This is a genomic window from Methyloversatilis sp. RAC08 (genome assembly GCF_001713355.1).
Classification (GTDB): Bacteria; Pseudomonadota; Gammaproteobacteria; order Burkholderiales; family Rhodocyclaceae; genus Methyloversatilis.
The window spans coordinates 283,806-395,965 of record NZ_CP016448.1 but is presented as its reverse complement, the minus strand read 5'-3'; the positions used below and the strand labels follow the sequence as shown (position 1 = coordinate 395,965).

Sequence of the window (112,160 nt, the reverse complement as noted above, 5' to 3'; positions counted from 1 at the left end):
CACCGCACAGACGCGACGGGCGGCAGGGAGCCCAATAGGCCTCGCGGCGGGAGTCCTCGGGAAGGTGAGCTTCGCAGCCGCTTCTTCCCCGGCTTCGCGCCGCATCCCGGCAGAGGCCGGGCGCATCGTCATCGAGGAGGGTCCGTCATGCTGCATTACGCCATCGTGTTCTTCGTCATCGCCCTGATCGCCGCGCTGTTCGGCTTCGGCGGCATCGCCGCCAGTGCGGCCGGCATCGCGAAAATCCTGTTCTTCGTCTTCATCGTGCTTGCCGTTGCAAGTTTCGTGTTCGGCCTTGTCCGCCGTGGATGAGGCGTTCGCGGGCCGCTGGCCTCCCCTGATCAGAGAAAGCAGGTATCCCATGAACGATCGCACCAGGAATGACCGTCAAGAAGGCTTCGGCGCTGCGGCGGACAGCTTTGCCGATGCGCTCGCGCATACCGCCGGCGAAGCGGTCCGCTCGTCGAACCAGATCGCCCACCAGACGCTGGACCAGCTGGCCGACCGCGTGGACAGCGCTCGCCTGCAGGCAGCGCCGGTATTCGATCGCCTGGCGCATCGCGCCGACGAAATGAAGTATCGCGGTGTCGCGGCGGTGCGCGATGGCTCGCAGCGATTGCGCTACCAGGCGGTACGGGCCACCGATTCGACGCTGGGCTACGTGCGCCAGAAGCCGGTCAGATCCTTGCTGTTCGCCGCTGCGCTGGGCGCCGTGGCAACGCTCTTGCTGTCGGTCGCCGGACGGGCCGGAAAGCCGCGCGACTGAGTCGCCGGCCGCCGCGTGCGGCAACGACGACCGCGCAGCCCTCAGTGCTGCGCCCGGTCGAACCTTCATATCGCTTCATGTCCAGGGAGATCACATGCCTGCTCACACCCTCCATTCCGTCAGCCCTGACCCGACCCGTCTGAATGATCACCTCAGCCAGTGCGCAGTGGCACTCGGACCGATGCACCGCGTGCGCTGCGCAGCCGAGGCGGTCGACGCCTTCCTGGCACCGCGCTTTGTCAGTCTGCTTCTGGTGATGTCGGCGCTGCTGCTCGCCGGCCTGTCGCTGTAAGACCGGCCCAGGGTTTCAATGCCGATGTCTACATGAGCCGGGCGCGACTGCGCCGGCAGATTCCCGATGCCGGCGCCGAGGCGCTCGCCCTGATCGATCCGTCGCGTGGCGTGATCGAGTCACCGATCCGCGGCGAGCTGTTCAGCGCCGAACGTTTCCGGCAGCACGGCCGCAGCCTGGGCGAGGCGCAGACTGCGCGGCTCAAGGCGCCGCGCTCGACCGCGTTCTTTCCGCGCCTGCACGACAACATGAAGGTGCTGCGCGAGGCGCAGCACTACATCGGCCTGCAGGAGCGCATCGGCCATCACGTCAGCCCGGCCGGGGAATGGCTGCTGGACAACTTCCATCTGGTGGCCGCCCAGATCAAGGCGGTACATGACGGTCTGCCGCGGCGCTACTTCCGCGACCTGCCGGTGCTGGTCGGCGATCATCTGGCCGGTCTGCCGCGCGTCTATGGCGTCGCCTGGGCCTTTGTCGCGCACACCGACAGTGCCTTCAACGATGACCTGCTGATCGAATTCCTGAATGCCTACCAGCAGACGAGCGAACTGAACCTCGGCGAGCTGTGGGCCCTGCCGACCACGCTGCGCGTCGTGCTGATCGAGAATCTGCGCCGTCTGTCCGAGCGCATGGCGGCCGACAAGGCGGCGCGCGAACTGGCCAATCTGTGGTGCGACGGACTGGAACGCGAAGCGACCGGCCGTGCGGGCGGCCATGCCCGCATGATCGATGCCGACGCGATGTTCGGCCTGATGCAGGCGCGCCGCGTCGGTACCGTGTTTGCGCTGCAGGTGATGCAGCGGCTGCATTCCGATTCCGGGTCGCGCTCGGCAGCCGGGCTGCGCGGTCGGGAGTCGGTACGCGAAGCGCTGGCGCGCGCGCTGCCCGATCCGGCCAGCGCGCAGGCCAGGCAGCAAGCCGAGGAGGCGGCCGACAATCTGAGCGTCAGCAACGCCATCGGCTCCCTGCGCATGCTGGGCGACGCCGACTGGCGTGCGCTGATTGCGCAGACCAGCATGCTGATGCAGCTGATGCTGGCTTCATCGACCTTCCGCGCCGAGCGCGACGACACGCAGGACGCCACGCTGCATGCCATAGAGCGGCTGGCGCGCGCGAGCGGGCACAGCGAACTGGCGGTGGCGGAGCGGCTGCTGGAGCACATGCGTGTCCCGGTCAGCGACCCGCAGCTCGACCCGTCGGCACCGATCGAGTCGCCGAGCTTCTGGTTGCGCGGCGGGGGGACGGGTGCGATGCGCCGGTCGCTCGGCCTGCGTCCGGCCGTGCTGTCCGGCTTCGGTGACCTGCGCAACCAGTATGCAGTGCCGGTCTATCTCGCATTGCTGGGCGTCGGCAGTGTGCTGCTTGCGCTGGCGTTCACGCAGCACGCCGTGGCAGCGTCCGTCACGACGCCGGTGTGGGCGCTGCTGGCCTTGCTGGCGCTGCTGCCGGCGAGCGAGGCGGTGATCGCCGTGCTCAACCGGCTCATCAGCGAATGGGTGCCGCCGCGCCGCCTGCCCCGGCTGGCGCTGCTCGCCGGCATTCCGCCTACGCTGCGCGTGCTGGTCGTGATTCCGGCCATGCTGTCGTCCGCCACCGCGATACGTGCGCTGGCGCGCCAGCTCGAACGCCATCATCTGGCGAACCGCGAGCCGCATGCGCAGTTCGCGCTGCTCACCGATTTCAGCGATGCGGCGGGCGCGCACATCGGGTCGGACGCCGCACTGCTGGCGACCGCCGTCACGGAGATCGACCGGCTCGAAGCGCTCTATCCGCCCGACGCCGTCGATGAGGGCGCGCGCCAGCGCCGCTTCCTGCTGCTGCATCGCGACCGGCGCTTGTCGGATACCGAACAGTGCTGGATGGGCTGGGAACGCAAGCGCGGCAAGCTCGAACAACTGATCGACCTGCTGGCGGGCGGGCTGTCGGGCTTCGTCGATCTTGGGCCGCGCTCGAAACCGGCGCCCGACACCCCCTTTGTCGTCACGCTCGACAGCGACACCCTGCTGCCGCCGGGGGCCTTGCGCGAACTGGTCGGTGTCGCGGCGCATCCGCTGAACCGGCCGCGGGTCGATGCCGCGCGCGGCTGCGTCATCGCCGGCTATGCGGTGCTGCAGCCGCGCATCGTCACGCCGCTGCCATCACCGCTGCATGCCACGCCCTTCCACACGCTGTTCGCCGGGCGCTGCGGTGTCGATCCGTACAGCGCCGAAACCTCCGAGCTGTATCAGGACCTGTTCGACGAAGGCACGTTCACCGGCAAGGGGCTGTTTCACGTCAAGGCGATGCAGGCCGTGCTGTCGGGGCGACTGCCCGAAGGCCAGGTGCTCAGTCACGACCTGATCGAAGGTTCGATTGCGCGCTGCGGCGGTGTCAGCGACATCACGCTGATCGAGGACGCACCGATGCACGCCGACGTTGCGGCATCGCGCGTGCACCGCTGGACGCGCGGCGACTGGCAGCTGTGGCCGCTGCTGTGGCGTGCGCGACGCTTCGACCTGAATGCCATCAACCGCTGGAAGATGATCGACAACCTGCGCCGTTCGCTGGTGGCGCCGTTCTCGGTCGTGCTGCTGCTGGTCGCGCTGGGCAGCGATCTGCTGTCGCCATGGGGCGTGCTCGCGTTGATGGCTGCCGCGTTCGGCGGTGGCCCGCTGCTCGGTGCACTGGCCGGCATGGCGCCGGCGCGTGACGACCTCGCGCTGCGCCACTTCTATCATCAGGGGCTGGTCGACATCGGTCGCGCGCTCGGCGGCATGCTGTGGAATCTGGCGCTGCTGCTGCGCAATGCGCTGCACCTGTGCGACGCCATCGTGCGCGCGCTGTGGCGCACGGCGATCAGCCGCAGGCGCCTGCTGCAATGGACCACCGCCGCCGACGCGCAGTCCGCTGCACGGCACAGCCTGACCGGCCTGTGGCGCGTGCATTGGCCGGTCAGTGCGCTGGCGGTGGGCGTGTGCGCGCTGCTCTGGTGGCGCGGTACGTCGTCGCCATGGCTGGCCCTTTCGATGTGCGCGCTGTGGGCGGGCACGCCGCTGTGGATCGGGCTGGCCAGCCGCGCATCGGCGCACCGCCATCGTTACCGGATGGCCGGCGGCGATCGCGCCTACCTGCTGGATGTGGCGCGCCATACCTGGCGCCTGTTCGAGCGCCATGTCGGTCCGGCCAGCAACTATCTGCCGCCGGACAATGTGCAGACCGTGCCCTACACGATGGTTGCGCAGCGCACCTCGCCGACCAATATCGGCCTCTACCTGCTGTCGACCGCCTGCGCACGGCGTTTCGGCTGGATCAGCACGCTCGAGCTGCTGACCCGCTGCGAACGCACGCTGGCCACGCTGGCCGTGCTGCCGCGACACCGCGGCCACTTCCTGAACTGGTACGACACGCAAAGCTTGGTGCCGCTGGCGCCGGCCTATGTGTCGGTGGTGGACAGCGGCAATCTGTGCGGTCATCTGATCGCGCTGGCCGGCGCCTGCGATGCGCTGGCGGTGCGACCGGCAGACGACGCCGACCGCGCCTGCAACGCACCGCTGCGCCTGGTCGCGCTGGCGGCGCAGTGCCGCCGGCTGGCGCTCGAAGCGGAATTCGCCTTCATGTACGACGAACGCCGACGCCTGTTCCACATCGGTTATCTGGTCGAGGAACAGACGCTGGACAAGAGCTATTACGACCTGCTCGCGTCCGAGGCGCGGCTGGCCAGCCTGTGGGCGATCGCCAAGGGCGACGTGCCGGTGAAGCACTGGGCGGCGCTCGGGCGACCGTTCTTCGCGACCGGCAGTGAAGCGGGTCTGCGCTCGTGGTCGGGGTCGATGTTCGAATACCTGATGCCGTCGCTGGTGCTCGACGAATTGCCGGGCAGTGCGCTGGCCAGTGCCGCGCAGGCGGCGGTGCGCGAGCACCGGGCGTTCGGGCGCGCCCACGGCGTGCCGTGGGGACTGTCCGAATCGGCCTATGCCGCGAGCGACCACACGCTGGCCTACCAGTATTCTCCGCAGGGCGTTCCGCGCCTTGCGCTGCGCCGCACGCCGGCCGACGAAATCGTCGTCGCGCCCTATGCGACGGCGCTGGCGGCCATGTTCGAACCGGCAGCCGCCATCGACAACCTGCGCCGGATGGAAGGCCTGAATGCCCGCAGCGACATGGGCTTCGCCGAGGCGCTGGACTATGTGGCCGACCGCCAGACCGGCGGCAGCGCCTACACGGTGGTCAGTACCTTCATGGCTCACCATCAGGGCATGACCATCGTTGCACTCGCCAATCTGCTGCTCGACGGCGCACCCCGGCGCTGGTGCATGGCCGAGCCGCGCATCGACGCCGTCGCCTCGCTCTTGCAGGAGCGCGTGCCGCGCGAAGTGTCGCGACTGCTCGCGCCGCCGCCGGCGCCGACGCGCAACGACCGGCGCGATACCTTGCCCGGCGTGACCCGCCTGCTCACACCGGGGGCCTCGGCGCTACAGCCGACGCATCTGCTGTCGAACGGTCGCTATTCGGTCGCGCTGCGTGCCAACGGCGCCGGCTGGAGCCGCTTCGGCACGGCCGACGTGTCGCGCTGGCGCGACGACGCGCTGCGCGATGCCTACGGCACCTTCTTCTATCTCCGGCGAGCACCGCAGGCCGCGCCGGTGTCGATCACGCAGCATCCGGCGGCCGATCCGCTGGCCGACTACAGCGCCACCTTCCACAGCGACCGCGTCTGTCTCGACGCGCAGTGGGCCGACCTGCGCACCCGCTGCACCGTGTGGGTCAGTCCGGAAGACGACGTCGAGCTGCGCCGCATCGAGCTGTGGAACACCTCGTCGGAGCCGATGGAGGTCGAACTGATGTCGATGTTCGAGGTGTCGCTGTCCGAAGCGCGCGCCGATGAAATGCATCCGGCCTTTGCCAAGCTGTTCGTTCAGGCGAGCTGGGATGGCGCCAGCCGTGCCGCCTACTTTTCGCGCAAGCCGCGGCTGTCGACCGAAGCCGGGCTGCACGCGGTGCATTTCATCGCGCATGCCGACCCGCACCTGAAGTCGGTTTGCGTGCAGACCGATCGCGCGCGCTGGCTCGGTCGTCATCGCGACGCCGCACAGCCGCGCGCGGATTACGGCGCGGCGGCGGATCCGTCTGCCACACAGCCCGGACCGCAACAGGACTGCGTGACCGGCCTCGATCCGCTGGCGTCGCTGTCGATGCGCCTGAGCCTGCCGGCGCACGGCATGGCGTCACTCACCGTCGGCACGGCGGCAGCGGATGCGCATGACACGCTGCAGGCACTGGTCGAGCGGTACCGGCAGGACGCCATGGTCGAACGCTCGTCGCTGATGTCCGGCACGTTTGCGAGCATCCGGCTGCGCGAGATGCGGGTCAATGCCGACGATCGCGCCGCCATCCAGTTGCTGACGACGACACTGGTACTGCTGATGTCGCGTCCGGCACCGCTCGAAGCGCCGGCGGGCGGCGCACTGCATGACCGACGCACGTTGTGGCGGCTCGGCATGTCGGGTGACCGGCCGATCATCGTGGTGCACGCCAGCGCGGTGCAGGGTGTGCGCATGCTGCGCTCGCTGTTTCAGGCGCTGCGCTGGTGGTCATGGGGCGGCCTGACCTGCGATCTGGTGGTGCTCAACGGCGAGGCCCACTCTTACCTGATGCCCTTGCAGGCCGAGCTGGCCGCGCTGCGCGAGCGTTACGCGGCCGAGGTCGTCGCGACTGCGCCGGCACGCGCCTGCGGCCTGTATCTGATGTACGCCGACGAGCTGTCGCCCGCCGAGCGGGCTGCGCTGGCCGCGCTGGCCAGGGCCAGTCTGCATGCCGATGGCCGGCCGCTGTCGCATCACGTGCAGGATCTGGTGGACTGGCATGACAGCGCGCTCGACGCGCGCGCCGAACAGCCGGCGACCGCGCTGCCGGCGGCGCGTCAGGGTGCCGTCGGTCTGCCGCCGAAGGGTGTGTTCGATGCTGGAAGCGGCGATTTCCGCTTCACCGTGACCGATGCGCACCGCACGCTGCGGCCGTGGATCAATGTGCTCGCCAATCCGGATTTCGGCAGCCAGGTGTCGGAAGTCGGCACCGGTTACACCTGGGCCGGCAACAGCCGGCTGAACCAGCTCACCGGCTGGTCGAACGACCCGGTCGGCGATGCGGGCGGCGAAACCTTTCATCTGCAGGACCTGCGCAGCGGCGACCTCTGGAGCGTCGGCGCCGGTGCCGCTGCCGCCGACGTGCCCTATCGCATCGAACACGGGCAGGGCCTGACGACGCTGCGTCACCGGCGCGGCGACATCGACGTGCAGGCGACCTGGTGCGTCGACCCGGACGCATCGGTCAAGCAGGTGCGCATCGTGCTCGCCAACCGCGGCGCGCGTGCGCAGTCATTGCGGTTGATCGGCGTGTTCGAGTGGGTGATCGGTGCGCTGCGCAGCGACCGCCAGTCGGTGCGCACGGCGTTCGCGCGGCTGGCGTTACCGGACGCCTCGGCGCGCCAGATCGATGCACTTCTGGCGACCCAGTGCGATGGCCATGCCGGCTTCGGCAACAGCACCGCCTTTGTCGTGCTCCAGCGCGAGGGCGCCGATGGCAGGCCGGGCGTCGCCACGCTGGCGGACTGGACCTGCGACCGGCGCGAACTGTTCGGCCCGGACGGCCGGCCGGTCATGCCGGATCGGCTGGGTGCGCAGGACGCCATCGGCGTCGATCCGTGCGCCGCGCTGTCGGTGACGGTCAATCTGGCGCCGGGCGAGTCGTCCACGCATGTCTTCCTGCTCGGACACGGCGAATCGCCGCGTGCCGCGGGCATGCTGGCGCGCACTGCGGCGGAGCAGGGTGCCGTGCAGCGCGAACAGGCGGTGCGTGCCCGGTGGAACAGCCTGCTCGACGCGGTGACGGTGAGCAGTCCCGACCCGCTGTTCGATGTGATGGTGAATCGCTGGCTGCCCTACCAGACGGTGGCCTGCCGTCTGTGGGCGCGCGCCGGCTTCTACCAGGCCGGTGGCGCGTTCGGCTTTCGCGACCAGCTGCAGGATGCGATGGCACTGTGCGTCGCCGCGCCGGCGCTGCTGCGCGCCCAGCTGCTGCTGTCGGCATCGCGCCAGTTCGCCGAAGGCGACGTGCAGCACTGGTGGCATGCGCCGACCGGCGCCGGCGTGCGTACCCGCTGTTCCGACGACCGCCTGTGGCTGCCGTTCGCCGCGGCCCGCTACATCGAGGTCACGGGCGACGTCGAGGTGTTCGACGAGCTGGTGCCCTTCCTCGAAGGCGACCCGATACCCGAAGGCGCGGAGGACGCCTACTACGTGCCGCGCATCGGCACGCAGCCGGTGTCGCTGTACGAACACTGCGCACGGGCCATCGACTGCAGTCTTGCGGTCGGCACGCACGGGTTGCCGCTGATCGGCACCTGCGACTGGAATGACGGCATGAACCGGGTCGGCCATGAAGGGCGTGGCGAGTCGGTCTGGCTGGGCTGGTTCCTGTGTCAGGTGGTGGCCCGCTTCAGCGTGCTCGCGCACGCCGAGGGCGAAACCGGCCGTGCCGAACGCTGGCAGCTGGCTGCCGCCGGCTGGCGCGATGCGCTGCGCGGCGCGGCGTGGGACGGCGAATGGTTCGTGCGCGCCTTCTTCGACGACGGCACGCCATTGGGCTCGCGCCGCAACGAAGAATGCCGAATAGATCTCATCGCGCAGGCCTGGGGCGTGCTGTCCGGCGTCGCCACACCGGCGCAGCAGCAGGCGTCGATGGCATCGGTCGGCCGCCTGCTGACGGATGAGACGAACGGTCTGGTGCGCCTGCTCGATCCGCCGTTGCAGCATGCCCGGCCGGATGCCGGCTACATCCAGGCCTATCCGCCCGGCGTGCGCGAGAATGGCGGGCAGTATGCGCATGCCGCGGTATGGGCACTGATGGCGCAGGCCGAACTGGGAGATGTCGATGCCGCATGGCGAACCTTCACCGGGCTCAGCCCGGCGCACCGGGCGGACAACGAGGCGCGGAGCGCCGCCTACGGACTCGAGCCCTACGTGATGGCGGGCGACATCTACACCCAGCCGCCGTATGCCGGACGCGGCGGCTGGAGCTGGTACACCGGCTCGGCCGCCTGGATGCACCACGCCGCGATCGAATCGATGTGCGGCCTGCGGGTGCGTCAGGGAAGCCTGTGCGTCGTACCCCGTCTGCCCGGCCACTGGCCGAAGGTGACGCTCACCGTGCGGCGCGCGGGTCGCCGGCATGACATCACCGTGTGTGCGGCCGGTGCACTGGCGGATATCGCCGGCGCGCGCGCGGCCGGCCTGCTGCCGCTGGCGGTCGGCGAATGGCTGGATCTGGCGACTGCCGGCGAGCACAGCCGCCATCTGGTGATCGCTGCGGCAAGTTTGGCTTCGGCGGCCCGGTCGCCGGTGCAGGCGGTCACGGCATGAAGTGCCCGCGCGGCCTGGCCGAGGTATGGCGGATCGCGCTGGCCACCCTGCGCCGCTATGACGACGCGCGCGGCATGACCTACGGTGCGGCGGTGGCTTTCTACGCAGCGTTCGCGATAGCGCCGCTGATCGTCGTGGTGACGCGCGTCATGTTCTGGGTGCTCGGCGATGAAAGTGCGCAGGTGGCGCTGATCGATGCGCTGTCCGGGCTGATCGGTCCGCGCGAAGCGGGTACCGTGTCCGACCTGCTGCAGCGTGCCAGTGAACGGTCGAGCGGTGACGGCAACGGCTCGCTGGGGCCCTGGCTGGCGCTGGGCGGCACGCTGATCGGTGCGACCGGTGTATTCATCGAACTGCGCGCCGCGCTGCAGGCCATGCTGGGCGAACCTGTGGTGCCTTTTTCCTGGCTCCGGCTGCTGCAGGTGAGGCTGCTCGCGCTGGGCATCGTGCTCGGCGGCGGCTTTCTGCTCGCCGTGGCACTGGTCGCGCAGACGGCGGTGCTGGTCGCGATGCATCACGTGACCAACATCTGGCCGGTATTGCTGCCGGTGGTGCTGGTGGTCGAAGCGGTGTTTTCGTTCGGCGTGATCGCGCTGCTGTTCGCCACCCTGCTGCGCTGGCTGCCGGACCATCGCATGCCCTGGCTGCATGCGGCCGTGGGCGCCTGCTTCGCTGCCATGCTGTTCATGCTGGGTCGCTACGCCATCGGGCTGTACATCGCGACCACGGCGACCGAATCGGCGCTCGGTGCGGCAGGCTCTTTCGCTGCGCTGCTGATCTGGTTCTACGGCTCGAGCCAGATATTCCTGCTGGGCGCTGCGCTGGCCGTGGAAGTCATACCGGCGGCACCGCCGCGCGCGACCGGGTCGGCCGCAACGCCCGCGCACTGACCGCATTCATCCGTTCGCCTCGTCGACCACCTGCGCGTCCTGCGGCAGGCTGATCGAGAACCGGCTGCCAAGACCGGGTCCTGCGCTGCTGGCGCACAGGCTGCCACCCTGCGCCTCGACCAGATCGCGCAGCCTGTGCAAGGCCATGCCGCTGCGTCGCGCCGATGGCACGCTCGATGCAGCGGCCGCAAAGATCGCGGGCAGCGCGTCGGCTGCGATGCCTGCGCCGTCGTCCGACACCGTGATGTGCGCCCATCCATCGACGATATCGACTGAAAGGCGGATTTCGCTGCCGTCGGCCGAATGACTGGACGCATTCTCGAGCAGCCGGGCGATGATGCCGATCAGACGTACCGCTTGACCGCGCACCGGCGGCAGATCGGCCGGCCACGACGTTACCAGGCGCTGGCGCCGGCCATCGAGCGCGCGGCGTGCCTGGTCGGACGCTTCACCCAGTACCGCCATCAGATCGATCCGGCGCAGTTCGCACATGACATCGGCGGCGCCGGGCGGGCCGGCCGCGACCAGGTCATCGACCAGTCGCGACATGCGGCGGACCTGCCGCTTGATGATGGCCGGCAGCCGGGCGCGCAGTGCTTCGTCGTTCGGTGCGCGGCTGAGCATCTCTGCCGCCGTACGGATCGGCTGCAGCGGCTTGCGCAGATTTTCGGCCACCATGGCCAGAAAGCGGATCTGCTGCGAGCGCATCTGGTCGGCCTGTTCGTCGAGCGCCTGTGCGGCCAGCAGCGCAAGCGTCAGATTCTCGTTCGCTTCGCGCAGGTTGCGCACATGCATTTCACGCTCGGCCAGCACGAATTCGCGATGCGATATCGGCAGCGGCTGAACGGGACCGACGCGCGCCTCCAGCCCGACTGCGCGCGCGATGTCTTCGCGGTGAAAGTCGAAGCAGCCACCGCCTTCACGCTTGGCGCGATACATGGCGACGTCGGCGCGGTCGATCAAGGTGGCGACGTCTTCACCATCTTGCGGAAACAGTGAAATGCCGATGCTGGCCGACAGGCGCAGCAAGAGGTCTCCGACATGGCAGGGCTCGCCCAGCGACGCCAGCATCTTGGCGGCGATCTGGGCGGCATCGGACGCCTGGTTCACTTCTGCCAGCAGTACCAGGAATTCGTCGCCACCGTAGCGGCTGACGGTGTCGGAGTCGCGCACCACGCTCTCCAGACGGCGCGCGACCTGACACAGCACGGCATCGCCGACCGGATGCCCCAGCGTGTCGTTGATCGGCTTGAAGTAGTCGAGGTCGACGAACAGCACCGCGATATGCGTGCCGCGCCGCCGGGCCAGCGTGATCGCGCTGTCCAGACGGTCGTTCATCAGACCGCGGTTGGGCGTGCCGGTGAGCGGATCGCGTTGGCTGTTGCGTGCCAGTTCGTCCAGCGTCAGCGTGGCACTTTCGGCAATCGCCTCCGCCTGCAGTGCGGCAAGCACGAGGTTTTCGTTCGCTTCGAGCAGGTCGGCGGCCTGCGTCGCATTGAAGCCATGCTTCAGGTCGTCGAGTTCGCGCTGCAGGCGCGTCAGTTCCGCTTTCAGCGCGCGGGTATGGGCCTCGAACTGCGCGGCGGTCGCACCGGCTGAAGCGCCGGGCAACTCGTCGTCCGGTGGCAGGTTGTTCATGATGACCCGAGCGCGCCGTGGCGAGTCAGGTTGGCGCTGCCTGTGCTGCCGATCCGGCGGAATTGCCCGAGTTCTGCCGCGCCGGCTGACCACCCAGCAGGCCTTCGTGACCGTTGATCCGCTCGCCGATGCAGATGCCTTCATCGACGATGGTGAACTGACGCAGCTCGTTCGAGTGCGCGCTGCCGCGCACCTTCACCACCGCCATCACACGCTTGAGCTGACTGTCCATTTCGACATAGCGCTGCACGATGATGGCATCGGTCAGGAAGGCCGAGCCATACGGGCTGAAGCGCAGGTCGCTGTAGCGGTCTTCCAGTTCCGACGTCATCAGCACGGTGACACCGGTGGCGGCCAGCGCCGACACCAGGCGCGACAGCGATTCGCGGAAATCGGCGCGGAAGGTCGGTGCCAGCGCCAGTTCGAACCCGGACAGCGAATCGATGACCACACGGGTCGCCTGCAGCCGCTCGATTTCGGTGATCAGCAGGCGGGCGATTTCATCCACCGACACACCGGGCGCGCTGCTGTCGACCACGCCGATGCGGCCCGACTTGATCAGCGGGGCGAGCACGGAGCCGTGCGTCAGCCGCGCCCGTTGTTCGAAGGCGGCAATGACCGATGTTTCGCCATGGCGCGCGCCTTCGGCCAGAAAGGCCGCAGCCAGAATGCTCTTGCCGGAACCGGAGGGTCCGGCGACCAGCAGCGAAAAGCCGCGCGGCAGGCCGCCGCCCATCATTTCATCGAGACCCGGCACGCCCAGGCCCACCCGCGCGGCACCGGCCGCCGTGCGGTCGACGCGCAGCGCGCTCGTCAGCTGGGGCGGCGCGAACACATGGATGCCGCTGCTGTTGATGCGGAATGTGTGCAGGCCGGGCAGCGAGGGCTGACCGCGCATCTTCATGACCTCCATCTTGCGCACCATCGAGTTGCGCTCGACGCTCTGGCGCAGCCAGATCAGTCCGTCCGCGACGGTGAAGATCGGATTCGGATCGCAGTCGGAGAAGTACTCGCCGATCAGGAAGGTGGTGGCCTGCCAGCTCGTCATCAATACGCCGAGGTTCTGGATGAAGTGCTGCAGCGTGATGAACGATGTGCCGTCATTCTGGCTTGCCAGGATGACCGAGCGGAAGGAATCGACGAACACCAGCCCCGGTCCGCGCGCTTCGACCTCGGCCACGATGTGGTCGAGTACCTTGTCGAGATTGCCGCAGGCGACGTCGTCGGCCAGGTTCACGAAGCGGATCGAGCGGTTCAGCTTGTCCAGTTCGAAAAAATCGAATTGCTGCTGATAGCGCAGCATCTTCAGCGGCGGCTCGCCCAGCACGGTGAAATAGATCGCCGGCCGCTCGGGCGTGGCCAGTGCGAACATGATCTGGTGCGCCAGCGTGGTCTTGCCGCAGCCCGGTGGGCCGGCGATCAGATTGCAGGAGAACTCCGGCAGCCCGCCGCCGAGCACTTCGTCCAGCCCTGGAACACCTGTCTTCAGGCGATTGATGCTTGCTTTGCCGGTGGTCATGGCGTGATGTCCTGTGCGGTGGGGCCGCTGGAAGTGTGGTCGAGTGCGGGTCGCAGCAACCTCTCGGTCAGTGATTCGCCGATGAGTGTGGCAAGCAGATCACGGAAGTTGCCAAGCAGTGCGCCGTGGGCTGCGATGGCTTCCGGCTCGGTCTGCAGCAGCAATGCACTGCTCAGCGGAGCCAGCAGATCCTGTCCGGCTGCGGTGTCGCAGACCGGAGACAGCCAGGGATGGGCATCACGCGTCAGGTAAAGGCTGCGCCTGATGAGCGCGGCAACACCGCGCTGGCCGATGATGGGGGAAAGACTTGCGTGCAGCGTCTGCCATGTAGCCACCGTCGCATCGAGCTGCGAAGAGGACGGACGCGTCGGGTCGGCGGCATCCGCCTGATGAGATCCCGCAGTCCGGACGTCTCCTGAATCGCTTTGCATCGATGGTCCGGTGGTGGTTGGCTCGCGGCTGTGCGCTGATTTTACGCCTCGCGACGGGGCATCAGTCCGGCTTTCGGCATGGGCGCTCGCAAGTTGGCTGCCTTGCGGCAGCCGACCGGCGCCCGTGCGTACCATCGCCAGCTTATTGACTGCTCGACACGCCACTCGGCGGCGGGCCGAAAACGATGTCCACGCGCCGGTTCATCTGGCGGCCGGCAGCCGTGTCGTTGCCGGCCACCGGCTGCTCTTCGCCGAACGCGCGCGTGCTCAGCCGATCGGACGCCACACCGAGCTTGACCAGTTCGGCCATGACCGCATTCGCGCGGCGCCCGGACAGCGAAAGGTTGCTTGCGGCCGAGCCTACGCTGTCGGTATAGCCCTCGATCGTGGCGCTGCGCTGAGGATTGCGCTTGAAGAAGTCAGCCAGCCGGATCATGTCGGCCGATCCGCTGGACAGCAGATCCGACTTGCCGCTGTAGAACAGCACCCCACCCAGCGTGACGACCATGCCGCGATCGGTCTGCTTCGCGTTCAACGCCGTCAGTTCGGCTTCCAGCGTTTCGACGCGTGACCGGCTTTGTTCCATGCTGGCCTGATCGCGCAGGGCGGACGATTCGGCTTCGGCAAGCTGGGTACTCTTGACCTGGTTGCGTTGCTCGGAGGCGATCAGCTGGCGGCGCGTGTTGTCCGCCTCGGCCGTCCGTTCGGCCAGCCGCATGCGGTCGCGCTCGGCGGCGGCCCCTGCGGTCACGGCCTGCGCCGCGCGTCCCGTGGCGGTTTCGCGGGCAATCAGGGTGCGCTGATCGGCCAGGTAGGCGAGGTGATCGACGGTGTCCTTGCGCGTGCCCGCCGTCCAGGCCTGCTCGGCCCGGCTGACGGACGCTTCGGCGTCGCGCAGTTCATCTGCCGCCAGCGCGCTGACCTGCGGATCGCTGCGTGCGGCGACGACGCGCTCGCGTGACTGGTCGAGTGCGCTGTTGCGCTCCGGCACGCTGCTGCAGGCTGCCAGCGAGGCGCCGAACAGGGCGATGCACAGCGTGCGGATCTTGGTGTTCGATGTCATATGGGGCTCCTGATGCGCTGACCGCTCGGGTCAGCGAACGATCTTGCGGTTGATTTCTTCCTGCAGCACGCGGGCGGCGTTCTGCGACTCGGTGGCGCTGCGCTGCGAGCGCACCGACTGGGCATGCGCTTCGGCAACATGGGCATCGAGTTCGGCCTGTTCGGCGAGCTGGCCGGCGCGTTCGTAATCCTTGTTGGCGACCGCCTGACGGGCACGGGTGAGCTTGCCGATGGCGATCTGCAGTTCAGCCGGCGCGTTTTCCCGGGTGCCGGCGCTGCTGGCGCGTTCGACAGCCGCTTCGGCAACGGCCATCTTTTCCACCGGGGGCGGCGTGGAGGCGCAGGCGCCGAGCAGCAGGGCGGACAGGGCCAGTGCCAGCAGGGGCAAGGTCGTGCGGGCGGGCGCTGGCAGTGAAGGTGCGAGGCGGCTGTGCGGGGTGTGCATGGTCATGGTGTTTCCCTGGGCAATGTGTCCATCGACTGCGGCCGGGTGGCGGACAGTGGTGGTGAAGCTTTGCGTGCAGCCTGAGCGCTGGCGGATCTGCCGTCTGTCTGTTTGCGCACATCCGTGCCGGTGCGCACCGGTGCGCCGGGCCGACGCAGTACGGCAGCGCACAGACGGCATCCCGCCTGCCGCGCAGATTCCGGCTGCACTGGCGCCGCACGCCTGCGTTCCGGCCATCCGTCGGAGCGGGGTCACGCTTGCGCTGCCCCGGGGACCGTCATGCAAACAAGCCCACAGATCGAACACACCCGGCGACGACGGGTCATCCGGCGCCTGCTGGACGAACTCGCATCATGCGATCCGGATGATGATGCCTACGAGCGCAAGCTCGACCTGCTCGGCCGGCGCATCGCGCGTCGCGTCCCGCCGATGGCGGGCAACGCGGCGCCGGCTCATGCGGGCGGGGCAGGGCGAAGGTCGCACCAGCCAGCAACGGGCTGGCAAGCCTTCTGGCAACGCCAGCACGCGCGGCTGGCAAGGCTGGGCAGCGCGATGATGAGAATGGTCAGGATCGCCGCCGTGCGCACGGCAGACGATCTCCACCGTCTGGCGCCTGCGCGACCGGATTCAGCGGTGGCTGAAGGCTTCGGCGACCTCACAGCGCCGGACGGCCGGCGGGTCGGGCGGCTGATCGGCCCATTCAGGGCCGGACGCCCGGTCGAAGGCGTCGACTGTCATTACATGGTGTACGAACCTGCGTTCCGTACCGCCGGCCCCGCACCGCTGCTGGTCATGCTGCATGGCTGCAATCAGGGCGCCGCCGAATTCGCCGCCGGCACGCGCATGAACGAGGTGGCCGAGGATTCGGGCGTTGTCGTGCTGTACCCGGAACAGTCGATGGGTGCGAATGCGCTGCGCTGCTGGAACTGGTACGTCCTGCAGGACGTGTCGAACAGCGCGGGTGACGCGGCCCTGATCGCCCGCCTCATACGCCGGGTGATGCAGGATCAGGATATCGATCCGGCGCGCGTGTACATCGCCGGCATGTCGGCCGGCGGTGCCATGGCGGCGGTGCTTGCGCGCGACTATCCGGGCCTTTTTGCCGCACTCGGCGTGCATTCAGGCATTGCAGCCGGACGTGCGCACGACGCCGTGTCGGCGATGCGCGTGATGGCGTCGGGGCCCGATGCGCTGCCGCCGGACGTGCTGTCGCCGACCGAGCACGGTGCCGTCCGTCTGCCGTGCATCGTGTTCCACGGCGACGCGGACACCACCGTGCATCCGTCGAACGCCGATGCGCTGTATGCCGCATCGGATCCGTCGGGCGCTGATGCGCCGAGCGGGCATGCATCGTCCGAGGCCACGCCTGCGGGCGAAGGGCAGCGCGGCTACACCCGTTCCGCCGCGTTCGGCGCGTCAGGCGCGAGCCGGTGCGAGCGCTGGATCATTCACGGCGCCGGCCATGCATGGACCGGCGGAGACGGGACGCAGCCCCATACCGATGCGACCGGACCGGATGCATCGAGACAGATGATGCGTTTTTTTCTGCAGCATCATCTGAACTCGAAGATTTCGTAGCGGATGTTGCCGGCCGGGATGCCGCTTTCCTTCATCCGGGTGCGAACCGCCTGCAACAAGGCTTTCGGACCGCAGAAACTGATGTCGATCGTCGCTGGCGGGTTCGCGAACACGAGCGCATCGAGCGCATGGCCGAACGCCGGGTCGGCGCCGCCCCCCTTGATCGGAAAGAACGCCGCACCGCGTGCATCGGCCTGTCCGCGCAAGCTGTCGATGTCCGGGAAGTCGCGGCCGGGACTGCAGAAGTAGAACAGGCTGACCCGGTCGAAATCTCTGGCACCGGCATCGGTCAGCCACGCGACGAAGGGTGAGATGCCGACGCCGCCGCCAATCCAGATTTCGCAGCGCGAGTCGGGCAGGCGCTCGAAACGCCCGAATGGCGCATACAGGTCTGCGTGCATGCCGGTCCTTGCACGCGAGACCAGTCGCTGCGTGTAGTCACCCAGAGCCCGGATGACGAACTGGATCCTGCCGTCCTGCCGGCTACCCGAGGCGATGGTGAAGGGATGCGGTTCGCGCAGTCCATCCTCGCTGAGCGACAGGAAGGCGAACTGCCCGGCCTCGAACCGGATCGGTTGCCCCAGCGGGCGCAGGTCGAGGTGCACAGCCGAGGGGCCGTGCTCGACGGCCACGATTTCATACGCCGCGTGACGCGACATCAGCGGATACAGAAGAAGTTTGTAGACCGCAGCGGCCAGGCCCAGACCGCACAGCGCCGCCAGCCAGACACCTGCCGGGCTGACCAGGGCAATCGGCGACTTGATGCTGAGGGCGTGAAACACCACCACCAGCAGTGCCGGCCCGGCCAGCTTGTGCCACCAGCGCCAGACGCTGTAGGGAATGTTCCGGTTCAGTGCCAGCAGAACCAGCAGCATCAGGGCGACGAAACCGGACTGTCGGGCCAGTCTTGCGACGGCCGGGTCGAGTGCGAACATGGCCGCCTTGGTCCAGCCGTCGCCGTCGGCCTTGAACATGAGGTGAGCCGACGCGAACACGAGTGCCCAGATACCCAGCCATTTATGTGTTCGATATGCGCGGTCAAGGCCACCGAAAGCGGTTTCGACCCATTGCCAGCGTGCGCCGAGTACCGCTGCAGCGGCCATCAGCGAGAGTGCGGTGACCCCGCTGCCCAGACTGAACGCGCCGAGCGTCAGCCGGCTGTCGGCGGGCAGTTCCAGATTCACGAGAAGGAAGCTGACAGCTGCCAGAGTGAAGATCAGGGCCCGGCTGTCGGGGATCATGGGTGTCCGTTCTCAAGGTCGGGTGGCCGGAAGCGCGCCCGCTGCGCCTGGCTGGCGCAGCCGGTCCGCAAATGCAGCCTTCATTGCGAGGCCTCGAGTGACAAACGTCTGCTCGGTGACGCACATAGCTTTTGTGTGTCAGCAGACAGACAGCATCGGTTTGGCTGCGTACCTTGCAGTTGCCGGGACGCACAGGTCCGGGTCCGTCCATGCAGTGGCCGCTTCGGCCGCGCCTGCGACGCGACGGCAGATCACGATATGAGGACACCCATGAACACACTCCGAACCCACGCACTGGCGCTTGCCATCGGCCTTGCCTTCAGCACCGGCGCCATCGCCGAATCGATGACCAAGGCCGATCACAAGGCAGCCAGGGCGCAGATCACGTCTGACTACAAGGCAGCCGAGAAGGCCTGCGATTCGCTGTCCGGCAATGCCGAGGACATCTGCGAGGCAGAAGCAAAGGGGGCCGAAAAGATCGCCAAGGCCAATCTGGAAGCGAAACGTGCGCCGTCCGAAACGGCGAACTACAACGTTCGCGTGGCGCGTGCCGATGCGGTCTACATGGCAGCGAAGGAACGTTGCGACGACCTCGCCGGCAACCCGAAGGATGTCTGCGTCGAGGAAGCCAAGGCCGCACGGACGACCGCCAAGGCCGATGCGACGGCGCAGCTGAAGATGTCGGAAAGCAATACCGCAGCCGGCGAAAAGACGAGTGACGCGCGCAGCAAAGCGGCTGAGCAGAACGCCGAAACGCGCAAGGAAGCGAAGGAAGAAAAGGTCGACGCCCGCTATGACGTCGAGCAGGAAAAATGCGACAGCCTGGCGGGCGACGCAAAGGATCGCTGCATCGACGCGGCGAAGATGCGCGCCGGCAAATAAGTCGGTCGCGCAGGCAGCACCTCGCGGCCAGCCGGCCGCGATACCCGGATACGAGGTCACATCATGAATACGAAATCGAATATTGCAACGATTGCCATCAGTGCTGCACTGCTCGTCGGTCTGAGCGCCTGCTCGGGCATGTCGGCGCGTGATCGCAACACCGCCATTGGTGCGGGTGCGGGTGCGGTTGGCGGTGCGGTACTGACCGGCGGCAGCGCCGTGGGCACGGTCGGCGGCGCCGCCGTCGGTGGCCTGATCGGACGCGAAATCAAGAAGTAAGCGGGCCATTGCTTCGGCCCAATCCAGGGAGACATGCGGCGTGACCGGAAGCGGTCACGCTGCATGCCTCCCTGTCACGCATGCAGTTGAACGACGGAGTGTCTGATGAACAAGAATGCACAAAAGCTGGGTGCCGTGATGGTTGCCGGTCTGTTCCTTGCCGTGTTGTCGGGTTGCCAGAAGGAAGGCCCGGCCGAAACCGCCGGCAAGAAGCTGGATGCCGCCGTCGGCAATACGTCGAACGCGATCGGTGATGCGGCGGAGAAGGCGGGCGACAAGATGGAAGAAGCCGGCGACAGCATCAAGGATGCGACCCGCAGCGACGGGAAGTAGTCCGGCGTTGCAGGACGGACGCCTGCAGCGCGCACGTACCGGTGATGCACTCGCCGCCGCCCGCCGGAGAGCGATGCTTCCGCGCTGCGTTCGCTGCCGAACAGACACGGCTTGCCGTGCGGCACACACTTGTCATTGCGGGTCGAACCTTGCCGGCAGGGTGGTCGGCAGCCGGCGGTTCCAACCGATCTTCAACGCGCTGGCGGGTGTCCGGGCTGTGCCCGCCCGCTGACTGCGCTTTTCCAAAGGAGACAAGATGAATACGGATTTCAACGGTGGTGACGCAGGCATCCAGGGCAAGAAGGATGTGCTGGTGAGTGATGTGAAGGCAGTGGTCAGCGACGCCGACGCCCTGGTCAAGCAGGTGATCGACAGCACGGCGAGCGAAATTTCTGCGGCGCGTACGAAGATCGAAACGCGTCTGTCCGATGCCCGTGCCGGTCTCGATCGCGCGGCGCATGCGGTGTCGGACAAGGTGTCCCGCGCAGCCGACAACACGCGGGTCTATGTCAGCGAAAACCCGTGGAAGGCAATCGGCGTGGCCGCTGCGGCCGGGCTGCTGGTGGCGCTGCTGATGCGCCGCCGCTGAAGGTCGTCGTCACGCAGAACGCGTGCAGGCGGCTTGCCTGCGGCGTTCAAGGTGTAAATGAAGAACGAAAGGACATGAAATGAACTGGGATATCGCCGAAGGCAACTGGAAGCAATTCAAGGGCAAGGTCAAGTCGCAATGGGGCAAGCTGACCGATGATCAGCTCGACGTGATTGCAGGCAAGCGCATCGAACTGGCGGGCCGGATTCAGGAAGCGTACGGCATCACGAAGGACGAAGCGGAACAGCAGATCGAACAGTTCGAGAAGCTGAACGAAGACAGCACCCGAACGCCCGACAGGCTGCCTTGAAGCGTGTCTGCCCGCGCTGCGCGTCAGCGATCTGCCGCATCAGACGGCGGTTCGTCGACCGCCTGATCAGTCGCTTCGTATCGATACAGCGCTTTCGCTGCGAATCGATTCATTGTGTCTGGGAGGGCAATCTGCGGATCGCAGCGGTTGAACGGCCGGGCGCCGATCACTCGGCGACGCCGGGCAAGTGATTCCGGACCGTACCGTCGTCGAGACGCCTGACGGCGGTCTGTGTCTGTCAGGCGACAGCATCGGACAGCGGGTGCCGCGAACGATCCTGCTGCTTGAACCCGACCCTGCGCGAGCAGGCCGGATACGGCTTGCGCTGACGGCGCTGGCCACCTCGCGCCTGCGCGTCGAATGGGCGGCCACATTGCCCGATGCGCTGCAGCGTCTTGGCCGGGCCGAGATCGAGGCGGTGCTGCTCGGCGGCCGTCTGTGTGAGGGCGCCGGCGTCGACATGCTGGACCTTGTCCGCCAGATGAGGCCGGATGTGCGGGTGTGGCTGATGTGCCGGGCCGGCGTCGACGCTGCGTCGGCGCTGCCGGGCATGCCCCGGACGTCGGAAACCTTGTGCCGCTGCATCGAGGCGGAACAGCTGGAACGCCTGCCCGCCGAGATGGCGCTGATGCCGTGATTTCTGTACGCCAGCGCACCGACGTACAACTATGGCGAGCGCATGCTGTGAACGTTCCGGCCAGCGATGCTGCATGGCCGGACATTTCCTGACAGACAGGGTGGCCAAGCGCTCGTGCCGTTCATCGAACGCCTGCGTGCGACGTCCTGCCGAGCGACGTCAGGCGCTCGTAAAGCCGTTTTCAAAGGAGTTTTCCATGCATGACATCAAACGATATCTGTCGGCCGCCTTTCTGGCCGTTGCCCTTGCCGGCGCCGTGGGCTGCGCTGCCACCTCCAAGCAGGAAGGTACTGGCGAGTATGTTGACGACAGCGTCATCACCACGAAGGTGAAAGCGGCCATCCTGAACGAAGCGACACTGAAGGTCGCCGAGATCAACGTCGAAACCTTCAAGGGTGTCGTTCAGCTCAGCGGCTTCGTCAGTTCGGCCGCGGACATCACGAAAGCGATCGAAGTGACGCGCGCCGTGGGTGGCGTCAAGTCGGTCAAGAACGACATGCGCCTGAAGTAAGGCGCAGCCGTCCGCAGCACCCGAGGCCCTTGCGCACATCGTGCGCAGGGGCCTCGTCACGTGCGCGGTACGAAACGTCAGATGCTGATCGCGCCGCGTGTCCTGACCTTGCCGGTCGCCTTGTCGAGCAGCGCCTTCACCTCTTCCAGGCTCGGCAGCAGCGCCTTGAATTCAGGCGCCTGGAAGTACAGATTGACGCGATGGTTGCCGAAGGGCTCGAGTGCGTCGCAGGACACGAAGTGCTGCGTGCCTTCGCGCGCTTCCGTGCGCTCGTCGATGAGGTCGAATTCGCCGGTTTCGCAGTAGGCGTCGCCGACCCGGGTTGATGAATAGTAAGCCGGGTCGTCCTTCATGATCAGGGCCGTCCAGGCGCTGAGCTGTGCCGGTGTCACCCGCTCGCCAAAGGTTTCTATCGTCAGCTGCAGACCCATGCGGTCACCGCTGCGCCCGGCGAGGAAAGTGCAGATTTCGGTGTGGGTATCGACCGGCGCATCGGCCTGTCCCTTGTAGAGATCGAGCACGTCGGTGGCAGGACGGCGCTCGATGCCGAAGCCCATTTCGGCGAGATCAGCGGTGTCGACGAGGTCGCACGGTGTCTGACCCGCTTCGCCGGCCGATGCTGTCTGGCAACCCGCGGCCACAATCATCGCGAAGCCGTATCGGCGTATTGACGTCAGATTCGACGTCACACCCGGCGTCACATTCGAAGTCATGTTCCGTCCTCCCGGGGGCTCCAGAGTGAGGCGACGCGGATGTCCGTCTGCATGCCGGGTCGCGCTGCCGTCGCGGGCCCGCCAACGCGCACGGCAACGCAGCACCATCGTACATCCAATGTGCGCACGGCTGCGCACCCGGATGCCCGAAGCTCAGTCGAGTGCCAGCACGATGTTGCCGACCACCTGGCCCTGTTCGATCCGGGCGTGCGCGTCGGCGATCTGCGCCAGAGGCAGGCGTTCGGCGATGTGGTGGATCACGCGGCCGGTCGCCAGCAGCCGGGTCAGGGTGTCGATCACCGCGCGGCGTTCGGCTTCGTCCAGCGTGTAGACGAGGATCACGCGCAGCGTGATATTGCGCGCCGCCAGTGCGAAAAACGGCAGCGCGAACTGCGGCGTTCCACTGCCATAGACGATCCATTCGCCGCCCGGGCGCACCAGTCCGATGTCCATGACGGCGTTGGCGGCCACGTCGACTTCGACGCTGCGGTCGACACCGCGGCCGCCGGTTGCGTCGGCCACCTGCGCGGCGACGTCTTCGGTGCGGTAGTCGATGACCCGGTCGGCACCGGCGTCGCGGGCAAGCCCGGCCTTGGCCGCGCTGCTGACGGTCGCGATGACCTGCCGCGCGCCGAGCAGCTTTGCGAACTGCACGGCGTAGTGACCGACCGCGCCCGCACCGCCCGCCACGAGAACCGATTTGCCTGCCACGCCGCCGAGCGTCAGCAGTGCGTGCAGCGCGGTGGTCGCCGGAATGCCCAGACAGGCACCGGCTTCGCCGCTGATCGGGTCAGCCAGGGTGACCGCCTGCGCCTGCGGCAGCGTGATGAATTGCGCTGCAGTACCGCAGGCACGACCCCAGGCCGCGTTCCACAGCCAGACCCGTTCGCCGAGGCGCGCGGCACTGACACCCGGCCCGACCGCATCCACGATGCCCATGCCGTCGCTGTGCGGAACGATGCGGGGGAAGGGCATGCCGCCGGCCCGCAGACCGGCGCGCGCCTTGACATCCGACGGGTTTATGCCCGACCACTGCAGCCTGACCCGCAGTTCGCCCGCCGCCGGGACCGGCTCGGGCAACTCTGCCACCTGCAGCACCTGATGGGCAGGGCCGGTCTGGTCGTAGAAGGCTGCGCGCATGGGAAATGTCCGCTCGGGCGCCGGCGCGTCAGTGACGCTTGCCGGTCAGGTGGGGGAATTCGATGTCCGAGCTGCCGCCGTCGACGAGATCGGCGAGCAGGCGGGCCGAGCCGCAGGCCAGCGTCCAGCCGAGCGAGCCGTGGCCGGTGTTGTACCAGAGCCCCGGTATGCGGCTGCGCCCTATCAGCGGCACATTGCCCGGCGTACACGGGCGCAGTCCGGCCCACGCCTGTGCGGCATCGATATCGCCGGCGTCCGGGCACAGCGTGCGCGTCAGCGCGGTCAGCAGACGCACCCTTTCGTCGTCGACGGTGACCGTGTGACCGCCCAGCTCGGCCAGACCCGCCACGCGGATGTTGTCGCCGAGACGTGACATCACGATGCGGTGCTCTTCATCGGTGATGCTGACGCGTGGCGCATTCGGACCGGCCGGAAAGGTGATCGAATAGCCCTTGATCGGATACAGCGCCGGGCGCGGACCATGCTGTTCGACCAGCGCGCGGGTGTACGTGCCGAGCGAACACACGATCTGGTCGGCGCACAGCAGCCCGCGTACGCCGCGCGCGTCGCGGACAGCCACGCCGCGCACCCTGCCTTGGTGCATATCCAGACTGTCTGCCGTCGTTTCGTAGTGGAACACGACACCGGCGTCGACACAGCGCTGCGCCAACTGGCGGGTGAAGGCGCAGGCGTCGCCCGATTCGTCGTTCGGCGCGAACAGCCCGCCGATCAGATTGCGCGTGCTCGACGCGAGCGCCGGCTCGATGTCGATGCAGCGCGCGGCGTCGCAGACCTCGATCCGGATGCCGTGCTTGTGCAGGATGCGCGCGCGCTGCTGGGCGCGGGCCAGCTCCTTGCGGTTGAAGAACACGTGCAGGATGCCGCTTTCGGCGTGCGCGTAGTCCAGCTCCAGGGTGCGCCGCAGCACGCCGAGTTCGACCTGGCTGCGGATGGCCAGCCGCGCCAGCGCATCGGTGTTGGCGCGCACGCGTCCGGGACGGCATTGCAGCAGGAACGCTGCCATCCAGCGCCACTGGCGATGGTTTACGGTCGGTGAAAAGCGCACCGGCGCGGTCGAGCGACCCATGCCGCGCAGACCTATGCCAGGTGCCTGCGGGGTGGCCCATGGAGCGGCATGGCTGACCGAAATCTGGCCGCCATTGGCGAAGCTGGTTTCCATGGCCGGCTGGCTCTGACGGTCGACCACGGTGACGGAATGTCCCGCCTGGCGCAGATACCAGGCGGTGGTAATGCCGACGACGCCGGCACCTAATACAAGTATGTGCATGCGGATCTGATTCTGGAGAACGCTGTCAAGACTGTTCTGGCAGTCTGCAGGTTCCTTGTGTGGGCACCGACCCGGTCCCGAATTCAAGGTTGAAAAGGCAGTCGGCGTGAAATCCTGCGAGGCGTTTCATGGTGCTGTGCACGATAATCGATTTTCTGACCCTACGGAGCCGTACCCCATGTCCCGCATCACCCTCAGCCAGTTCCTGATCCAGCAACAGCGCGACGGCGAGCGCATCAGCGCCGAGTTGCGCTTCCTGGTCGAGGTGGTGGCGCGCGCCGTCAAGGCGATCGGCAACGCAGTGGGCAAGGGCGGGCTGACCAATTCTCTCGGCGAAGCCGGCGGCGAGAACGTGCAGGGCGAGGTGCAGAAGAAGCTCGACGTGATCGCCAACGAAATCCTGCTCGAAGCGAACGAGTGGGGCGGTCACCTTGCCGCGATGGCGTCGGAGGAAATGGACGCGCCGCACCAGATCCCGAACCGCTACCCGAAGGGCGAGTACCTGCTGCTGTTCGATCCGCTCGATGGCTCGTCGAACATCGATGTGAACATTTCGACCGGCACCATCTTTTCGGTGCTGCGCTGTCCGGACTTTGCCAATGGCGGTGCCGCAGCAGTGGATGAAAGCGCATTTCTGCAGCCCGGTACGCGCCAGCTGGTTGCCGGCTATGCGGTGTACGGTTCGGCCACCCAGCTGGTGCTGACGCTGGGCGAGGGCGTGCATGCCTTCACGCTGGATCGCGAAACCGGCAGTTTCGTCATGACGACCGCCCACATGCGCATTCCGGACGACACGAAGGAATATGCGATCAATGCGTCGAACGCGCGTTCGTGGGAAGCGCCGGTGAAGCGCTACATCGACGAACTGATCGCCGGCAAGACCGGCCCGCGCGGCAAGGACTACAACATGCGGTGGGTCGGCTCGATGGTGGCCGACGTGCATCGCATCCTGACGCGCGGTGGCATTTTCCTGTACCCGAAGGATACGAAGGACCCGACCAAGCCGGGCAAGCTGCGCCTGATGTACGAAGCGAACCCGATGGCGATGCTGATCGAGCAGGCCGGCGGCGCGGCGACCACCGGCTATCAGCGCATCCTCGACGTGCAGCCGGAAAAGCTGCATCAGCGGGTGCCGGTCATCCTGGGGTCGAAGAACGAGGTCGAGCGTGTGCTCGGCTATCACTCGGCCTGAAGTGCGGCCTGGCGCGATGCGGCGGCAAGCCGCCTGAGCATGCCGGCTGCCGCGACGCGACCGCTCGCCATGCTGGCAGTCAGCAGATAGCCGCCGGTCGGCGCTTCCCAATCGAGCATTTCGCCGGCACAGAACACACCGGGCAGCGCCTTGAGCATCAGGTCGGAATCGAGCGCCTCCAGCGTCACGCCGCCGGCGGTACTGATGGCTTCGGCCACCGGCCGGGTGGCGGTCAGGCGCAGCGGCAGCGCCTTGAGCGTTGCCGCGATGCGGGCCGGATCGCTCAGTGCCGCCTTGTCGAGTACCTCGAACAGCAAGCCGGCTTTCGCCCCATTGATGCCCAGCCGCCCGGCCAGATGCGACGACAGCGAGCGCGCGCCGCGCGGGTGGGCGGCTTCGGCCAGCACGCGCGCCGGTTCGTACGCCGGCAGCAGATCGAGTGCGATATCGACGAAGCCATGGACCTCGAGCCGCTCGCGCAGCGCGGCCGACAGCGCATAGATCAGGCTGCCTTCCAGACCGCTTGCGCTGATCAGGCATTCACCGCTGCGCGATATCGACCGACCTGTCACGTCGGTGAAGCCGATACGCACATTCTTGAGCGGTGCACCCGCATGTCGCTGCGCGAAATGGGCGCTCCACGCAAGGTCGAAGCCGCAGTTCGCCGCACGCAGCGGCGACACCGCGACGCCACGGCTTGCCAGCAGCGGTGACCAGCTGCCATCCGAACCCAGTTGCGGCCAGCTCGCACCCCCCAGCGCGAGCAGGGTGGCGGCTGCCGGTCTGACGACAGCGCCGTCCGGCGTGCCAAAGCACAGTTGGCCATCGGCGTCCCAGCCGGTCCAGCGGTGATGCATGTGGAAGTGCACGCCGGCCGCACGCAGACGTGTCAGCCAGGCGCGCAGCAGCGGCGCAGCCTTTAGATCGCGGGGAAAGACGCGGCCGGAGGAACCGATGAAGGTGTCCACGCCCAGCCCGTGCGACCAGGCGCGCAGGGCGTCGGCATCGAAGCCGGCCAGCCAGCGCGCGACGTCGCCGCTGCGCTCGCGGAAGCGTTCGATGAACTGCGGCAGCGCTTCGCTGTGCGTGAGGTTGAGCCCGCCCTTGCCAGCCAGCAGGAACTTGCGACCGACCGACGCCTTGCCGTCGAACAGGTCGACCCGGATGCCGGCGGACGACAGCACTTCGGCGGCCATCAGGCCGGCCGGACCGCCGCCGACGATGGCGACTTCCAGCACCGGCGGCAGACTGGCGTGCATCAGTTGGCTGACTGGATCAGGCGCATCTCGCTGCTGTCGGCGCGCAGCTTGTAGGGACTGGGCGGCACGACCGGTTCGGGCGGTGCGGCGAGGCGCTTCAGCGCTTCGTAGCGGTCGCTCACGCGCGGTACGTAGGCGCGTGTTTCCGCGTAGGGCGGCATGCCACCGAACCGGCGGACCGCGCCGGCGCCGGCGTTGTAGGCAGACAGGGCCAGTTCGACATCGCCGAAGTGATCGAGCAGGTCGCGCAGGTGACGTGCGCTGGCGCGCAGGTTGTCGACCGGCTTCAGGGCGTCGGTCACGCCATAGGCCCGTGCGGTCGCCGGCATCATCTGCGCCAGACCGAGCGCGCCCTTGGGAGACACGGCGTGCGGGTTGTAGGCGGATTCCGCCTGCACGACGGCATGCAGCAATTCGGGATCGATGCCGCCTGCCACGGCCGCCTGTTCGATCTGCGCGGCGAACGGCAGCCCGCTCAGTGCCTGCCGCCTGGCTTCGCGCTGTTCCACTTCGCTGACTCGCAGCAGCTCCGGCTGGAGCAGGCGGTAGGTCGTGCCGTCGCCCAGCCTGAGCTGATAGTCCGAGCCGTTCGCATGCGACAGCCAAGGCAGGCCGGCAAGCAGCAGCACGAACATGCGGCGCATCATGAGCGGACGCCTCTGGCCGCAATGTAACGTGCAAGCAGCACGGCAAGAACGATGCCGAAGCCATTCGCAAGCAGGTCGGCCAGTTCGGCTTCGCGGCCGGGCAGCGCCAGCTGGCGCCATTCGTCGTACAAAGCGATCGCAAGCGCGAAGGCGGCGCAGCTGTAGAGCCAGCGCTGACCGACTGCGAGCCAGAGTGAAAAGGCGATGGTGCCGAAGGTGGCGAGGTGGGCGAGCTTGTCCCATGGGCTTGGGATCAGCCCGACTGCCAGCTCGGTCTCGCCCAGTCTGACCAGACTGGCGATCATCAGGCTGGCGACCAGCATCGCCAGCCACTGGACGACCGGTGGTCGATGCACGGCTTCAGTACGCATTGCGGTCCTTGAATACCACCGCGACGGTCTTGACGATGATCCACAGGTCAAGGCCGATCGACCAGTTGCGCAGGTATTCCAGATCGAACTCGATGCGCTTCTGCATCTTGTCCACCGTTTCGGTTTCGCCGCGATAGCCATTGACCTGCGCCCAGCCGGTGATGCCCGGCTTGACCTTGTGGCGGACCATGTAGCCCTTGATCAGCTTGCGGTAGGTTTCGTTGTGCGCCACGGCGTGCGGTCGCGGACCGACGATGCTCATCCGCCCCTGCACCACATTGATGAACTGCGGCAGTTCGTCGAGCGAGGTGCGGCGCAGGAAGCCGCCGAAGGGCGTGATGCGCTGATCATTTCGCGTCGCCTGCTTCACCACCGCACCATCGTCCTGCACCGTCATCGAGCGGAATTTGTAGACGACGATTTCACGGCCGTCGAGACCGTAGCGGCGCTGCCGGAACAGCACCGGGCCGGGTGAAGTCATTTTCACGCCGATGGCAATCGCCAGCAGCAGCGGCGAAATGAGCAGCAGGATCAGACACGACAACACCACATCGCTGCTGCGCTTGACGAGGCCGTTGATGCCGGTGAATGGCGTGTCGCACACCGCCACCACGGGTACGCCAGCGACGTAATCCATGCGGCCCTGGATCAGGTCGGTCAGGAAGATGTCCGGTGCGAAGAACACGCTGGCCGTGGTGTCCTTCAGATCGTCGAGCAACGCGAGAATGCGCGGCTGGCTGGCCATCGGCAATGCAAGATAGATCTGGTCGATGCGATGGGTCTTCACATAGGCGGCAAGATCACTCAGCCGCCCGAGCAGCGGATGCCCGTTGAGCTGGGAGATCCGCTCCGTTGAACGGTCATCGAAATAGCCGAGGCAATGAATGCCGAGGAAGGGGTTGAAGGCGAACTGTTCAGCCAGCTGCACGCCGATGTCGTTGCAGCCGACGATGATGACCCGGGTCTGGTTCTCCACCTGCGCGGCAGACCGCTTCAGATAGGCCCGCGCGGTGAAGTGGGCGACCAGCTGGGTTGCCGGCGCCGCAACGAGCCACGCGACCACGACGTCGATCGGAAAGTTTTCGATGTACTGGCTCGCATAGCCGAAGAACAGCAGGATGAACGCGATCAGCATCCAGTTGATGACGCACTGCCGAACCACGCGACGCGGCCGCATGCTGAGCAGCGACGAGCCCGGGAAGGACAGCGAAAACACCACCAGCGACAGCACGACATAGCGCGCGTCGACCGTATCGCCGAAGTACAGGGCGCACGCGATCAGCGAAAGGATGAGCGAAAGCGGGTCGAGGAACATCTCGACCATTCCGGGAAGACTTAGCGGTGCCCGCAATACGGAAGTGTTACGCTCAAACTTGGCGAGCATTGAGATTGAAACCGATGTGTTCAAGCTGGGAGGGGCTTCGGCAGGTGCATCGCCGTAGAATAACGGACTGCAGTTGTTCAATTTTTACGATTTGCGCGTCAGCAAGGAAAGCGTCACAGTCTGCAGCCATACTATTTTAGTGCAATGAACAAAAACCTTTCGCTTCTTCCGCGCTCGCTGCAGTGCCTGCTGATGCTGACCTTCCCGCTGTGCGCGTTCGCAGGCGAGGGTGACGTATTCAGCCTCGTGACGTCCGGTGCCTGGCAGTACCAGGACAACGTGTTCTATCTGCCGGACGGACTTGAGCCAACGGCTTTCGGCCCGAACACGCCGCGCGGCGACCACAGCTGGACGGCCACTCTCGGCTTCACCGCCGACAAGATGATAGGCCGCCAGCGGCTGACCGCGAGCGCTTCGCAATCGGCCGTGCGCTACAACGATCTGACGCTACTTGACTACGAAGGCCAGAACATCGCCGCCGGCTGGCAGATGCAGGTCGGCAGCGACTTCTCCGGCAATCTTCGTTACACCAACCGCAAGTACCTAGGCGGATTCGGCGACTTCCGGTCGATCGTACTGGCCAAGAACATCATCGATGCGGAAAGCCTGCGCTTCGACGGCGCATACAAGATCGACGCCTACTGGTCGCTGTTCGGCGGGGTCGGCAAGGACACCCAGCGCAACAGTACGGCAATCCGGCGCCGCAACGATCTCGACATCGAGCGGATCGAAGCCGGCGTACGCTACACGACGCGCGGTGGCACGCAGTTCGAACTGCTCGGCCGGCGCAGCGACGGCGATTATCCGCAGCGCCTGCCGATCTTCAACCAGACCAATTCCTACAAGCAGAAGGATATCGAGGCGCGCATACGCTGGCAGCCGGTCGGTCACTCGCGATTGTCGGGCGCCATCGGCCAGTCCAAGCGCGAGCATGAAAACGTGCCGCAGCGCGACTACGACGATGTTTACGGCCGGGTCGGCTGGGAATGGCAGCCGACCGGACACACGGCCGTGAACTTCCAGGCCGAACGGCAGATTTCGGCGCTGGATGACAATTTTTCCAGCTATTTCCGCACGACGACCTACACCGTTGCGCCCGTTTGGCAGGCCACCGGCAAGATCCGTGTCGATGGCCGTGCGCAGTGGGTCGCGCGCGATGGCGAAGGCGATACCTTCTTCACGGCGCTGGGGTTTGACGGCTCGCCGCGCCAGGAAGATCTGACCACCTACAGTCTCGGCGCAACGTGGGCGATCGAGCGCAACCTGTCGGCCAATGTCGAGGTGCGCCGCGACGAGCGTGAATCGACCAACCAGTTCTTCCAGTACCGCGTGCGCAGCGTGTCCGCTTCGCTGCAGTACGTATTCTGATCGCCTTTCAGTAGCGCAGCAGCGCGCGGGTGTCCCAGCCGCGCGCGGAGAGTCGGGCCGTGCCGCCGAGATCGGGCAGGTCGATCAGGAAGCGAAAGCCGGCGACTTCGCCGCCCGCCAGGCCAATCAATTCACCGCAGGCCAGCGCCGTACCGCCGGTGGCGATCAGGTCGTCGATCACCAGCACCCGGGCGCCCGGCTTCAGCGCGCCGACCTGCATTTCCAGCCGGTCGCTGCCGTATTCCAGCGCGTAATCGATGCCGTGGTTCGGGCCGGGAAGTTTTCCCGGCTTGCGTACCGGCAGCAGACCGCAGCCGAGCCGCTGCGCGACGGCGCCGCCGAGCAGGAATCCTCTCGCTTCGATGGCGGCGACCAGATCGATGCTGTGCGGCGCGACGCCTTCGGCCAGGGCCTCGAGTGCCAGCGAAAAACCGCGCGCGTCGGCCAGCAGCGGCATCACGTCCCGAAACTGTATGCCGGGCGACGGAAAGTCGGGAATGGTGCGGATCAGCGCCTGCAGGTGGCGCGCGTCATCGATGTTCATCGGATCGGTTCCTTTGCCGGTGGCAGATCGAGGCGGGCGCGCCGTTCGTCGCGCGGCAGAGCGGCCAGCTCGCGCAAGGTGGTCCAGACCGCAGGCAGGTCGGGAGACGCATCGATCAGCCGCGTGAAGGCGGGCTTGGCCGCGCTGTACAGGCCGATCGACGCCAGGGTGGCATTGTTGATGTCCTGGGCGAACCATCGGTCATAGCCTCGAAAACCGCCCCAGTCGCGTTCGCGCATGGCGGCGTACTCGTCGCCGAGTGCGGCGATCAGACGTGCCTTTTCCTGCCGTTTTGCGGCGTCGCTCGACGATGAGCGATAGACCGCATCCAGTGCGTCGCGGTACTTCAATACCAGCGCGGCGAAATCGGCGCGGATGCGCTGATTGCGTTCGAAACCCGCGCGCAGGGCGTCCTTGCCCGGCCGCATCAGCCAGCGCCGTACGCCTTCCTCTTCGACTGCGCTGGCAAAGGATTCATTGAATTCGGTGTCGTCGCGCACATAGACGATCTGGTGCGACAGCTCATGCACGATCAGCCGCACCAGTTCGATTTCCGGGTAGTGCATGAAGGTATTCAGCAGCGGGTCATCGAACCAGCCGAGTGTCGAGTAGGCCGGCACGCCGCCGACATGCACATCGAGGCCGTCGGCGCGGCGCGCTTCGGCATAGGCCCGTGCGTCGGCTTCGCTGAAGAAACCCCGGTAACTGACGCAGCCGGCGATGGGGAAGCAGGACTGGGCCGGCTGTACCGACAGCGGGTCGGCCGCAAATACGTTCCACACGACGTAGGGCCGACCGAGATCGGCGTAGCGGCGGTAGCTGCCGTTGTCCGGCAGCGCCATTTCGCGGCTGGCCCAGTCGCGGATTTCGACGGCCAGCGCAAGCCGCTCGCGCAAGGTCTGCGGCGTCGCCGGGTCGGCACCGACCTGTCCGACCGGTCTGGCCAGACGCCACAGTTCGAACTGTCCGCTCGCGGCCTGCCAGTAGTAATGCGGCGAGAAGCTGCTGTTGCAGCCGACGATCAGCGGCGTCAGGCACAGCAGGACCAGGCGACGAAACGCTGCTTCAGCCCGCGTCACGGTCACCGGCGAACGGGTCTGCGTAGGCGGGCACCGGCACCGGTGTGGTGTCGGCCGGGCTGACGTCGAGGCTGACGGGTATCCAGCCGCGTACGCTGTTGATGAACCATACCTGTTGTGCCCGGGAAAGATCGGCACGCGTCAGCACCTGTTCGCGCAGCACGCCGCTGTCCACCAGATCGCGTCTCAAGGTGCCGTCAAGCAGGCCGCTCGCGACCGGTGGGGTGAGTTGCTCGCCGTCGATGTCGAGCACCAGGTTGCCGCGCGTGAATTCGGTCAGTTCGCCGGCATCGTTCCACAGCAGCACATCGAACGCGGAGCCGGCACAGTGCGAGAAGTGGGCGTCATAGACCGAGCGACGGGTGGTCTTGTGATAAAGGAAGGGTTCGGCGCGCGACACCGGTTCGACCGCCAGGCGCACGCTGCAGGCACGCGTGTCGGTGCCGCCGGCGGCCGAGCTGTCGAGCCGCACGTTGCCATCGGCGCCATACAGCAGACGCACGCGAAAGCGGCCTTTCGGGTGGCGCAGTGCATGGGCTTCGAGTGCAGAGCGGGCTGCGTCGGGCGCGGCGAAGCCGAAAAAGCGGGCCGACGAGCCGAGCCGTGCGAGATGACGCTCCAGCAGCGCGTATTCGCCATCGTCGAGCAGCAAGGTTTCGAGCAGCTCGAAATTGCGGGCGGCCCGGGACAGGAAACGGCTCTTGGTGCGCACTTCCTCGTACTCGTCGGCCGCCACCGAATCCCACGTGATGCCGCCACCCAGACCGCAGCGCATCTGGCCGCTGGCGACATCGAGCGTGACGGTGCGGATCGCGACGTTGAACCGGGCGGCACCGCCCGGCGCGATATGGCCGATCGCGCCGCAATAGACCTCGCGCGGCGTGGTTTCCAGGTCCGAAATGATGTCCATCGCCTTGAGCTTGGGCGCGCCGGTGATCGAACCGCACGGGAACAGCGCGGCGAACACATCCTCGATCGTCACTTCAGGGCGCGTGCGTGCGGTGATGGTCGACGTCATCTGCAGCACGGTCGGGTAGTTCTCGATCGAGAACAGATGCGGCACCTGCACGCCGCCCGGCATCGACAGGCGCGACAGGTCGTTGCGCAGCAGGTCGACGATCATCAGGTTCTCGGCGCGGTTCTTTTCCGAATCGCGCAGCCAGCGCGCCAGTTCTGCGTCCTCGCGCGGCAACTGGCCACGGCGCGCCGTGCCTTTCATGGGCCGGGTCGTGAGCACGCCGTCCTGCCAGGAAAAGAACAGCTCGGGCGAAGCGGACAGGATGCGGTGGCTGCCGATGTCGGCGTAGGCGCAGAAGTCGGCCTGCTGGGCGACGCGCAGTCGCTCGTAGAAAGCCAGCGCATCGCCCTCGAACGACGCCAGCGCCCGGATGGTGTAGTTCATCTGATAGGCGTCACCGCGCCGGATCGCGGCATGGATCGCCTCGATGCACTGCTCATAGCGCTCTCGCGGCGTATCCAGTGTCCACTCGGAAACCGAAAAGGCGGCTGGCGCATGGGGCGGCGCATCGAGCGGTGCCTCGTGCAGGCCGAACCACACCAGCGGCAAGGTATTGCCCGGCAATACGCGGGCAGCGCGGTCGAACGCCGGGGCGGCCTCGTACGCCACGAAACCCGTCGCATGCAGACCGTCGCGCGCAGCCTGGGCGACCCGTTGCAGCGCCGGCCTGACGGCAGCGGGCGTTTCGGCACGCACGATCTCCACCGGCGGGCCGAACACCAGACGCCGGGGCAGCCGGCTGGGCGACGCGAAATCCAGTATGAAGGTCATGGGCAGGCGGGTGCGCTCGGGCGGTTCAAGGTCGGACGTGTCAGATGATGTGGGGGGCGATGTACAGCGCCACGACCCGCTTGCCGATCAGGGTGACGGACCCCTGCCGGCGCCGGGTACCGTCATCGCTGTATTCGAAGCCATAGGTGCGCTGGATGCGCATCTGTCCGTTGTCGTCGCGTGCGAGCCAGGCCTTGCGGATGGCCACGGTGTCGTCAAGCAGTTGCACGCCGTCGGCGTGGCAGGCTGCGCGGCTTGCTTCCATGCCGATTTCGCGCGCGCTGAGGCTGTCCAGCCACAACCATATCAAGCCTCCGATGACCAGCAAGGCGCTGAGTTCAAAAACCGGCATGGTCGGTCAGGCCCGCAGTGCGGGCTGGCGCGCGACGTAGCGCGCGAGTTTGTCGTCGGCCTGCTGCGACAGCCGGGCGGCCAGCTGTTCGGGTGTCAGTCCCGGGTAAAGCCGGCTCAGAACCAGCAACATGCACAACAGCACGTCGGCCGCTTCGGCGATGGCGGCTTCCGGTTCCAGCGTCTTGTGCGGTTTGAAACCGCGCTCGACCAGCACGGCCTCGGCCAGTTCGCCGCATTCTTCGGTGAGTTTGCACAGCAGCATCAGCGGATCCATGCGTTCATGGGCCGCGAAAACCTGCAGGGCGCTGAGAAAGGAATCGGCTGGAATGGACATGGTGAACGCGGATGCGATATCAGCGCCGATTCTAGCCTGTGCCGCCACCCGCGCCACAGCTGCCTGATCGCGCACGCCCCGGGATTGAATGGCAAGCGGCGCGCGCGTCTGAACTTGAAACATTGTGCAAACATGCATCCGGAGTCCGCTCCATTACGGAAACATTTCACGCAATGGCGCCGTAACACAGCGCGGGTACTGTTAATGCTTGAGGACTTGGGCTATCTTGGCAATCGACCTAAGTGTCACAAATTCGCAACAAATTTTTCGGGGACAACATGTCACACCACGCAGGTCGAGCACTGGTTCTTTCCATTCTGGCGACGGCAATGCTGGCGGCGTGCGGCGGAGAGAGCGGTGACAAGAAGGTCGCCACACAGGTCGCAGCGAAGGTCAACGGTGGCGAAGTGTCGGTGCATCAGATCAATCAGGTCATGCAGCGCACCAATGTGAGCAGTCCCGAGCAGGCCAAGGCAGCGAGCCGTCAGGTGCTGGAGCGACTGATCGATCAGGAACTGCTCGTCCAGCAGGCGATCGACAAGAAGCTCGACCGCGACCCGAAAACCCTGCAGGCGATCGAAGCCGCCAAGCGCGAAGTGCTTTCACGCGCCTACCTCGAACAGGTTTCGGCGGTTGCGCCCAAGCCGACCGAGTCCGAAATCACCGCCTACTACGCCGAACATCCCGAACTGTTCGCCGAACGGCGCATCTTCAGCCTGCGCGAGCTTGCGATCCAGGCCGGCCCGGAATTCATGCCGAAGCTGCAGGGGTATATGGCGGAACCGCGCAACATGCAGCAGGTTGCAGAGTGGCTGCGGTCCGAGAACGTGCGCTTCACGGCCAATGCGGTGACCAAGCCGGCCGAGCAACTGCCGCTGGAAATGGTCAAGAACATTCACAAGCTCAAGGATGGCCAGGTTGGCATCGTGCGGTCCGGAAACACGATACTGCTGCTCGAAGTGGCGGCGTCGCGCAGCGTGCCGGTCGACGAGAAGGCCGCTCAGCCGGTGATCGAACAGTTCCTGTTGAATCAGCGCAAGACCGAACTGGCGAAGGCCGAGGTCAAGAAGCTGCGTGACACGGGCAAAATCGAGTACCTCGGTGAATTCAGTGCGCCAGCCGATGTGCCGGCGGCGCCCGCTGCGCCGGTATCGGCGACGGAAACGCCTTCGGCAGTGTCGCCGGAGGCAGGCACCGCGGTGGACAAGGGCTTGTCGGGTCTCAAGTAGGACGACGTCCGGCCGCGCTTTCCGGCCCTCTTCCAGAGGGCTTCAGTCACCTTCATCACCTGGATAGGTCCACCATGACGAAGTTTTTGCGCCTGCTGTGTGCATTCTGGTTCAGCGCACTCCTGCTGCCGATGGCCCATGCGGTCGATGCCCGTGAATACGCGCTGGGTTCCGGCGACGTGGTCCGTGTGACCGTGTTCCAGAATCCCGATCTCACCGTTGAAACGCGGGTGACCGAGAACGGCAGCATCACCTATCCGTTGATCGGGGCGGTCAACGTCGGCGGCCTTACGCTTCCGGCCACCGAGAAGCTGATCGCCGACAAGCTGCGTGAAGGCGGCTTCGTGCTGAAGCCTCAGGTCAACGTGCTGGTACTGCAGATCCGCGGCAATCAGGTTTCGGTGCTCGGACAGGTGAATCGTCCGGGGCGCTACCCGATCGAGATCGCCGGCACGACCGTAACCGACATCCTTGCGATCGCCGGTGGTGCGTCGGTCAATGGCGCAGACGTCGTCACGCTGGTCGGTACGCGCAACGGCCAGCCGTTCCGTATGGAAATCGATGTACCTTCGCTGTTCCAGCCGGACGGCATGAAGTCGGACATCGCCGTGCAGGGCGGTGACATGCTGTATGTGCATCGCGCGCCCGTGTTCTACATCTACGGCGAAGTGAATCGCCCCGGAGCCTATCGCCTCGAGCGCGGCATGTCGGTCATGCAGGCGCTTGCCCAGGGCGGCGGCATCACGCTGCGCGGCACAGACAAGCGCATCCGGCTGCATCGGCGCAACGCGACGGGCCAGGTTGATACGATGGAACCCGAAATGGCGTTGCCACTGCAGAGTGATGATGTCGTGTATGTGCGCGAAAGCCTTTTCTGATCGGACGAATTCATGACTTTTCAGCAGTTTCTTCTGATTCTTCGCGCACGCTGGCTGGTCGGGCTCGCCGTGCTCTTCGTGGTGGTTGCAACGACCGTGGCGGTGAGTCTCGTTCTGCCCAAGCAGTACGAGTCGGCGGCATCGGTGCTGATCGACGTCAAGTCGCCGGACCCCATTCTCGGCGTCACCCTGCCGGGGCTGGTTTCGCCGGGCTACATGGCAACGCAGATCGACATCGTGACCTCGGACCGCGTTGCGCAGCGCGTGGTGCGGGTGCTTGGTTTCGAAAAGAGTGCGCAGGCGGTCGAACAGTGGCGCGAGGCGACCGAAGGCAGGGGCTCGATCGAGGCCTACTTCGCCGAGCTTTTGAAGAAGAAGCTCGATGTGCGCCCGTCGCGTGAATCGAACGTGCTGTCGATCGCGTTTTCCGGCCAGGATCCGGCGTTTTCGGCGGCCGTCGCGAATGCCTTTGCCCAGGCCTACATCGATACCAATCTCGAACTGAAGATCGAGCCCGCAAAGCAGTACGCCGCGTGGTTCTCGGGGCAGTCGAAGTCGTTGCGCGAAGAGCTCGAAAAGGCGCAGACCAAGCTGTCGGAGTTCCAGAAGGAAAGCGGCATCGTTAACACCGACGAGCGGCTCGACATCGAGAATGCCCGTCTGGCCGAACTGTCGAGCCAATACACGGCGATTCAGGCGCAGCGCAGCGACAGCGCATCGCGTCAGGCTCAGGTCAGCCAGTCGCAGATCGAAACGCTGCCCGAAGTGCAGCAGAATTCTCTCATCATCGGGCTCAAGTCCGAACTTGCGCGCGGCGAGGCGCGCATGACCGATGCCAGTCAGCGTTTCGGACGCAATCATCCGGAGTACCAGCGCGCACAGGGCGAAGTGGATTCGCTGCGCGCCAAGCTGGAAGCTGAAATGAAGAAGGTCGCCAGCACGCTGGGTACCAGCAACCGGGTCAATGTGCAGCGGGAAGCGGAGGTCAAGGCGTCCCTGGCGGCACAGAAGGACAAGGTTCTGGAACTGAAGAAGCAGCGTGACGATCTGGCAGTGCTGCAGCGCGAGGTCGAAAGTGCGCAGCGCGCCTACGATGCCGTGGCGCAGCGCTTCACTCAGACCAGCCTGGAAAGTCAGACCACGCAGACCAATATCGTCGTGCTGACGCCGGCCACGCCGCCGCTGGAACATTCCAGCCCGAACCTGCTGCTGAACACGCTGGTTGCCATATTCCTCGGCGTGCTGCTGGCCGTGGGCACCGTGCTGCTGCTCGAACTGCTCGACCAGCGCATCCGCGGTGATGATGACCTGCAGCAGCTTCTCGGGGTGCCCGTACTGGGTCTGATCTCGACCGCCAAATTCGGCAAGGGCGCCAAGCGCGCCCGCGCAGCCGTCGCCTGAAGGACACTCTGGAATGAATGCATCCACTTCGCTCGACACCGGCTCCGGCCGGGCCATCGGCGCAATCCTCATCGACGCCGGCCGGCTCAGCCCGGACGGCGCCGAACGTATCCTGCGCGCCCAGCGCGACGGCGGTCTGCGCTTTGGCGATGCGGCGATTTCGCTCGGTCTGCTGAAGGAATCCGACATCCAGTTCGCGCTGTCACGGCAGTTTGACTACCCCTTCCTGCAACCCGGCGAAAGCAGTGTCAGCGACGAGGTCGTTGCGGCTTACCGTCCCTTCACGCACCAGGTCGAAGAGTTGCGTGCGCTGCGCAGCCAGTTGATGCTGCGCTGGTTCGATGCCGAGGCCGAGCGCAAGACGCTGGCCATCGTCAGCCCGGAACGCGGCGAAGGGCGCAGCTTCATCGCGGCCAATCTGGCCGTGGTTTTTTCTCAGCTCGGCGAGCGCACGCTGCTGATCGATGCCGACATGCGCAATCCGCGCCAGCACATGATGTTTTCCGTCAGCAACCGGCTCGGCCTGTCGGAAACGCTGGTCGGACGCGGTGGCCCGGAAGCGGTGCAACGCGTGCCGGCGCTGCTTGACCTGTGCGTCATGCCGGCGGGTGCGGTGCCGCCGAATCCGCAGGAGCTGCTGTCGCGACCGATGTTCAGCCAGCTGCTCGGCCAGCTGGCGAAGGATTTCGACGTGATCCTGATCGACACGCCAGCAGGCGCCGAATACGCCGATGCCCAGACCATCGCCGTGCGGGCCAGTGGCGCGCTGATGGTGGCGCGCAAGAACGTGAGCCGCGCGTCGCGCCTGCACCGTCTGGCGGACGAGCTGGTCACCGCGAGTGCCACCCTGGTGGGCTCGGTGATGAACGAGCCCTGATGTTCCCGGTCGAAAGGCTTTCCCGCTCGTGAATCCATCGTCCATGTCTTCCCAGTCTTCGATGCGGCTCGGTCTGCATGCCCTGTCTGCAGGCTGGGCCCCATTCTGGATCGTCATCGCCGGCATGGCGGCCATGTACGGGCCGAGCTTCCACGACCTGTTCAATGGCATATGGGCCACCGACGAGAACGCGCACGGCCCGATCGTGCTCGCCGTTGCCCTCTGGCTGCTGTACACCAAGTGGAACGAGATCGCCGACAGCATCGAGTACGCACCGGCGCCCGCGCTCGGCTGGCCGGTACTGGTGTTTTCGCTGCTGCTGTACGCGCTCGGGCGCTCGCAGGACATCCTGATCTTCGAAATCGGCTCGCTCATTCCGCTGCTGGCCGGGCTGCTGCTGGTGTTCTTCGGCAAGTCGACGCTGCTCAGGCTGTGGTTTCCGCTGTTCTTCATGCTGTTCATGATTCCGCTGCCCGGTGTGCTGGTCGACACCATCACGCAGCCGATGAAGATGGGCGTGTCCTGGGCGGCGGAACATCTGCTGTACGCCCTGGGTTACCCGATCGCCCGTACCGGCGTCATTCTCGTCATCGGTCAGTATCAGCTGCTGGTGGCGGATGCCTGCGCCGGCCTGCATTCGCTGTTCACGCTGGAAGCGCTCGGCCTGCTCTACCTCAATCTGGTGAAGCACGATTCGCTGAGCCGCAACATCACGCTGGCCATCCTGATCGTGCCGATCTCGTTCTGCGCCAACGTCATCCGGGTCATCGTGCTGACGCTGATCACCTACCACTTCGGTGACGAGGCAGGGCAGGGCTTCCTGCATGGCTTTGCCGGCATGGTGCTGTTCATCAGCGCGCTCATCCTGATCATCGGCGTCGATTCAATGCTGCGCTTCGGCGTGCGGGTGGCCGAGCCACGCGCCAACTGAGCCCGGGCGGGCGGCACCCATGAGCGGCACCGAAACCGATCTCGCGTTCATGAACGAAGCACTTGCGCTCGCGCGCGAGGCCGGTGCGCTGGGCGAGGTGCCGGTCGGTGCCGTCGTCGTGTGCGACGGCGAAATCGTCGGCCGCGGCTACAACCGGCCCATCATGGCGCACGACCCGACGGCGCACGCCGAGGTGATGGCGCTGCGGGCCGCCGGCCAGGCCCTCGGCAATTACCGCATGCCGGGCTGCACGCTCTACGTGACGCTCGAACCCTGTGCCATGTGCAGCGGCGCGATCCAGCATGCGCGCATCGCGCGCGTGGTGTTCGGGGCGCGCGATCTCAAGACCGGTGCCTGCGGCAGCGTGACCGACCTGTTTGCAGAAGCGCGTCTGAATCACCACGCGACGGTTGAATCCGGTCTGCTCGAAGCGGAATGCGGCCGTCTGCTGAGCGATTTCTTCGCCGCCCGCCGGCGTCGCACCGATACCGCCTGATGCGCCTGGCGCTCGACATTCCCACCCAGTGGATGCAACTGTACGACGATCGTGACGTGCTGATCCGTCGTTACCGCGTATCCACGGCGCGCAACGGCAGTGGAGAGCAGCGCGGCAGCTACTGCACACCGCGCGGACGCCACATCATCCGCGCGCGCATCGGTGCGGGCTCGCCGTCGAATACCGTTTTCGTGCGGCGTCGCCCGACCGGCGAATGCTGGTCACCCGAACTCGCGGCCAGTCACCCCGACCGCGACTGGATACTGACCCGCATCCTGTGGCTGTCGGGTTGCGAGCCGGGCTTCAACCGTCTGGGCGAGGTCGATACGATGCGCCGCTTCATCTATCTGCACGGCAGTCCGGACACGGCAGAAATGGGGGTGCCCGGGTCGATCGGCTGCGTGCGCATGCGCAATCGCGACATCATCGAACTGTTCGATCTGGTGCCGGCCGGCACACCGGTGGATATCCGCGATTGAGCGCACTCACGGTCGTCGTCGGGGATTGGGCGCTGCTCGAGCCGGCGCTCAGGGCTGTGCGCGAGGCGGTGTTCATCGTCGAACAGGGCATTCCGGCCGAGCTGGAGTGGGACACCGACGACGCGACCAGCCGGCATGCGCTGGCTTGCGTCGATGGCGCACCGGTGGCCTGCGGACGCCTGCTGCCGGACGGCCACATCGGACGCATGGCGGTACGGGCGCCCTGGCGCGGGCAAGGCATCGGCCGGGCGATTCTGGATGCGCTGATCGATTCGGCGCGACAGGGCGGTCTGCCCTTGCTGCAGTTGCACGCCCAGATGCACGCCACCGGGTTTTACGAAAGGGCCCGATTCACCGCCGAGGGGCCGCCGTTCGACGAAGTCGGCATCGTGCATCAGCGGATGGTGCGCGCCCTGACCAGTTGAGGCAGCGTTTCGTCTTCCAGCGGCTTCACGATGAAATCGGCCACCCGCGGGTAACCCAATGCGCGTTCTCGTTCGTGGTCCAGCGGTGATGAGCTGAGCATGCAGATGCGTGCGTCGCCCTTGTGCTCGTCGGGCAGCAGATGAAAGTGGTCGAGAAACTCGAAACCGTCCATGCGCGGCATGTTGATGTCGAGCAGCACGAGATCGACGTCGTGGAACGGGTTGTCGGCAAACCACGCGAGCGCCTTCTCCGCCCACTCGAATACCTTCACGCGCAACGCCAGCCCGGAGCGTTCCAGCAGCAGACCGTGAAAGAAATTGTCGGCCTCGCTGTCGTCGATCAGCATGATGGTGCGCAGCAATGGCTCGGTCATGCGGCGGCCATCCGTGGCGGCTCGGTCGGCAGGCAGGCCGACAGCGGCAACGCGAGCACAAAGCAGCTGCCGAGGCCTTCTTCCGACTCCACATAAAGCCGCGCACCGTGCATGTCGGCAATGCGTCGGCACAACGCAAGGCCAAGACCGGTGCCTTCGTATTCCGAGCGCGCGTGCAGACGCTGGAACACGCCGAAAATCTTCTCGTGAAAGCCCTCTGCGATGCCGATGCCGTTGTCGATCACCTGGATGCGCAGCTCATGTTCATCCGATTCGGAACAGACGCGTATGGCCGGCGCCTCGCCCGGCCGCTTGAACTTCAGCGCGTTGCTGACCAGATTCTGCAGCAGCAGGCCGAGCAGGGTACGGTCGCCGCGCACCGCCGGCAGCGGTGCCACATGCAGCGTGGCACCGGCCTTTTCGATCGCATCGGACAGTACCTGCCGGGTGTCTTCAATGCTCTCGTTCAGGTCCACGCGGTCAAGCCGTGCTTCGCTGTTGTCGATGCGCACGAAGGAAAGCAGGTCATTGACCAGCGTGCGCAGGCGCTCTCCGCCGCGCAGGATGAAATCGATGTAGCGGTCGATGCGTTCGCTGTCCGCCTCATGCCGGTCGCGCGCAAGCAGCTTGGCGAAGTTGAGGATGGAGTTGATCGGCTCGCGCAGGTCGTGTGAAGCGACATGCACGAACTGCTGCAGCCCCATGTTGCTGCGTTCGAGTTCGTCCAGCGTACGGCGCAGGTGCTCTTCCGCTTCGAGCCGGGCCGTGATGTCTTCACCCATGCCGAGCAGTCCGGTGATGACGCCCCGTTCATCAACGAGGCGCGTCGTGTGCCATGCCACCGTGCGGAACTGTCCGTCCGACGTCATCACCCGGCCGTGGAAACGGCGCGAGCTGTCGCTTCCGGCGTCGATCAGACCAATGAAGAATGCCCGGGCTTCAGCACGTTCCTGCGCCGGGAAGCACAGCTCGAACCAGTCTTCGCCGCGCAGCGATCCGCTTGGCCGGCACAGCACCTCGCCGGTGCGGCGGTTGGCGCGCTCGATCCGGCCCGCCACATCGGTGACCACCATCATGTTGCCGGCGACGTCGAAATACAGTTCCGCCCGATCGCGTGCCTGCTGCAGTTCGCGCGTGCGCAGCGCAACCAGTGTCTGCATTTCCTCGTTGAAGCGCTGCAATTGCTGCTCGAACAGCGATTGGCGTGCGGTGGCTTCCTGCAGTGCGATCACCTTGTCGCGCAACTGGATCTGCGCGACGACCTGGCGCGCCAGCACGTTGAGCGCATCGCGCTGTGCAGCATCGAGTGTGCGCGGTACCACGTCCAGCACGCACAGGGTGCCGATCCGTTGTCCGGCGCCGATGTCGAGCGGAGCGCCGGCATAGAAGCGCAAGCCCAGTGCTCCGGTCACCAGAGGATTGTCGTGGAAGCGCTCGTCGTCGTGGGCGTCTCCGACCACGAATACGTCGGAACCCAGGATGGCATGGGCGCAGAAGGCCATGTCGCGTGGTGTCTCGGAGGCGGTGACACCGACGCGCGACTTGAACCATTGCCGGTCCTTGTCGACCAGGCTGATGATGGCCATCGGTGTGCCGCAGATCTGCGACGCCAGACGCGTCAGGTCATCAAACGACGGTTCGGCAGGCGTGTCGAGCAGCGCTGTAGCGTTCAGCGCGGCCAGTCGCTCCGCTTCTCCGGGGGGCAGGGGTGCGGCAATCATTGGGAAAGGGCTGGGAGCGGGGACACGGTCACGACAATGTGCATTTTCGACATTGTGAAGACAAAACTTGATTGCACACGCACGAAATAAGGTGTCACTGGCCTTCAACGGTGCAGATTGAAGCGCGATGCACCCTGATACCGGCCGCTGCAGCCATAGCGGCGCTCTTCGACACAGAGGCGTCGATCGGTCAGTTGCAGCAGGGTGCCCGACCGTGTGCCGTACTCGTCGCCGCTGATGAAAACCGGCGACAGCCGGCGTTCCCACTCGATGCCGACGCCGGTGTCGGGCAGGTCGGCATCGTCGGCCGGTGTGTCGTCGGCGAGCAGTGCGAACGCCTTGTCAGTGAGCGAATCGAATGCCGGCGCCTCATCGGCCTCCGGCGTGCCCAGCATCCGTGACAGGCCGTTGCGCGCCCGCACCAGCTTGGGCCAGGGCGTGCCCGGAAGGTGGTTGGACACGGCGTGCACGCCCGGTTCGAGCGTTCGCACGTCGATCTCGCCATCGCCCGGATGACCGATCCACACCAGCGAGGCGCCGTCGCACAGCAGCAGATTGAAGCCGTTGTAGTCGCCGCCGTTGCGACGCAGCGTGTTTGCGTAGTCGGGCGCGCCGGCCCGGCCGGTCAGGAAACCGGACACCAGCAGGCCGCGCGAGCGCGCATCGGCACGTTGCGCGGATGGATCGCGGAAGTTGGTCAGCGCGGCAAAGCGGCCACTGCGGGTGACACCCATCCAGGTGCCGCCGGATTGCAGGTCGCGCCCGGCCAGCACGTCCGGCGCATCCGGCCAGAAGGCCAGAGGCGCCGTCGGCCGGCGATGAAATTCGTCGCGATTGGCGATGACCAGCAGCGGCATGTCGGGCCGCACCCGCCAGCCCAGCGCGATCAGGCACATGTCGGGGCTGTCCGGCCGCTCATCCGGGGGCGCGGAAACGTTCCATGTGGCGCCGGCTGCCTTCGGCCAGCAGTTCGTACAGCCCATGGCGGAAGGCATGACTGCCCAGTTCGATCTCGAATTCGTACTGGTCGCTGACGCCTTCGTAGCTTTCCATCCAGGTCGACGGGTCGTCGAGCCGACGCCGCACCCGGCCGGCGATGCCGGTCGCCGCGTGCAGCGAGGCCTGCATGGTGGCCAGCGCCGCCAGCAGTTCGGCCTCGCGCCCGGCTTCAATGCGGTAATAGACGAAGTAGTCGATGCGCACGGTCATCACTCGCCCAGCGAGTAGGGCATCGACAGCAAAGTGAGCGCGGCGCCATCCGGGCTGGCCAGCTTCACCGCGCCGGCGGTTGTGCTCGACATCTGGATCACGGCCAGCAGTTCGCAGCCGCCATCCGGATGGGCGACCGCATCGACCACTGTGCCGCAGGCCTGATCGTTCGTGTCGGCGCCATATACCGGCGTGCCGGCCGGCGGGGGCGGACAGTCGGCCTGCGCACGGTACATGCGCCGCTTGAGCTTGCCCAGATACTGGGTGCGGGCGACGATTTCCTGCCCCGGGTAACAGCCCTTCTTGAAATTGACGCCGCCCGTCAGTTCGAAATTGACCATCTGCGGCACGAAGGACTCCTGCGTTTCAGGCCACACGCTGACCAGACCGTCGCGAATGTCGAAGCGCCGCCAGACCGGGGTGCCGGCGGGCGTTGCGTGGGCCGACAGCGCGCCCCACAGCGTCGCCAGGCGTTCCGCCGGCAGCACGATTTCGAATCTGTCCTCGGCCAGCTTCAGCACCGTCACGTCGTCGGTGCCGGCTGTGGTCATGACATCCGCAGGCACCGTCAGCCCGGCTGCACCCAGGGCGGCGACGGCGTTGCCGCCGGCCAGTCCGAGCGCAGGGCGCGCTGCGCTGCTGTCAGAAAGCGTCACTTTCGAGCGCAATACATACATCGACAGCTTCTTGCGCATCGGTTCGGCCAGCGCAGTCGGCAACTGCACGACAACGGCGCTGCCCTCGCGCCAGATCGTGAAGGCGGCCAGCAGACGACCCTTGGCACTGCAGAAGCCGGCGAGCCGCGCGGCGTTCGCCGGCAGGCCCTTGACGTCCTGCGTCAGCAGGTTGTGCAGGAAAGCCGAGGCGTCCTCGCCGTCGGCGTGCAGGCGCGACAGGTGGCTCAGTGGAACGAGCACGGTCGCGTCATGCGCCGCACGCATTTCGGCGGTGGCATCCTGCATGGCCGGAAACTGGCCATCGTTGGCCACGGTGCCGGCCGGAAGAAGATCGGTGAAGGTCATGGTAGGCAGAAACGGAAGTCAGGCGGTTGATGCAGACGGTCGGCGACCACGTGGGAGAGGTTAACATATGCGACCCGGCGTGCTGCGCCGCCCGCCATCCGCTTCTTCCGCATGATCCGTGTTCTCGTCCGTCTCGCCCTGCTCGCGCTGGTCGCCGCGCTCGCTGCCGTCGCCGCGCTGGTCGGGTATGCCCAGCGTCCGCTGGTCTGGGACGGCGAAGCCGTCGAGTTCACGCTGCGCCCCGGAACGGCCCTGCGTCAGGCGACGCATCAGATCGCCGCGGCCGGTGTGCCGGTCGAGCCGTTGCTGTTGGGGCTGATCGGGCGGGTGGCCGTGGATGGTACGAAGCTGCAGGCCGGCAGCTATGCCTTCCGCAGCGGCCTGACGCCGGTCGAGCTGCTCGAAATGATGACGCGCGGCGACGTGACGCTGCGCGAGGTGCGGCTGATCGAAGGCTGGACCTGGCGCCAGGCCCGCGCGGCGCTGGCGGCGCATCCGGATCTTTTGCTGGAAGCCGCTGCGCTGGATGACGCGCAACTGCTCGCGCGCATCGGCAGCGACGCGCCCTTCGCCGAAGGCTGGTTTTTCCCCGACACCTATCTGTTCGCCAAGGGCGACAGTGATGTTGCCGTGCTCAGACGCGCACATCATGCGATGAAGGCCCAGCTTGCCCAGGCGTGGCAGAACCGTCCGGCCGATCTGCCTTATCGCTCGCCGCAGGACGCGCTGATCATGGCATCCATCATCGAAAAGGAAACCGGCACCGCCGCTGACCGGCCGATGATCGCGTCGGTGTTCGTCAATCGCCTGCGCGTCGGCATGCCGCTGCAGACCGATCCGACCGTGATCTATGGTCTGGGCGAGCGCTTCGACGGCAATCTCACGCGTGCCCATCTGCGTGCCGACACGCCGTACAACACCTATACCCGGGTCGGCTTGCCGCCCACGCCGATCGCGCTGCCCGGCCGGGCAGCGATAGACGCCGCACTCAATCCGGCGCCCAGCCCCTACTATTACTTCGTCGCTCGCGGCGATGGCAGCAGCGAGTTCTCGCGCACACTGGCGGAGCACAACCGCGCCGTCGACCGTTATCAGCGCCGTCCGGCGAGAAATGAACGCAAGTAGGGGATGAACGCAAACACGATGAACGCAGGCAGGATCGCCACACAGATGCAGACATACCGTTTCATCACGTTCGAAGGCATGGATGGTGCCGGCAAGAGCACCCAGATCGCCCATGCGGCAGACTGGCTGCGCGCACGCGGCGACACCGTGCTGCTGACCCGCGAGCCCGGCGGCACGCCGCTGGGCGAGTCACTGCGCGCACTGCTGCTGCACGAAGCCATGCATGCGGATACCGAGGCGCTGCTGATGTTCGCCGCGCGCCGCGAGCATCTGGCACAGGTGATCGAACCCGCGCTGGCGCGCGGCGAGTGGGTATTGTGTGACCGCTTTACCGACGCCAGCTTCGCCTATCAGGGTGGCGGTCGCGGCATCGATACAGCCAGGCTCGGCGTGCTGGAACAGTGGGTCCAGCGCGGCCTGCAACCGGGACTGACGCTGCTGTTCGATCTGCCGTGCGAAGTTGCGGCGCAACGACTGGCCGCAAATGGCGGAGACCCGGATCGCTTCGAGCGCGAGCAGGCCGACTTCTTCAACCGCGTACGGGCGGCCTATCTCGGGCGGGCCGCCGCCGATTCCGCGCGGATGCGGGTCATCGATGCGTCGATGCAGCCGCATATTGTCTCGATTCAGCTCGAAGAAATTCTCTCAAGCTACTGTAATTGAATGATTCATGATTGGTTGAAGCCACAGTGGAACCAGGTGCTCGCCGGCACGGACCGCATGCCGCACGCGTTGCTGCTGGCCGGTCCGTCCGGTGTCGGCAAGCGCGAATTCGCGGAGGCGCTGGCGGCGCGCATGCTGTGCGAACGCGCCCGCGGCACGCAAACCGCCTGCGGAGCGTGTGCGTCCTGTGTGCTGATCACGAGCGGCAATCACCCCGACCTGCTGACGGTGCGCCCGGAGGCGCTCGACGAGGAAGCGGGCGAGGCTGACGACACAGAGGACGGCGAAGGCGGCAAGGCGAAGTCGAAACTGATCCGCATCGCTCAGGTTCGAGCCGTCATCGAACGACTTGGCGTGGGATCGCACCAGGGTGGCTACCGCGTGGTCGTGCTGTATCCGGCTGAAGCCATGCTGTCCGAGTCCGCCAATTCACTTCTTAAAGTACTTGAAGAGCCTCCTGTAAATACATTGTTTTTATTGATTTCAGACCACCCAAGAAATCTGTTGCCGACGATACGCAGCCGCACCCGGCTGTTGCCCTTTCACCTGCCGCCGATCGAACAGTCGATGGCCTGGCTCAAGGCTCAGGGCATCGCGCAGGCGGCCGATGCGCTGGCGCTGTGCGCCGGGGCGCCGCTGCATGCACGTGATCTCGCCGCATCAAAAGAGGCTCAGATTCAGAGCCAGTTTGTCGATGATGTATCGAGGCACGCAATCGATGCACCGCTGGAAGTGGCGGCGCGCTGGGCCGGCTGGCTGCAGGGCCGCAAGAAGGGTGAGCCCGGGCTGACCGACCTGCCGACGCTGGTGACCTGGCTGCAGCGCTGGATGGCCGATCTGGTCATGCAATCGACGGCCGGCGCACCGCGCGTGTTCGTGGCGCGTCAGGCGGCGTTGCAGGCGCTTGCACAACGCAGCGATGTCGCGACCGTGCTGCGTGGGTACAATGAATTGCTGAAGGTCCGGGCGCTCGCGCATCACCCGCTGAATGCCCGGCTCTTCGTGGAAGACATGCTGCTGCGTTACGCCAGACTGTTCCGGGCGGCACGCTGAGCGAAACTTGATGTACTTGATGTCAGCAGAGACCCCAGGACAACAGGAATGAGCGAACCGCAGGTCACGTCGGGTAACCGGCGCAGCGTACTGTCACTCGCCGTCAGTTCGAAATCGGTGCTGTACGCCGCCTACATGCCCTTCCTGAAGGGCGGCGGGATATTCCTGCCGACCAACCGCGTCTACAAGATCGGTGACGAGGTATTCCTGCTGCTCCAGTTGATGGACGATCCGGCCAAGCTGCCGATCCAGGGCACCGTCGCGTGGGTGACACCGCCGGACGCGCAGGGCGGCAAGCAGCAGGGCATCGGCCTGCGCTTCGGCGAAGACGACAGCAGCAAGGCGGCGCGCGCCAAGATCGAGTCCGTCATCGGCAGCCATCTGGCGTCCACGCGGCAGACGCACACGCTTTGACCGGGCCGCCCGGGCGTGATCCGGGCGACCCCAACGAATACGTTTTTTCCGGTTCTTCAATGTTCATCGATTCCCATTGCCACATCGACTTTCCCGACCTGGCCGTCCGCGAGGACGAACTGATCGCCAACATGCGTGCGCAGCAGGTCAGCCACGCCCTGTGCGTGTCGGTCAATATCGAACAGTGGCCGCGCGTCACCGCGATGGCGGGCCGGCACGACAATGTGTTCGCTTCGCTGGGCGTGCATCCGGACTATGAAGACGTGACCGAACCGGATGTCGCGCAGCTGGTGAAGCTGTCCGACCACCCGCGCGTGGTGGCGATCGGCGAAACCGGGCTGGATTACTTCCGCCTGACCGGCGACCTGGCATGGCAGCGCGCCCGCTTCCGCACCCACATCCGGGCCGCGCGCGAGTGCGGCAAGCCGCTGATCATCCACACCCGATCGGCGGCAGAAGACACGCTGGCCATCATGCGCGAGGAGAAGGCGCACGAAGTCGGCGGCGTCATGCACTGCTTCACCGAATCACTTGAGGTGGCCGAAGCCGCGATCGACATGGGTTTCTGCATTTCCTTTTCCGGCATCGTCACATTCAAGAACGCGCAGTCGCTGCGCGATGTGGCCAGGGCCATTCCGGCGCGCGCCATGCTGATCGAAACCGATTCGCCCTACCTTGCGCCGGTGCCTTACCGCGGCAAGATGAACGAGCCGTCCTTCGTGCCGCATGTGGCGGCCGAGCTGGCGCGCGTGCGCGACATGTCGCTCGATGACGTCGCCCGCGTGACCAGCGACAACTTTTTCCGTGTGTTCAGCGACGCAGCCCGGCAGGCCGGACGTATCGGAGTCGCGGCATGAAGACCCTGCGCATCCTGGTGCTGAGTACCTGTCTCGCGGCGACCAGCGGCGTGCTGGGTGCGGCCTACGACGACCTGATCAATGCCGCCAATATTGGCGACGCACGCACCGTGGCCGCCTTCGTCGATCGCGGGCTGGACGTGAATTCGGTCGATCCGCGCGGCGAAACGCTGCTGATCATTGCGTCCCGCGCCGGTCACCTCGATCTGGTCAAGGCCCTGCTCGAGCGCCGAGCGAAGCTCGAAGCGGTCAATGCGGTCGGCGAAACCGCACTTGCGGTGGCGGCGTACAGCGGTCATGCCGAAGTGGTCGACCTGCTGCTGGCGAAGGGCGCCGACCCGGTCAATACGCAGGGCTGGTCGGCCCTGCATTACGCCGCGATGCAGGGCCACAGCGCGCCGCTGAAGGCACTGATCGCGCGTGGCGCACCGGTCGATGCGCTGGCGCCGAATGGCGCGACTGCATTGATGCTGGCGGCCCGCAGCAACAACATCGACACCGTGCGCGTCCTGCTGGCGGCGCGTGCCGATGCCCGGGTGCGCGGGCGCGACGGCGAAACGGCGGTCGACTGGGCGCTGAAGGTCGGCAATACCGACGCTGCGGCGCTGATCCGCAAGTCGATGGGGCAATGATGGACGACGAACGCCAGTTGCCGTCGCACTCGCCGCTCGGGCGCAGCTCCGACTATCCGGACCGCTACGACGCCGGGCTGCTGTTCCCGATGCAGCGCACCGCATCGCGACAGTCGCTCGGTCTGGTGCACGGTCAGCCGCTGCCGTTTTCCGGCATCGACCGCTGGCACGCCTGGGAAATTTCCTGGCTCGACCCGCACGGCAAACCGCAAGTGGCGATCGGCCGCTTCGACATTCCTGCAGACAGCGTGTGCATGGTCGAATCGAAATCGCTGAAGCTCTACCTGAACAGCTACAACAATGAGCGCATGGTGTCGCGCGAAGCGGTGCGCGCACTGATCGAAACCGATCTGTCGGCAGCCTGTCAGTCGGGTGTGATGGTCGAACTGTATGCGCTCGACGCACTGCCGACGCAGGCTTGGACTCAACTGGATGCGCTGCCGGGCGACTCGATCGATGCGCCCGAGCTGCATTTCGACTGCTACCAGCCGGATGCTTCATTGCTGTCGGCAGGCGGCGATCCGGTCGAGGAATGCCTGCGTTCCGACCTGCTGAAAACCAACTGTCCGGTCACGCTGCAGCCGGACTGGGCGACATTGATGGTGCGCTACCGCGGTCCGCGCATCGATCGCGAAGGTCTGCTGCGCTACGTCGTGTCCTTTCGCAACCACGCCGATTTTCACGAGCACTGCGTCGAGCGCATCTATATGGATCTGCTGCAGCGCTGCCGGCCGGAGCGCCTGACGGTCAACGCCCTCTATACGCGGCGTGGCGGGCTGGACATCAATCCCTGGCGCAGCAATTTCGAACAGCCGGACGCGCGCTTCGTCAAACTTGCCCGTCAGTGAGCTGATCGCGCAGCGCGCTGACCGCCGCGCGGAATTCGGGCGCACCGCCGTAACTGGGGTGGCGCGCCGGCAGCGCTTCGATGCCCATGTCGGCCAGGCTGGCCTGGCAGATGCGGCCGATCGCCATGCGCGGCACGCCCGGGAAAAGCGCGAGGAACTGTTCCAGCAGCGGCCGCAGCGCGCGCCGCTCGGTCATGCTGGGCGCGCGATTGGTCAGCGGCTGGCCCGGCAGGTGGGGGTGATAGGCGACCGCATTCCACAGCACGAAGTCGCGTGCCGGCCAGTTCTGGTCGCGCATCGCGCCCCACACGATGCTGGCGGTGCGTTCCAGCATGCCTTCGCGGTTCTTCAGCTGGGGCAGCTCGCGGCTGGTGCGCCGGAAACCGCCGTCGAAATAGTCATCAAAGCAATCGTCGCCATGTCCGGCGGCACCGCGCGCCAGCACGTCGCGTTCGCTGGTCATCGCCATGCCGGAGAATTTGGCGCCGCTGTAGCTGGGTGCCTCGGCGATCAGCAGCACACGGGCGCGGCCCAGCCGGGCGGCGAGATAGCGATGCAGATGGTCGGCGCGGATCTGCGGTGCTTCCGGCGACAGGTCGTGCGTCGGGTCGTGATCGCCCCACGGGTTGAACATCGTGCCCGGGTCGGGAATCAGCGCGCCGGCGACGACTGCGGTCACGAAATTGTCGAGATCGTTTGCGGACATCGAAGGTCTCACTGGCCGGACACGAAAGGCGCGCATTGTGCATGACAAGCACCCACGCAGAAAATCGAAAGCAGAAAGCACCCGATGAAAGCTGACCTGATGTTTGCCGCGCGCATGGCGCTGCGCGATTTCCGCGCCGGCGAGCTGCGCATCCTGCTGGTGGCGCTGCTGCTGGCGGTGGCTGCACTGACTTCGGTGTCCTTCTTCACGGATCGCGTGTCGCGCTCGGTGGTCAGCGAGGCCAACCAGCTGCTCGGCGGTGATCTGCTGGTCGCCTCGCGCGACCCGGTGCCGGACGCCTATGCCGACGAGGCGCGCTCGCGCGGTCTGCGCGCCGTCAGCACCTGGAGCTTCACCAGCATGGCGTCGAGCGCCGAAGGTGCTCAGCTGGTCGGCGTGAAGGTGGTGTCCGACGGCTATCCGCTGCGCGGCAAGCTGCGCACGGCGCCGGCGTTGAACGCGCCGGATGCGGAAACCCGTTCGCTGCCCGCTCCGGGCACCGTATGGCTGGACGAACGCGCGACCAGTGCGCTGGGCGTGCGCACCGGCGACACCATCACGCTGGGTCAGCTCACGCTGCAGGTGGCGGCCGTGCTCACCTTCGAGTCCGACCGCGGCGCCAGCTTCTTTTCCATCGTGCCGCGCCTCATGCTCAACGCGGCCGACCTGCCGGCGAGCGGGCTGATCCAGCCGGGCAGCCGCATCAGTTTCCGGCTGCATCTGGCGGGCGAAGATGCCGCCGTGCGCAGCTACGCGTCATGGCTCAAGCCGAAGCTGACGGCGGGCGAAAAGATCGAAACGGTCGATGAAGCCCAGCCCGAGGTGCGCGGGGCGCTCGACCGGGCGCAGAAATTCCTGCGTCTGGCCGCCATGCTGGCGGTGGTGTTCGCCGCGGTGGCGGTCGGTCTGTCGGCGCGCAGATACATGCAGCGGCATCTGGATGGCTGTGCGGTGATGCGCTGCCTGGGCGCCACGCAGGCGCGGCTGACGCGGCTGTTCCTGATCGAATTCGCGCTGGTCGGCATCGTGGCCTGCGCAGCCGGGTGCGCGGTCGGTTACCTGACCCAGTTCGGCGTCGAGGCCTTGCTGTCCGGGCTGTTCGCCGCGAGGCTGCCGCAGCCGGGCCCGTTGCCGCTTGTGTATGGCTTCGCGGTCGGCATGACCCTGATGCTGGGCTTCGTCTGGCCGCAGCTGCTGCGCCTGCGCCGGGTGTCGACGCTGCGCGTGCTGCGGCGCGAATGGGACGAAACCGACCGCATTTCGTGGGGTGCGTACGGCTTCGGTCTGGCCTGCCTGTCGGCGCTGATCGTGCTGATGGCGGGCGATGTGACCCTCGGTCTGGTGGTGGTCGGGGGCTTCGTCATCGCCTGCGGCGTGTATGCCGCCGTCGCCTGGCTCGCGCTGGCCGCCGTGGCGCGGCTGCGCGGCGGCACCGCCGGCGGCTGGCGCTACGGCCTGGCCAGCCTGACCCGGCGCCGCGCCGCGTCGGTCATGCAGATCGCCGCGCTCGGGCTGGGTCTGACGGCAGTCCTGCTGCTGGTGATCGTGCGCGGCGACCTGCTCGATGCGTGGCACAACCGGCTGCCGGCCGATGCGCCGAACCGCTTCATCCTGAACATCCAGACCGATCAGCTGGCCGCGGTGCGCGAGGAATTCGCCCGTGCCGGCCTGAAACCGCCGGAACTGCTGCCGATGGCACGCGCCCGACTGGCCGCCATCAACGGCAAGCCGGCGTCGCCCGACAATTACGACTCGATGCGTGCCCAGCGTCTGGTCGAGCGCGAATTCAACCTGTCCTGGTCGGATACCTTCCAGGTCGGCAACCGTATCGTCGATGGCGCCTGGCGGGCCGACCAGCCGGGGTTTTCGGTCGAAGCCGGGCTGGCGAAGGAACTGGGGCTGCGCGTCGGCGACCGACTGGCGTTCGAGATCGCCGGCGAGCGCGTCGAATCGACGATACACAGCCTGCGCGAACTGGCCTGGGACTCGATGAACGTCAATTTCTTCGTCGTCGCCTCGCCCGGCGTGCTCGAAGACTTTCCGGCCAGCTACATCACGTCCTTCCACCTGCCGGCGGCCTCGGCCAGCTTCACAAACGAGCTCGTGGCACGCTTTCCGAACCTGACCGCGATCGACGTCGACGCCGTGGTGCGCCAGTTCCGCGCGCTGATGGACCAGCTTTCGGCGGCGGTCAGCGTGGTGTTCGGCTTCGCGCTGCTGGCCGGCGTGGTCGTGCTGTTCGCGGCCATCGAGGCGACGCATGACGAGCGCCGCTTCGAACTGGCGGTGCTGCGCACGCTGGGGGCGCGCAACCGTCAGCTCCGGGCATCGCTGCTGACCGAATTCGCGCTGCTCGGCGCGCTGGCCGGCATGCTGGCCGCCGCAGGCGCGGTGGTGATGACAATGGTGCTGGCGCGCGAAGCCTTCCAGCTGCCCTACGTGCCGTCCATCATCCAGCCGCTGGGCGGCATGCTGTTCAGCACGCTGGCCGTGGTCGGCGCCGGCATGCTGGGCCTGCGCGCGGCGCTGCGCGCACCGGCGCTGGCCAGCCTGCGCGCCGCCTGAGGCCGGTCAAAGCCACAGCGGCGCCACGAAAGCGAACAACGCACCGATCGCGAACAGCGCAACCGATGCAGCGTACACGCCGGCCGACAGCCGGCGTGCCCGCTGACAGGTGCGTGCGGCCACCGGGTCGGCCGGGCAGGGCAGCGAGCGGGCGCGCCACTGAGCAACGCCCGCCAGCAGCAGCGCCAGTGCCGCCCCGCCGAATACCAGCGCCTTGTGTTCCGACAGCCAGATCAGCTGCGGTACATGACTGGTCAGCGTGACCAGGCTGGCACCGGCGCCCAGCGTCACCAGCAGTGCCGGCAGCGCGCAGCACACCAGGGTCGAGCTGCTGGTCAGCAGCGACAGCCAGCTCGCACCCAGTGTGGCGCGCAGACTTTCCGCCGGCCCCATGTCAGCGCGCCTTCAGGCCGGCGCGCAGGCTGTCCAGCGTGTCCGGCACGCGTTCGATGCTTTTCACCAGATAGCCGGCGTCGGTGATCTGCTTGCGCAGCAGCTCGTCGGCAAGGTCCTGCCCGTCCTTGAGACTCAGGGCGACGATCTTGTGCTCCAGACTGACCAGCACGTCGTCGGTCGCGGCGTTGGAGCGCAGCTTCTTCTCGATGGCCGAGCCGCAGAAGGCGCAGACCAGGCCATCGACCTGCATCTTGATGGTCTGGGCGGCCCAGGACTGGCCGACGGACAGGGCGCCCAGCGACACGATGGCGATGAAAGTACGTGTTTTCATTTGTATCTCCTTGAATTCAGAACAGAAGCATGACGTTCACGAAGCCGTCACCACGATGCTGGCTGTTGACGCTGACACCGACGTCCACCCACCAGCGGCGCTGGAACAGCCGCACCAGCGGCGTGATCTGGGTCGCGTCCGACAAGGTGCTGCGCCGTTCGGCCTGCAGGCCGAACCACAGCGCGATGTCTTCGTAGTCGGCGGCGTAGGGCGCCCACAGTGCCTGGGCGGTGGTGACGGCCTGGGTCTGGCTGCCGGCGTGGTACAGGTGGGTGGACAGCCGGGTGTAGATGCGCCGGGTTTCGTAGTCCATCCAGAAGCCGCCATGCACACCGCTGCGGCTGCCACTGTCGGTGCCACCCTCGTCGTAGGCGCTGCCGCGTGCGGACAGGGGGCCGCCATATATATATGCATTGGCGATGCCATCCCGGCCGTAGTGGCGATGCACCAGCCAGTTGGCCTGCAGCGTGGTGTAACGGCGTTCGATGCTTTCGTCGTCCGACAGGTAGCGCGACTGGCCGGCGGCCAGCGACAGGTCGGCGCGAAAACCGTGCGCCACTTCGGCCATCTGCGCGTCGGGCGAGGCGGTGAACATGAACATCGTGATGTCGCGCGGGATGAAGAATCCCGCATGGGCGTGGCCGGCGAGCGCGCTCAGCGCGACGGCGACCAGCGCGCGCAAGCGGAGGTCGCGCGCGGGCGAACCGGATGGGTCAGGCATGGTGGACTCCCGAACGTTGAACAACAGGCGCGACGCATTCGCGTCGCGATCGGCGTGTTCAACCGCGTCTGGGCGGACGTTCGGGCGGGAGCGGAGTATGGGAAGCGCGGTCAGGGGTCGCGGGGGTGCTGACCCGGTCGATGCCCGCCGGACAGCATGCGGAGCCCGTCACCGGCAGCGCGATCGCGTGGGCAGCGGCACATTGCGCAGCGCACTGTGCATCATTCGGACAGTCGTCTGTCGGGGCGACCTCGGTGTGGCAATCGTGGTCGGACATGGCGTCATTCATGGCCGCATCGATCTGCAGGTGCACGGACATCGCAGGATCGGCGAGTGCGCAGCGAACCTGACAGTGCAGCGCGAACGCCTGCAGCGGCATGGCGCCGACCAGGAGCAGCACACAGCTCCGCAGCCAGGGTCGCAACAGGTTGGAGAACGCATTCATCGGCGCGAAATCAGCACGGCAACGATGATGAAGACAGACCGTGCGTGCAACGGTTCAACCGTGCCGTGGCATCTCGGTGTGTCAGACCACCTGCGGCCAGTGCACATCGCCGCACAGCACGCGCAGTTCGTCGTCCCAGTCGCGGTAGGCGACCGATACGGTGACGCACAGCACGCCGGACGAAATCGACAGATAGGGTCGGGTGACCTGCACCTTGCCCAGATTGTCGACCGCGCGCCTGAAATAGGGCCGGCGCGACCAGCGGGCGTGGCGGTTGATCGACAGCGCGCGGTACTGGCTTTCTTCGGGTCCGGCGGAATTGGCCGGACGCACATTGCGCCCGACCTGACGACCCTGGTCGTCGAGCAGGAAGCAGCAGTCGGCGCGTTCGAGTTGCAGGAAGGCGTGGCAGGCCTCGCTCATCGGCACACCTTCCTCGAGCAGCACGGCGCAGCCGCCCATGGCGTGGATATAGGGGCCGATCAATTCGCGGTAACGCTGGGCTCCGTTGCCGCGTGTGGTGTTGAATCGGTCCCACAGCGCATTGATCACCGGACTCACTTCGCGCGTATCGACCGGCGCGGCGGCCGGCATCGCGAAATAGAAACCCTGCACGAAATCGATGTCCGAATCGAACGCGGCCAGGGCCTGTGCTTCGGTCTCGACACCTTCGAGCAGCACCAGCGAACCGGCTTCGTGGATAAGGCTGACGATCTGCGGCAGCAGACGACGGGCCGACGGGTCTTCCACCGACTTGATCGCGAATGATCGGTCGAGCTTGACGATTTCCGGCTGCAGCGACCAGATGCGGTCGAAGTTCGAATGGCCGGCGCCGAAGTCGTCGAGCGCAATCATGCAACCCATTTCACGCAGGTACTCGACCGTACGGGCGAAGCCGGCGTGTTCCGATACCGCCTGTTCCATGACTTCGACGACGATGCGGCGTGCGTCGATGTCCGGGTGTTCGCACAGCTCGGGCAGAAAGTCGGACAGGTCGCTGTCCGGGCCACGCCGGAACACCTCCGGATGGATGTTCAGGAAAAGCCAGCCGCCATGCGTGTTGTGCGCCTCATGGTTGTTCACGTGCAGGTAGCGGCACAACTGATCGAGATAGCGCAGGTCATCGTAGCCCGAGGTGGTGGCGAGTACGCGTCCCGGTGCGACCGGGTTGAGATCGGCGTCGGCCGCGCGCAGCAGGCCTTCGTGACCGATGGCGCGACAGTGCGACAGGCTGAAGATGGGCTGGAAGTGACTGGTCAGCTTCAACCCCTTGTACCGCGCCGACACGCCATTGGCGCTGTGGACGATGTCGGCACCGCAGGGCGTTTCGGCCTCCGCTACCGCTGCTAACGTTGCTTGGGCCATGAAGGGCGCTCGAATGGAGAAGTTAAGTGGTGCTAACGGCAGTGCAGCCTGCACTCTTGAATACGTGTCTCCGTGATGGCATCGGCGCCCGCTGCTATCCTGCGCGTCGTTCATCCTTCGCAGTCGCCGCCCGCTTCCGTGTTCGAACTCCCCCGTCGTTCGCGTTCCACATGCTGCCCGGACTGCCGTGTGGCGCATCCATGAATCCGGCCCTGCAACAGATCCTGCTGGCGGCGCCGCTGTTCGCGCTGGTATTCGTCGGCTACGCCATCATGAAATGGGGTGGCTGGAACAAGGCCGGCGCCGATGCGCTGGCGAAATTCGTGTTCTCCATCGCACTGCCGGCCATGCTGTTCCGCCTGATGAGCGGCTTTGCCGGCCTGCCGCCGGTTGATGCGCGCCTGCTGATCGCCTTTTTCGGTGCCTGCCTGATCGTGTTCGTGATCGGCCGCCTCGTGTCGGCGCGTTTGTTCGGTCTGGACGGCGTGTCGCAGTCGCTGTTCGCGCTGGGGGGCGTGTTTTCCAACAATGTGCTGCTCGGTCTGCCGCTGACGCATACCTTGCTCGGCGAGTCGGCCATGCCGTCGGCGGCACTGGTAGTGGTGTTCAACGCCCTGATCCTGTGGACGCTGGTCACCGTATCCGTGGAGTGGGCGCGCCATGGCGCGCTGACGCTGGCCGGATTCGGCAAGACCGCACGCGGCGTGCTCACGAACCCGCTGGTGGCCGCGATTCTCGCCGGTACGATTTTCGGTCTGAGCGGACTGACGCTGCCCGAGCTGATCGATCAGCCACTGAAACTGCTGGCCGACGCCGCGCTGCCGCTGTCGCTGATTGCGCTCGGCATGGGGCTGGCCGAATTCGGTGTGCGTTCGCACTGGCGGCAGAGCGCGTCGATCAGCGCGCTCAAGCTGGGCCTCCACCCTCTGATCGTCTGGGCACTGGCCGTGGCGCTGGGCCTGCCCGAAACCGAAACACGCACCGTCGTGCTGCTCGCCTCGCTGTCGGTCGGTGCCAATGTCTATCTTATGTCGCGCCAGTTCCAGGTCATGCAGGGCCCGGTGGCGGGCAGCCTGCTGATGTCGACCGCACTGGCCGCCGTGACGACGCCGCTGATGCTCGCGCTGGTCAGCCGGTAGTCCCCCGCGTCAGCCGGGTCCGGTTGTCTTGGCCTTGCCCTGCGACAGCGGGATTTTTTGCCGTTTCCTCGGGTCTGTGTCATCAGCAGACACTGGTGAATGATCCGACATGACAGACCTGTTTTCCGACCCGCACTTTGCCGACGCCACCGGCGGCGTGGCCGATTTTCCGGCGACCGTCGCCGCGGCACTGGCGCGCATCGATGCCATCCAGCCCCTGACATACGCCCGCACGCGCAACCACATCGATGGCGCCGTGAGCCGCGTGTCGCCCTACCTGACGCACGGCTTCGTCGATGTACCGCAGGTGATCGAGCGCCTGTCGCAGCGCTGCGCGCTGGCGCCGGAAGACAAGATCGTGTTCGAACTGGCTTGGCGCGAGTATTTCCATCACCTGTGGCGGCACTGGGGCGACGATATTTTCGAGTCGCGCCGGCCGCCGCCGGCCGCGCACTACGCGCCGGCGATGCCGCAGGATGTCGTCGAAGGACGCACCGGTGTGCCGGTGATCGATCAGGCGGTACGCACGCTGTACCGCACCGGCTATCTGCACAACCATGCCCGGATGTGGCTGGCCAGTTATGTCGTGCATCTGCGCAAGACCGACTGGCGCGCCGGGGCGATGTGGATGTATCGCCATCTGCTTGATGGCGATCTCGCGTCCAACACACTGTCCTGGCAGTGGGTGGCCGGCACGCTGACCGGCAAGCCCTATCTGTTCAATGCGGAGAACGTCGAACGCTATGCACCGCAGTGGACCAGTCGCGATACGGTGCTCGATGCCGGATACGACGCGCTCGATCAGCTTGCCCGTCACGGCGGCGATTGCGGTCCGCACAGCCTGCGTGCCGGAGCGATCGGCGAGCCGCCGGTCGGTGCCGTTCTGGACCCCGACAACTGGTCGATGCCACAGGACGATGAAGTGTGGCTGATGCATCCGTGGTCGCTCGGCTGTCCGCCGCAGGGGCGGGTGATCGGCTGGATCGAGCCATCGTTCCACGAGCGCTTCGCGTGGAACGAGGCGCGCTGGCAGTTCGTGCTGACCCGCATGCGGGAGGCCTGCGACGGCATCGTCGTCGGCGATGCGAAGGCCCTGCATCGGCAGCTCGGCGGCGTGCGGCTGATGACAATGCAGACGCACAACCCGGGTTATCGGGAGGCGATCGCCGAGGCAGGCATGCTGGCCGAACCGGTGGCGCGGCAGTTCGACGATCCGCCGCGCGCCATGCCGTCATTCACGCGCTTCTGGCAAAGTGTGGCGCCGAAGGCCGAGGTGGGCCGGCCCTGGCACCGCTGACGCCTGAGCTTGAAGTTCCCCGATCCCGCCGGAGCATCATGAATACGGTTCTGAGTCCGCTGGCGCGCGCGCCGGCCCGTGTGCTCGGTCTGGCCGGGCTGATCCCGTTCGTCGGCCTGACGGTCGCGATGTATGTCGACGCCGCGCCACGCGGCTGGGTGGCGCTGGCGCAACTGGCCTATGCGGCCACCATCGTCAGCTTCATCGGTGCGCTGCACTGGGGGCTGGCGATGCGCGACGCCACGCTCGACCGCGCCGCACTGTGGCAGGCGCTCGGCTGGGGCGTGCTGCCGTCGCTGCTGGCCTGGCTGGCGCTGCTTGCGCCGCTCGGCACCGGGTTCTGGCTGCTGTGCGCTGCCGTACCCGCCTGCTGGTGGATGGACGCGCGGCTCGCGCGCACGCTGACGCTCGAACCCTGGTACCTGCAATTGCGCACGCTGCTCAGCGTCATCGTCACGATCTGCCTCGCTGCGTCGGCGCTGGCGCTGCCCTGAACCGGCGATGCAGGTCGTCTGGTTCAAGCGCGACCTGCGCATCACCGATCACGCGCCGCTGCGCGCTGCGGCGCTGGCGGGCCCGGTGCTCGCCCTGTACATCTATGAGGATGAACTGCTGGGCGCACCCGATGCAGACGCCCGCCATCTTGGTTTTCTGAACGAAGCACTCGATGACCTCGACGCGGGGCTCCATGGGATCGGTCTGCGTCTGCTGCGGCTGCGCGGCGCGCTGCCCGAGGTATTCGATGCGCTGCATCGCCGGCAGCGCATCGACATCCTGTGGAGCCACGAAGAAACCGGCAATGCGTCAAGCTTTGCCAGGGACCGCGCGGTGGCTGCGTGGTGCCGTGAGCAGGGTGTTCCGTGGCGCGAGTTTCCGAATGGTGCGGTGGTCCGGCGCCTGCGCGATCGCGACGATTGGTCGGCGCACTGGATGTCGGTCATGCGCCCGGCACCGGCCGGTCCACCGCCGCGCATCACGCCGGCGAGGCTGGCCGGCATCATGAGTGTGGTGCCACCGGATGCTGCGGCCCTGGGTCTTCCGTCGCGCGATATCGAAGGTCGGCAGCGCGCGGGCAGGGCGTCTGCGCTGCATGAACTCGATCGCTTTCTCGATGAACGCGTGCTGCGCTACCGGAGAGGCATGTCCAGCCCGCTGTCGGCCGGTGACGACTGCTCGCGCCTGTCGCCGCATCTGGCACTGGGCATCGTGTCGCTGCGCGAGGCGGTGCACGCGGTGTGGCGTGCGCGTTCCAGTTGGCTGGCGCATGCACACGTTCCGCAGGGCGCCGCGGCGCTGGCCGGGCTGAAATCGTTCGAAAGCCGGCTGCACTGGCACTGTCACTTCATGCAGAAGCTGGAATCCGAGCCGGGCATCGAATTCCGCCCGGTGAATCGTCTGTACGAAGGGCTGCGCGAGGCGGACTTTTCGGCGGCCCGCCACGCTGCCTGGTGCCGCGGCGAAACCGGCTATCCCTTCATCGACGCCTGCATGCGCTCGCTCCATGCCACCGGCTGGATCAATTTCCGCATGCGCGCCATGCTGATCGCGTTTTCGTCCTATCAGCTGTGGAACCACTGGCGCGAGCCGGCACTGCATCTGGCGCGTCTGTTCACCGACTACGAGCCGGGCATCCACTACCCGCAGGTGCAGATGCAGTCCGGCGTGACCGGCATCAACACCCTGCGCATCTACAACCCGGTCAAGCAGCAGATCGATCAGGACCCGAAAGGCATTTTCGTTCGCCGCTGGCTGCCCGAACTGGCGCGCGTGCCGCTCGAATTGCTGGCCGAACCGTGGCGCATGACGCCGGACGAGCAGATGCGGGCCGGTTGCCTGATCGGTCGCGACTATCCGGCGCCGGTGGTCGAGCACCTCGCTGCCGCCCGCGCGGCGCGCGATGCGGTGTGGGCGGTTCGCCGCCTGCCGGAGGCGGCTGCCGAAGCACGCCGCGTATTCGTGCAGCACGGCAGCCGCAACCCCGACCGAGAAGGTGTGAAGCGCCGTCGCAAGGCGAAGGCCGATGACGGTGGGCAGATGGGCTTCGGGTTCTAGGGCGAGTCACGCAACCGCACTAGGCGTCGCCCAGTGCCTGCTGAAGATCCGCGATCAGGTCATCGGCGTCTTCGATGCCGATGGACAGCCGGAGCATCGCGTCCGGAATGCCGCGCCGCGCGCGCGCGTCCGGCGTGAGGCCGTGATGGGTGGTGGTGCAGGGCTGGGTGACCAGGCTTTCGACACCGCCCAGGCTCGGCGCCAGCCTGATCAGGCGCAGCCGGTCGGCGACGCGGGTGGCGTCTGTGCCATCGCCGCGCACGACGATGCTCAGCATGCCGCCGAAGCCATCCATCTGCGCTTTTGCGAGCGCGTGGCCCGGCGCATCAGGCAGGCCCGGGTAATGCACGCGCGCGATCTTCGGGTGACGAGCCATCGCCTCGGCCACCGCCTGCGCATTGGCATTGTGCTGACGCACACGCACGACCAGCGTGCGCAGGCTGCGCGACAGCAACGCGGCGGTTTCCGGTGACGGCACGGTGCCGAGATTCTTGCGCCAGGCCCACACCGGTTCGAGCAGCGCCTTGCTGCCCATCAGGACGCCGGCGGTGAGATCGCTGTGACCGCCCAGATATTTGGTCGCGCTGTGCATTACGAGGTCCGCGCCCAGTTCCAGCGGACGCTGGTTCACCGGCGAGGCGAAGGTGTTGTCGATGGCGACCAGCGCGCCGTGCGCATGCGCCTTGCCGACCGTGGCGCGGATATCGACGATGTCCAGCGTCGGATTGGTCGGCGTTTCGAAGAACACCAGCTTCACGCCGTCGGCCAGCAGGGCGTCCAGCTTGTCCGATTCGTTGCCGAGGAGGCAATGCGTGCGCAGTCCGAGGCCGGGCAGCTGCTGCTCCAGCAGTTCCAGCGTGCCGCCATAGGCGTCACCGACGCAGACGATGCCGTCGCGGCCGTGTGTCAGGAACAGCGCGCTCAGCGCCGCCATGCCGGACGAAAACACCCACGCCGCCTCGGCCGATTCGAGGCCGGCGAGCGTCTCTTCCAGCGCCTGGATGGTCGGGTTCAGTCCGTACCGCGTGTATAGCCCGCCGCGCGTGCGGCCGTCGATCACGTCGAGCAGATCGGCGGTCGAGTCGAAGCCGAAGGTGGTCGTGTTGTAGATCGGCGGATACGGGCTGCCGTAGGCGTCGTCGGCGGTATGGCCGTGGATTGCGCGGGTGGCGAGACGGATATTGCTGTCGCTGGACATGGACGGGCGGTACGTGCGAAGTGATCTCCGAAGAATACGCCGCCCATGCCGGGGGCGACGCCCCCGGGATTTCGCCGTATCAGAACTCGGGCTGAACGCCGTTCGCCAGTTTCGACTCGAGCACGCCCTTGCGACCGTCTTCCTCGGTGGCCATGTGCAGACGGGTGCGTGCGTACAGCACGCCCATCTTCACTTCCTGCCAGACGTAGTAGAGCTTGCCTGCGACGGTATCGATCGAGAGGACATCCGTATTCTCGGCAATCGAGGTCACCGTGTGCTTGCCGGGCGGCACTTCGACAAAAAAGTAGGTCTTCGACGCTGTCTGGCCGATGTGCTTGCCATCGACCTGCAGATCCATTTTCACAGCCGCACCCATGCTCTCGTTGCGATAGATGTAGATGCCGGCCTTTTCCGCTCGCGGCGGCGCGAAGGTTTTCAGCGTGGTGTCGCGGGTCGCGTCACCCATCGGAACCGAGGCGCATGCGCCCAGTACGAGCGTCAGGACGAGTGCAGTCAGTGTGTAAAGTCTGTTCACCGGGTATTCCTTCATGTTGTTTCAGTAGCGTGCAGAGCCACTCGTGGCGGTCTGCTCTGCCGCGGCCTGGGTGTCCGGATTCTTCTCGTCGCGGCGATCAACCGTCACTGACTCACCCATGCGCACCGGAAGGTCGCTCGGGTAGTTGTACCCGGTGCCCTTGTTGTGGTCGATGATGGCGCCGATGCCGCCACCGAGGACGATGTTGCCCCACATGCCGCCGGCCGAGCGCGAGATCGCCCGCAGAAAACCGGGGCTCATGCCGTCCTTGCTGCATTCGACATTGAGGTCTTCCGCCGAGCGGCGAATCATGACGTTGCCAGGCGCAGTGGCAGCCCAGCTGCCCCTGTCGTTTTTCAGCGTGCACCGGGTCTGATCGACCGTGTCGCCGCTCGGCGTGCGCGTGCTGAGTGTGACGGTCTGCATTTCGCTGGACGTGATCGTGGCGCAGCCGCCAAGCAGCGATGTGCCCAGAAGCAGCAGCAATGGGAGGGAGGTGTTCAAAGGCGGATCCTCATGACGAAGTGCCCCGCCGGTTGATGAATGCTACTTTAGTTATATGCGAAACGAATTGAATGTTGCGGGGCGCGCGAACTATAGACGACGAATCCCTTCGTCATTGTCGAATGACAAAAATTCACGATCTTGCCCGCGCTGCGCGCCGCATGAGAGTGAGGAGGAGCGTGCGGGAAGGGGCCTCTTCAGCCGAGGCAGAAGAACTCGACCACGTCGCTCGCGGCGCTGCGTGGCGAGCCGAAAGCCAGCCAGCCGTGGCCGTCGATGACGACTTCTTCGCGGGTCAGCGCGAATTCCTGCCGGCCTTCGATGGTGACGAAGGTGCCGTTGCTCGAGCGGTCGGTCAGCACGAAACGGTCGCGCCGGAATTCGAGGTCGCAGTGCTGGCGCGACGCGCGGGCGTCCTTGATGCCGATGTCGACATCGGTGTCGCGCCCCATGCGCAGGCGCGGCTGTTCATCGCCGAGCAGCCAGACGCGACCGCCGTGATAGACGCGCATTTCGACCCGGCCGCTGCTCATCGTCAGGCCGCCGATCTGCGTGACGTGGTCGGAATGTTCGCAGCGCATTTCGCACAGTTCGACCGAGCGCGCGACACCCTTGACGACGCGCGGCGGCAGCGGGCGGATCTTCGGCTGCCAGTGTTCGCTCAGCCTCACGGCGGCTTCGGTCGACACGATGGCGCGGCCATGGCTGGCCAGCTCCGACAGCCGCGCTGCGATGTTCACCGACTCGCCGAAGATGTCGTTGCCCGATTCGACCACCGGGCCGAAGTGGAAGCCGGTGCGCACGCCGAGTGAAAAGTGCTTGGCCAGCGGCAGACCATCGATGTCGCGGTGGATGGCCAGCGTCGTTTCAGCCGCGTGGTCGCAGGCGCGGAAAACCGCCAGCAGGCCATCGCCGGTCATCTTTATGACGGTGCCCGAACTGCCGATCACCGAATCGCACATGGTGCGCAGACAGCGGTCGATCAGCGCGAACGCCGCCGTGTCACCCATGCGTTCGTAAAGCTGCGTGCTGCCGACCAGATCGGCAAACAGCACGGCACATTCACGGGTACGGGGCGGGCTGGTCGGCATGTCGGATCAGAAAAAACGTTGTCGCACTGCATCCGGCAGGGCCATGCCGGTGGCGTGGGCACGCGCCAGCAATTCCCAGTAGTAACGGTAGGACGCGCGGTCGTGCAGCGTGTCGCGATGGCGTGTCGGACCCCAGCTTGCGTCCTGCGCCGCGCACAGGATGGCGATCGCGTCTTCGACTTCGCTGAAATCCGGTCGCATGGCGCTCAGGATAGGCTCGATCTGGTTCGGATGGATGCTCCACATGCGCATGAAGCCGAAATCGTGGCGCGCCCGTTCGGCGTCGTGCCGGATGTGTTCGATGTCGCGGATTTCGGTGGTGACGTTGTGCGTCGGCACCACCCCGCAGCCATGCGCTGCGGCGGCGATCTCGCACTTGGCGCGCACGATGATCGGGTGCTCGAACTGCTTCGGGCTTTTCATCGCGTCGCCCGGCAGCGCGCCGTGATGGGCGCTGACGAAATCCATCAGCCCGAGATCGAGCGATTCGACCCGATCGAGGCGCGCGATGTCCCACACCTCGCGCAGCGCGCCGTGGCTTTCGATCAGCACGTGCACCGGAATGTCGCGCTTCACCCCGGCCAGCGTTTCGCAGGTGCGCAGCCAGTCGAGCTGCGTGCGCACGTCGTCGGCGGAGCGTGCCTTGGGCAGCGTGATGAAGGCCAGCCGGTCGCCGGCTTCGCCGACCAGCACATCCATGTCGGCCTTCCACTGCGCGTGCGTGACGTCGTGGATGCGCACGCCGATACGCCCGTACAGGTTGTCGGCATCATTGATGATGGCCGCACACAGCAGGCGGTGTGCATCCTCGTTGCCGGCAGCGGCACCGTCCTCGCAGTCGCAGGTGAGGTCGAACACCGGGCCGCGTTCGCCCTGCAGCGCGAGCGCCTTGCGCATCAGCTTTTCCGAGCCGGCGTAGTGGTCGACGGCCGGCAGGATGGGGAAGGCCCGCTCGCCCTGATAGAGGACGTCGCGTGGATGAACCGGCGCGGCTGGAGTCATGCGGGAGGCCCGGGCAATAAAAAAGCGGCCACGTTACCGGGCCGCTTCTTCTGTTTCAAGCCTGACGGATCAGAGCAGGTCGGCGACGCCGGCGCGCTCCTCTTCCAGTTCGGCCAGCGTCTTGGCCACATAGGGCTTCGAGAACTCGTCGATTTCCAGGCCCTTGACGATGCTGTACTCGCCGTTGGCGCAGATGCACGGGAAGCCGAAGATCAGGCCTTCCGGAATGCCGTACGAACCATCCGACGGCACGCCCATGGTCACCCAGTCACCGTCCGAACCCAGATGCCAGTTGCGCATGTGGTCGATGGCGGCATTGGCGGCCGAAGCGGCCGACGACAGGCCGCGCGCCTCGATGATGGCGGCACCGCGCTTGCCGACGGTCGGCAGGAAGGTCTTGGCGTTCCACTCCTGGTCGTTCACCAGTTGGGCCACGCTGTCGCCGTTCGACGTCGCGAAACGATAGTCGGCGTACATCGTCGGGCTGTGGTTGCCCCACACGGCCATCTTGCGGAACGACGCCACCGGACGGTTCAGCTTGGTCGCCAGTTGCGACAGCGCACGGTTGTGGTCCAGGCGCAGCATGGCGGTGAAATTCTTTGCCGGTACGCGGCCACCGGCCTTGGCAGCCGTCTTCAGCGCGATGTAGGCGTTGGTGTTGCAGGGGTTGCCGACGACCAGGATCTTGCAGGTCGGGGCGGCGTGCGCGCCGATCGCGGCACCTTGCACGGTGAAGATCTTGGCGTTTTCGGTCAGCAGGTCCTTGCGTTCCATGCCGGGGCCGCGCGGGCGTGCTCCGACGAGCAGCGCGAAATCGGCATCCTTGAATGCGACGTTCGGGTCGTCGGTGGCGACCATGCCGGCGAGCAGCGGAAACGCGCAGTCGTCCAGTTCCATCATCACGCCGGTGAGCGCCTTCTGGGCCTGCGGCAGGTCGAGCAGTTGAAGGATGACCGGCTGGTCCTTGCCGAGCATTTCACCGCTGGCGATACGGAACAGCAGGGCATAGCCGATTTGACCGGCGGCGCCGGTCACCGCGACGCGGAGGGGCGTCTTTGACATGTGAGTCTCCTGGATGAGGATGGGAGTGGTGCGTAAAAGTGCGTTGTGCGCGGCAGGATTATGGCCGACCTGCGGTGTTTTGACACACAGCACAAATCAGACGTGCCGGAGCGGAACACGCCGGGTTCCCGGGCGCCTGTCAGCGCGGGAACAATTTATATCATATATAAGACATGAGACACCTTGTAGACGTGATGGGATTTCTGTGCTGAAATTGTTGCATGGCACAGGAATCCCCAACGTTCAGTCCGCTGTATCGCCAGATACGCGTGCTGCTGACCCAGGCGCTGCAGAGCGGCGAATGGCGTCCGGGTGAGTCGATCCCGAGCGAAACCGAACTGGCGCAGCGCTTCAGCGTGAGTCAGGGCACGGTGCGCAAGGCCATCGACGAGATGGCGGCCGACAACCTGCTGGTGCGCAAACAGGGCAAGGGCACCTTTGTTGCGACGCATCACGATCCGCGTGCCTTCTTCCGTTTTCTCCGTCTTGCCCCGATCAACGGTGGCATCGAAACGTCGCAGAGCGTGCCGCTCGAATGCTGGCGCGCCCGCGCGGGTCAGGAAGTGGCCCGTACGCTCGACGTCGAGGTAGGCTCACAGATCATCATCGTGCGTCGTTTGCTCAAGTTCGCCGGCAAGCCGGTCGTGATAGACGAAATCTATCTGCGCGGAGACCTGTTTCCCGGGCTCAACCTCGATGTGCTCAAGGAACACCAGGGCTCTCTCTACTCCTTCTTCGAAACGCGCTTCGGCGTGCGCATGGTGCGCGCCGAAGAACGCCTGCGCGCCGTGCCGGCGGATCGCCAGAGCGCCGAATACCTCGAAGTGCAGGAAAACACGCCGCTGCTGTCGGTCGAGCGCGTGGCCTACACCTACGATGACGAACCGGTCGAATGGCGGCGTGGCCTGTGCTCCACCGCCGACCACTACTACCTGAACACCCTGAGTTAGCAGACCCGGCGCAATTCCGTTTCCTGCCACACGATCATTCTAGGAGAGCGAGCCAGATGGCCAATACAGCCAGCAAGACCCGACCGAAACACCTGCAGCTGACCGCGATACGGCTGCCGATCCCGGGCATCGTGTCCATCCTGCACCGGGTCAGCGGTGCCGGACTGTTCCTCTGTCTGCCGCTGCTGCTGTGGTTGTTCGCCGCCAGTCTCGGCTCGCCGGAAACCTTCGATACCTTCAGCGCAGTGGTGGGCCACCCGCTTGTAAAGCTCCTGCTGCTGGGCCTGATGTGGGCCTATCTGCACCATTTCTGCGCCGGCATCCGTTTCCTGCTGCTTGACATGCACCAGGGACTGGAACTGGCTGCCGCACGCAAAAGTTCTGTTGCAGTGCTGGTCGTGAGCTTGACGCTTACCGTGATTCTGGGGGTGAAACTGTGGTGACTCGGGTTGTTGTCGGTGCCCATTACGGGCTGAAGGACTGGCTGGGCCAGCGCATCACTGCGGTCGTGATGGCGGTTTACACATTGATGTTCGCCGTTGGCGTGCTTTTCATGGGCGAATTGAACTACGACAACTGGCGTGGTCTGTTCGCGGGTGGGTTCATGCGTTTCGCGACCTTCCTGTTCTTTGCGTCACTGATGTATCACGCCTGGGTCGGCGTGCGCGACATCTACATGGACTACATCAAGCCCACCAGCGTGCGCCTCGTGCTGCATGCGGTGACCCTGCTGTTGCTGATCGGCTATCTGGGCTGGGCAGCGCAAGTTTTGTGGAGACTGTAAGTGAGCACACCCATTCGCAAGTTTGACGCAGTGATCGTTGGCGCCGGCGGAGCCGGCCTGCGCGCCGCGATCCAGTTGTCGGAAGCCGGTCTTCGCACGGCGGTCCTGTCAAAGGTGTTTCCGACCCGTTCCCATACGGTGGCGGCGCAAGGCGGCGTGGCCGCCTCGCTCGGCAATTCCGAGGAAGACCATTGGCACTGGCACATGTATGACACGATCAAGGGGTCCGACTGGCTCGGCGATCAGGATGCGATCGAATTCATGTGCCGCAAGGCCAACGAAGTCGTCATCGAACTGGAACACTACGGCATGCCGTTCGACCGGACGGACAGCGGCAAGATCTATCAGCGCCCGTTCGGCGGGCACATGTCGAACTTCGGCGAAAAGCCGGTGCGCCGCTCCTGTGCGGCCGCCGACCGTACCGGTCACGCGATGCTGCATGCGATGTATCAGCGCAACGTCAAGGCCAACACCCAGTTCTTCATCGAATGGATGGCGCTCGACCTGATCCGCGACGAAGCAGGTGACGTGGTCGGCGTGACCGCGATGGAAATGGAATCCGGCGAGGTCTACATCTTTCACGCCAAGGCGGTGCTGTTCGCCACGGGCGGTGCCGGCCGCATCTACTACAGCTCGACCAATGCCTTCATCAACACCGGCGACGGTGCAGGCATGGCGGCACGCGCCGGCATTCCGCTGGAAGACATGGAGTTCTGGCAGTTCCACCCGACCGGTGTGGCCGGCGCGGGCGTGCTGATCACCGAAGGCGTGCGCGGCGAAGGCGGCATCCTGCGCAACTCCGATGGCGAGCGCTTCATGGAGCGTTACGCGCCGAACGCCAAGGATCTGGCGTCGCGTGACGTGGTGTCACGCGCCATGGTGACCGAAATCAACGAAGGTCGCGGCTGTGGTCCGAACAAGGACCACGTGATGCTGGACATCACCCACCTCGATCCGGCCACCATCATGAAGCGCCTGCCGGGCATCCGCGAAATCGGCATCCAGTTTGCCGGCGTAGACGCGATCAAGGAGCCGCTGCCGGTGGTACCGACCTGTCACTACCAGATGGGCGGCATCCCGACCAATTACCACGGCGAAGTCGTCGTGCCGAAGAACGGCAACCCGAGTGAGCCGGTACCCGGTTTCTACGCGGCCGGCGAGTGCGCCTGCGCGTCGGTGCATGGCGCGAATCGCCTCGGCACGAATTCGCTGCTCGATCTGCTGGTGTTCGGAAAGTCGTCCGGCGAGTCGATGGTCGAGTTCATCAAGTCGCAACCGGCGGCGCACAAGCCGCTGCCGGCCAACGCGGCCGACTACTCGCTGTCGCGCCTGAACCGGCTCGAAACGCAAACCGGCGGCACCGCCGTCGGTGCGACCCGGCTGGCGATGCAGCGCACGATGCAGGCCCACTGCGGCGTGTTCCGCTTCAAGCACATGCTGGAAGAAGGTGTCAGCAAGATCACCGAGATCGAACAGCAGGTGGCCAACACCGAAATCAAGGACAAGTCCAAGGTATTCAATACCGCGCGTCTTGAAGCGCTCGAACTGGACAACCTAATCGAGGTCGCCAAGGCGACCATGGTGTCGGCCAATGCGCGTACCGAATCGCGCGGTGCCCACGTGCGTGACGACGCGATCGACAGCCCGGAGTTTCCGGACGGCCGCGACGACGCCAACTGGCTCAAGCACACGCTGTGGTATCGCGAAGGCAACAAGCTCGACTACAAGCCGGTGAACATGACGCCGCTGACCGTTGACACCATCGCGCTGAAGAAGCGCGCTTACTGAGGATCACAGCATGACCGCCCGTACTGTCGAATTCAGTATCTACCGCTACGACCCGGACCGCGACGAGAAGCCCTACATGCAGTCGATCTCGCTCGAGCTCGACGGCACCGAACGCAAGCTGCTCGACGCGCTGACCAAACTCAAGGATGTGGATGACACGCTGTCGTTCCGTCGCTCTTGCCGCGAAGGCGTGTGTGGCTCGGATGCCATGAACATCAACGGCAAGAACGGTCTGGCCTGTCTGACCGACATGGATTCGATCGCCACGCCCATCGTGCTGCGTCCGCTGCCGGGCCTGCCGGTGGTGCGCGACCTGATCGTCGACATGACCCAGTTCTTCAAGCAGTACCACTCGATCAAGCCCTACCTGATCAACCCGGAGCACCCGCCCGAGCGCGAGCGCCTGCAGTCGCCGGAAGATCGCGAGGAACTGAACGGCCTTTACGAGTGCATCCTGTGCGCATGCTGCTCGACCTCCTGCCCGTCCTTCTGGTGGAATCCGGACAAGTTCGTCGGCCCGGCCGGTCTGCTTGCCGCCTACCGCTTCATCGCCGACACGCGCGACCAGGCGACCAGCGAACGGCTCGACAACCTTGAAGATCCGTACCGACTGTTCCGTTGCCATACCATCATGAATTGCGTCGATGTATGCCCGAAGGGATTGAACCCGACGCGCGCCATCGGCAAGATCAAGGACATGATGGTCCGCCGGGCCGTCTGAGCATGGACAGCGCGAACGATCAGCAGGTCAGCCCCGGTCGGCTGCTCTGGCATTGCCGACGTGGCTTGCTCGAGCTCGACCTGATCCTGCAGCGCTTCATCGAGCATCATCTTGAAAGCTTGACCAAAGACCAGAGGGCAGAGTTGTTCGAACTGCTCCATTACGACGACATCACCTTGTTGGCGATTGTCAGCGGACGCGAGCAGTGCGAGGAGACGCGTCTGAAGGGGATGGTTGACCTGTTGCGTGCAGCGTGAGAGCGCAACGGAGTCGATCCGGGCCATTTTGAGGAAGTGAAGAGGTTAGACATGACAAATCAACGCACTGCTACGCTGACCATCGAAGGTCAGACCACCGAGTTCCCGATCATGAGCGGCGTCGCTGGCGCTGATGTGGTGGATATCCGTTCGATGTATGCCAAGACCGGCATGTTCACCTATGACACCGGTTACCTCTCCACCGCAAGTTGCAAGTCGACCATCACCTACATCGACGGCGACAAGGGCGAGCTGTGGTATCGCGGCTACCCGATCGAACAGCTGGCCGAGCACTGCGACTTCCTCGACGTGTGTTACCTGCTGAAGAACAGCGAACTGCCCAACGTCGAAGAAAAGGCCGAATACGTCAGCCAGATCAAGCGTCACACACTGCTGCACGAACAACTGGCGCGCTTCTACGCCGGCTTCCGCCGCGATGCCCACCCGATGGCCATCATGGCCGGTGTGGTCGGCGCGCTGTCCGCCTTCTACCATGACGGCATGGACATTTCCGATCAGGCGCATCGCGACATTTCGATCAATCGCCTGATCGCCAAGATGCCGACGATCGCCGCCATGGCGTACAAGTACTCGGTCGGCCAGCCCTTCATGTACCCGCGCAACGACCTGTGCTACGCCGGCAACTTCATGTACATGATGTTCGGCACGCCGTGCGAGGAGTACAAGCCGAATCCGGTGCTGGTCAAGGCGCTGGACCGCATCTTCACGCTGCACGCCGACCACGAGCAGAACGCCTCGACCTCGACCGTGCGTCTGGCCGGCTCGTCGGGCGCCAACCCGTATGCAGTGATCGCGGCAGGCATCGCCTGCCTGTGGGGTCCGGCGCATGGCGGGGCGAACGAAGCCTGCCTGCAGATGCTGGAAGAAATCGGTGACGTGTCGCGTGTGCCCGAATTCATTGCACGCGCCAAGGACAAGAACGACAGCTTCAAGCTGATGGGCTTCGGACACCGCGTCTACAAGAACTTCGATCCGCGCGCCAAGCTGATGCGCCAGACCTGCCACGAAGTGCTGACCGAACTCGGCCTGCAGAACGACCGCCTGTTCAAGCTGGCGATGGAACTGGAACGCATCGCGCTGGAAGACGAGTACTTCATCGAGAAGAAACTGTACCCGAACGTCGACTTCTACTCGGGCATCGTGCAGAAGGCGCTCGGCATTCCGACCTCGATGTTCACCTGCATCTTCGCGCTGGCCCGTACGGTCGGCTGGATCACGCAGTGGAACGAAATGATCACCGATCCGGAATACAAGATCGGTCGTCCGCGCCAGCTCTACGTCGGCCCGGCACGACGCGACATCAAGCCCTGATCGGGGGTAGCAGCGAAACACACCCTGCGGTCATGCGGAGACCGCAGGGTGAACATAAACAACCGCATGCAGCAGGCCTTCTCGACGTCCACGAGACGCGAGGGTACGGAGCACGACAGGTGCACCGCGATCCGACCGCGTGGGCATCGCCATAACAAGCCCGGGCAACCCCGGGCGGGGGAGCGAGTCATGATGCAGATGTTGAGTCATTCCTACCTCTTCGGGGGCAATGCGCCCTTTGTCGAGGAATTGTACGAGTCCTATCTCGCCAATCCGGGTTCCGTTCCGGATGCCTGGCGCAGCTACTTCGAATCCCTTCAGCACCTGCCAGGCGCCGCCGCCGATGTGGCGCATGCGCCGGTCGTGGCGTCGTTTGCCGAACTGGCCAAGCGCGGTCCGACCCGCTCCGCCGGCCCGGCCGCCGACGACAAGCGTCAGGTCGGCGTGCTGCAGATGATCAATGCCTACCGCTTCCTCGGTAATCGCTGGGCGCAGCTCGATCCGCTCAAGCGCGCCGAACGGCCCGATATTTCCGAACTGGAGCCGTCGCACTACGGCTTCACCGAAGCCGATCTGGGCGACGTATTCAGCACCGGTTCGTTCCGCTTCCCGCCGGATGACCGCGCCAGCCTGCGAGAGATACTGGAAGCGGTGCGTCAGGTGTATTGCGGCAGCGTCGGTGCCGAATACATGTACATGACGGACATCGCTCACAAACGCTGGATCCAGGCGCGGCTGGAGCCGATGCGCGGCAACTACGGCTACTCGGTCGAAGACCGCAAGCGCTTCCTGGAACGCGTGACGGCCGCCGAAACGATGGAACGCTACCTGCATACCAAGTATGTGGGCCAGAAGCGCTTCTCGCTCGAAGGCGGCGAATCGACCATCGTCGCCATGGACGAACTGGTGCGTGTGGCAGCCGCGCAGGGCGCACAGGAAATCGTCATCGGCATGGCGCACCGCGGCCGGCTGAACGTGCTGGTGAATACGCTGGGCAAGGCGCCGTCGATGCTGTTCTCGGAATTCGAGGGCAAGGCGGCGTCCGACCTGTCGGCCGGCGACGTCAAGTACCACATGGGTTTCTCGTCCGATGTGAATACGCCGTCCGGCCCTGTGCACCTGACGCTGGCATTCAACCCTTCGCACCTGGAAATCGTCAATCCGGTGGTGGTCGGTTCGGTGTATGCCCGCCAGCGCCGCCGCGGCGACAAGAGCGGCACCCAGGTCATTCCGGTCATCCTGCACGGCGATGCGGCCGTGGCCGGCCAGGGTGTCAATCAGGAAATGCTGAACTTCTCGCAGACGCGCGGCTACGGCGTCGGCGGCACGGTGCACATCATCGTGAACAACCAGATCGGCTTCACCACCTCCGATCCGCGTGACTACCGTTCGTCGCTGTACTGCACCGACATCTTCAAGATGGTCGAAGCACCGATTTTCCACGTCAATGGCGACGACCCGGAGGCAGTGGCCTACGTGACGCGCATGGCGATGGAATTCCGCGCCGAATTCAAGAAGGATGTCGTGATCGACATCATCTGCTACCGCAAGCTCGGCCACAACGAGCAGGACGAGCCGATGGTGACCCAGCCGCTGATGTACAAGAAGATTGCGGCACACCCGGGTACGCGCAAGATCTACGCCGACCGTCTCATTTCGCAGGCGGTGATCGGCGAGCAGGAGCCGGAGCAGATGATCGCCGACTACCGTGCCGCGCTCGACGAAGGCCGGCTGGCGCAGGACCCGGTGCTGACCAATCATCAGCGCCGCTTCGCGGTGGACTGGACGCCGTTCCTGAAGCAGCCCTACACCGACGAGTGCGACACGCGCGTGCCGAAGGATGAGCTGGCACGCCTCGGCAAGCGCCTGACGACGGTACCTGACGGCTTCGCGCTGCATTCGCGGGTGCAGAAGATCATCGATGACCGCGCTGCCATGGCGCAGGGCACCCAGCCGGTCGACTGGGGCATGGGTGAGAACCTCGCCTACGCGACCCTGCTGGTCGAAGGCTACGGCGTGCGCGTGTCCGGCGAAGACGTCGGCCGCGGCACCTTCTTCCACCGCCATGCCGTGCTGCACGACCAGAGGCGCGAGAAGTGGGACAGCGGCAACTACATGCCGCTGCAGCACCTGCAGGAAGACCAGGCGCCGTGCGTGGTGATCGATTCGGTGCTGTCGGAAGAAGCCGTGCTGGCCTTCGACTATGGCTATGCCACGACCGAACCGAACGAACTGGTGGTGTGGGAAGCGCAGTTCGGCGACTTCGCCAACGGTGCGCAGGTCGTGTTCGACCAGTTCATCGCCTCGGGCGAAGCGAAATGGGGTCGTCTGTGCGGGCTCGCGATGATGCTGCCGCACGGCTTCGAAGGTCAGGGCCCGGAGCATTCGTCGGCGCGCATCGAGCGCTACATGCAGTTGTCGGCCGAGAACAACTGGCAGGTGACGATTCCGAGCACGCCGGCGCAGATTTTCCACCTGCTGCGCCGCCAGATGCTGCGCAAGGTGCGCAAGCCGCTGGTCATCATCACGCCGAAGTCGCTGCTGCGTCACAAGGACGCCGTGTCGTCGCTCGACGAACTGGCCAACGGCCGCTTCCAGCCGGTCATTCCGGAAGTCGATGCGCTGGACGACAAGAAGGTCGAACGCATCATCATGTGCAGCGGCAAGATCTACTACGAACTTCTGGCGCACCGTCGTGCGAACGACATCAAGAACGTCGCCATCGTACGGCTTGAACAGCCCTATCCCTTCCCGTCGGCAGAGGTGAGCGCGCAGGTTGCACGCTATCCGAAGGCGAAGGGCATCACCTGGGTGCAGGAAGAGCCGCGCAATCAGGGCATGTGGTACTGGCTCATTTCGCGTCAGCACCTGGGCAAGGCAGTGGGAGACATGAAGCTGGAACTGGTATCACGGCCTGCGGCAGCCTCGCCGGCGGTCGGCTATGCCGCCAAGCACCAGGCTCAGCAGAAGGCGGTCATCGAAGCAGCGTTCGCAGGAGTGGGGCGCTGAGACGCCCCCGACAGGGAGACAGGATCAAATGCTTATCGAAGTGAAGGTTCCGCAGCTGTCCGAATCGGTGGCCGAAGCCACATTGGTCAGCTGGCACAAACAGGTGGGCGAAGCGGTCGCCCGTGACGAAAACCTGATCGACATCGAAACCGACAAGGTGGTGCTGGAAACCCCCGCGCCGGAGGCTGGCGTGCTGGTTGCCATCATCAAGCAGAACGGCGCCCTGGTGACCAGCGGCGAGCTGATCGCGCAGATCGACACCGAAGGCAAGGCTGCCGCGGCGGCACCGGCAGCAGCGGCAGCGCCTGCCGCTGCACCTGCTGCCGCTGCGGTGGCAAGCGCCAGCGCGTCCTCGTCGGCGCCGGCCAGTCCGGCAGCGCGCAAGATCATGGACGAACGCGGCCTGGCGGGTGGTGATGTGCAGGGCACCGGTCGCGGTGGCCGCATCACCAAGCCGGATGCCGTCGGTGCCGCAGCACCCGCACCGGCCGCCGCGCCCGCCGCGCCACGTGCCGCTGCCGCGCCGGCACCGGCTGTCGCGGCACTGCCGCAGCCGCCGGTTCCGGTCCGGCTCGACGAGCTGCTGGCCGACCGGCCGCAGCAGCGCGTGCCGATGTCGCGCCTGCGCGCCCGCGTCGCCGAGCGCCTGCTGCAGTCGCAGGCGCAGAACGCCATCCTGACCACGTTCAACGAAGTGAACATGCAGCCGGTCATGGACCTGCGCAAGAAGTACGCCGAGAAGTTCGAGAAGACGCACGGCGTCAAGCTCGGCTTCATGTCGTTCTTCGTGAAGGCGGCGCTGCAGGCGCTGCGCAAGTTCCCGCTGCTGAACGCCTCGATCGACGGCAACGACATCGTCTATCACGGTTTCTTCGACATCGGCATCGCCGTCGGCAGCCCGCGCGGTCTGGTCGTGCCCATCCTGCGCGACGCCGACCAGATGAGCTTCGCCGACATCGAAATGAAGATCGCCGAATTCGGCCAGAAGGCGAAGGACGGCAAGCTGTCGATGGAAGAACTGACCGGCGGCACCTTCTCGATCTCGAATGGTGGCGTGTTCGGCTCGATGCTGTCGACGCCCATCATCAACCCGCCGCAGTCGGCCATCCTGGGCGTGCATGCGACCAAGGACCGGCCGGTCGCAGAAAACGGCCAGGTGGTGATCCGTCCGATCAACTATCTCGCCATGTCCTACGACCACCGCATCATCGACGGTCGCGAGGCGGTGCTCGGTCTGGTGACGATGAAGGAAGCGCTGGAAGATCCGGCGCGCCTGCTGTTTGACGTCTGAACCTGATTCAAGTCGAAAGATGCAGGATGCAAGTGGAGATCCCTCCCTTGCATCCTGATGCTTGAATCTGTTTTTTGTGGAGCAAATCTGGATGTCCAAGGAATTTGATGTCGTCGTGATCGGTGCCGGTCCCGGCGGATATGTCGCAGCGATTCGTGCCGCCCAGCTCGGCCTGAATGCCGCCTGCATCGAGTACAACAGTTACGCCGACCCGAAAGGCGAGGTGCGTCTCGGCGGCACCTGCCTGAACGTGGGCTGCATTCCGTCCAAGGCGCTGCTGCAGTCGTCGGAGCTGTTCGAGCAGGCCAATCACAGCTTCGTGATGCATGGCATTTCCGTCGATTCGCCGCGCATGGACGTCGGCGTGATGATGAAGCGCAAGAACAACATCGTCGATCAGCTGACCAGCGGCATCCGCGGCCTGTTCAAGAAGAACAAGGTGACGCTGCTGAGCGGTCTGGGCAGTTTCGCCGGCCGCGAGGATGAAAAGTGGAAGATCGCCGTGACGCGCAATGGCGAGACCGAACACGTGCTGGCAAAGCACGTCGTCGTGGCGACCGGCTCGCGTGCCCGCCATCTGCCGGACATTCCGGTCGACAACGAGGTGATCTGCGACAACGAAGGTGCGTTGGCGTTTGACGGTGCGCCGAAGCGTCTGGGCGTCATCGGCGCCGGCGTGATCGGGTTGGAACTGGGCAGCGTGTGGAAGCGTCTCGGCGCCGAAGTGACCATCCTCGAAGCAGCACCGGACTTTCTCTCGGCAGCCGACGCGGCCATCACCAAGGAAGCCTGGAAAACCTTCACCGCGAAGCAGAAACTCGGCATCAAGCTGGGCGTGAAGATCGGCAAGGTCGAACGCACGGCCGATGGCGTGCGCGTCGAGTACGAACTGAAGGACGAGCAGAAGGTGCTCGAATGCGACCGCCTGATCGTGTCGGTCGGCCGCATTCCGAATACCGACGGCCTGAACGCCGACGCGGTCGGTCTGAAGGTGAGCGACCGCGGGTTCATCGAGGTCGATGAACAGTGCCGGACCAACCTCGCCAACGTGTGGGCGGTCGGTGACGTCGTGCCGGGCCCGATGCTGGCGCACAAGGGCATGGAAGAGGGGGTCATGGTGGCCGAATGCATCGCTGGCCAGAAAGGTCATGTCAATCACGACACGGTGCCCTGGGTCATCTACACCCATCCGGAAATCGCCTGGGTCGGCAAGACCGAGGCGCAGCTCAAGGCGGCCGGCATCGAATTCAAGGCGGGCCAGATTCCGTTCGCCGCGAATGGCCGCGCGCTGGGACAGGGTGACACCACCGGCTTCGTGCGCATGTACGCCTGCGCCGAAACCGATCGCATCCTCGGTGTGCACGTGATCGGCAACAACGCTTCGGAGCTGATCGCCGAGGCGGTCGTGGCGATGGAATTCGGTGCCTGCTCGGAAGACATCGCCCGCATCTGCCATGCCCACCCCACGCTGTCGGAGGTCATGCACGAAGCTGCGCTGGCCTGCGACAAGCGACCTTTGCACTTCTGACACCGGGCGATGCCGCACGAAATTCTCCAGGTGCCCGAACGGGGCATGATGGACGCCTTCGAGGCGGCACTCAAAACGCACGGCTACCAGGCCGACGCGTCGCAGCGCGCCGCCGCCCTGAGGCTGCAGCAGCTCTACACCGAACTGCTCGGTTTCAAGGCGGCGCGCCGGACCCAGCTGCGCAAGCTGCTGTCGCGCGCGCAGCCGCCGCGTGGCGTCTATTTCTGGGGCGGCGTCGGTCGCGGCAAGAGCTTCCTGATGGATTGCTTCTTCGACGCCGTGCCCTATCGACGCAAGCGTCGCGTGCATTTCCACGCCTTCATGCAGCAGGTGCACGCCGCACTGAAACAGCACAAGTCGGAGTCCGATCCACTGGCCCGGGTGGCCGATGATCTTGCGCAGTCCGCCCGGCTGCTGTGCTTCGACGAATTCCACGTGTCCGACATCGCCGACGCGATGATTCTCGGCCGACTGGTCGAAGCACTGTTCGAGCGTGGCGTGGTGCTGGTCGCCACGTCCAACTATCCACCCGACGGCCTGTACCCGAACGGGCTGCAGCGGCAGAACTTCCTGCCCACCATCGAACTGCTGAAGAAGAAGCTCGAAGTGTTCGAACTCGATGCCGGCATTGACTACCGGCTGCGCTCGCTCGAACGCATGGACATCTACATGGTGCCCAACGGTGCCGACGCCGACCGGCGGCTGGAAGCGGATTTCCGCGAGCTGTGCGGCGAGCCATCTTCCGACGGCACGCTGGACATCCTCGGTCGCACGCTGAAGACGCACGCCTGTTCGCTCGGCGCGGTCTGGTTCGACTTCCAGGAGATCTGCGGCGGTCCGCGTTCGCAGAACGACTACCTCGAACTGGCACGTCGCTTCCACTCCTTCGTCCTGTCCGACGTGCCGAAGATGAGTCGCGAAAAGTCCAACGAGGCGCGCCGCTTCACGTGGCTGGTCGACGTGCTGTATGACTTCCGGGTCAAGCTCATCCTGTCGGCCGAAGTCGAGGCACACCTGCTGTATACCGACGGCCCGAATGCCAACGAATTCACCCGTACGGTCAGCCGCCTGATCGAAATGCGCACGCGCGAATACCTCGCGTCGCCGCACCGGGTGGATTTCGCCGGCGGCACTGCCGGCATTTAACCCGTATTGCCGCCGCTACGGAAGCGGCGGCGGTGGCAGCGGCAGTCGCAGGAGGTTGTGGGAGCGGCTCCTGTGGGAGCGGCGCCTGTGGGAGCGGCGGCCTCGCCGCGATGCGCGCGCTGATCATCGACCATCGCTGCACTGATCGCGGCGAGGCCGCCGCTCCCACAGCAAGCTCCCACAGCAAGCTCCCACAGCAAGCTCCCACAGCAAGCTCCCACAGCAAGCTCCCACAGCAAGCTCCCACAGCAAGCTCCCACAGCAAGCTCCCACAGCAAGCTCCCACAGCAAGCTCCCACAGCAAGCTCCCACGGGCAGCGCCGGTCAGGCCGCGTCGGCACGCTCCGTGCGGACGATGAATCGTGCCCTTGTGCTACGCGCTGCGCAGGTGCAGCGCGCGGGCGATCAGGATGGCGCTGACCGGCATGAGCACGGCGATGGCGACCACGGTCAGCAGCAGTGATGTGAGGTCGCTGTAGTTCGCAGCGGTCACCACAGCACCGGTTGCCGGGTCCTTGACTTCGCGCGCCAGCGTGAAGATCTGATTCAGATATTTGGTGCCGAGCTGACTGGCCGACAGCGCCAGATTGGTGAACGATGCCATCACCGCGAAGAAGGTCGCCTTCAGATGGGCCGGTGCCGAATTGGCGATCCAGGCCAGCATCGGAATCATCGAAATCTGGCCCAGCGGCGACTCGAGCGCGGTGTCGATCACCGCGATGAAGCGCGCATCCACAACGCCGCCGGTCACGCTTGCCGTCCACTCGTGCAGGCCCATGCTCATGCCCAGCGTGGGCAGCGATAGCACGAAGCTGGCCGCAGTCAGAAAACCCACGACGTACAGGATGGACCGCTCGGCCATGAAGCGGCGGAACAGGAACATGCCGATCAGCGTCAGCGAGCTGGCGATCAGCGACAGCACCGAAAAGAAGGCCTGGTCGAAGCCCAACACGTCGATCGACCACCACGACACACCCGGACCGGTACCCGGGGTCGCGCGGAACATGAAAATGACCAGCGCGGTGCCGATCAGCGTGTTGCGTGCCGTGGTGTCCAGTTCACGCGTGAGCTTCGCCATCAGGAAGGCGATGATGATGAACGATCCGACGAAGATGATTTCCTGGTTCCACTTCAGGTTCGACAGCCCCATCGTCAGCGTGAAGGCCACGAAAGCCGCACTGCCGCCGATGATCCACCAGTTGGGTGCGGTGTTGCCGTCCGGGTCGCGCAGCAGCGCCGCCGCTTCGGCGCGCGACAGGCCGCGCGCCATGTGCGCCCGCATGTGACGCATCTTGAGCAGCGCCGCGAAGGCGACCCCGGCCACCGACACCGCCGGAATGACCAGCGCCATCAGGTAGATGTCGCGATACAGCAGCACCTTTTCCGCTTCCGGCAGCGCTTCGGTGCCGGAGAACAGATACAGGTTCACCAGTGCCACCAGCACGCTGCCGCCGATGATGGCAACCCGGCCGAGCGTCTGCATCGTGGTGTGCATCAGCTTGAGGCGTGCGGGCGTGACCGGCGTGCCGTCGTCCTCGACGTGCGGTACCGCCTCGACCGTCATCGCATCGGCCACCGCGTCCTGCAGCACGTAGCCGATAGGGCTGAGCAGCGCGCTCAGCACGAACCAGGTGTTGATAGGCAGGATGGCGGCCATCGCATCGCGTTCGGCGATCAGCCCGGCCATGATCAGCAGGCTGGCGGCGATGATGCTCGCGCCCAGATAGATCAGCAGGCTCTTGTAGCGCCAGACCAGATCGACCAGATGGCCCATCGGGATCTTCAGCGCCCACGGAATGCCGACCCAGAAACCCAGTGCGGCGAGAAACTCCGCCGACAGACCGAGGTAGTCCTTGACGAAAAAGGTGCCGACGATGCCGGTCAGGCCCTGGATGCCGGCCGCCATGTAGACCATCAGCGGCGGCAGGTAGGAGAGGCGCATGTCGCGCCCGAGCGACAGGATGTTGAGGTCTATCCAGTGCAGCAGTCGGGATGTCATGTCTGTAATTGTCTTTATGGCCGTGCCTGTGACCGGCAAGGATAGGGGGAATTCCGCGCCCGGCGTACTTTTGCGCGCACAAAACTCGGTATGCTGCGGCGTTGAGGTCCACGCCCCACCCGACGGAGTCCGACGTGCGCTTGTTTGGCCGCCATGATGCACACGAAGCGCCGCATCCGCTGCGCCAGATCAAGCTGTTTTCGACCTTGAACCGACGAGAAATGCCGGTGGTGCAGGCGCTGCGCCACGAACGCAGCTATCTCGCCGGCGAGGTGGTGTTCGACGAAGGCGACGAGGGCGAGGCCATCTACGCCATCGTGTCGGGCGAAGTCGAAATCCTGCGCCATGACGGCGAGCGCCAGCAGCGTCTGGCCGTGCTGGGCGCCGGCGAGGTGTTCGGCGAACTGGCGCTGCTCGATCAGGCGCCGCGCGCTGCGCAGGCCCGCGCCACGGCCGACTGCGTGCTGGTGGTGTTCTTTCGCGCCGACTTCATGAACCTGCTGGAAACGCACCCGAAGATCGCGTCGAAGATCGCGCTGTCGCTGGCGCGCCATCTCGGCAGCCGGCTGCGCCAGGCCAATGCCGGTCAGCGGCAGGACGGTCATCTGTGAGCGCCCGGGCATGAGGCGGCTGCGACCGTCCGGTGCCGGGCCGCTGGCCTGGTGCGGCATCCTGCTGGCCACCACACTGGCGCTCTATCTGTTCCAGCAGGTGCTGTGGCTGGTGCTGCCCTTCCTGTTCGGGCTCATCGCCTACTATTTTCTTGCCTACCCGATGCAGCGGCTGATGTTCGCCGGCCTGTCGCAGGAATCGGCTGCCAACATCACGGTGGGCGTGTTCGCGCTGCTGCTGGTCGGCGCCTTCGCCTTCATGCTGCCGCGCTTTGCCGCGCAGGCGGTCGGCGTGCAGGAAACCGGCATGCGCTATCTGCAGGGCGGTCTGCTGCTGCTCGACCAGACCCTGCGAGCGCTGGAGCAACAGTCCCGTTTCATGCGCGATGCGCATGTCGCCGATGCCGTGTCGTCCTACATCGCAGCGGCCGGCGAGGGGTTTGCGCAGAACCGCCTGCCGTCGCTGATGATGTCGGTCGCCGCCTGGCTCCCGTCGATGCTGCTCGCGCCTTTCCTTGCCTACTTCTTCCTGCGCGACGGCCGCCGCTTCCAGCGCTTTCTTGCGCGCGCGGTGCCCAACGCCTACTTCGAGCGCACGCTGCACCTACTGTACGAGGTCGACCGCACGACGCGCGCCTATTTCCAGGGTCTGGTCAAGCTGACCGTGCTCGATGCGGTCTGTCTGGCCGCCGGCCTGTGGGTCATCGGACTGTCGTCGCCACTGACGCTGGGCATCATCACCGCGGTGCTGGCGTGGATCCCGTTCGTCGGCTCGGTCATCGGCTGCGCACTGGTGGTCATGGTCGCCGCGACCGATTTCCCCGGTTCGCCATCGATCGCCTACGCGTCGATCGGCCTGTTCATCCTGGTGCGCCTGCTCGATGACTTCATCTTCATGCCGCTGACCATCGGTCGCAGCCTGCGCATGCATCCGCTGATCACCGTGCTGATGATTTTCGTCGGCGGTGCCGTGGCAGGCGTGGCCGGTCTGCTGCTGGTGCTGCCGGTGCTCGGCGTCATCATGGTGATCGGCGAAACGCTGAGCATCGTGGCGTCCGACCCGCGCCTGCGCGCGCGTCATGCGCACGCCCGCCGTCTGCGCTGGCAGGCGGTCACGCGCGATCTCTGATCGCCTGCACACCTTCCGTCCTCCGACCCCGCTTGCTAGTATGACGATCGGGTTTATGGAGGAGCGACATGAAAAGGTATGCCACCAGACCGACGGTCGAAGGCGCCGCGGACGCCCCGGCTGACGGCTCACCGGTCGCGCAGCTCAAGCACCTGCTCGATGTGCCGGCCGAAGCCTGCTTTCTCGGCTTCGCGCTGACGCACGACGCCACCGGCGACTACCTTTGCCTGGCACCCGATCGGTCGCAGGTGACGCTGTGCAGCTGGTCAGCCGCGCCCGACAAGGCGGTTTTCTTCCGCAACTGGTCCGACACGCTGCAGGCTGCGGCAGCCCGCCCCGAGGCCGGCATCGTGCTCATCTTCGATGTCGGCGACGCGCTGCTGGTGTTTCCGGCACGCTAGCTCCGGACAGGGCCGTGACGCCATCACATCGTGTCAGCCGCTCAGTGTGGTCTCATGTAGCCGTGCAGCCGTATCGTCGTGTCGCGCAGCCGCTGCGCCAGCGTGCGGGCCAGATTGGCGTACAACAGATTGGCAATCTGCGGATGCTGTATCTGCAACTGTTCGAGCGCGGTGCGTTCCAGCACCAGACATTCGACCGTCGTGTCGGCGATTGCATCGGCTGTGCGCGGCTGATTTTCGATCAGCCCCATTTCCCCGACCACCAGACCGGCGCTCAGGCAGGCGATGCGTATCCGCGGCGTGCCGGCATCGCCAGCCCGCAGGATGCTGACGCTTCCCGCTTGCAGCACATACATCGCATCGCTGGCATCACCGGCGCGAAACAGCACGTCTCCGCGCAGGAAAAGTCTGCGCTGCATCAGGCTTTCCAGCGTGGCGGCCTGGTCTGCGCTCATGCCTGCGCACACATCGAGATGCCGCAGCGTCGTGGCCGAGTCGAGTCTGCGCGTTGCCATCCCCGACTCCAGCACCTGGTTTTCCGCCCACTCGAGCGCTGCATCGGCGTTGGCGAACCATCGCTTGCGTGGCAGTACCTGCGCCAATCCGCTGCTGGCCAGAAAGGTCGCTCGCGCACCGGCCGGATCGAGACCGGCCAGCGCGAGTCGCGTGTGACGGATACGCAGGCGCGCCGCCATGCGCGACAGTACCTGTGCGGCCGACAGGTCGATATCGATCAGCCGGGAACAATCGAGCACGATGAAGCGGGCATCGGCCAGGCGTGTTTCGATGACTTCTTCGAGTTCCTCGGCGGTGCCGAAGAACAGCAATCCCTCAAGCTCGACCAGTGCGTAGCGCGTTGATTGCGACCCCAGCCTGATCTGCTGCCAGGCCGGCCTGACCTGCAGGCTGGACGCGACCGAGCCATCGGCGACGCGCCGGACGATGCTTTTGCTGTGATCGCGTGCGAAGAGGAACATGGCGCCCACCAGTCCGGCCGACACCGCCTCCAGCAGACCGACGAACGCTGCCACCAGCGTGACCAATGCACTGACGGCCAGATTCGACATCAGCCGCCGTTCCGGCAATGATCGGCCGCGCAGGCAGTCGCGCACTGCATGCATGCTCCAGCGATCGGCCACGCCGGCGGACAGCAGCACCAGGCCGGCGCCGATGGTCGAGTGTGGAAGCATGGCCAGCATGTCGAGACCGAACAGCCACAGCAGTGCGATGAGCAGGGCGTAGCACAGCGCCGGAACCCGGGTTCGTCCGCCCGCCGCAAAGGCCGCATTGGCGCGCGATACGGCACCCGCAGCCGGCAGTGCGCCGGCCGCGGCGAGGGCAAGATTGGCACCACCGATTGCGGCAAGCTCGCGTCGGCTGTCGTGCCGGCTGTGGGTCAGCGTGTCGAGCCGGTTGGCGGCAAACAGGGTTTCCAGTGCCGAAACCAGCGCGATGGCGACGCAGGAGCCGCCAAGCACGCGCAGCCAGTCTCCCGGGCCGTGCAGCGCCAATGCTTCCGGCAGGTGCAGCAGGTGGTCGAAGCTGAGCCGGGTGTCGGCCAGCGAGCCCAGTGTCAGGCCCATAGCCATGCCGCGTGAGGCGAGTGCGTGGTGCAGCAAAGCGCCGACACACAGCAGCACGGGCAGGAAAGGCCGCTCCGGCCAGCGTTGCTGCAGCACGAAGCCGGGCAGCACGATGACTGCCGCCACCAGCGCCGGGCCGGGGGACAGATGCCAGGTGCCGCCCTGCATGAAAACCAGCTTGAGCCCGCCGAGCAGCATCAGCAGCGCGACGCCGTTGAAGAACCCGGCCTGTACCGGATAGGGGATGTAGCGCACGAAGCGACCCCAGCCGGCGGCTGCGGTCGTCAGCTGCAGCAGGGCGGCGCCGGCCAGTGCCAGGCCCATCAGGATGAGTGCGCCATCCTGATGCGGTATACCGGGCAGCCAGTTGGCTTTGATCAGCGTATGTCCGATCAGGGCCGACACAATGAGCGCCAGCGCCGGTCGCGCACCGTGTATCTGTCCGACCCGGCTGCCCAGCGACAGCGCGACCAGCGTGCCCAGCATGCCCGCGAGCATGGCTGCTAGGATGCCGCGTCCTTCCATCGCCAGGCCCAGAGGCGCCAGGGCGAGCAGGCCGTAGCTGAGCTCGTTCGGGATGGAGCCGGCGGCAACGGTAATGCCGGCGCCGATCTCTCTTTGCCAGCGGCGCAGTCCAGCCGGCTGTGCTGCGTCGGGAACGGCGCTGGGCGGCGGCGTACTCATGTGAGGGTTTTCGTATTGTTGTTGACGTGAGCGGAAAGGACGCCTGCTGCCTGCCGTGTCGCAGCAAAAAACCCAATAACATCGCATCCGATTGTTTCACTTTCGCGACAAGGTGTCGTGTCCGGATTGATGCGCCCATGCAGACCTACGTTGGCTTCAATGAAAGTCCCGGCTGCGTGGCGTCAGTACGCCGAGCAGCGGCGAGCGGTCGACCAGCCGGCGGGCGATCAGGTGGATGACCTCGCCTTCGCGCGACACCTGGCCGTAGATGCCGAGCAGCGTGGCGCCGAGCACTTCGCTGCGCTGCCGCTCCTGCAGGTCCTTGTGCACGATGATGTTGGCCAGTCCGGTTTCGTCTTCGACGGTGACGAACATGACGCCGCTGGCCGTGCCGGGGCGCTGGCGGCAGGTGACGATGCCGGCGGTACGTGCCAGCGCACGGTCGGGCAGGCGGCGCAGTTCGGCCGCGGTGATGAAGCGCTGTGCGGCGAGCTGGCTGCGCAGCAGCGCCAGCGGGTGGCGGCCGAGCGTGAAGCCCAGGCTGGCGTAGTCGGCCACGATGTCCTCGCCTTCGCGCGGTGCGGCCAGCGCCAGCACCTTCTCGGTCACCGGTGCGTCGCGCAGCAGCGCGTCGGGCCGCCGTGCCGCCGACTGCCAGTGCGCCTGATGGCGGTTGCCGGCCAGTGACTGCAGTGCGCCGCCGCTGGCCAGACAGCCGAGCTGCCGGCGGTCCAGCCGGGCGCGGCGGGTCAGGTCGTCGATATCCGACAACGGCATCTGCGCACGTGCCGCCACGATGCGTCGCACCGCATCCTGCTCCATGCCCTTGACCATGCGCAGGCCGAGGCGGACACCCGCTGCCGCACCGTGCCTTTCCGCTTCAAGCACGCAGTCCCACTCGCTGACCGACACATCGGCCGGTCTGATGTCGACGCCGTGCGTACGGGCATCGGCGATCAGCTGCGCCGGCGCGTAGAAACCCATCGGCTGGCTGTTCAGCAGACCGCACAGGAAGGCGGCCGGGTGATGGCATTTGAGCCAGGAGGAGATGTACACCAGCAGCGCAAAGCTCGCGGCGTGCGATTCCGGAAAGCCATAGCCGGAAAAACCTTCGATCTGGCGGTAGATCTGCTCCGCGAAAGCCGGCGTGTAACCGTTCCCGAGCAGGCCATCGGTCAGTTTCTGCTGGAATTTTTCCATCGTGCCGCGCTGCCGCCAGGCGGCCATCGAACGACGCATCTGGTCGGCTTCGCCGGCGGTGAAACCGGCGGCGACCATGGCCAGCTGCATCACCTGCTCCTGGAAGATCGGCACGCCCAATGTGCGTTCGAGCACCGGCCGCAATGCGTCCGACGGATAGTCGATGCGCTCCGGCGGCAGGTGGCGGCGCGCCAGATAGGGATGCACCATGCCGCCCTGTATCGGCCCCGGCCGCACGATGGCGACCTGGATCACGAGATCGTAGTAGCGGCGCGGCCGCAGCCGCGGCAGCATGTTCATCTGTGCGCGCGACTCGACCTGGAACACGCCGGTCGACTCGCCCCGGCACAGCATGTCGTAGGTGGCCGGGTCTTCGTGCGGAATGTCGGCCAGGGTGCGCGGGGCGTTTCCCGCTGCGGCCGGATCCCCGTCTTCAAATGCCGCCAGCGCGTCAAGCGACTTGCGGATGGCGGTCAGCATGCCCAGCGCCAGCACGTCCACCTTCATCAGGCCGAGCGCTTCGAGGTCGTCCTTGTCCCACTGGATGACGCAGCGCCCGGCCATGCGGGCGTTTTCGATCGGCACCAGCCTTGAAAGCCGGCCGCGCGCGATGACGAAGCCGCCGACGTGCTGCGACAGGTGGCGCGGCGCGCCGATCAGTTCGTTCGACAATTCGAGCAGCAGCTGCACGCGCGGCGCTTCGGGCCGGAAGCCGGCTTCGAGCAGGCGGTCTTCGCGCACCCGGCCGCCGTCCCACCACATGTGGCCCTGGGTCAGGCGATCGAGCGCGTCATCGGTGTAGCCGAGTGCGCGGCCGACATCGCGCAGCGCCGAGCGCGGCCGGTAGGTGGTCAGGCTGGCGGCCAGGGCGGCACGGTCGCGGCCGTACTTGCCATAGATGTACTGGATGACCTCTTCGCGCCGTTCGTGCTCGAAGTCGACGTCGATGTCCGGCGCCTCGTTGCGTTCGCGCGAAATGAAGCGGCCGAACAGCATGTTGGCGCGCCACGGGTCGACTTCGGTCACGCCGATGCAGTAGCACACGGCCGAATTCGCGGCCGACCCGCGGCCCTGGCACAGGATGCCCTGCGTGCGCGCCCAGGCGACGATGTCGTACACGGTCAGGAAGTAGGGCTCGTATTCCAGTTCGGCGATCAGCGCGAGTTCGACTTCGATCTGTGCGCGCATCTCCCGCGCCTTGCGTGCGAAGGTGGCGTCGTCCAGCGTGACGATGCGACGGATCTGCGCACAGCGCTCGACGTAGCCGCGCTCGGTCAGTTCGCGCAGCCAGGAGGTGGTCGTATGGCCGGGCGGCGCGATTTCCTCCGGGTACTCGTAGCGCAGTTCGTCGAGCGAGAAATGGCAGCATGCGGCTACCTTCAGCGTTTCGGCCCGCAGTGTCGCGGGGTAGAGGCCAGCCAGCTTGTGCGGCAGGCGCAGGTGGCGCTCGCCGTTGGCGTACAGCGCGTAGCCGCAGTCGGCGAGCGTGCGCCCGAGTCGTATCGCCGTCATCGTGTCCTGCAGGCGGCGGCGCTTGCGCACATGCATGTGCACGTCGCCGGCGGCGCACAGCGGCAGCCCGCTGGCGGCGCTGATGGCCTGCAGCCGGTACAGCCGCGCGGCGTCGTCCGGACCGTGGTGCAGTTCGACGGCCAGCCAGGCACGTTCCGCAAAGCGCTGCTTCAGCCAGACGGCGTGCGCCGCCAGTGCAGCGTCCGTGTCGGGCAGGGGATCGCCGGGTACCAGCAGCGCGACGCAGCCGGGCAGGCCGTCGTCCAGATCGGCGCAGCTCAGGTGATAGCGGCCTTTCTCTGCCCGCATGCGACCGAGCGTGATCAGCTCCGACAGGTTGCCGTAACCGTCGCGGTCGCAGGCCAGCAGGACCAGCTTCGGTCCGTCGGCCAGCTGCAGTTCGCAGCCGATGATCAGCTTCATCCGTGGTTCGGGCAGATTTCGCCAGGCCAGATGGGCGCGAGCGGCGCCGGCCAGCGAACATTCGTCGGTGATGGCCAGCGCGGCATAGCCCAGCCCCGCGGCGCGCGTTACCAGTTCGTCCGGTGCGGAGGCGCCGCGCAGGAAGGTGAAGTGGCTCAGGCAATGCAGTTCGGCGTATTCGACGGGGGGGCGGGCATGGCGCATCGGCATTGATGGACGGGATCGTACAAATATACTGTAATTTAATACAGTATTCCGGGTGCGGCGAATCTCGTGCTGCGGCATCGGTCAGGCTGTCGTCTGGCACCTGGATGGTGCATGCCGGGCGCTGCCAGTGCATGGCGGCTTGCGGTGGATCGCAAGCCGTACGAGCCGCCGGCTACGTCTCCCCGCTGGCCCGTCGTGGTGACTTCCGCCTGCAAGCGGCGTGCTGCGAGGCTGTCCCCGACGCTGCCTGCCGGTCATCCGGCGCCGCTGCGCGCGACCGTGCCGGATACCCGACACGAACTGGACCGCTACTTGCTGAACACCGGTCAACGGTCTGGATTGCCGGCGCGTCAACCACCTGGAAAAGGAAGTGTGTCGCGCGCCGGTCGGGCCGCCCGGAATGGGGAACTTAGGGGGCGTCGCGACATCGACTCGTCAGGTGTTCCGGCGTCGCGCGGCACCGGCGTTCAATCGGATCAGAATGGTGATTGCAGTGCATATCGAACTTTGCGTACGCGCTGCCGTAGACCAAGCTGAAGGCAGGGCGAACGATAGTGCGCTGCGGGTTGCGCATGCCGGGCAACAGGTGTTTTGCAGGTCAACGGATTGTGGAGATCAACATGGACATCGTCAGTCATTTCGCCGCACGCTACGAACGCACGCGTGAGGAAGAGCTTTCGCTGGAAGAGTATCTGGCGGAGTGCAAACGTGACCCGCTGAGCTACGCCAGCGCGGCCGAGCGCATGCTGAAGGCGATCGGCGAACCGCAGACGGTCGATACGCGCAACGATCCGCGGCTGTCGCGGTTGTTTGCCAACAAGGTGATCAAGATCTATCCGGCCTTCGCCGAGTTCTACGGCATGGAAGACGCGATCGAGCAGGTCGTGAGCTACTTCCGCCACGCCGCCCAGGGGCTGGAAGAGAAGAAGCAGATTCTCTATCTGCTGGGGCCGGTCGGCGGCGGCAAGTCGTCGATTGCCGAGCGGCTGAAGTCGCTGATGCAGGAAGTGCCGTTCTATGCGATCAAGGGTTCGCCGGTGAATGATTCGCCGCTCGGACTGTTCGACGCGACCGAAGACGCTGCCATCCTGGAGAAGGAATACGGCATTCCGCGCCGCTATCTCAACCGCATCCTGTCGCCCTGGGCGGTCAAGCGGCTGGAGGAATTCGGCGGCGACATCCGCAAGTTCCGCGTGGTCAAGCGCTACCCGTCGGTGTTGAAGCAGGTCGGCATCGCCAAGACCGAGCCGGGCGACGAAAACAACCAGGACATTTCGAGCCTGGTCGGCAAGGTCGACATCCGCAAGCTGGAAACCTTCGCCCAGGACGACCCGGATGCCTACAGCTTTTCCGGCGGCCTGTGCCTGGCCAATCAGGGCCTGCTCGAATTCGTCGAAATGTTCAAGGCGCCGATCAAGGTGCTGCACCCGCTGCTGACCGCGACGCAGGAAGGCAACTTCAAGGGCACCGAAGGTTTCGGCGCGATCCCGTTCGATGGCGTCGTGCTGGCGCACTCGAACGAGAGCGAATGGAAGGCGTTCCGCAACAACAAGAACAACGAAGCCTTCCTCGACCGCATCTACATCGTCAAGGTGCCGTACTGCCTGCGCGTGTCGGAAGAAGTGAAGATCTACGAAAAGCTGCTGCGCGGCTCGTCGCTGGCCCAGGCCGTCTGCGCGCCGGGCACGCTGAAGATGATGGCGCAGTTCGCCACGCTGACCCGTCTGAAGGAGCCGGAAAATTCCAGCCTGTATTCGAAGATGCAGGTGTACGACGGCGAAAACCTGAAGGACACCGACCCGCGCGCCAAGAGCTATCAGGAGTACCGCGACTACGCCGGCGTGGACGAAGGCATGAGCGGCGTGTCGACCCGTTTCGCGTTCAAGATCATTTCCAAGGTGTTCAACTTCGACTCGACCGAAGTTGCCGCCAACCCGGTGCACCTGATGTATGTGCTGGAACAGCAGATCGAGCGCGAGCAGTTTCCGCAGGATGTCGAGCAGAAGTACATTTCGTTCATCAAGGAGCACCTGTCGCCGCGCTACGCCGAATTCATCGGCAAGGAAATCCAGACCGCCTATCTGGAAAGCTACAGCGAGTACGGCCAGAACATTTTCGACCGCTACGTCACCTACGCCGACTACTGGATACAGGACAGCGAGTACCGCGATACCGACACCGGCGAGGTGTTCGACCGAGCGTCGCTGAACGCCGAGCTGGAAAAGATAGAAAAGCCGGCCGGCATCAGCAACCCGAAGGATTTCCGCAACGAAATCGTCAATTTCGTGCTGCGTGCGCGGGCCAACAACGGCGGCAAGAATCCGGTGTGGAGCAGTTACGAGAAGCTGCGCACGGTGATCGAGAAGAAGATGTTCTCCAACACCGAAGAGCTGCTGCCGGTGATCAGCTTCAATGCCAAGGCGAGCGCCGACGATGCGAAGAAGCACGAAGATTTCGTCACCCGCATGGTGGACAAGGGCTATACCGCGAAGCAGGTCAGATTGCTGTGCGAGTGGTACCTGCGTGTGCGCAAGAGCTCGTGAGGGCGCCGGCGCAAAAAGGGCAAGGACGTAGATGTCGGATCGACTGACGGCTCGGAGAACACATCTTGCAGCAGATCATTGATCGACGGCTGGCCGGCAAGAACAAGTCCATCGGCAACCGCGAACGCTTCCTGCGCCGCCACAAGGAGCAGATCCGCGAGGCGGTGCGCCGGGCCGTGGAAGGGCGCGGCATCCGCGATATCGCGCAGGGCGAGGACATCCACATCCCGCGGCGCGACATCAGCGAGCCGGTGTTCGGTCATGGTCAGGGCGGCAAGCGCGAAATGGTGCACCCGGGCAACAAGGATTTCGTGCGCGGTGACCGGATCGAGCGGCCCAAGGGCGGGCAGGGCGGTGGCGGTGGCCAGGCGAGCGATTCCGGCGGCGGTGAGGACGACTTCGTGTTCCACCTGTCGAAGGAAGAGTTCATGCAGGTCTTCTTCGACGACCTCGCGCTGCCCAACCTGATCCGCACCACGCTGGCCGAAACGCCGGAATACAAGACGCACCGCGCCGGCTTTTCCAGCGACGGCACGCCGAACAACCTGCACGTCGTGCGTTCGATGCGCGGCGCCATCGGCCGGCGCATCGCGCTGGGCAGCGAGTCGCGGCGCGAACTGCACCGGCTCGAAGACCTGCTGGTCGAACTGCGTGCCCAGCCGGTCAGTGCAGAGCGGCTGCACGAAATCGAGCAGCTCGAAACCGACATCGCGGCGCTGCGCGCACGCATCGACCGGATTCCCTATCTCGACCCGATCGACCTGCGCTATCGCAGCCGGGTGCGCACGCCGGTGCCGACGGCCAAGGCGGTCATGTTCTGCGTGATGGACGTGTCCGGTTCGATGGACGAGGCGCGCAAGGATCTGGCCAAGCGCTTTTTCATCCTGCTCTATCTGTTCCTGACGCGGCACTACGAAAAGATCGACATCGTGTTCATCCGTCACCACACGCAGGCGCAGGAGGTGGACGAGCACGACTTCTTCCACGCCACCGAAACCGGCGGCACCGTGGTGTCGAGTGCGCTGGTGCTGATGGAAGAAATCATCCGCGCGCGCTACCCCCGCAACGAGTGGAACGTCTATGGCGCGCAGGCCAGCGACGGCGACAACTGGCACGACGACAGCCCGCGCTGCCGCCAGTTGCTGGAACACGGCATCCTGCCGCTGTGCCGTTACTTCGCCTACATCCAGGTGGTCGATCAGGAACAGAATCTGTGGCATGAGTACGCCTCGCTGGCGGAAGAATCCGACACCTTCGCGATGCGCAAGGCGAGCGAGGTCGACCAGATCTATCCGGTGTTCCGCGACCTGTTCAGGAAGGAAGGGGCGGCAAAATGAGCGACACCTTCAATCGTCGGCATGTCGGTCAGGCGGCCACGCCCGACGAGTACGGCGGTCGCCGTCCGCGCCCGCCGCTGCGCGTGCCGCTGCCGCCGACCGACAGACCGGCACAGACGCTGCCTGCGCCGAGTGACTGGACCTTCGACCTGATCGATCAGTATCACGCGGTGATCCGCTCGACGGCGCAGCGCTTCAGTCTCGACACCTATCCGAACCAGCTGGAAATCATCACCGCCGAACAGATGATGGACGCCTACGCGTCGGTCGGCATGCCGGTGAATTACCGGCACTGGAGCTACGGCAAGGAATTCATCAGCACCGAAAAGAACTACCGGCGCGGCCAGATGGGGCTGGCCTACGAAATCGTCATCAACAGCAATCCGTGCATCAGCTATCTGATGGAAGAGAACACGATGGCCATGCAGGCCCTCGTGATCGCGCACGCGGCATACGGGCACAACAGCTTCTTCAAGGGCAACTACCTGTTCCGCATGTGGACCGATGCGGGTTCGATCGTCGATTACCTCGTCTACGCGAAAAACTATGTCGCAGCCTGCGAGGAGCGGCACGGTGTCGATGCGGTCGAACTGCTGCTCGACAGCTGCCATGCGCTGATGAATTACGGCGTCGATCGCTATCGCCGTCCGGGCAAGCTGAGCCTGACGCAGGAACTCGAACGCGCGAAGGACCGCGAAGCGTATGCGCAGCAGCAGGTGAACGAAATCTGGCGCACCCTGCCGCCGAAGTCGGGCAAGGACGCCACGGAAAAGGAGCAGGCGCGCTTTCCGGCCGATCCGCAGGAAAACCTGCTGTATTTCATCGAGAAGAACGCGCCGCTGCTCGAACCCTGGCAGCGCGAAATCGTGCGCATCGTGCGCAAGATCGCGCAGTACTTCTACCCGCAGCGCCAGACCCAGGTGATGAACGAGGGCTGGGCCACGTTCTGGCACCACCACCTGCTGAACACCATGTACGACGACGGCTATCTCGAAGACGGCATCATGATCGAGTGGTTGAAGTCGCACACCAATGTGGTGTTCCAGCCGCCGGTCGATCACCCGGCCTACAGCGGCATGAATCCGTACGCGCTCGGCTTTGCCATGTACAGCGACATCAAGCGCATCTGCGAGGCACCGACCGACGAAGACCGTTACTGGTTTCCCGACATTGCCGGTCGCGACTGGCTGGAAACGCTCGACCATGCGATGCGCAATTTCAAGGACGAAAGCTTCATCGGCCAGTATCTGTCGCCGCGCGTCATGCGCAATTTCCGGCTGTTTTCCATCGTCGACGACGAGACCGATCCGACGCTGGAAGTGTCGGCCATCCACGACGAGGCCGGTTACCGCAGCCTGCGCGAAGCGATGTCGCGCCAGTACGATCTGGGTTCGCGCGAGCCGAACATCCAGGTGTGGTCAGTGAATCTGCGCGGTGACCGCTCGCTGATGCTGCGCCATACACAGCATAACGAGCGCCCGCTGCACGACAACGCCTACGAAGTGCTCAAGCACGTCGCCCGGCTGTGGGGCTTCCCGGTGCATCTGGAAAGCGTCGGGAGCCTGGGCAATGTGTCGCGTCGCTGGACGGTGGATCCGAGCACGCCCTGATCGGGGTGGTTCAGGAGTGCTCGCGCGGACCGGCACCGGGGCGGATCAGTGCCACCAGTTCGGGCAATCGACGTGCCGCGGCAACGCGCGCATCTTCCTCGATCGCCCGGTAGAGCGCGAGCACCTGTTTCCCGATCGGCGTGAGCCGGGCACCGCCGCCCGCCGTGCCGCCGCGCTGCTTGATGACCAGCGGTTCGACGAAATCCTTGTTCATCGCATCGACCAGAGACCAGATGCGCTGGTAGCTCATGCCCAGCCGGCGCCCGGTTTCGGCCAGCGAGCCGGTCGCGGCGATGCCCTGCAATACGTCCGCCTTGCCGGGGCCGATCGCGACGGCGTGCTTGATCTGCACGCGAAACCGCGTGCTGTGTTCGGGCGTATCGGGCGCGGCGTTCGTATTCATCGTTGATCGCCGTCCATCGGCATCGATGGACGAGCTGCGGGCAAAGTCATGCATGGACGGCCATGCACTGCATACGGTACTCGTTATACTCGGCAGACGATATCCATACGAATGTATATCGAACCGCGCGGAGGCGTATCGCCCGTGAAACCTTTTCGCCTGTTCCATCGCATCGTGCTGCTGTGCGTCGTCGCCTTGTCCGTCGCGTCGTTCGCGCGCGCCGCCGAGCCGCCGACCGTAGCGGCTGCGTCCGATCTGAAGTTTGCGATCGAGGAACTGGCCGCGCGTTTCGAGCGCGATACCGGCCACAGGTTGCGGCTGGTGTTCGGCTCGTCCGGCAATTTCTTCTCGCAGATCCGGCAGGGCGCACCGTTTCATCTGTTCATGTCGGCCGACGAAGATTTCGTGTTCAGGCTCGCCGAACTGGGACTCACCCGGGACCGCGGCCGGCTGTACGCCTACGGGCGGATAGGCCTGATGGTGCCCAGGGGCTCGCCGCTGAAGGCCGACGGCGAACTCAAGGATCTGGCGCTTGCGCTGCGCGACGGGCGGCTGAAGAAGTTCGCCATCGCCAATCCGGACCACGCGCCCTACGGTGCGCGGGCGAAGGAAGCGTTGCAGCACGCCGGACTGTGGGCCGACATCGAGCCCCGTCTCGTGCTGGGCGAAAACATTTCGCAGGCGGCCCAGTTCGCCACCTCCGGCTCGGGACAGGGCGGCATCATCGCGTTGTCGCTGGCCATGGCGCCGCAGGTGGGCGGGCTGGGCGAGTTCGCGCTGATCCCCGAAAGCTGGCATCGCAGGCTTGCGCAACGCATGGTGCTGCTGCGCGATGCGCCGCCTGCCGCGCGAGCCTTCTACGAATACCTGGCGACGCCAGCGGCGCAGGACGTCATGCGTCGCTACGGTTTCGAAATGCCGAAGGAGTGAACATGCGTGCGCCACGGTGGCCGACGCCGGCTTGCCGATCCGGAAACAGGGGTTGATATGGACTGGCAGGCATTTTCGCTGTCGATCGAACTTGCAGTGGTGACGCTGCTCGTGCTGCTGCCTTTCGGCGTGCTGGCCGGGCGCTGGCTGGCGCGCACGCACTTTGCCGGCAAGGCCTGGATCGAAGCCTTCGTCGTGCTGCCGCTGGTGCTGCCGCCGACCGTGCTCGGTTATTACCTTCTGGTGTCGCTGGGCGCCGGCTCGCCGCTGGGCCGCTGGCTGCTCGACAGCTTCGATGTCAGGCTGACGTTCAACTTTGCCGGCCTGCTGATCGCCTCGCTGGTATTCAACATTCCATTCATCGTGCAGCCGGTGCAGCGCGCCTTCGAGGCGATACCGCAAAACCTCGCCGAAGCGGCGTCGGTCTGCGGGCTGAGCGGCTGGCAGACCTTCTGGCGCGTCGAACTGCCGCTGGCCTGGCCGGGCATCCTGTCGGCGATGGTGCTCACCTTTGTGCACACACTGGGCGAATTCGGCGTCGTGCTGATGATGGGCGGTAGCATTCCGGGCGAAACCAGGACGGTGGCCATCGCCATCTACGATCGCGTGCAGTCGTTCGACCTCGCGGGTGCCGACCGCATGGCGCTGCTGCTGCTGCTGCTGTCGCTCGGCGCGGTCGCGGCGTCGTTCTTCGCATCGGCCAGACTGGTGGCCAGACGATGAGCGACCGGCGCGACGCACCGCGCAGCTTGCGCGTCGAGGTCGACCAGACTGAACCGATGCCGCTGCGCGGCCGCTTCGAGTGTGCGGCGGGCGAACTGCTGTCACTGGTCGGTCCGTCGGGCGCCGGCAAGACATCGATGCTGCGCGTTCTGGCCGGACTGATGCGCCCGCAGCGCGGCCGCGTCGAGATCGGGGATCAGGTGTGGTGCGACAGCGAACAGGGCATCTTTCTGCCGCCGCAGCGCCGGCATGTCGGACTGGTGTTCCAGAACTACGCGCTGATGCCGCATCTGAGTGCGGCCGACAACGTCGCGCTATCCATGCTTCATCTGCCGGCGGCCGAGCGCGACGCGCAGGCCCGGCGCTGGCTCGACCATGTGCACCTGTCGAGCGAACAGCAACAGCGGCGGCCAGCAGCGCTGTCCGGTGGCCAGCAGCAGCGCGTGGCGGTGGCGCGTGCGCTGGCCCGCGAACCTAAGCTGCTGCTGCTCGACGAACCCTTCTCGGCGGTCGATCAGATGAGTCGGCAAGGGCTTTACCGCCTGCTTGCCCAGTTGCGCAGCGATCTCGACATCCCGATCCTGCTGGTGACGCATGACCTGAACGAGGCGCGCCTGCTGGCCGACCGTCTGGTAGTGATGGATGCTGGCGCGGTATTGCAGGAAGGGCCGCCCGAGCACATCCATCGCGCGCCACGCAATGCGCGCGTGGCCGATCTGGTGGGCATGCATAACCGTTTTCAGGGCGTCTGGATGGGGCCTTCGGGTCGCGCCGGCTGGGGCCTGCTCAAGTGGGTGACGGCATCCGCTGTCGAAGGCGAAGACATGCTGCTCGAAGTGCGCGACAAGGGAAAGATCAAGCCGGGGCAACCCGTGAACTGGGTCGTGCCGGGTGACGGCATTCTGCTCGGCGCCGATGGCAACGGTCAGGCACTGGACGCACGGGTCAGCGACGCCCGCCATCTGGGCGAAATCACGCTGGCATCGCTGACGCTGGAGCGCAATCCGCAGATCAGTCTGCGCATCACGCTGGCCGGGCCGCAGCGCCAGCGCATCGGCAACGGCGACCGGCTGGCCGTGCGTCTGGATCCCGCCCTGGTGCACGTGATGCCGCTGCATCCGCGTCCTCAGGTGGCGCCCTAGCGCGGCGGCGAGGCTCAGGCCGCCGGCTCGGGCTTGCGCGGCAGCAGCATGCGCGCGATCGCGCTCGCCGCCAGCCCCATCAGCAGGAAGCCGATGGCACCGATCAACCACACGCCCCACACGATGGCGCTCAGCCAGCCGGTCAGGTCGGGAATCTGCTGCAGCGACGCCTGTATCGTCGGCCCCCAGTCGAGCAGGGTCTGTCGCGCCGATTCCAGCCAACCCTCTGGCAGCCAGGGTGCCAGCCACACCGGCGGCTGCAGGCTCACCACCCAGCCGGGCCAGGTCGCCAGCGTGTCGGCATTCCAGCCCGGCCACGTGAGCACGGCGTCGGCCGTCCAGGTCAGCAAGGTCCAGAAGCCCAGCAGCAGGGCGGTGATGATCCAGATGATCGCGTAGGTCATGGGGTCCTTTGTGCTTCTGCAGGCAGTTTCGTCAGATGGTGTGGGTCTGTGGGAGCGGCGGCCTGTGGGAGCGGCGGCCTCGCCGCGATCAGAGCAGCGATGATCGTTGATCAGCGTGCCGATCGCGGCGGGGCCGCCGCTCCCACAAAACCGGCTCCGCTCCCACAAAACCTGCGCCGAGCTCAATCTTCACGCACCAGCTTCTTCAGTGCGTACAGCGCATCGAGTGCTTCGCGCGGGCTCAGGCTGTCGGGGTCGAGCGCGGCCAGCGCATCGACCGCGGCATGCGTCGGCGGTTCCGGCGGCGGGGCGGCGGGGGCGAACAGATCGGCCTGCGGACCGGCGCTGATGCGGCTTGCTTCGAGCTGCTGCAGTGCGCGCCGCGCGTCGCGGATCACGGTACCGGGTACACCGGCGAGCGCCGCCACTTCAATGCCGTAGGACTGCGACGCCGGACCCTCCTCGATTGCGTGCAGGAACACGATGCGCTTGCCGTGTTCGACCGCGTCCAGATGCATGTTGGCGCAGCTTGCGTGGGTCTGCGCGAGCTGCGTCAATTCGAAGTAGTGAGTGGCGAACAGCGTCCAGCTGCGGTTGCGCGTCAGCAGGTGGCGGGCGATGGACTGGGCGAGTGCGACGCCATCGAAGGTCGAGGTGCCGCGGCCGATTTCGTCCATCAGCACCAGGCTGCGCTCGGTCGCCCCGTGCAGGATGCCGGCCGCCTCGGTCATTTCGACCATGAAGGTCGAACGGCCGGAGGCCAGATCGTCGGATGCGCCTATGCGCGTGTGAATGGCGTCCAGCGGACCGAGCCGTGCCGACTGCGCCGGCACCGGACAGCCGCAGTGCGCCATCAGCGCGATCAGTGCGACCTGCCGCATATAGGTCGATTTGCCGCCCATGTTCGGGCCGGTGATCAGCAGCATGCGCCGCGCGTCATGCAGGGCGGTGTCATTGGCGATGAAGCTGTCGACCTGGCGTTCGACCACCGGGTGGCGGCCGCGCGTGATCGTGATTTCCGGTTCGTCGACGAACTGCGGCCGACAGTAGTCATGGCGCTGCGCGGCGCGCGCGAAGGCGAGCAGGCCGTCGAGCTGCGCCAGCGCACGGGCGATGTCGCCGAGCGCCGGCAGATCCGGGGCGAGCGCGTCGAGCAGTTGTTCGTACAGATGCTTTTCGCGCGAGGTGGCGCGCTCCGCGGCCGACAGCGCGCGGTCCTCGAAGGTTTTCAGCTCGGGCGTGATGTAGCGCTCGGCGTTCTTCAGCGTCTGCCGGCGCCGGTAGTCATCCGGGATGCGTTCGACGTGGGCGTTCGTCACTTCTATGTAGAAGCCATGCACCCGGTTGTATTCGACCTTGAGGTTGGCGATGCCGGTTCGGCTGCGCTCGCGCGCTTCCAGTGCTAGCAGGAATTCGCCGCAGTTGTCCTGCAGCCCGCGCAGTTCGTCGAGTTCGGCGTCGAATCCGGCGCGCATGACGCGACCGTCGCGCAGCTGCGAAGCCGGCTCGTCCATGATGGCGCGGGCGAGCAGGGCATGGGCGTCGAGCGGCTGCGCCAGCGTGGCGCGGGCGTCATCGAGCAGGCCGCCATCGGGCGGCACGGCGACAGCGATGTCGCCCAGCCGCGCCAGACTTTCGCGCAAACTCGACAGATCGCGTGGCCGCGCGGTGCGCAGCGCGATGCGCGCGCCGATGCGTTCGATGTCGGCCAGCCCGCGCAGCACCTCGTGCAATGAGTCGGCGGTGGTGTCGGTCCGCAGCGCATCGACCGCCTGATGCCTCGCCTCGGCCTGTGCGCGTTCGCGCAGCGGATGGTGCAGGCAGCGGCGCAGCCAGCGCGAGCCCATCGACGTGGCGCAGGTGTCGAGCAGCGACAGGAGCGTGGGTGAGGTTTCGCCGCGCAGCGTTTCGGTCAGTTCGAGATTGCGCCGGGTGGCCGCATCCATGCGCAGCCACGCGGAATCGTGTTCGACCGCCAGTGTCGTCACATGCGACAGCGCGCGCTGCTGCGTGGCCTGGGCGTAACTGAACAGCGCACCGCAGGCGGCCAGCGCGATCGGCACCTCGACCACGTCGAAGGCGGCGAGGTCGCGACTGCCGAAGTGCTCGCACAGCAGGCGCGTGGCTTCGCCCGCGTCGAACTGCCAGGCGCTGCGCGACGTGACGGCCCAGCTGCCCTCCGGCGCCGTGCCGCTGTCGGCCACCAGCAATTCGGCCGGGCGCAGCCGGTCGAGCAGCGACGGCAGCACATTGGTGGCGACTTCGGTCAGCTTCAGTTCGCCGCTGGCCAGATTCAGCCAGGCCACACCGGCCCGGGCGCGCTCGACATGCAGCGCCATCAGCAGCGAATCGGCGCGCTCGTCGAGCAGGCTGGCATCGGTCAGCGTGCCCGGCGTGACGATGCGCGCGATGGCGCGCTCGACCGGGCCTTTCGAGGTGGCCGGATCGCCGATCTGTTCGACGATGACCACCGATTCGCCCAGCTTCACCAGCCGCGCCAGATACTGTTCGACCGCGTGAAAGGGCACGCCAGCCATCGGAATCGGCTGTCCGGCCGACTGGCCGCGGTGGGTCTGCGTGATGTCGAGCAGGCGCGCGGCGCGGATCGCGTCCTCGAAGAACAGCTCGTAGAAATCCCCCATCCGGTAGAACACCAGCAGATCGGGGTGTTGCCGCTTGAAGCCGAGATACTGCTGCATCATCGGTGTGTGCGACGGATCAATCCTGGGCAAGCCGGTCGATGAGTTCATGGTCTGCGCTCAGGCCGCCTTCGGAAAAAGCCGCACGCCCGGCAGCCCTTCGAAGTGCCGGTCACACGTGATCAGCTCGGCCTTGTACTCGCGCGCCGTGGCATACACGATGGCATCGGCTGTCGCGAGCCGATGCGCGCGATGCAGGTCAGCCGCGAGCAGGGCGATGCGGGTGTCGAGCGGTGCGATGACGCATTTCAGCGTGTAGGCGATGACCTGATCGGCCTTGTCATCGCCGACTTCGCGCATCAGCCATTTCGACAGTTCGAGCTGCACGATGGTGGGCACGATGCACTGCGGGCGCTCCGGCAGTGCCTTGCCGACGATTTCGCCGAGGTCGCTGCCGATCAGCCACTCGATCCACGCCGAGGTATCGACCACGCGCGCGGCGGCCGCCATCAATAACGGTCCTCGCGGTCGCGTGTGTCCGCGGTCGATGCGCCCCGGGCGATGCCGGCAAGCTGCGCGGCATCGGGTACCGGCATCATCAGCACGCCTTTGCCTTTCGGTATGAACACGAATTCCTGACCTGCCTCCCAGTGCTGCGCCTCGCGTACGGCCTTGGGAATGGAAATCTGGAACTTGCTGGACAGCATGGCAGTATTTGACATGGTCGTACCTGATGCTGATCGATCGGAATTTAGTAAGAATAATCGTTCGCGACCGGTGCCGCCACGGGCGAGCCGCGTTCAGCTGCGCAGCGCGTCCGTCAGGTGCGGTTCGATCGCGGCGAGCAGGGCCGGGAAGATGCGCGGCGTCGAGGCGACCAGATTGCCGCTGTCCAGATAGCCGGTTTCACCGGTCAGATTGCCGACCAGACCGCCGGCTTCGGTGACCAGCAGGGCGCCGGCGGCGATGTCCCACGGCGACAGGCCGATTTCGAAGAAGCCGTCGAAGCGGCCGCAGGCGACATAGGCCAGATCGAGCGCGGCGGCACCCGGGCGGCGCAGGCCGGAGGTCTTTTCCATCAGGTCCTTGAACATGCCCAGATAGGCATCGACGTGATCCCACACCCGGTACGGAAAGCCGGTGCCTATCAGTGCCTCGCCCAGCTTGGCACGGCGCGACACGCGGATGCGGCGGTCGTTCAGGAAGGCGCCGCGGCCGCGGCTGGCGGTGAACAGCTCGTTGCGCACCGGGTCGAACACGACGGCCGACTGCATCAGGCCCCGGTGTTCGAGCGCGATCGACACCGCGTACTGCGGCATGCCGTGGATGAAGTTGGTCGTGCCGTCGAGCGGATCGATGATCCAGCGGTACTCGGACTCGCCGGACGCGCCGCTCTCTTCCGCCAGGATGGCGTGGTCCGGATAGGCTTCGCGCAGGATGCCGATGATGGCGTCCTCGGCGGCGCGGTCGACTTCGGTGACGAAGTCGTTCTGGCGCTTGCTGCTGACTTTCAGCAGGTCTACATCCTGGCTGGCGCGGGTGATGATCTGGCCTGCGCGGCGGGCGGCCTTGACGGCGGTGGTGAGCGTCGGATGCATGGAAGGTGTCTGTGCGCGGACCGTGCGGTCCGCATGTCGGCGGGAAAGCCGAGCATTTTAGGGGCTGTTGCGATTTAATTCGAGGCCCGCACCGGAATTCACCTCTGACCGCTGACCCGATGGACGCCCCTTCTCTCCTTTCTGATCGTCACGCCGCCCTTGACCGGGTGCGCGTGGTCATGTCCCACACCACCCATCCGGGCAACATCGGCGCCTGCGCGCGGGCGATGAAGGTGATGGGGCTGTCGCGCCTCTATCTGGTCAATCCGAAGCATTTTCCGCATGACGAAGCGGTCGCGATGAGTTCCGGCGCGACCGACGTGCTGGACAGTGCAGTGGTGGTCGATACGATCGAAGCCGCGCTGGCCGGCACCGTTGCGCAGGCGGCGCTGACGGCACGTCGTCGCGAAATGGCGCTGCCGGTGCGCGACGTCAGGTCGGCGGCGACCGAACTGGCGGCGCTGCTGGCTACTGGCGACGCCGAGGTGGCGCTGGTGTTCGGCACCGAAAGTTCGGGACTCACCAATGAAGAAGTGGCGATGTGTTCGCTGCCGGTCACCATTTCGACCAGCGAAACCTACCGCTCGCTGAATGTGGCGGCGGCGGCCCAGATCATGTGCCACGAACTGCGCGTGGCCGTCGCCGCCGCGCCGGCCGCTGTCGGCGAAGCGCCGGCCCTGGCCAGTCACGAAGGACTGGAAAGCCTGTACGCGCTGCTCGAACAGCTGATGCTCGACGCGGGCTTTCTCGACCGGGTCAATCCGGGCCGTGCCATGCCGCGCCTGCGCCGCCTGTTCGGACGTACCCAGGTCGAGGCGGAAGAACTGCATCTGCTGATGGGCGCGCTGAAGGCGATCGGCGGCATTCCGAAAAAGCGCCCGGGGTCGAACGGATAAGGTCGGTTGCCGTCCGCGCTGTGGCATCCACGACAGCGATTCCGCGGGTGGCCACGGCGGACGATGGACAGACCCTGACGCAGGTGCACAAAAACCGACTAAAATCGTCGGGTTTCAACTGGCCGCGAACGCCACCGGCGTTTCATGGGGAAAACGGATGTTCCATCACCTGCGCGAAGATATTGCGAGCGTGCTTGCACGCGACCCGGCGGCACGTTCGTCGTTCGAAGTCCTGACCTGCTACCCGGGCATCCACGCGCTGATCCTGCACCGCATGGCGCACGCCTGCTGGGGCGCGGGTCTGCACTGGCTGGGGCGCTTCATTTCGCACATCGGCCGCGTGCTGACCGGCATCGAAATCCACCCGGGTGCATCCATCGGGCGGCGCGTGTTCATCGATCACGGCATGGGCGTGGTGGTCGGCGAAACGGCGGTCATCGGCGACGACTGCACCATCTATCAGGGGGTGACGCTGGGCGGCACCTCGCTGTACCGCGGCGCCAAGCGTCATCCCACGCTCGGTCGCGGCGTCGTGATCGGCGCCGGCGCCCAGGTGCTGGGCGGTTTTGACGTCGGTGACGGCGCCAAGATCGGTTCCTGCGCAGTCGTCGTGAAGCCCGTTCCGGCCGGTGCCACTGCGGTCGGCAATCCGGCGCGCATCATCGAAGCCAGTGAGCCGGGCGCCGACGACGAGAAGAAGCGGCGGGCCGAACAGGCCGGCTTCACAGCTTATGGGGTCACCCGCGACATGGAAGACCCGATGGCCAAGGCGCTCACTGCGCTGGTTGATCACGCGCTCGAGAACGACCGGCGCATCGCCTGCCTGATGGAAAAGCTGGAACGGGCAGGTGTCAGGCTCGACGACGAGGCGCGCGAGGAAATGGCCGATCACTCGCGGGTGGATCTGGACAAGATCAGGCCGAATTGTTGACTGAACTTGTCGGGAATTATAAAGTCGACTGAATTGATCGGGAATTGGACTGTGTGCTCATTCGCGAACCCAAGCGTGGATTCCCTGAGCCACTCCATCGAGGAGATCGCATCATGAGACTGACTACCAAAGGCCGCTTCGCCGTCACCGCGATGCTGGATCTTGCACTGCGCCAGGACAATGGTCCGGTGACGCTGGCCGGCGTGGCCGAGCGCCAGCGCATCAGCCTGTCCTATCTCGAACAGCTGTTCGGCAAGCTGCGTCGCCAGGAACTGGTGGCCAGCGTGCGCGGGCCGGGCGGCGGTTACTGCCTGGCGCGCGACGCGCGCAAGATTTCGGTCGCCCAGATCATCACCGCGGTCGATGAGCCGCTGGACGCCACGCAGTGCGGCGGCAAGGAAAACTGTCTGGATGAACATCGCTGCATGACGCACGACCTGTGGTCGAGCCTGAGTCGGCGCATGTATGACTACCTGGATTCGGTGAATCTGCACGAACTGATGGTGCAGCAGCGCGACAAGACGACCCATCGCGTGGTCGTGCACGACCATGCTGCACGACCGGGTGTGTCCGAATTGGTGCGGGTGCAGCTCTGATCATGTTCGCTCCGGTCTATCTCGATCACAACGCCAGTACGCCGCTCGCCGATGCGGTGCGCGAAGCGATGCTGCCGTGGCTGGGCGCGCGCTTCGGCAATGCGTCGAGCCGGCACGAGTACGGGCGCGCTGCGCGCCGGGCGATCGACGAGGCACGGGCACAGGTGGCTGCCGCAGTGAATGCGCATCCGACAGAAGTGGTGTTTACCAGCGGCGGCTCGGAAGCGAACAATCTGTTCATCAAGGGTGCGGCCGCGCGACTCAAGCCGGGCGCGATCGCGATTTCGGCGATCGAGCACCCATGCGTGCGCGAGCCGGCACGCCAGTTGGTGCGCCGCGGCTGGGCGCTGAAGGAACTGCCGGTCGACGCGCAGGGCAGGGTGCAGGTCGACGGCTTCGATTGGCAGGCGTCCCTGGTGTCGGTCATGCTCGCGAATAACGAAACCGGCGTGCTGCAGGACGTTTCGACGCTGGCGTTGCAGGTACGCCGCGCCGGCGGCTGGCTGCACACCGATGCGGTGCAGGCGCTGGGCAAGATCGCGGTCGATTTCCGCGCGCTGGGCGTGTCGGCGATGACGCTTTCGGCACACAAGATCGGCGGTCCGCAGGGTGCGGGCGCACTCATTCTGGACAAGCGGGTCGATATCGAGCCGCTGATCGCCGGCGGAGGTCACGAACACGGCCTGCGCTCCGGCACCGAAAACATCGCGGCGATCGTCGGTTTCGGCGTTGCCTGCGCGCTGGCGATGTCGCAGCCGGCGGCGCGCCGCGAACAGCTTGAAGCGCAGCGCGAACGCATCGAACGCTGCGTGCTGGCACTCGGCGGCACGGTATTCGGTGCGCAGGCGCTGCGTCTGCCGAACACCTGCTATTTCGCGCTCGATCACATCGATGGCGAAACGCTGGTCGGCAAACTCGACCGCGCAGGCTTCGCGGTGGCCAGTGGTTCGGCCTGCTCGAGCGCGTCACCGGAGCCATCGCGCACGCTGACCGCGATGGGCGTGCCGCAGGAACAGGCGCGCGGGGCGGTGCGCGTGAGCACCGGCGCAATGACGAAGATGCAGGATGTCGATGATTTTTGCAGCGCGCTGGCGCAGGTGGCGGATCAGCTCCGTGGCCTGCGGGCGATGGCTGAAGCGTAATGAAGAACCCGAAGGAGCAACCTGAATGCTGAAATTTCCGATCTATCTCGACTACTCGGCGACCACCCCGGTCGACCCGCGCGTTGCGGCCAAGATGATTCCCTACCTGACCGAGCACTTCGGCAATCCGGCGTCGCGCAGCCACGCCTATGGCTGGGAAACCGAAGCGGCCGTCGAAGAGGCGCGCGAGCAGGTTGCCCGTCTGGTGAATGCCGATCCGAAGGAAATCGTCTGGACCTCGGGTGCCACCGAATCGAACAACCTCGCCATCAAGGGCGCGGCGCATTTCTATTCCGGCAAGGGCAAGCACATCATCACGCTGCGTACCGAACACAAGGCGGTGCTCGATACCTTCCGCGAACTCGAACGCGAAGGCTTCGAAGCCACCTATCTCGATCCGCAGCCCAATGGCCTGATCGACATGGATGCGTTCAAGGCGGCGCTGCGTCCGGACACCGTGCTGGTGTCCATCATGTTCGTGAACAACGAGATCGGCGTCATCCAGCCGGTCGCCGAACTGGGCGAAATCTGCCGCGAAAAGGGCATCATCTTCCACGTCGATGCGGCGCAGGCGACCGGCAAGGTGGTCATCGATCTCGACAAGCTGAAGGTCGACCTGATGTCGTTCTGCGCGCACAAGACCTACGGGCCTAAGGGCATCGGCGCGCTGTACGTTCGCCGCAAGCCGCGCATCCGCCTCGAAGCGCAGATCCATGGCGGCGGTCACGAGCGCGGCATGCGCTCCGGCACGCTGGCCACGCACCAGATCGTCGGCATGGGCGAAGCCTTCCGCATTGCGCGTGAGGAAATGGGCGCCGAGAACGAGCGTGTGCGCATGCTGCGCGACCGTCTGCTGAAGGGCCTGTCGGACATCGAGGCGACCTTCGTCAATGGCGACCTCGAAGCGCGCGTGCCGCACAACCTGAACATCAGCTTCGCCTACGTCGAAGGCGAATCATTGATCATGGCGATCAAGGATGTCGCGGTGTCGTCCGGCTCGGCCTGTACTTCGGCCAGCCTTGAACCGTCCTACGTGCTGCGCGCGCTCGGCCGCGAAGACGAGCTCGCGCACAGCTCGATCCGCTTCTCGATCGGCCGCTTCACGACCGAAGAGGAAATCGATTTCACGATAGACCTGCTGCACCGCAAGATCGGCAAGCTGCGCGAGTTGTCGCCGCTGTGGGAAATGGTGCAGGAAGGTGTTGATTTGAATAGCGTCCAGTGGGCCCACCACTGATTGCGCGTGCACGGCGACTGAAGGAGAACTGTTATGGCCTATAGCGAAAAACTGCTGGATCACTACGAAAACCCGCGCAACGTCGGCGCATTCGGCAAGGACGACGAAGACGTCGGTACCGGCATGGTCGGTGCGCCGGCCTGCGGCGACGTGATGAAGCTGCAGATCAAGGTGGGTGCGGACGGCATCATCGAAGATGCGAAATTCAAGACCTATGGCTGCGGCTCGGCCATCGCGTCGAGTTCGCTGGTGACCGAATGGGTCAAGGGCAAGACGCTCGACGAGGCGATGACCATCAAGAACACCGCGATCGCCGAAGAACTGGCACTGCCGCCGGTGAAGATCCACTGCTCCATCCTCGCGGAAGATGCCATCAAGGCGGCGATCGACGACTACCGCAAGAAGCACGGCGATACGGCCGCGTCGGCTGCAGCGGCGTAAGGAGAGCGACATGGGCGTGACACTGACCGAAAAAGCAGCCACACACGTGAGCAACTACATCGCCAAGCGCGGCCGCGGCGTCGGCCTGCGCCTGGGCGTGCGCACCAGCGGCTGTTCCGGCATGGCGTACAAGCTCGAGTTCGCCGACGACATGACGCCGGAAGACCTGATTTTCGAAAGCCACGGCGTGAAGGTGCTGATCGACCCGAAAAGCCTGGCCTATCTCGAAGGCACCGAACTCGACTTCGTGCGCGAAGGCCTGAACGAAGGCTTCAAGTTCAACAACCCGAACGTCAAGGACGAGTGCGGTTGCGGCGAAAGCTTCAATGTCTGAGTGGCGATCGCCACCGACAACACTGAACGATGACTCCTGACCCCACCGCCTCCGGCCTGCCGGACGTCGAACTGTTCGGTCGCGACCACTTCGAGCTGTTCGCGTTGCCGCGCCGCTTCGTCATCGACGAGCGCTCGCTCGAATCGCGCTACCACGAGCTGCAGTCGTCGGTGCACCCTGACCGCCATGCCAGCCGACCGGAAGCCGAGCGGCGGCTGTCGATGCAGTGGTCGACGCGCATCAATGAAGCCTACCGGCTGCTGCGTACGCCGCTGACTCGAGCGCGCTACCTGCTGGAACTGGATGGCATTGACGTGGCGGCGGAGAACAACACCGCGATGCCCGGCGATTTCCTGATGCAGCAGATGGAATGGCGCGAGGCACTCGATGAGGCGCGCGACGCCCGTGATGCCGGCGCGCTCGACGAACTTGCGCGCATGCTGCGGCACGCCCGGCGCGACGCCGAAGCGCTGCTGGTCCGGCAGCTGGATGCAGAACACGACACCGCCGGCGCAGCCGCGACGGTGCGCCGCATGATGTTCATCGCCCGTTTGGCGGAAGACATTGCCGAAGCACACGAAACACTGGACAACTGATGGCCCTGCTGCAGATCGCCGAACCCGGCGAATCCACCGCACCGCACCAGCACAGGCTGGCCGCGGGCATCGACCTCGGAACGACCAATTCACTGGTGGCCAGCGTGCGCAATGGCGTGCCGCTGGTGCTGAACGACGAGCACGGCCGTGCGCTGCTGCCGTCCGTGGTGCGTTATCTCGCGGATGGAACGGCCGTGGTCGGCCATGCTGCGCGCGCCGCACAGGCACAGGACCCGCGCAACACGATCGCCTCGGTCAAGCGCTTCATGGGACGCGGCGTTGCCGATGTCGCGCATGTCGAATCGATGCCCTATGTATTCGAGGACGCGCCCGGCATGGTGCGGCTGCGCACCGCACAGGGCGCGAAAAGCCCGGTCGAAGTGTCGGCCGACATTCTGCGCGTGCTGCGCGAGCGGGCTGAAGCCAGCCTCGGCGGGCCGCTGACCGGCGCGGTCATCACCGTACCGGCCTATTTCGACGATGCGCAGCGTCAGGCCACGAAGGACGCTGCCCGGCTGGCCGGTCTCGATGTGCTGCGTCTGCTGAACGAACCGACGGCCGCCGCGATCGCCTATGGCCTGGACAACGCCTCCGAAGGCATCTACGCGGTGTACGACCTGGGCGGCGGCACTTTCGATATTTCCATCCTGAAGCTTTCGCGCGGTGTGTTCGAGGTACTGGCCACCAGCGGCGACGCCGCACTGGGCGGCGATGATTTCGACCATCGGGTCTATTGCTGGCTCATCGAGGCATCGCGCATCGGTCCGCCCAGCCTGGAAGATATGCGTGCGCTGTACATGGAAGCCCGGCGCGCGAAGGAAGCACTCAGCGGGGCCGACGACGTGCATGTCGGGCTCAAGCTGTCGTCGGGCGACGAGATCGACGTGCGTCTCACGCGCGAAGCGTTCGCCGCCATGACGAAGACGCTGGTCGACAAGACGCTGGTGCCGACGCGCAAGGCGCTGCGCGACGCCGGCTTGTCGGTTGAGGACGTCAAGGGCGTGGTCATGGTGGGCGGCGCCACGCGCATGCCGCAGGTGCAGCGCGCAGTGGGCGAATTCTTCGGTCAGGTGCCGCTGACCAATCTCGATCCGGACAAGGTGGTGGCCATCGGCGCCGCTATCCAGGCCAATGTGCTGGCCGGCAATCGCGCGGCCGGTGAAGACTGGCTGCTGCTCGACGTCATTCCGCTGTCGCTCGGTCTGGAAACCATGGGCGGCCTGGTCGAGAAGATCATTCCGCGCAATTCGACGATACCGACCGCACGCGCGCAGGAATTCACCACCTATCGCGACGGCCAGACTGCGATGGCCATTCATGTGCTGCAGGGCGAGCGCGAGCGCGTCACCGACTGCCGTTCGCTGGCCCGCTTCGAGCTGCGGGGCATTCCGCCGATGGTGGCGGGCGCGGCACGCATCCGCGTGTCGTTCCAGGTGGATGCCGACGGCCTGCTGGCCGTGTCCGCGCGCGAACTGGGCACCGGCATCGAAGCACGCATCGAGGTCAAGCCGAGTTACGGGCTGGGCGACGACGAAGTCGCACGCATGCTGCGTGACGGCTTCGATCACGTACAGGATGACATCGCGGCACGCGCGCTGGCGGAACAGAAGGTGGACGCCACACGCCTGATCGACGCCACGCAGACTGCGTTGGCTGCCGACGGCGATCTGCTCGACGACGCCGAACGGGTCGCGGTCGATAGGGCTGTCCGCGCACTGGCCGAAGTCGTTGGAGGCGACGACACGGCGGCGCTGCGCGCCGCTGTCGACGTGCTTGGCCGCGCCACCGACGAGTTCGCC

At 65.8% G+C, this 112,160-nt stretch carries 107 protein-coding genes (1 of these 107 only partly in view); 64 read left to right on the top strand and 43 right to left on the bottom strand.

Features of this window, described 5'->3' with window-relative positions; translation table 11 throughout:
* Positions 1-147 precede the first annotated feature (147 nt).
* The 5 genes from BSY238_RS01865 (at position 148) to BSY238_RS01850 (ending at position 10,344) form a co-directional block, all read left to right on the top strand.
* Positions 148-312, top strand: coding sequence for a DUF1328 domain-containing protein (locus tag BSY238_RS01865; protein WP_069037660.1), 165 nt, complete (start codon positions 148-150; stop codon positions 310-312).
* Between the two features lie 49 nt (positions 313-361).
* Positions 362-766, top strand: coding sequence for a hypothetical protein (locus BSY238_RS01860; RefSeq protein ID WP_069037659.1), 405 nt, complete (start codon positions 362-364; stop codon positions 764-766).
* A gap of 94 nt (positions 767-860) precedes the next feature.
* The gene (locus BSY238_RS18245) at positions 861-1,058 is read left to right on the top strand and encodes a hypothetical protein (protein ID WP_150123859.1); all 198 of its coding nucleotides are present in this window, start codon (positions 861-863) and stop codon (positions 1,056-1,058) included.
* Positions 1,059-1,090: 32 nt separating this feature from the next.
* The gene (locus BSY238_RS01855; RefSeq protein WP_069037658.1) at positions 1,091-9,454 is read left to right on the top strand and encodes a GH36-type glycosyl hydrolase domain-containing protein; all 8,364 of its coding nucleotides are present in this window, start codon (positions 1,091-1,093) and stop codon (positions 9,452-9,454) included.
* Positions 9,451-10,344, top strand: a complete 894-nt coding sequence (locus BSY238_RS01850) for a YihY/virulence factor BrkB family protein (RefSeq protein WP_069037657.1) — start codon at positions 9,451-9,453, stop codon at positions 10,342-10,344. Before BSY238_RS01855 ends, BSY238_RS01850 begins: the two co-directional genes overlap by 4 nt.
* Before the next feature lie 6 nt (positions 10,345-10,350).
* Here the strand turns inward: BSY238_RS01850 and BSY238_RS01845 are convergent, their stop codons facing one another.
* The 5 genes from BSY238_RS01845 to BSY238_RS18490 form a co-directional block, all read right to left on the bottom strand.
* Positions 10,351-11,982, bottom strand: coding sequence for a diguanylate cyclase domain-containing protein (locus BSY238_RS01845; protein WP_069037656.1), 1,632 nt, complete (start codon positions 11,980-11,982; stop codon positions 10,351-10,353).
* Positions 11,983-12,007: 25 nt separating this feature from the next.
* The gene (locus BSY238_RS01840; protein WP_069037655.1) at positions 12,008-13,501 is read right to left on the bottom strand and encodes an ATPase domain-containing protein; all 1,494 of its coding nucleotides are present in this window, start codon (positions 13,499-13,501) and stop codon (positions 12,008-12,010) included.
* Positions 13,498-13,932, bottom strand: a complete 435-nt coding sequence (locus tag BSY238_RS01835; RefSeq protein ID WP_223300230.1) for a hypothetical protein — start codon at positions 13,930-13,932, stop codon at positions 13,498-13,500. Before BSY238_RS01835 ends, BSY238_RS01840 begins: the two co-directional genes overlap by 4 nt.
* A gap of 142 nt (positions 13,933-14,074) precedes the next feature.
* A complete protein-coding gene (locus tag BSY238_RS01830; RefSeq protein ID WP_069037654.1) occupies positions 14,075-14,995 on the bottom strand; it encodes an OmpA family protein in 921 nt (306 codons plus the stop codon).
* A 30-nt stretch (positions 14,996-15,025) separates the two neighbouring features.
* Complete coding sequence (locus tag BSY238_RS18490) at positions 15,026-15,445, bottom strand: DUF4398 domain-containing protein (RefSeq protein WP_190295043.1); 420 nt, start codon at positions 15,443-15,445, stop codon at positions 15,026-15,028.
* A 273-nt stretch (positions 15,446-15,718) separates the two neighbouring features.
* On the opposite strand from BSY238_RS18490, the gene BSY238_RS01820 reads away from it, so the two are divergent.
* On the top strand, positions 15,719-17,017 hold the full coding sequence (locus tag BSY238_RS01820) for an extracellular catalytic domain type 1 short-chain-length polyhydroxyalkanoate depolymerase (RefSeq protein ID WP_069037653.1): 1,299 nt from the start codon (positions 15,719-15,721) through the stop codon (positions 17,015-17,017).
* Here the strand turns inward: BSY238_RS01820 and BSY238_RS01815 are convergent.
* Positions 16,993-18,258 (bottom strand): ferredoxin reductase family protein, encoded by a 1,266-nt coding sequence (locus BSY238_RS01815; protein WP_069037652.1) that lies wholly within the window; start codon positions 18,256-18,258, stop codon positions 16,993-16,995. The two genes, BSY238_RS01820 and BSY238_RS01815, sit on opposite strands and share 25 nt — an antisense overlap.
* Positions 18,259-18,528: 270 nt before the next feature.
* On the opposite strand from BSY238_RS01815, the gene BSY238_RS01810 reads away from it, so the two are divergent.
* The 7 genes from BSY238_RS01810 to BSY238_RS01780 all read left to right on the top strand — a co-directional run bounded on the left by BSY238_RS01810 (position 18,529) and on the right by BSY238_RS01780 (position 21,799).
* Positions 18,529-19,140, top strand: a complete 612-nt coding sequence (locus BSY238_RS01810; protein ID WP_069037651.1) for a hypothetical protein — start codon at positions 18,529-18,531, stop codon at positions 19,138-19,140.
* A 63-nt stretch (positions 19,141-19,203) separates the two neighbouring features.
* Positions 19,204-19,419, top strand: coding sequence for a glycine zipper 2TM domain-containing protein (locus tag BSY238_RS01805; protein ID WP_069037650.1), 216 nt, complete (start codon positions 19,204-19,206; stop codon positions 19,417-19,419).
* A gap of 105 nt (positions 19,420-19,524) precedes the next feature.
* Entirely contained in the window at positions 19,525-19,752 is a 228-nt protein-coding gene (locus BSY238_RS01800; RefSeq protein WP_069037649.1) for a hypothetical protein, read from the top strand.
* A 256-nt stretch (positions 19,753-20,008) separates the two neighbouring features.
* Complete coding sequence (locus BSY238_RS01795) at positions 20,009-20,341, top strand: DUF883 family protein (protein ID WP_069037648.1); 333 nt, start codon at positions 20,009-20,011, stop codon at positions 20,339-20,341.
* A gap of 79 nt (positions 20,342-20,420) precedes the next feature.
* On the top strand, positions 20,421-20,651 hold the full coding sequence (locus tag BSY238_RS01790) for a CsbD family protein (RefSeq protein ID WP_069037647.1): 231 nt from the start codon (positions 20,421-20,423) through the stop codon (positions 20,649-20,651).
* A gap of 262 nt (positions 20,652-20,913) precedes the next feature.
* Positions 20,914-21,288: a hypothetical protein gene (locus BSY238_RS01785; protein WP_150123857.1), complete on the top strand. Its 375-nt coding sequence runs from the start codon at positions 20,914-20,916 to the stop codon at positions 21,286-21,288.
* 196 nt (positions 21,289-21,484) lie between these two features.
* Positions 21,485-21,799: a BON domain-containing protein gene (locus BSY238_RS01780; RefSeq protein WP_069037645.1), complete on the top strand. Its 315-nt coding sequence runs from the start codon at positions 21,485-21,487 to the stop codon at positions 21,797-21,799.
* A 77-nt stretch (positions 21,800-21,876) separates the two neighbouring features.
* Here BSY238_RS01780 and BSY238_RS01775 read toward each other — a convergent pair whose 3' ends face one another.
* From BSY238_RS01775 to BSY238_RS01765, 3 genes are all read right to left on the bottom strand, one after another.
* On the bottom strand, positions 21,877-22,512 hold the full coding sequence (locus tag BSY238_RS01775) for a hypothetical protein (protein WP_150123856.1): 636 nt from the start codon (positions 22,510-22,512) through the stop codon (positions 21,877-21,879).
* A 153-nt stretch (positions 22,513-22,665) separates the two neighbouring features.
* A complete protein-coding gene (locus BSY238_RS01770; protein ID WP_069037643.1) occupies positions 22,666-23,652 on the bottom strand; it encodes an NADPH:quinone reductase in 987 nt (328 codons plus the stop codon).
* Between the two features lie 28 nt (positions 23,653-23,680).
* Complete coding sequence (locus tag BSY238_RS01765; protein ID WP_069037642.1) at positions 23,681-24,940, bottom strand: D-amino acid dehydrogenase; 1,260 nt, start codon at positions 24,938-24,940, stop codon at positions 23,681-23,683.
* 178 nt (positions 24,941-25,118) lie between these two features.
* Between BSY238_RS01765 and BSY238_RS01760 the strand changes: the two genes are divergently transcribed.
* Positions 25,119-26,132: a class 1 fructose-bisphosphatase gene (locus BSY238_RS01760; protein WP_069037641.1), complete on the top strand. Its 1,014-nt coding sequence runs from the start codon at positions 25,119-25,121 to the stop codon at positions 26,130-26,132.
* On the opposite strand, the gene BSY238_RS01755 is transcribed toward BSY238_RS01760, so the two are convergent.
* Genes BSY238_RS01755 through BSY238_RS01740 form a run of 4 tightly spaced genes read right to left on the bottom strand, consistent with a single transcriptional unit; the run spans position 26,120 to position 29,733 of the window.
* On the bottom strand, positions 26,120-27,391 hold the full coding sequence (locus BSY238_RS01755) for a TIGR03862 family flavoprotein (RefSeq protein WP_069037640.1): 1,272 nt from the start codon (positions 27,389-27,391) through the stop codon (positions 26,120-26,122). The genes BSY238_RS01760 and BSY238_RS01755 overlap by 13 nt on opposite strands.
* Positions 27,391-28,038, bottom strand: coding sequence for a lytic transglycosylase domain-containing protein (locus BSY238_RS01750; protein ID WP_442922957.1), 648 nt, complete (start codon positions 28,036-28,038; stop codon positions 27,391-27,393). Before BSY238_RS01750 ends, BSY238_RS01755 begins: the two co-directional genes overlap by 1 nt.
* Complete coding sequence (locus tag BSY238_RS01745) at positions 28,035-28,409, bottom strand: VanZ family protein (protein WP_069037639.1); 375 nt, start codon at positions 28,407-28,409, stop codon at positions 28,035-28,037. Before BSY238_RS01745 ends, BSY238_RS01750 begins: the two co-directional genes overlap by 4 nt.
* Positions 28,399-29,733 carry an undecaprenyl-phosphate glucose phosphotransferase gene (locus BSY238_RS01740; protein ID WP_069037638.1) on the bottom strand — a complete coding sequence of 445 codons (1,335 nt, stop codon included), beginning with the start codon at positions 29,731-29,733 and terminating at the stop codon, positions 28,399-28,401. The genes BSY238_RS01745 and BSY238_RS01740 overlap by 11 nt, the downstream gene beginning before the upstream one ends.
* A 204-nt stretch (positions 29,734-29,937) precedes the next feature.
* On the opposite strand from BSY238_RS01740, the gene epsL reads away from it, so the two are divergent.
* Positions 29,938-31,161, top strand: coding sequence for an XrtB/PEP-CTERM-associated polysaccharide biosynthesis outer membrane protein EpsL (gene epsL, locus BSY238_RS01735; RefSeq protein ID WP_083223868.1), 1,224 nt, complete (start codon positions 29,938-29,940; stop codon positions 31,159-31,161).
* A gap of 7 nt (positions 31,162-31,168) precedes the next feature.
* Here epsL and BSY238_RS01730 read toward each other — a convergent pair whose 3' ends face one another.
* From BSY238_RS01730 to BSY238_RS01710, 5 genes are read right to left on the bottom strand one after another with little or no spacing between them, the layout of a single operon-like run.
* Positions 31,169-31,705 carry an adenine phosphoribosyltransferase gene (locus BSY238_RS01730; protein WP_069037637.1) on the bottom strand — a complete coding sequence of 179 codons (537 nt, stop codon included), beginning with the start codon at positions 31,703-31,705 and terminating at the stop codon, positions 31,169-31,171.
* Positions 31,702-32,784 carry an aminopeptidase gene (locus BSY238_RS01725; RefSeq protein ID WP_223300228.1) on the bottom strand — a complete coding sequence of 361 codons (1,083 nt, stop codon included), beginning with the start codon at positions 32,782-32,784 and terminating at the stop codon, positions 31,702-31,704. The genes BSY238_RS01730 and BSY238_RS01725 overlap by 4 nt, the downstream gene beginning before the upstream one ends.
* Positions 32,771-34,573 (bottom strand): aminodeoxychorismate synthase component I, encoded by a 1,803-nt coding sequence (gene pabB, locus BSY238_RS01720; protein WP_069037635.1) that lies wholly within the window; start codon positions 34,571-34,573, stop codon positions 32,771-32,773. The genes BSY238_RS01725 and pabB overlap by 14 nt, the downstream gene beginning before the upstream one ends.
* A 40-nt stretch (positions 34,574-34,613) precedes the next feature.
* A complete protein-coding gene (locus BSY238_RS01715) occupies positions 34,614-34,925 on the bottom strand; it encodes a DUF3301 domain-containing protein (RefSeq protein WP_069037634.1) in 312 nt (103 codons plus the stop codon).
* 6 nt (positions 34,926-34,931) lie between these two features.
* Positions 34,932-35,261, bottom strand: coding sequence for a hypothetical protein (locus BSY238_RS01710; protein ID WP_223300227.1), 330 nt, complete (start codon positions 35,259-35,261; stop codon positions 34,932-34,934).
* Between the two features lie 278 nt (positions 35,262-35,539).
* On the opposite strand from BSY238_RS01710, the gene BSY238_RS01705 reads away from it, so the two are divergent.
* From BSY238_RS01705 to BSY238_RS18600, 8 genes are all read left to right on the top strand, one after another.
* A complete protein-coding gene (locus tag BSY238_RS01705; protein ID WP_069037633.1) occupies positions 35,540-36,490 on the top strand; it encodes an EpsD family peptidyl-prolyl cis-trans isomerase in 951 nt (316 codons plus the stop codon).
* A gap of 74 nt (positions 36,491-36,564) precedes the next feature.
* Entirely contained in the window at positions 36,565-37,368 is an 804-nt protein-coding gene (gene epsE, locus BSY238_RS01700) for a polysaccharide export protein EpsE (protein ID WP_069037632.1), read from the top strand.
* 12 nt (positions 37,369-37,380) lie between these two features.
* A complete protein-coding gene (gene epsF, locus BSY238_RS01695; RefSeq protein WP_069037631.1) occupies positions 37,381-38,769 on the top strand; it encodes a chain length determinant protein EpsF in 1,389 nt (462 codons plus the stop codon).
* Between the two features lie 13 nt (positions 38,770-38,782).
* Positions 38,783-39,646 (top strand): chain length determinant protein tyrosine kinase EpsG, encoded by an 864-nt coding sequence (gene epsG, locus BSY238_RS01690; protein WP_069037630.1) that lies wholly within the window; start codon positions 38,783-38,785, stop codon positions 39,644-39,646.
* A 61-nt stretch (positions 39,647-39,707) separates the two neighbouring features.
* Positions 39,708-40,577: an exosortase B gene (xrtB, locus tag BSY238_RS01685; RefSeq protein ID WP_069037629.1), complete on the top strand. Its 870-nt coding sequence runs from the start codon at positions 39,708-39,710 to the stop codon at positions 40,575-40,577.
* Between the two features lie 19 nt (positions 40,578-40,596).
* On the top strand, positions 40,597-41,073 hold the full coding sequence (tadA, locus tag BSY238_RS01680; protein ID WP_069037628.1) for a tRNA adenosine(34) deaminase TadA: 477 nt from the start codon (positions 40,597-40,599) through the stop codon (positions 41,071-41,073).
* Positions 41,073-41,552: a L,D-transpeptidase gene (locus BSY238_RS18605; protein WP_069037627.1), complete on the top strand. Its 480-nt coding sequence runs from the start codon at positions 41,073-41,075 to the stop codon at positions 41,550-41,552. The genes tadA and BSY238_RS18605 overlap by 1 nt, the downstream gene beginning before the upstream one ends.
* On the top strand, positions 41,549-41,977 hold the full coding sequence (locus BSY238_RS18600) for a GNAT family N-acetyltransferase (protein WP_069037626.1): 429 nt from the start codon (positions 41,549-41,551) through the stop codon (positions 41,975-41,977). The genes BSY238_RS18605 and BSY238_RS18600 overlap by 4 nt, the downstream gene beginning before the upstream one ends.
* On the opposite strand, the gene BSY238_RS01665 is transcribed toward BSY238_RS18600, so the two are convergent.
* From BSY238_RS01665 to ygfZ, 5 genes are all read right to left on the bottom strand, one after another.
* Positions 41,947-42,351: a response regulator gene (locus BSY238_RS01665; RefSeq protein ID WP_069037625.1), complete on the bottom strand. Its 405-nt coding sequence runs from the start codon at positions 42,349-42,351 to the stop codon at positions 41,947-41,949. The two genes, BSY238_RS18600 and BSY238_RS01665, sit on opposite strands and share 31 nt — an antisense overlap.
* The gene (locus BSY238_RS01660; RefSeq protein ID WP_069037624.1) at positions 42,348-44,072 is read right to left on the bottom strand and encodes a sensor histidine kinase; all 1,725 of its coding nucleotides are present in this window, start codon (positions 44,070-44,072) and stop codon (positions 42,348-42,350) included. Before BSY238_RS01660 ends, BSY238_RS01665 begins: the two co-directional genes overlap by 4 nt.
* A 104-nt stretch (positions 44,073-44,176) precedes the next feature.
* Positions 44,177-44,968: an NRDE family protein gene (locus BSY238_RS01655; protein ID WP_069037623.1), complete on the bottom strand. Its 792-nt coding sequence runs from the start codon at positions 44,966-44,968 to the stop codon at positions 44,177-44,179.
* A 19-nt stretch (positions 44,969-44,987) separates the two neighbouring features.
* Entirely contained in the window at positions 44,988-45,281 is a 294-nt protein-coding gene (locus tag BSY238_RS01650) for a DUF4936 family protein (RefSeq protein WP_069037622.1), read from the bottom strand.
* On the bottom strand, positions 45,281-46,303 hold the full coding sequence (ygfZ, locus tag BSY238_RS01645; protein WP_069037621.1) for a CAF17-like 4Fe-4S cluster assembly/insertion protein YgfZ: 1,023 nt from the start codon (positions 46,301-46,303) through the stop codon (positions 45,281-45,283). Before ygfZ ends, BSY238_RS01650 begins: the two co-directional genes overlap by 1 nt.
* Before the next feature lie 111 nt (positions 46,304-46,414).
* Here ygfZ and mltG point away from each other — a divergent pair, with 111 nt between their 5' ends.
* The 7 genes from mltG to queF are packed head-to-tail and all read left to right on the top strand — an operon-like array spanning position 46,415 to position 51,895.
* Positions 46,415-47,428, top strand: coding sequence for an endolytic transglycosylase MltG (gene mltG, locus BSY238_RS01640; RefSeq protein ID WP_069037620.1), 1,014 nt, complete (start codon positions 46,415-46,417; stop codon positions 47,426-47,428).
* A gap of 45 nt (positions 47,429-47,473) precedes the next feature.
* Entirely contained in the window at positions 47,474-48,091 is a 618-nt protein-coding gene (tmk, locus tag BSY238_RS01635; protein ID WP_069040373.1) for a dTMP kinase, read from the top strand.
* Complete coding sequence (gene holB / locus BSY238_RS01630; protein ID WP_069037619.1) at positions 48,092-49,144, top strand: DNA polymerase III subunit delta'; 1,053 nt, start codon at positions 48,092-48,094, stop codon at positions 49,142-49,144.
* 48 nt (positions 49,145-49,192) lie between these two features.
* Positions 49,193-49,558, top strand: a complete 366-nt coding sequence (locus tag BSY238_RS01625) for a PilZ domain-containing protein (protein WP_069037618.1) — start codon at positions 49,193-49,195, stop codon at positions 49,556-49,558.
* Positions 49,559-49,617: 59 nt separating this feature from the next.
* The gene (locus BSY238_RS01620; protein ID WP_069037617.1) at positions 49,618-50,415 is read left to right on the top strand and encodes a TatD family hydrolase; all 798 of its coding nucleotides are present in this window, start codon (positions 49,618-49,620) and stop codon (positions 50,413-50,415) included.
* Positions 50,412-51,047, top strand: a complete 636-nt coding sequence (locus BSY238_RS01615) for an ankyrin repeat domain-containing protein (RefSeq protein WP_069037616.1) — start codon at positions 50,412-50,414, stop codon at positions 51,045-51,047. Before BSY238_RS01620 ends, BSY238_RS01615 begins: the two co-directional genes overlap by 4 nt.
* A complete protein-coding gene (queF, locus tag BSY238_RS01610; RefSeq protein WP_223300226.1) occupies positions 51,044-51,895 on the top strand; it encodes an NADPH-dependent 7-cyano-7-deazaguanine reductase QueF in 852 nt (283 codons plus the stop codon). The genes BSY238_RS01615 and queF overlap by 4 nt, the downstream gene beginning before the upstream one ends.
* Here queF and BSY238_RS01605 read toward each other — a convergent pair.
* Entirely contained in the window at positions 51,876-52,601 is a 726-nt protein-coding gene (locus tag BSY238_RS01605) for a uracil-DNA glycosylase (protein WP_069037614.1), read from the bottom strand. The genes queF and BSY238_RS01605 overlap by 20 nt on opposite strands.
* Positions 52,602-52,685: 84 nt before the next feature.
* On the opposite strand from BSY238_RS01605, the gene BSY238_RS01600 reads away from it, so the two are divergent.
* Positions 52,686-55,166: an ABC transporter permease gene (locus BSY238_RS01600; RefSeq protein WP_069037613.1), complete on the top strand. Its 2,481-nt coding sequence runs from the start codon at positions 52,686-52,688 to the stop codon at positions 55,164-55,166.
* A 6-nt stretch (positions 55,167-55,172) separates the two neighbouring features.
* On the opposite strand, the gene BSY238_RS01595 is transcribed toward BSY238_RS01600, so the two are convergent.
* From BSY238_RS01595 to BSY238_RS01575, 4 genes are all read right to left on the bottom strand, one after another.
* A complete protein-coding gene (locus BSY238_RS01595; protein ID WP_069037612.1) occupies positions 55,173-55,559 on the bottom strand; it encodes a hypothetical protein in 387 nt (128 codons plus the stop codon).
* Position 55,560: 1 nt separating this feature from the next.
* Complete coding sequence (locus BSY238_RS01590) at positions 55,561-55,893, bottom strand: heavy-metal-associated domain-containing protein (protein ID WP_069037611.1); 333 nt, start codon at positions 55,891-55,893, stop codon at positions 55,561-55,563.
* A 16-nt stretch (positions 55,894-55,909) separates the two neighbouring features.
* Positions 55,910-56,614 (bottom strand): hypothetical protein, encoded by a 705-nt coding sequence (locus BSY238_RS01585; protein ID WP_069037610.1) that lies wholly within the window; start codon positions 56,612-56,614, stop codon positions 55,910-55,912.
* Between the two features lie 526 nt (positions 56,615-57,140).
* The gene (locus BSY238_RS01575; protein ID WP_069037608.1) at positions 57,141-58,424 is read right to left on the bottom strand and encodes a sensor domain-containing phosphodiesterase; all 1,284 of its coding nucleotides are present in this window, start codon (positions 58,422-58,424) and stop codon (positions 57,141-57,143) included.
* A 200-nt stretch (positions 58,425-58,624) separates the two neighbouring features.
* Here BSY238_RS01575 and BSY238_RS01570 point away from each other — a divergent pair, with 200 nt between their 5' ends.
* The 4 genes from BSY238_RS01570 to BSY238_RS01555 all read left to right on the top strand — a co-directional run bounded on the left by BSY238_RS01570 (position 58,625) and on the right by BSY238_RS01555 (position 62,912).
* Positions 58,625-59,563 (top strand): AEC family transporter, encoded by a 939-nt coding sequence (locus BSY238_RS01570; RefSeq protein ID WP_069040372.1) that lies wholly within the window; start codon positions 58,625-58,627, stop codon positions 59,561-59,563.
* Between the two features lie 109 nt (positions 59,564-59,672).
* Positions 59,673-60,860, top strand: coding sequence for an FAD-binding domain-containing protein (locus BSY238_RS01565; protein ID WP_069037607.1), 1,188 nt, complete (start codon positions 59,673-59,675; stop codon positions 60,858-60,860).
* A 38-nt stretch (positions 60,861-60,898) separates the two neighbouring features.
* Positions 60,899-61,354 carry a DUF3429 domain-containing protein gene (locus BSY238_RS01560; protein WP_069037606.1) on the top strand — a complete coding sequence of 152 codons (456 nt, stop codon included), beginning with the start codon at positions 60,899-60,901 and terminating at the stop codon, positions 61,352-61,354.
* A gap of 7 nt (positions 61,355-61,361) precedes the next feature.
* Positions 61,362-62,912 carry a cryptochrome/deoxyribodipyrimidine photo-lyase family protein gene (locus BSY238_RS01555; RefSeq protein WP_069037605.1) on the top strand — a complete coding sequence of 517 codons (1,551 nt, stop codon included), beginning with the start codon at positions 61,362-61,364 and terminating at the stop codon, positions 62,910-62,912.
* Between the two features lie 19 nt (positions 62,913-62,931).
* Here BSY238_RS01555 and BSY238_RS01550 read toward each other — a convergent pair whose 3' ends face one another.
* From BSY238_RS01550 to BSY238_RS01525, 6 genes are all read right to left on the bottom strand, one after another.
* Positions 62,932-64,110: a trans-sulfuration enzyme family protein gene (locus tag BSY238_RS01550; RefSeq protein ID WP_069037604.1), complete on the bottom strand. Its 1,179-nt coding sequence runs from the start codon at positions 64,108-64,110 to the stop codon at positions 62,932-62,934.
* 79 nt (positions 64,111-64,189) lie between these two features.
* Complete coding sequence (locus BSY238_RS01545) at positions 64,190-64,645, bottom strand: DUF2846 domain-containing protein (RefSeq protein WP_223300225.1); 456 nt, start codon at positions 64,643-64,645, stop codon at positions 64,190-64,192.
* Positions 64,646-64,666: 21 nt separating this feature from the next.
* Positions 64,667-65,149, bottom strand: a complete 483-nt coding sequence (locus tag BSY238_RS01540) for a hypothetical protein (RefSeq protein ID WP_069037602.1) — start codon at positions 65,147-65,149, stop codon at positions 64,667-64,669.
* 197 nt (positions 65,150-65,346) lie between these two features.
* The gene (locus BSY238_RS01535; RefSeq protein ID WP_069037601.1) at positions 65,347-66,240 is read right to left on the bottom strand and encodes an FHA domain-containing protein; all 894 of its coding nucleotides are present in this window, start codon (positions 66,238-66,240) and stop codon (positions 65,347-65,349) included.
* Between the two features lie 6 nt (positions 66,241-66,246).
* Entirely contained in the window at positions 66,247-67,242 is a 996-nt protein-coding gene (locus BSY238_RS01530; protein WP_069037600.1) for an HpcH/HpaI aldolase/citrate lyase family protein, read from the bottom strand.
* A gap of 69 nt (positions 67,243-67,311) precedes the next feature.
* Positions 67,312-68,304, bottom strand: coding sequence for a malate dehydrogenase (locus BSY238_RS01525; RefSeq protein ID WP_069037599.1), 993 nt, complete (start codon positions 68,302-68,304; stop codon positions 67,312-67,314).
* Positions 68,305-68,525: 221 nt separating this feature from the next.
* Here BSY238_RS01525 and BSY238_RS01520 point away from each other — a divergent pair, with 221 nt between their 5' ends.
* The 11 genes from BSY238_RS01520 to zapE all read left to right on the top strand — a co-directional run bounded on the left by BSY238_RS01520 (position 68,526) and on the right by zapE (position 81,110).
* On the top strand, positions 68,526-69,254 hold the full coding sequence (locus tag BSY238_RS01520) for a GntR family transcriptional regulator (protein ID WP_069037598.1): 729 nt from the start codon (positions 68,526-68,528) through the stop codon (positions 69,252-69,254).
* Between the two features lie 56 nt (positions 69,255-69,310).
* On the top strand, positions 69,311-69,697 hold the full coding sequence (gene sdhC / locus BSY238_RS01515) for a succinate dehydrogenase, cytochrome b556 subunit (protein WP_069037597.1): 387 nt from the start codon (positions 69,311-69,313) through the stop codon (positions 69,695-69,697).
* Entirely contained in the window at positions 69,691-70,038 is a 348-nt protein-coding gene (gene sdhD / locus BSY238_RS01510) for a succinate dehydrogenase, hydrophobic membrane anchor protein (RefSeq protein ID WP_069037596.1), read from the top strand. The genes sdhC and sdhD overlap by 7 nt, the downstream gene beginning before the upstream one ends.
* Positions 70,039-71,826, top strand: a complete 1,788-nt coding sequence (sdhA, locus tag BSY238_RS01505; protein WP_069037595.1) for a succinate dehydrogenase flavoprotein subunit — start codon at positions 70,039-70,041, stop codon at positions 71,824-71,826.
* A 10-nt stretch (positions 71,827-71,836) separates the two neighbouring features.
* Entirely contained in the window at positions 71,837-72,547 is a 711-nt protein-coding gene (locus BSY238_RS01500; RefSeq protein ID WP_069037594.1) for a succinate dehydrogenase iron-sulfur subunit, read from the top strand.
* A 2-nt stretch (positions 72,548-72,549) separates the two neighbouring features.
* Positions 72,550-72,804 carry an FAD assembly factor SdhE gene (locus BSY238_RS01495; protein ID WP_069037593.1) on the top strand — a complete coding sequence of 85 codons (255 nt, stop codon included), beginning with the start codon at positions 72,550-72,552 and terminating at the stop codon, positions 72,802-72,804.
* Between the two features lie 51 nt (positions 72,805-72,855).
* Positions 72,856-74,136: a citrate synthase gene (gene gltA / locus BSY238_RS01490; protein WP_069037592.1), complete on the top strand. Its 1,281-nt coding sequence runs from the start codon at positions 72,856-72,858 to the stop codon at positions 74,134-74,136.
* Positions 74,137-74,325: 189 nt separating this feature from the next.
* The gene (locus BSY238_RS01485) at positions 74,326-77,145 is read left to right on the top strand and encodes a 2-oxoglutarate dehydrogenase E1 component (RefSeq protein ID WP_069037591.1); all 2,820 of its coding nucleotides are present in this window, start codon (positions 74,326-74,328) and stop codon (positions 77,143-77,145) included.
* Between the two features lie 28 nt (positions 77,146-77,173).
* On the top strand, positions 77,174-78,436 hold the full coding sequence (gene odhB / locus BSY238_RS01480; protein ID WP_069037590.1) for a 2-oxoglutarate dehydrogenase complex dihydrolipoyllysine-residue succinyltransferase: 1,263 nt from the start codon (positions 77,174-77,176) through the stop codon (positions 78,434-78,436).
* Between the two features lie 91 nt (positions 78,437-78,527).
* Positions 78,528-79,964, top strand: coding sequence for a dihydrolipoyl dehydrogenase (gene lpdA / locus BSY238_RS01475; RefSeq protein WP_069040371.1), 1,437 nt, complete (start codon positions 78,528-78,530; stop codon positions 79,962-79,964).
* Between the two features lie 9 nt (positions 79,965-79,973).
* Entirely contained in the window at positions 79,974-81,110 is a 1,137-nt protein-coding gene (gene zapE, locus BSY238_RS01470; protein WP_069037589.1) for a cell division protein ZapE, read from the top strand.
* Positions 81,111-81,483: 373 nt separating this feature from the next.
* On the opposite strand, the gene BSY238_RS01465 is transcribed toward zapE, so the two are convergent.
* On the bottom strand, positions 81,484-83,109 hold the full coding sequence (locus tag BSY238_RS01465) for a hypothetical protein (protein ID WP_069037588.1): 1,626 nt from the start codon (positions 83,107-83,109) through the stop codon (positions 81,484-81,486).
* 134 nt (positions 83,110-83,243) lie between these two features.
* On the opposite strand from BSY238_RS01465, the gene BSY238_RS01460 reads away from it, so the two are divergent.
* The 3 genes from BSY238_RS01460 (at position 83,244) to BSY238_RS01450 (ending at position 85,250) form a co-directional block, all read left to right on the top strand.
* Positions 83,244-83,720, top strand: a complete 477-nt coding sequence (locus tag BSY238_RS01460) for a cyclic nucleotide-binding domain-containing protein (RefSeq protein WP_069037587.1) — start codon at positions 83,244-83,246, stop codon at positions 83,718-83,720.
* Between the two features lie 10 nt (positions 83,721-83,730).
* Positions 83,731-84,849, top strand: a complete 1,119-nt coding sequence (locus BSY238_RS01455; protein WP_069037586.1) for an AI-2E family transporter — start codon at positions 83,731-83,733, stop codon at positions 84,847-84,849.
* 68 nt (positions 84,850-84,917) lie between these two features.
* Positions 84,918-85,250 carry a hypothetical protein gene (locus BSY238_RS01450; protein ID WP_069037585.1) on the top strand — a complete coding sequence of 111 codons (333 nt, stop codon included), beginning with the start codon at positions 84,918-84,920 and terminating at the stop codon, positions 85,248-85,250.
* 41 nt (positions 85,251-85,291) lie between these two features.
* Here BSY238_RS01450 and BSY238_RS01445 read toward each other — a convergent pair whose 3' ends face one another.
* Both BSY238_RS01445 and BSY238_RS01440 read right to left on the bottom strand, forming a co-directional pair.
* Positions 85,292-87,517: an SLC26A/SulP transporter family protein gene (locus tag BSY238_RS01445; RefSeq protein WP_069037584.1), complete on the bottom strand. Its 2,226-nt coding sequence runs from the start codon at positions 87,515-87,517 to the stop codon at positions 85,292-85,294.
* Positions 87,518-87,673: 156 nt separating this feature from the next.
* Complete coding sequence (locus tag BSY238_RS01440; RefSeq protein WP_150123855.1) at positions 87,674-90,856, bottom strand: error-prone DNA polymerase; 3,183 nt, start codon at positions 90,854-90,856, stop codon at positions 87,674-87,676.
* 623 nt (positions 90,857-91,479) lie between these two features.
* On the opposite strand from BSY238_RS01440, the gene BSY238_RS01435 reads away from it, so the two are divergent.
* The 3 genes from BSY238_RS01435 to BSY238_RS01425 all read left to right on the top strand — a co-directional run bounded on the left by BSY238_RS01435 (position 91,480) and on the right by BSY238_RS01425 (position 96,349).
* The gene (locus BSY238_RS01435; protein ID WP_069037582.1) at positions 91,480-93,402 is read left to right on the top strand and encodes a PrkA family serine protein kinase; all 1,923 of its coding nucleotides are present in this window, start codon (positions 91,480-91,482) and stop codon (positions 93,400-93,402) included.
* Positions 93,403-93,467: 65 nt separating this feature from the next.
* The gene (locus BSY238_RS01430; RefSeq protein ID WP_069037581.1) at positions 93,468-94,739 is read left to right on the top strand and encodes a YeaH/YhbH family protein; all 1,272 of its coding nucleotides are present in this window, start codon (positions 93,468-93,470) and stop codon (positions 94,737-94,739) included.
* A complete protein-coding gene (locus tag BSY238_RS01425) occupies positions 94,736-96,349 on the top strand; it encodes a SpoVR family protein (protein WP_069037580.1) in 1,614 nt (537 codons plus the stop codon). The genes BSY238_RS01430 and BSY238_RS01425 overlap by 4 nt, the downstream gene beginning before the upstream one ends.
* A 10-nt stretch (positions 96,350-96,359) precedes the next feature.
* Here BSY238_RS01425 and BSY238_RS01420 read toward each other — a convergent pair whose 3' ends face one another.
* On the bottom strand, positions 96,360-96,752 hold the full coding sequence (locus tag BSY238_RS01420) for a winged helix-turn-helix domain-containing protein (RefSeq protein ID WP_069037579.1): 393 nt from the start codon (positions 96,750-96,752) through the stop codon (positions 96,360-96,362).
* Between the two features lie 144 nt (positions 96,753-96,896).
* On the opposite strand from BSY238_RS01420, the gene modA reads away from it, so the two are divergent.
* From modA to BSY238_RS01405, 3 genes are read left to right on the top strand one after another with little or no spacing between them, the layout of a single operon-like run.
* On the top strand, positions 96,897-97,682 hold the full coding sequence (gene modA / locus BSY238_RS01415; RefSeq protein ID WP_223300224.1) for a molybdate ABC transporter substrate-binding protein: 786 nt from the start codon (positions 96,897-96,899) through the stop codon (positions 97,680-97,682).
* A gap of 57 nt (positions 97,683-97,739) precedes the next feature.
* Positions 97,740-98,405: a molybdate ABC transporter permease subunit gene (modB, locus tag BSY238_RS01410; RefSeq protein WP_069037578.1), complete on the top strand. Its 666-nt coding sequence runs from the start codon at positions 97,740-97,742 to the stop codon at positions 98,403-98,405.
* Positions 98,402-99,547: an ABC transporter ATP-binding protein gene (locus tag BSY238_RS01405; protein WP_069037577.1), complete on the top strand. Its 1,146-nt coding sequence runs from the start codon at positions 98,402-98,404 to the stop codon at positions 99,545-99,547. Before modB ends, BSY238_RS01405 begins: the two co-directional genes overlap by 4 nt.
* A gap of 14 nt (positions 99,548-99,561) precedes the next feature.
* On the opposite strand, the gene BSY238_RS01400 is transcribed toward BSY238_RS01405, so the two are convergent.
* The 5 genes from BSY238_RS01400 to BSY238_RS01380 all read right to left on the bottom strand — a co-directional run bounded on the left by BSY238_RS01400 (position 99,562) and on the right by BSY238_RS01380 (position 104,188).
* Positions 99,562-99,951 carry a hypothetical protein gene (locus tag BSY238_RS01400; RefSeq protein ID WP_069037576.1) on the bottom strand — a complete coding sequence of 130 codons (390 nt, stop codon included), beginning with the start codon at positions 99,949-99,951 and terminating at the stop codon, positions 99,562-99,564.
* A gap of 182 nt (positions 99,952-100,133) precedes the next feature.
* Positions 100,134-102,701 carry a DNA mismatch repair protein MutS gene (gene mutS, locus BSY238_RS01395; protein ID WP_069037575.1) on the bottom strand — a complete coding sequence of 856 codons (2,568 nt, stop codon included), beginning with the start codon at positions 102,699-102,701 and terminating at the stop codon, positions 100,134-100,136.
* 9 nt (positions 102,702-102,710) lie between these two features.
* Positions 102,711-103,100: a type II toxin-antitoxin system VapC family toxin gene (locus BSY238_RS01390; protein ID WP_069037574.1), complete on the bottom strand. Its 390-nt coding sequence runs from the start codon at positions 103,098-103,100 to the stop codon at positions 102,711-102,713.
* Positions 103,100-103,312, bottom strand: a complete 213-nt coding sequence (locus tag BSY238_RS01385; protein ID WP_069037573.1) for an AbrB/MazE/SpoVT family DNA-binding domain-containing protein — start codon at positions 103,310-103,312, stop codon at positions 103,100-103,102. Before BSY238_RS01385 ends, BSY238_RS01390 begins: the two co-directional genes overlap by 1 nt.
* Positions 103,313-103,390: 78 nt before the next feature.
* Complete coding sequence (locus tag BSY238_RS01380; protein WP_069037572.1) at positions 103,391-104,188, bottom strand: inositol monophosphatase family protein; 798 nt, start codon at positions 104,186-104,188, stop codon at positions 103,391-103,393.
* A gap of 179 nt (positions 104,189-104,367) precedes the next feature.
* On the opposite strand from BSY238_RS01380, the gene BSY238_RS01375 reads away from it, so the two are divergent.
* The 9 genes from BSY238_RS01375 to hscA form a co-directional block, all read left to right on the top strand.
* Complete coding sequence (locus BSY238_RS01375) at positions 104,368-105,084, top strand: RNA methyltransferase (protein WP_236952606.1); 717 nt, start codon at positions 104,368-104,370, stop codon at positions 105,082-105,084.
* 157 nt (positions 105,085-105,241) lie between these two features.
* Positions 105,242-106,015, top strand: coding sequence for a serine O-acetyltransferase (cysE, locus tag BSY238_RS01370; protein WP_069037570.1), 774 nt, complete (start codon positions 105,242-105,244; stop codon positions 106,013-106,015).
* 113 nt (positions 106,016-106,128) lie between these two features.
* Complete coding sequence (gene iscR, locus BSY238_RS01365) at positions 106,129-106,611, top strand: Fe-S cluster assembly transcriptional regulator IscR (RefSeq protein ID WP_069037569.1); 483 nt, start codon at positions 106,129-106,131, stop codon at positions 106,609-106,611.
* 2 nt (positions 106,612-106,613) lie between these two features.
* Positions 106,614-107,753, top strand: coding sequence for a cysteine desulfurase family protein (locus tag BSY238_RS01360; protein WP_069037568.1), 1,140 nt, complete (start codon positions 106,614-106,616; stop codon positions 107,751-107,753).
* A 25-nt stretch (positions 107,754-107,778) separates the two neighbouring features.
* Positions 107,779-108,990 carry an IscS subfamily cysteine desulfurase gene (locus tag BSY238_RS01355; protein WP_069037567.1) on the top strand — a complete coding sequence of 404 codons (1,212 nt, stop codon included), beginning with the start codon at positions 107,779-107,781 and terminating at the stop codon, positions 108,988-108,990.
* A gap of 33 nt (positions 108,991-109,023) precedes the next feature.
* A complete protein-coding gene (gene iscU, locus BSY238_RS01350; protein ID WP_069037566.1) occupies positions 109,024-109,431 on the top strand; it encodes a Fe-S cluster assembly scaffold IscU in 408 nt (135 codons plus the stop codon).
* Positions 109,432-109,441: 10 nt separating this feature from the next.
* Complete coding sequence (gene iscA / locus BSY238_RS01345) at positions 109,442-109,765, top strand: iron-sulfur cluster assembly protein IscA (protein ID WP_069037565.1); 324 nt, start codon at positions 109,442-109,444, stop codon at positions 109,763-109,765.
* Positions 109,766-109,794: 29 nt separating this feature from the next.
* On the top strand, positions 109,795-110,361 hold the full coding sequence (gene hscB / locus BSY238_RS01340; protein WP_069037564.1) for a Fe-S protein assembly co-chaperone HscB: 567 nt from the start codon (positions 109,795-109,797) through the stop codon (positions 110,359-110,361).
* Positions 110,361-112,160 carry the 5' portion of a Fe-S protein assembly chaperone HscA gene (hscA, locus tag BSY238_RS01335; RefSeq protein WP_069037563.1) on the top strand. It continues 63 nt past the right edge of the window, so 1,800 of the gene's 1,863 nt are visible here — the first part of the coding sequence; its start codon is at positions 110,361-110,363; its stop codon lies off the right edge, out of view. The genes hscB and hscA overlap by 1 nt, the downstream gene beginning before the upstream one ends.

What these genes read in the sequence shown, in the direction of transcription:
- BSY238_RS01865 (WP_069037660.1), top strand. Translation starts at nt 148, where the DNA reads ATGCTGCATTACGCCATCGTGTTCTTCGTCATCGCCCTGATCGCCGCG.
- BSY238_RS01860 (WP_069037659.1), top strand. Translation starts at nt 362, where the DNA reads ATGAACGATCGCACCAGGAATGACCGTCAAGAAGGCTTCGGCGCTGCG.
- BSY238_RS18245 (WP_150123859.1), top strand. Translation starts at nt 861, where the DNA reads ATGCCTGCTCACACCCTCCATTCCGTCAGCCCTGACCCGACCCGTCTG.
- BSY238_RS01855 (WP_069037658.1), top strand. Translation starts at nt 1,091, where the DNA reads ATGAGCCGGGCGCGACTGCGCCGGCAGATTCCCGATGCCGGCGCCGAG.
- BSY238_RS01850 (WP_069037657.1), top strand. Translation starts at nt 9,451, where the DNA reads ATGAAGTGCCCGCGCGGCCTGGCCGAGGTATGGCGGATCGCGCTGGCC.
- BSY238_RS01845 (WP_069037656.1), bottom strand. Translation starts at nt 11,982, where the DNA reads ATGAACAACCTGCCACCGGACGACGAGTTGCCCGGCGCTTCAGCCGGT.
- BSY238_RS01840 (WP_069037655.1), bottom strand. Translation starts at nt 13,501, where the DNA reads ATGACCACCGGCAAAGCAAGCATCAATCGCCTGAAGACAGGTGTTCCA.
- BSY238_RS01835 (WP_223300230.1), bottom strand. Translation starts at nt 13,932, where the DNA reads ATGCAAAGCGATTCAGGAGACGTCCGGACTGCGGGATCTCATCAGGCG.
- BSY238_RS01830 (WP_069037654.1), bottom strand. Translation starts at nt 14,995, where the DNA reads ATGACATCGAACACCAAGATCCGCACGCTGTGCATCGCCCTGTTCGGC.
- BSY238_RS18490 (WP_190295043.1), bottom strand. Translation starts at nt 15,445, where the DNA reads ATGACCATGCACACCCCGCACAGCCGCCTCGCACCTTCACTGCCAGCG.
- BSY238_RS01820 (WP_069037653.1), top strand. Translation starts at nt 15,719, where the DNA reads ATGCAAACAAGCCCACAGATCGAACACACCCGGCGACGACGGGTCATC.
- BSY238_RS01815 (WP_069037652.1), bottom strand. Translation starts at nt 18,258, where the DNA reads ATGATCCCCGACAGCCGGGCCCTGATCTTCACTCTGGCAGCTGTCAGC.
- BSY238_RS01810 (WP_069037651.1), top strand. Translation starts at nt 18,529, where the DNA reads ATGAACACACTCCGAACCCACGCACTGGCGCTTGCCATCGGCCTTGCC.
- BSY238_RS01805 (WP_069037650.1), top strand. Translation starts at nt 19,204, where the DNA reads ATGAATACGAAATCGAATATTGCAACGATTGCCATCAGTGCTGCACTG.
- BSY238_RS01800 (WP_069037649.1), top strand. Translation starts at nt 19,525, where the DNA reads ATGAACAAGAATGCACAAAAGCTGGGTGCCGTGATGGTTGCCGGTCTG.
- BSY238_RS01795 (WP_069037648.1), top strand. Translation starts at nt 20,009, where the DNA reads ATGAATACGGATTTCAACGGTGGTGACGCAGGCATCCAGGGCAAGAAG.
- BSY238_RS01790 (WP_069037647.1), top strand. Translation starts at nt 20,421, where the DNA reads ATGAACTGGGATATCGCCGAAGGCAACTGGAAGCAATTCAAGGGCAAG.
- BSY238_RS01780 (WP_069037645.1), top strand. Translation starts at nt 21,485, where the DNA reads ATGCATGACATCAAACGATATCTGTCGGCCGCCTTTCTGGCCGTTGCC.
- BSY238_RS01775 (WP_150123856.1), bottom strand. Translation starts at nt 22,512, where the DNA reads ATGACTTCGAATGTGACGCCGGGTGTGACGTCGAATCTGACGTCAATA.
- BSY238_RS01770 (WP_069037643.1), bottom strand. Translation starts at nt 23,652, where the DNA reads ATGCGCGCAGCCTTCTACGACCAGACCGGCCCTGCCCATCAGGTGCTG.
- BSY238_RS01765 (WP_069037642.1), bottom strand. Translation starts at nt 24,940, where the DNA reads ATGCACATACTTGTATTAGGTGCCGGCGTCGTCGGCATTACCACCGCC.
- BSY238_RS01760 (WP_069037641.1), top strand. Translation starts at nt 25,119, where the DNA reads ATGTCCCGCATCACCCTCAGCCAGTTCCTGATCCAGCAACAGCGCGAC.
- BSY238_RS01755 (WP_069037640.1), bottom strand. Translation starts at nt 27,391, where the DNA reads ATGCACGCCAGTCTGCCGCCGGTGCTGGAAGTCGCCATCGTCGGCGGC.
- BSY238_RS01750 (WP_442922957.1), bottom strand. Translation starts at nt 28,038, where the DNA reads ATGATGCGCCGCATGTTCGTGCTGCTGCTTGCCGGCCTGCCTTGGCTG.
- BSY238_RS01745 (WP_069037639.1), bottom strand. Translation starts at nt 28,409, where the DNA reads ATGCGTACTGAAGCCGTGCATCGACCACCGGTCGTCCAGTGGCTGGCG.
- BSY238_RS01740 (WP_069037638.1), bottom strand. Translation starts at nt 29,733, where the DNA reads ATGGTCGAGATGTTCCTCGACCCGCTTTCGCTCATCCTTTCGCTGATC.
- epsL (WP_083223868.1), top strand. Translation starts at nt 29,938, where the DNA reads ATGAACAAAAACCTTTCGCTTCTTCCGCGCTCGCTGCAGTGCCTGCTG.
- BSY238_RS01730 (WP_069037637.1), bottom strand. Translation starts at nt 31,705, where the DNA reads ATGAACATCGATGACGCGCGCCACCTGCAGGCGCTGATCCGCACCATT.
- pabB (WP_069037635.1), bottom strand. Translation starts at nt 34,573, where the DNA reads ATGACCTTCATACTGGATTTCGCGTCGCCCAGCCGGCTGCCCCGGCGT.
- BSY238_RS01715 (WP_069037634.1), bottom strand. Translation starts at nt 34,925, where the DNA reads ATGCCGGTTTTTGAACTCAGCGCCTTGCTGGTCATCGGAGGCTTGATA.
- BSY238_RS01710 (WP_223300227.1), bottom strand. Translation starts at nt 35,261, where the DNA reads ATGTCCATTCCAGCCGATTCCTTTCTCAGCGCCCTGCAGGTTTTCGCG.
- BSY238_RS01705 (WP_069037633.1), top strand. Translation starts at nt 35,540, where the DNA reads ATGTCACACCACGCAGGTCGAGCACTGGTTCTTTCCATTCTGGCGACG.
- epsE (WP_069037632.1), top strand. Translation starts at nt 36,565, where the DNA reads ATGACGAAGTTTTTGCGCCTGCTGTGTGCATTCTGGTTCAGCGCACTC.
- epsF (WP_069037631.1), top strand. Translation starts at nt 37,381, where the DNA reads ATGACTTTTCAGCAGTTTCTTCTGATTCTTCGCGCACGCTGGCTGGTC.
- epsG (WP_069037630.1), top strand. Translation starts at nt 38,783, where the DNA reads ATGAATGCATCCACTTCGCTCGACACCGGCTCCGGCCGGGCCATCGGC.
- xrtB (WP_069037629.1), top strand. Translation starts at nt 39,708, where the DNA reads ATGCGGCTCGGTCTGCATGCCCTGTCTGCAGGCTGGGCCCCATTCTGG.
- tadA (WP_069037628.1), top strand. Translation starts at nt 40,597, where the DNA reads ATGAGCGGCACCGAAACCGATCTCGCGTTCATGAACGAAGCACTTGCG.
- BSY238_RS18605 (WP_069037627.1), top strand. Translation starts at nt 41,073, where the DNA reads ATGCGCCTGGCGCTCGACATTCCCACCCAGTGGATGCAACTGTACGAC.
- BSY238_RS01665 (WP_069037625.1), bottom strand. Translation starts at nt 42,351, where the DNA reads ATGACCGAGCCATTGCTGCGCACCATCATGCTGATCGACGACAGCGAG.
- BSY238_RS01660 (WP_069037624.1), bottom strand. Translation starts at nt 44,072, where the DNA reads ATGATTGCCGCACCCCTGCCCCCCGGAGAAGCGGAGCGACTGGCCGCG.
- BSY238_RS01655 (WP_069037623.1), bottom strand. Translation starts at nt 44,968, where the DNA reads ATGTGCCTGATCGCGCTGGGCTGGCGGGTGCGGCCCGACATGCCGCTG.
- BSY238_RS01650 (WP_069037622.1), bottom strand. Translation starts at nt 45,281, where the DNA reads ATGACCGTGCGCATCGACTACTTCGTCTATTACCGCATTGAAGCCGGG.
- ygfZ (WP_069037621.1), bottom strand. Translation starts at nt 46,303, where the DNA reads ATGACCTTCACCGATCTTCTTCCGGCCGGCACCGTGGCCAACGATGGC.
- mltG (WP_069037620.1), top strand. Translation starts at nt 46,415, where the DNA reads ATGATCCGTGTTCTCGTCCGTCTCGCCCTGCTCGCGCTGGTCGCCGCG.
- tmk (WP_069040373.1), top strand. Translation starts at nt 47,474, where the DNA reads ATGCAGACATACCGTTTCATCACGTTCGAAGGCATGGATGGTGCCGGC.
- holB (WP_069037619.1), top strand. Translation starts at nt 48,092, where the DNA reads ATGATTCATGATTGGTTGAAGCCACAGTGGAACCAGGTGCTCGCCGGC.
- BSY238_RS01625 (WP_069037618.1), top strand. Translation starts at nt 49,193, where the DNA reads ATGAGCGAACCGCAGGTCACGTCGGGTAACCGGCGCAGCGTACTGTCA.
- BSY238_RS01620 (WP_069037617.1), top strand. Translation starts at nt 49,618, where the DNA reads ATGTTCATCGATTCCCATTGCCACATCGACTTTCCCGACCTGGCCGTC.
- BSY238_RS01615 (WP_069037616.1), top strand. Translation starts at nt 50,412, where the DNA reads ATGAAGACCCTGCGCATCCTGGTGCTGAGTACCTGTCTCGCGGCGACC.
- queF (WP_223300226.1), top strand. Translation starts at nt 51,044, where the DNA reads ATGATGGACGACGAACGCCAGTTGCCGTCGCACTCGCCGCTCGGGCGC.
- BSY238_RS01605 (WP_069037614.1), bottom strand. Translation starts at nt 52,601, where the DNA reads ATGTCCGCAAACGATCTCGACAATTTCGTGACCGCAGTCGTCGCCGGC.
- BSY238_RS01600 (WP_069037613.1), top strand. Translation starts at nt 52,686, where the DNA reads ATGAAAGCTGACCTGATGTTTGCCGCGCGCATGGCGCTGCGCGATTTC.
- BSY238_RS01595 (WP_069037612.1), bottom strand. Translation starts at nt 55,559, where the DNA reads ATGGGGCCGGCGGAAAGTCTGCGCGCCACACTGGGTGCGAGCTGGCTG.
- BSY238_RS01590 (WP_069037611.1), bottom strand. Translation starts at nt 55,893, where the DNA reads ATGAAAACACGTACTTTCATCGCCATCGTGTCGCTGGGCGCCCTGTCC.
- BSY238_RS01585 (WP_069037610.1), bottom strand. Translation starts at nt 56,614, where the DNA reads ATGCCTGACCCATCCGGTTCGCCCGCGCGCGACCTCCGCTTGCGCGCG.
- BSY238_RS01575 (WP_069037608.1), bottom strand. Translation starts at nt 58,424, where the DNA reads ATGGCCCAAGCAACGTTAGCAGCGGTAGCGGAGGCCGAAACGCCCTGC.
- BSY238_RS01570 (WP_069040372.1), top strand. Translation starts at nt 58,625, where the DNA reads ATGAATCCGGCCCTGCAACAGATCCTGCTGGCGGCGCCGCTGTTCGCG.
- BSY238_RS01565 (WP_069037607.1), top strand. Translation starts at nt 59,673, where the DNA reads ATGACAGACCTGTTTTCCGACCCGCACTTTGCCGACGCCACCGGCGGC.
- BSY238_RS01560 (WP_069037606.1), top strand. Translation starts at nt 60,899, where the DNA reads ATGAATACGGTTCTGAGTCCGCTGGCGCGCGCGCCGGCCCGTGTGCTC.
- BSY238_RS01555 (WP_069037605.1), top strand. Translation starts at nt 61,362, where the DNA reads ATGCAGGTCGTCTGGTTCAAGCGCGACCTGCGCATCACCGATCACGCG.
- BSY238_RS01550 (WP_069037604.1), bottom strand. Translation starts at nt 64,110, where the DNA reads ATGTCCAGCGACAGCAATATCCGTCTCGCCACCCGCGCAATCCACGGC.
- BSY238_RS01535 (WP_069037601.1), bottom strand. Translation starts at nt 66,240, where the DNA reads ATGCCGACCAGCCCGCCCCGTACCCGTGAATGTGCCGTGCTGTTTGCC.
- BSY238_RS01530 (WP_069037600.1), bottom strand. Translation starts at nt 67,242, where the DNA reads ATGACTCCAGCCGCGCCGGTTCATCCACGCGACGTCCTCTATCAGGGC.
- BSY238_RS01525 (WP_069037599.1), bottom strand. Translation starts at nt 68,304, where the DNA reads ATGTCAAAGACGCCCCTCCGCGTCGCGGTGACCGGCGCCGCCGGTCAA.
- BSY238_RS01520 (WP_069037598.1), top strand. Translation starts at nt 68,526, where the DNA reads ATGGCACAGGAATCCCCAACGTTCAGTCCGCTGTATCGCCAGATACGC.
- sdhC (WP_069037597.1), top strand. Translation starts at nt 69,311, where the DNA reads ATGGCCAATACAGCCAGCAAGACCCGACCGAAACACCTGCAGCTGACC.
- BSY238_RS01500 (WP_069037594.1), top strand. Translation starts at nt 71,837, where the DNA reads ATGACCGCCCGTACTGTCGAATTCAGTATCTACCGCTACGACCCGGAC.
- BSY238_RS01495 (WP_069037593.1), top strand. Translation starts at nt 72,550, where the DNA reads ATGGACAGCGCGAACGATCAGCAGGTCAGCCCCGGTCGGCTGCTCTGG.
- gltA (WP_069037592.1), top strand. Translation starts at nt 72,856, where the DNA reads ATGACAAATCAACGCACTGCTACGCTGACCATCGAAGGTCAGACCACC.
- BSY238_RS01485 (WP_069037591.1), top strand. Translation starts at nt 74,326, where the DNA reads ATGATGCAGATGTTGAGTCATTCCTACCTCTTCGGGGGCAATGCGCCC.
- odhB (WP_069037590.1), top strand. Translation starts at nt 77,174, where the DNA reads ATGCTTATCGAAGTGAAGGTTCCGCAGCTGTCCGAATCGGTGGCCGAA.
- lpdA (WP_069040371.1), top strand. Translation starts at nt 78,528, where the DNA reads ATGTCCAAGGAATTTGATGTCGTCGTGATCGGTGCCGGTCCCGGCGGA.
- zapE (WP_069037589.1), top strand. Translation starts at nt 79,974, where the DNA reads ATGCCGCACGAAATTCTCCAGGTGCCCGAACGGGGCATGATGGACGCC.
- BSY238_RS01465 (WP_069037588.1), bottom strand. Translation starts at nt 83,109, where the DNA reads ATGACATCCCGACTGCTGCACTGGATAGACCTCAACATCCTGTCGCTC.
- BSY238_RS01455 (WP_069037586.1), top strand. Translation starts at nt 83,731, where the DNA reads ATGAGGCGGCTGCGACCGTCCGGTGCCGGGCCGCTGGCCTGGTGCGGC.
- BSY238_RS01450 (WP_069037585.1), top strand. Translation starts at nt 84,918, where the DNA reads ATGAAAAGGTATGCCACCAGACCGACGGTCGAAGGCGCCGCGGACGCC.
- BSY238_RS01445 (WP_069037584.1), bottom strand. Translation starts at nt 87,517, where the DNA reads ATGAGTACGCCGCCGCCCAGCGCCGTTCCCGACGCAGCACAGCCGGCT.
- BSY238_RS01440 (WP_150123855.1), bottom strand. Translation starts at nt 90,856, where the DNA reads ATGCGCCATGCCCGCCCCCCCGTCGAATACGCCGAACTGCATTGCCTG.
- BSY238_RS01435 (WP_069037582.1), top strand. Translation starts at nt 91,480, where the DNA reads ATGGACATCGTCAGTCATTTCGCCGCACGCTACGAACGCACGCGTGAG.
- BSY238_RS01425 (WP_069037580.1), top strand. Translation starts at nt 94,736, where the DNA reads ATGAGCGACACCTTCAATCGTCGGCATGTCGGTCAGGCGGCCACGCCC.
- BSY238_RS01420 (WP_069037579.1), bottom strand. Translation starts at nt 96,752, where the DNA reads ATGAATACGAACGCCGCGCCCGATACGCCCGAACACAGCACGCGGTTT.
- modB (WP_069037578.1), top strand. Translation starts at nt 97,740, where the DNA reads ATGGACTGGCAGGCATTTTCGCTGTCGATCGAACTTGCAGTGGTGACG.
- BSY238_RS01405 (WP_069037577.1), top strand. Translation starts at nt 98,402, where the DNA reads ATGAGCGACCGGCGCGACGCACCGCGCAGCTTGCGCGTCGAGGTCGAC.
- BSY238_RS01400 (WP_069037576.1), bottom strand. Translation starts at nt 99,951, where the DNA reads ATGACCTACGCGATCATCTGGATCATCACCGCCCTGCTGCTGGGCTTC.
- mutS (WP_069037575.1), bottom strand. Translation starts at nt 102,701, where the DNA reads ATGAACTCATCGACCGGCTTGCCCAGGATTGATCCGTCGCACACACCG.
- BSY238_RS01390 (WP_069037574.1), bottom strand. Translation starts at nt 103,100, where the DNA reads ATGGCGGCCGCCGCGCGCGTGGTCGATACCTCGGCGTGGATCGAGTGG.
- BSY238_RS01385 (WP_069037573.1), bottom strand. Translation starts at nt 103,312, where the DNA reads ATGTCAAATACTGCCATGCTGTCCAGCAAGTTCCAGATTTCCATTCCC.
- BSY238_RS01380 (WP_069037572.1), bottom strand. Translation starts at nt 104,188, where the DNA reads ATGCATCCGACGCTCACCACCGCCGTCAAGGCCGCCCGCCGCGCAGGC.
- BSY238_RS01375 (WP_236952606.1), top strand. Translation starts at nt 104,368, where the DNA reads ATGTCCCACACCACCCATCCGGGCAACATCGGCGCCTGCGCGCGGGCG.
- cysE (WP_069037570.1), top strand. Translation starts at nt 105,242, where the DNA reads ATGTTCCATCACCTGCGCGAAGATATTGCGAGCGTGCTTGCACGCGAC.
- iscR (WP_069037569.1), top strand. Translation starts at nt 106,129, where the DNA reads ATGAGACTGACTACCAAAGGCCGCTTCGCCGTCACCGCGATGCTGGAT.
- BSY238_RS01360 (WP_069037568.1), top strand. Translation starts at nt 106,614, where the DNA reads ATGTTCGCTCCGGTCTATCTCGATCACAACGCCAGTACGCCGCTCGCC.
- BSY238_RS01355 (WP_069037567.1), top strand. Translation starts at nt 107,779, where the DNA reads ATGCTGAAATTTCCGATCTATCTCGACTACTCGGCGACCACCCCGGTC.
- iscU (WP_069037566.1), top strand. Translation starts at nt 109,024, where the DNA reads ATGGCCTATAGCGAAAAACTGCTGGATCACTACGAAAACCCGCGCAAC.
- iscA (WP_069037565.1), top strand. Translation starts at nt 109,442, where the DNA reads ATGGGCGTGACACTGACCGAAAAAGCAGCCACACACGTGAGCAACTAC.
- hscB (WP_069037564.1), top strand. Translation starts at nt 109,795, where the DNA reads ATGACTCCTGACCCCACCGCCTCCGGCCTGCCGGACGTCGAACTGTTC.